The 113,434-nt window shown below is 70.4% G+C and carries 101 protein-coding genes, 1 tRNA gene, 4 pseudogenes and 1 riboswitch (2 of these 107 running past the window's edge); of the genes and pseudogenes, 54 read left to right on the top strand and 52 right to left on the bottom strand.

Features of this window, described 5'->3' with window-relative positions:
• Positions 1 to 3,425 carry the 3' portion of a transcription-repair coupling factor gene (gene mfd, locus E5671_RS20965; RefSeq protein WP_160505494.1) on the top strand. 106 nt of this gene lie to the left of the window's left edge, so only the last 3,425 of its 3,531 coding nucleotides appear in the window; its start codon lies off the left edge, out of view; its stop codon occupies positions 3,423 to 3,425.
• Positions 3,426 to 3,513: 88 nt separating this feature from the next.
• On the opposite strand, the gene E5671_RS20960 is transcribed toward mfd, so the two are convergent.
• Genes E5671_RS20960 through E5671_RS20945 form a run of 4 tightly spaced genes read right to left on the bottom strand, consistent with a single transcriptional unit; the run spans position 3,514 to position 10,101 of the window.
• Positions 3,514 to 4,779, bottom strand: coding sequence for a beta-ketoacyl-ACP synthase II (locus E5671_RS20960; protein ID WP_160505493.1), 1,266 nt, complete (start codon positions 4,777 to 4,779; stop codon positions 3,514 to 3,516).
• A complete protein-coding gene (locus tag E5671_RS20955; RefSeq protein ID WP_160505492.1) occupies positions 4,776 to 5,039 on the bottom strand; it encodes an acyl carrier protein in 264 nt (87 codons plus the stop codon). The genes E5671_RS20960 and E5671_RS20955 overlap by 4 nt, the downstream gene beginning before the upstream one ends.
• Positions 5,040 to 5,087: 48 nt before the next feature.
• Positions 5,088 to 7,631 carry an aminotransferase class III-fold pyridoxal phosphate-dependent enzyme gene (locus E5671_RS20950; protein WP_160505491.1) on the bottom strand — a complete coding sequence of 848 codons (2,544 nt, stop codon included), beginning with the start codon at positions 7,629 to 7,631 and terminating at the stop codon, positions 5,088 to 5,090.
• Positions 7,632 to 7,686: 55 nt separating this feature from the next.
• On the bottom strand, positions 7,687 to 10,101 hold the full coding sequence (locus tag E5671_RS20945; RefSeq protein WP_160505490.1) for a hypothetical protein: 2,415 nt from the start codon (positions 10,099 to 10,101) through the stop codon (positions 7,687 to 7,689).
• 483 nt (positions 10,102 to 10,584) lie between these two features.
• Between E5671_RS20945 and E5671_RS20940 the strand changes: the two genes are divergently transcribed.
• A complete protein-coding gene (locus E5671_RS20940) occupies positions 10,585 to 11,655 on the top strand; it encodes a saccharopine dehydrogenase family protein (RefSeq protein WP_202121200.1) in 1,071 nt (356 codons plus the stop codon).
• A 77-nt stretch (positions 11,656 to 11,732) separates the two neighbouring features.
• On the opposite strand, the gene E5671_RS20935 is transcribed toward E5671_RS20940, so the two are convergent.
• Positions 11,733 to 14,048: an MMPL family transporter gene (locus tag E5671_RS20935; RefSeq protein ID WP_160505489.1), complete on the bottom strand. Its 2,316-nt coding sequence runs from the start codon at positions 14,046 to 14,048 to the stop codon at positions 11,733 to 11,735.
• A gap of 183 nt (positions 14,049 to 14,231) precedes the next feature.
• On the opposite strand from E5671_RS20935, the gene E5671_RS20930 reads away from it, so the two are divergent.
• Positions 14,232 to 14,987, top strand: a complete 756-nt coding sequence (locus tag E5671_RS20930) for a TetR/AcrR family transcriptional regulator (protein ID WP_160505488.1) — start codon at positions 14,232 to 14,234, stop codon at positions 14,985 to 14,987.
• 43 nt (positions 14,988 to 15,030) lie between these two features.
• On the opposite strand, the gene E5671_RS20925 is transcribed toward E5671_RS20930, so the two are convergent.
• Positions 15,031 to 15,783, bottom strand: coding sequence for a GNAT family N-acetyltransferase (locus E5671_RS20925; RefSeq protein WP_160505487.1), 753 nt, complete (start codon positions 15,781 to 15,783; stop codon positions 15,031 to 15,033).
• Positions 15,784 to 15,905: 122 nt separating this feature from the next.
• Complete coding sequence (locus E5671_RS20920; protein ID WP_160505486.1) at positions 15,906 to 16,349, bottom strand: nuclear transport factor 2 family protein; 444 nt, start codon at positions 16,347 to 16,349, stop codon at positions 15,906 to 15,908.
• Positions 16,350 to 16,470: 121 nt separating this feature from the next.
• On the opposite strand from E5671_RS20920, the gene E5671_RS20915 reads away from it, so the two are divergent.
• The 3 genes from E5671_RS20915 (at position 16,471) to E5671_RS20905 (ending at position 18,789) form a co-directional block, all read left to right on the top strand.
• Positions 16,471 to 17,223, top strand: a complete 753-nt coding sequence (locus E5671_RS20915) for an MOSC domain-containing protein (protein WP_336605806.1) — start codon at positions 16,471 to 16,473, stop codon at positions 17,221 to 17,223.
• A 92-nt stretch (positions 17,224 to 17,315) separates the two neighbouring features.
• A complete protein-coding gene (locus E5671_RS20910; RefSeq protein ID WP_237330659.1) occupies positions 17,316 to 17,966 on the top strand; it encodes an HNH endonuclease family protein in 651 nt (216 codons plus the stop codon).
• Positions 17,967 to 18,045: 79 nt separating this feature from the next.
• Positions 18,046 to 18,789 carry an N-acetyltransferase gene (locus E5671_RS20905; protein WP_160505484.1) on the top strand — a complete coding sequence of 248 codons (744 nt, stop codon included), beginning with the start codon at positions 18,046 to 18,048 and terminating at the stop codon, positions 18,787 to 18,789.
• A gap of 33 nt (positions 18,790 to 18,822) precedes the next feature.
• Here E5671_RS20905 and E5671_RS20900 read toward each other — a convergent pair whose 3' ends face one another.
• Positions 18,823 to 19,602: a hypothetical protein gene (locus E5671_RS20900; protein ID WP_160505483.1), complete on the bottom strand. Its 780-nt coding sequence runs from the start codon at positions 19,600 to 19,602 to the stop codon at positions 18,823 to 18,825.
• A gap of 198 nt (positions 19,603 to 19,800) precedes the next feature.
• Between E5671_RS20900 and E5671_RS20895 the strand changes: the two genes are divergently transcribed.
• From E5671_RS20895 to E5671_RS20840, 12 genes are all read left to right on the top strand, one after another.
• Entirely contained in the window at positions 19,801 to 21,870 is a 2,070-nt protein-coding gene (locus E5671_RS20895; protein WP_160505482.1) for an N-6 DNA methylase, read from the top strand.
• A 183-nt stretch (positions 21,871 to 22,053) separates the two neighbouring features.
• Positions 22,054 to 22,629 (top strand): hypothetical protein, encoded by a 576-nt coding sequence (locus E5671_RS20890; RefSeq protein ID WP_160505481.1) that lies wholly within the window; start codon positions 22,054 to 22,056, stop codon positions 22,627 to 22,629.
• A gap of 14 nt (positions 22,630 to 22,643) precedes the next feature.
• On the top strand, positions 22,644 to 24,182 hold the full coding sequence (locus tag E5671_RS20885) for a serine/threonine-protein kinase (RefSeq protein ID WP_336606060.1): 1,539 nt from the start codon (positions 22,644 to 22,646) through the stop codon (positions 24,180 to 24,182).
• Between the two features lie 131 nt (positions 24,183 to 24,313).
• Complete coding sequence (locus E5671_RS20880) at positions 24,314 to 24,982, top strand: SurA N-terminal domain-containing protein (protein ID WP_160505479.1); 669 nt, start codon at positions 24,314 to 24,316, stop codon at positions 24,980 to 24,982.
• 75 nt (positions 24,983 to 25,057) lie between these two features.
• On the top strand, positions 25,058 to 26,050 hold the full coding sequence (locus E5671_RS20875) for a nucleoside triphosphate pyrophosphohydrolase (protein WP_160505478.1): 993 nt from the start codon (positions 25,058 to 25,060) through the stop codon (positions 26,048 to 26,050).
• A gap of 82 nt (positions 26,051 to 26,132) precedes the next feature.
• Positions 26,133 to 27,470, top strand: a complete 1,338-nt coding sequence (locus E5671_RS20870) for a cytochrome P450 family protein (RefSeq protein ID WP_160505477.1) — start codon at positions 26,133 to 26,135, stop codon at positions 27,468 to 27,470.
• Between the two features lie 135 nt (positions 27,471 to 27,605).
• Entirely contained in the window at positions 27,606 to 28,583 is a 978-nt protein-coding gene (locus E5671_RS20865; protein ID WP_160505476.1) for a LysM peptidoglycan-binding domain-containing protein, read from the top strand.
• Between the two features lie 182 nt (positions 28,584 to 28,765).
• Positions 28,766 to 28,956, top strand: a riboswitch (cyclic di-AMP (ydaO/yuaA leader).
• Positions 28,957 to 28,959: 3 nt separating this feature from the next.
• Complete coding sequence (locus tag E5671_RS20860; protein WP_160505475.1) at positions 28,960 to 29,682, top strand: LysM peptidoglycan-binding domain-containing protein; 723 nt, start codon at positions 28,960 to 28,962, stop codon at positions 29,680 to 29,682.
• A gap of 234 nt (positions 29,683 to 29,916) precedes the next feature.
• Positions 29,917 to 31,197: a phosphopyruvate hydratase gene (gene eno, locus E5671_RS20855; protein ID WP_336605805.1), complete on the top strand. Its 1,281-nt coding sequence runs from the start codon at positions 29,917 to 29,919 to the stop codon at positions 31,195 to 31,197.
• 89 nt (positions 31,198 to 31,286) lie between these two features.
• Positions 31,287 to 31,766 (top strand): FtsB family cell division protein, encoded by a 480-nt coding sequence (locus E5671_RS20850; RefSeq protein ID WP_160505473.1) that lies wholly within the window; start codon positions 31,287 to 31,289, stop codon positions 31,764 to 31,766.
• 39 nt (positions 31,767 to 31,805) lie between these two features.
• Complete coding sequence (locus tag E5671_RS20845) at positions 31,806 to 32,342, top strand: DUF501 domain-containing protein (protein WP_160505472.1); 537 nt, start codon at positions 31,806 to 31,808, stop codon at positions 32,340 to 32,342.
• Positions 32,339 to 33,277, top strand: a complete 939-nt coding sequence (locus E5671_RS20840) for a Ppx/GppA phosphatase family protein (RefSeq protein ID WP_160505471.1) — start codon at positions 32,339 to 32,341, stop codon at positions 33,275 to 33,277. The genes E5671_RS20845 and E5671_RS20840 overlap by 4 nt, the downstream gene beginning before the upstream one ends.
• A 27-nt stretch (positions 33,278 to 33,304) precedes the next feature.
• Here the strand turns inward: E5671_RS20840 and E5671_RS20835 are convergent, their stop codons facing one another.
• Both E5671_RS20835 and E5671_RS20830 read right to left on the bottom strand, forming a co-directional pair.
• Positions 33,305 to 33,574 carry a type II toxin-antitoxin system RelE/ParE family toxin gene (locus tag E5671_RS20835; RefSeq protein WP_160505470.1) on the bottom strand — a complete coding sequence of 90 codons (270 nt, stop codon included), beginning with the start codon at positions 33,572 to 33,574 and terminating at the stop codon, positions 33,305 to 33,307.
• A complete protein-coding gene (locus E5671_RS20830; RefSeq protein WP_160505469.1) occupies positions 33,571 to 33,843 on the bottom strand; it encodes a type II toxin-antitoxin system Phd/YefM family antitoxin in 273 nt (90 codons plus the stop codon). The genes E5671_RS20835 and E5671_RS20830 overlap by 4 nt, the downstream gene beginning before the upstream one ends.
• Before the next feature lie 465 nt (positions 33,844 to 34,308).
• Here E5671_RS20830 and E5671_RS20825 point away from each other — a divergent pair, with 465 nt between their 5' ends.
• Positions 34,309 to 35,721 carry an NAD(P)/FAD-dependent oxidoreductase gene (locus E5671_RS20825; protein WP_160505468.1) on the top strand — a complete coding sequence of 471 codons (1,413 nt, stop codon included), beginning with the start codon at positions 34,309 to 34,311 and terminating at the stop codon, positions 35,719 to 35,721.
• A 204-nt stretch (positions 35,722 to 35,925) separates the two neighbouring features.
• A complete protein-coding gene (locus E5671_RS20820) occupies positions 35,926 to 37,221 on the top strand; it encodes an SAM-dependent methyltransferase (RefSeq protein ID WP_160505467.1) in 1,296 nt (431 codons plus the stop codon).
• A 75-nt stretch (positions 37,222 to 37,296) separates the two neighbouring features.
• Here the strand turns inward: E5671_RS20820 and E5671_RS20815 are convergent, their stop codons facing one another.
• Both E5671_RS20815 and E5671_RS20810 read right to left on the bottom strand, forming a co-directional pair.
• Positions 37,297 to 39,819, bottom strand: coding sequence for an ABC transporter permease (locus tag E5671_RS20815; protein ID WP_160505466.1), 2,523 nt, complete (start codon positions 39,817 to 39,819; stop codon positions 37,297 to 37,299).
• Between the two features lie 108 nt (positions 39,820 to 39,927).
• On the bottom strand, positions 39,928 to 40,698 hold the full coding sequence (locus E5671_RS20810) for an ATP-binding cassette domain-containing protein (RefSeq protein WP_160505465.1): 771 nt from the start codon (positions 40,696 to 40,698) through the stop codon (positions 39,928 to 39,930).
• Between the two features lie 387 nt (positions 40,699 to 41,085).
• Between E5671_RS20810 and E5671_RS20805 the strand changes: the two genes are divergently transcribed.
• Positions 41,086 to 41,168 (top strand) — tRNA-Leu (locus E5671_RS20805).
• Between the two features lie 115 nt (positions 41,169 to 41,283).
• Here the strand turns inward: E5671_RS20805 and E5671_RS20800 are convergent.
• From E5671_RS20800 to E5671_RS20740, 13 genes are all read right to left on the bottom strand, one after another.
• A complete protein-coding gene (locus tag E5671_RS20800) occupies positions 41,284 to 42,066 on the bottom strand; it encodes a hypothetical protein (RefSeq protein ID WP_160505464.1) in 783 nt (260 codons plus the stop codon).
• 82 nt (positions 42,067 to 42,148) lie between these two features.
• Positions 42,149 to 42,724 (bottom strand): hypothetical protein, encoded by a 576-nt coding sequence (locus tag E5671_RS20795; RefSeq protein WP_237330206.1) that lies wholly within the window; start codon positions 42,722 to 42,724, stop codon positions 42,149 to 42,151.
• A complete protein-coding gene (locus E5671_RS20790) occupies positions 42,721 to 43,995 on the bottom strand; it encodes an MCE family protein (RefSeq protein WP_160505463.1) in 1,275 nt (424 codons plus the stop codon). The genes E5671_RS20795 and E5671_RS20790 overlap by 4 nt, the downstream gene beginning before the upstream one ends.
• Positions 43,992 to 45,308, bottom strand: a complete 1,317-nt coding sequence (locus E5671_RS20785; protein ID WP_160505462.1) for an MCE family protein — start codon at positions 45,306 to 45,308, stop codon at positions 43,992 to 43,994. The genes E5671_RS20790 and E5671_RS20785 overlap by 4 nt, the downstream gene beginning before the upstream one ends.
• On the bottom strand, positions 45,305 to 46,438 hold the full coding sequence (locus E5671_RS20780) for an MCE family protein (RefSeq protein ID WP_160505461.1): 1,134 nt from the start codon (positions 46,436 to 46,438) through the stop codon (positions 45,305 to 45,307). Before E5671_RS20780 ends, E5671_RS20785 begins: the two co-directional genes overlap by 4 nt.
• Positions 46,435 to 47,415, bottom strand: a complete 981-nt coding sequence (locus tag E5671_RS20775) for an MCE family protein (protein ID WP_160505460.1) — start codon at positions 47,413 to 47,415, stop codon at positions 46,435 to 46,437. The genes E5671_RS20780 and E5671_RS20775 overlap by 4 nt, the downstream gene beginning before the upstream one ends.
• A complete protein-coding gene (locus tag E5671_RS20770) occupies positions 47,412 to 48,449 on the bottom strand; it encodes an MCE family protein (RefSeq protein WP_160505459.1) in 1,038 nt (345 codons plus the stop codon). The genes E5671_RS20775 and E5671_RS20770 overlap by 4 nt, the downstream gene beginning before the upstream one ends.
• Positions 48,446 to 49,714, bottom strand: a complete 1,269-nt coding sequence (locus E5671_RS20765) for an MCE family protein (RefSeq protein ID WP_160505458.1) — start codon at positions 49,712 to 49,714, stop codon at positions 48,446 to 48,448. The genes E5671_RS20770 and E5671_RS20765 overlap by 4 nt, the downstream gene beginning before the upstream one ends.
• A gap of 5 nt (positions 49,715 to 49,719) precedes the next feature.
• The gene (locus E5671_RS20760) at positions 49,720 to 50,535 is read right to left on the bottom strand and encodes an MlaE family ABC transporter permease (protein WP_160505457.1); all 816 of its coding nucleotides are present in this window, start codon (positions 50,533 to 50,535) and stop codon (positions 49,720 to 49,722) included.
• Between the two features lie 3 nt (positions 50,536 to 50,538).
• On the bottom strand, positions 50,539 to 51,309 hold the full coding sequence (locus E5671_RS20755; protein WP_160505456.1) for an MlaE family ABC transporter permease: 771 nt from the start codon (positions 51,307 to 51,309) through the stop codon (positions 50,539 to 50,541).
• On the bottom strand, positions 51,306 to 52,268 hold the full coding sequence (locus tag E5671_RS20750) for an ABC transporter ATP-binding protein (protein ID WP_160505455.1): 963 nt from the start codon (positions 52,266 to 52,268) through the stop codon (positions 51,306 to 51,308). The genes E5671_RS20755 and E5671_RS20750 overlap by 4 nt, the downstream gene beginning before the upstream one ends.
• An 86-nt stretch (positions 52,269 to 52,354) precedes the next feature.
• Positions 52,355 to 53,359 carry an RNA polymerase sigma factor gene (locus tag E5671_RS20745; protein WP_160505454.1) on the bottom strand — a complete coding sequence of 335 codons (1,005 nt, stop codon included), beginning with the start codon at positions 53,357 to 53,359 and terminating at the stop codon, positions 52,355 to 52,357.
• Positions 53,360 to 53,538: 179 nt separating this feature from the next.
• Complete coding sequence (locus E5671_RS20740; protein WP_160505453.1) at positions 53,539 to 55,176, bottom strand: IclR family transcriptional regulator domain-containing protein; 1,638 nt, start codon at positions 55,174 to 55,176, stop codon at positions 53,539 to 53,541.
• A 140-nt stretch (positions 55,177 to 55,316) separates the two neighbouring features.
• On the opposite strand from E5671_RS20740, the gene E5671_RS20735 reads away from it, so the two are divergent.
• From E5671_RS20735 to E5671_RS20725, 3 genes are all read left to right on the top strand, one after another.
• Positions 55,317 to 56,495, top strand: coding sequence for a 4-hydroxybenzoate 3-monooxygenase (locus E5671_RS20735; protein ID WP_160505452.1), 1,179 nt, complete (start codon positions 55,317 to 55,319; stop codon positions 56,493 to 56,495).
• A gap of 41 nt (positions 56,496 to 56,536) precedes the next feature.
• The gene (locus E5671_RS20730; protein WP_336605804.1) at positions 56,537 to 57,934 is read left to right on the top strand and encodes an MFS transporter; all 1,398 of its coding nucleotides are present in this window, start codon (positions 56,537 to 56,539) and stop codon (positions 57,932 to 57,934) included.
• 66 nt (positions 57,935 to 58,000) lie between these two features.
• Positions 58,001 to 58,915, top strand: a complete 915-nt coding sequence (locus E5671_RS20725; protein WP_160505451.1) for a Bax inhibitor-1/YccA family protein — start codon at positions 58,001 to 58,003, stop codon at positions 58,913 to 58,915.
• A 92-nt stretch (positions 58,916 to 59,007) separates the two neighbouring features.
• Here the strand turns inward: E5671_RS20725 and E5671_RS20720 are convergent, their stop codons facing one another.
• Positions 59,008 to 59,238 carry a DUF4287 domain-containing protein gene (locus E5671_RS20720; protein WP_160505450.1) on the bottom strand — a complete coding sequence of 77 codons (231 nt, stop codon included), beginning with the start codon at positions 59,236 to 59,238 and terminating at the stop codon, positions 59,008 to 59,010.
• A 102-nt stretch (positions 59,239 to 59,340) separates the two neighbouring features.
• On the opposite strand from E5671_RS20720, the gene E5671_RS20715 reads away from it, so the two are divergent.
• Positions 59,341 to 59,652 (top strand): hypothetical protein, encoded by a 312-nt coding sequence (locus E5671_RS20715; RefSeq protein WP_336605803.1) that lies wholly within the window; start codon positions 59,341 to 59,343, stop codon positions 59,650 to 59,652.
• A gap of 34 nt (positions 59,653 to 59,686) precedes the next feature.
• Here the strand turns inward: E5671_RS20715 and E5671_RS20710 are convergent, their stop codons facing one another.
• The 3 genes from E5671_RS20710 to E5671_RS20700 form a co-directional block, all read right to left on the bottom strand.
• The gene (locus E5671_RS20710; RefSeq protein WP_160510312.1) at positions 59,687 to 60,496 is read right to left on the bottom strand and encodes a hypothetical protein; all 810 of its coding nucleotides are present in this window, start codon (positions 60,494 to 60,496) and stop codon (positions 59,687 to 59,689) included.
• A gap of 264 nt (positions 60,497 to 60,760) precedes the next feature.
• On the bottom strand, positions 60,761 to 61,981 hold the full coding sequence (locus tag E5671_RS20705) for an acetyl-CoA C-acetyltransferase (protein ID WP_160505448.1): 1,221 nt from the start codon (positions 61,979 to 61,981) through the stop codon (positions 60,761 to 60,763).
• Positions 61,982 to 62,373: 392 nt separating this feature from the next.
• Positions 62,374 to 63,396, bottom strand: a complete 1,023-nt coding sequence (locus E5671_RS20700; protein WP_202121197.1) for an SGNH/GDSL hydrolase family protein — start codon at positions 63,394 to 63,396, stop codon at positions 62,374 to 62,376.
• A gap of 149 nt (positions 63,397 to 63,545) precedes the next feature.
• Between E5671_RS20700 and E5671_RS20695 the strand changes: the two genes are divergently transcribed.
• Positions 63,546 to 64,937 carry a cystathionine beta-synthase gene (locus E5671_RS20695; RefSeq protein ID WP_160505447.1) on the top strand — a complete coding sequence of 464 codons (1,392 nt, stop codon included), beginning with the start codon at positions 63,546 to 63,548 and terminating at the stop codon, positions 64,935 to 64,937.
• A 283-nt stretch (positions 64,938 to 65,220) separates the two neighbouring features.
• Here the strand turns inward: E5671_RS20695 and E5671_RS20690 are convergent, their stop codons facing one another.
• The 4 genes and pseudogenes from E5671_RS20690 to E5671_RS20675 form a co-directional block, all read right to left on the bottom strand.
• Positions 65,221 to 66,006: a phosphodiesterase gene (locus tag E5671_RS20690; RefSeq protein ID WP_160505446.1), complete on the bottom strand. Its 786-nt coding sequence runs from the start codon at positions 66,004 to 66,006 to the stop codon at positions 65,221 to 65,223.
• A 76-nt stretch (positions 66,007 to 66,082) separates the two neighbouring features.
• The gene (locus E5671_RS20685) at positions 66,083 to 66,505 is read right to left on the bottom strand and encodes a hypothetical protein (protein WP_160505445.1); all 423 of its coding nucleotides are present in this window, start codon (positions 66,503 to 66,505) and stop codon (positions 66,083 to 66,085) included.
• A 10-nt stretch (positions 66,506 to 66,515) separates the two neighbouring features.
• Positions 66,516 to 66,848 (bottom strand): annotated as a pseudogene (locus E5671_RS20680) (cytosine permease); the annotation flags it as partial.
• A 66-nt stretch (positions 66,849 to 66,914) separates the two neighbouring features.
• Positions 66,915 to 68,159: a helix-turn-helix domain-containing protein gene (locus tag E5671_RS20675; RefSeq protein WP_160505444.1), complete on the bottom strand. Its 1,245-nt coding sequence runs from the start codon at positions 68,157 to 68,159 to the stop codon at positions 66,915 to 66,917.
• A 156-nt stretch (positions 68,160 to 68,315) separates the two neighbouring features.
• Here E5671_RS20675 and E5671_RS20670 point away from each other — a divergent pair, with 156 nt between their 5' ends.
• Both E5671_RS20670 and E5671_RS20665 read left to right on the top strand, forming a co-directional pair.
• Positions 68,316 to 68,657, top strand: a complete 342-nt coding sequence (locus E5671_RS20670) for a hypothetical protein (protein ID WP_160505443.1) — start codon at positions 68,316 to 68,318, stop codon at positions 68,655 to 68,657.
• The gene (locus tag E5671_RS20665; RefSeq protein WP_443032664.1) at positions 68,654 to 68,920 is read left to right on the top strand and encodes a DUF7848 domain-containing protein; all 267 of its coding nucleotides are present in this window, start codon (positions 68,654 to 68,656) and stop codon (positions 68,918 to 68,920) included. Before E5671_RS20670 ends, E5671_RS20665 begins: the two co-directional genes overlap by 4 nt.
• Positions 68,921 to 70,117: 1,197 nt before the next feature.
• On the opposite strand, the gene E5671_RS20660 is transcribed toward E5671_RS20665, so the two are convergent.
• The 6 genes and pseudogenes from E5671_RS20660 to E5671_RS20635 all read right to left on the bottom strand — a co-directional run bounded on the left by E5671_RS20660 (position 70,118) and on the right by E5671_RS20635 (position 76,428).
• Positions 70,118 to 71,746, bottom strand: coding sequence for a recombinase family protein (locus tag E5671_RS20660; RefSeq protein WP_160505441.1), 1,629 nt, complete (start codon positions 71,744 to 71,746; stop codon positions 70,118 to 70,120).
• A 26-nt stretch (positions 71,747 to 71,772) separates the two neighbouring features.
• Positions 71,773 to 72,873: pseudogene (locus E5671_RS20655) on the bottom strand (purine-cytosine permease family protein); the annotation flags it as partial.
• A gap of 67 nt (positions 72,874 to 72,940) precedes the next feature.
• The gene (locus tag E5671_RS20650; protein ID WP_160510310.1) at positions 72,941 to 73,876 is read right to left on the bottom strand and encodes a glycine betaine ABC transporter substrate-binding protein; all 936 of its coding nucleotides are present in this window, start codon (positions 73,874 to 73,876) and stop codon (positions 72,941 to 72,943) included.
• Between the two features lie 26 nt (positions 73,877 to 73,902).
• Positions 73,903 to 74,574: an ABC transporter permease gene (locus E5671_RS20645; RefSeq protein ID WP_160505440.1), complete on the bottom strand. Its 672-nt coding sequence runs from the start codon at positions 74,572 to 74,574 to the stop codon at positions 73,903 to 73,905.
• Position 74,575: 1 nt separating this feature from the next.
• Positions 74,576 to 75,223 carry an ABC transporter permease subunit gene (locus E5671_RS20640; protein WP_160505439.1) on the bottom strand — a complete coding sequence of 216 codons (648 nt, stop codon included), beginning with the start codon at positions 75,221 to 75,223 and terminating at the stop codon, positions 74,576 to 74,578.
• The gene (locus tag E5671_RS20635) at positions 75,220 to 76,428 is read right to left on the bottom strand and encodes an ABC transporter ATP-binding protein (protein WP_237330205.1); all 1,209 of its coding nucleotides are present in this window, start codon (positions 76,426 to 76,428) and stop codon (positions 75,220 to 75,222) included. The genes E5671_RS20640 and E5671_RS20635 overlap by 4 nt, the downstream gene beginning before the upstream one ends.
• Positions 76,429 to 76,579: 151 nt before the next feature.
• On the opposite strand from E5671_RS20635, the gene E5671_RS20630 reads away from it, so the two are divergent.
• Positions 76,580 to 78,130, top strand: a complete 1,551-nt coding sequence (locus tag E5671_RS20630; protein WP_160505438.1) for an aromatic amino acid ammonia-lyase — start codon at positions 76,580 to 76,582, stop codon at positions 78,128 to 78,130.
• On the top strand, positions 78,127 to 78,960 hold the full coding sequence (locus tag E5671_RS20625; RefSeq protein WP_160505437.1) for a MurR/RpiR family transcriptional regulator: 834 nt from the start codon (positions 78,127 to 78,129) through the stop codon (positions 78,958 to 78,960). Before E5671_RS20630 ends, E5671_RS20625 begins: the two co-directional genes overlap by 4 nt.
• A gap of 73 nt (positions 78,961 to 79,033) precedes the next feature.
• Here E5671_RS20625 and E5671_RS20620 read toward each other — a convergent pair whose 3' ends face one another.
• Positions 79,034 to 80,404 (bottom strand): APC family permease, encoded by a 1,371-nt coding sequence (locus tag E5671_RS20620; protein WP_160505436.1) that lies wholly within the window; start codon positions 80,402 to 80,404, stop codon positions 79,034 to 79,036.
• A gap of 79 nt (positions 80,405 to 80,483) precedes the next feature.
• Positions 80,484 to 81,869 (bottom strand): diaminopimelate decarboxylase, encoded by a 1,386-nt coding sequence (locus E5671_RS20615; protein WP_160505435.1) that lies wholly within the window; start codon positions 81,867 to 81,869, stop codon positions 80,484 to 80,486.
• Between the two features lie 149 nt (positions 81,870 to 82,018).
• Between E5671_RS20615 and hutU the strand changes: the two genes are divergently transcribed.
• The 4 genes from hutU (at position 82,019) to hutI (ending at position 87,779) form a co-directional block, all read left to right on the top strand.
• The gene (gene hutU / locus E5671_RS20610; protein ID WP_160505434.1) at positions 82,019 to 83,683 is read left to right on the top strand and encodes a urocanate hydratase; all 1,665 of its coding nucleotides are present in this window, start codon (positions 82,019 to 82,021) and stop codon (positions 83,681 to 83,683) included.
• A 47-nt stretch (positions 83,684 to 83,730) separates the two neighbouring features.
• Positions 83,731 to 84,933, top strand: coding sequence for an allantoate amidohydrolase (locus E5671_RS20605; protein ID WP_160510309.1), 1,203 nt, complete (start codon positions 83,731 to 83,733; stop codon positions 84,931 to 84,933).
• Entirely contained in the window at positions 84,930 to 86,282 is a 1,353-nt protein-coding gene (locus tag E5671_RS20600; RefSeq protein ID WP_160505433.1) for a formimidoylglutamate deiminase, read from the top strand. Before E5671_RS20605 ends, E5671_RS20600 begins: the two co-directional genes overlap by 4 nt.
• A gap of 327 nt (positions 86,283 to 86,609) precedes the next feature.
• A complete protein-coding gene (gene hutI / locus E5671_RS20595) occupies positions 86,610 to 87,779 on the top strand; it encodes an imidazolonepropionase (protein ID WP_202121195.1) in 1,170 nt (389 codons plus the stop codon).
• 126 nt (positions 87,780 to 87,905) lie between these two features.
• Here hutI and E5671_RS47800 read toward each other — a convergent pair.
• Positions 87,906 to 88,016: pseudogene (locus tag E5671_RS47800) on the bottom strand (DUF397 domain-containing protein); the annotation flags it as partial.
• A gap of 46 nt (positions 88,017 to 88,062) precedes the next feature.
• On the opposite strand from E5671_RS47800, the pseudogene E5671_RS47795 reads away from it, so the two are divergent.
• The 5 genes and pseudogenes from E5671_RS47795 to E5671_RS47780 form a co-directional block, all read left to right on the top strand.
• A pseudogene (locus tag E5671_RS47795) lies at positions 88,063 to 88,182 on the top strand (ATP-binding protein); the annotation flags it as partial.
• Positions 88,183 to 88,542, top strand: coding sequence for a hypothetical protein (locus E5671_RS20585; protein ID WP_160505431.1), 360 nt, complete (start codon positions 88,183 to 88,185; stop codon positions 88,540 to 88,542).
• Between the two features lie 42 nt (positions 88,543 to 88,584).
• Complete coding sequence (locus E5671_RS47790) at positions 88,585 to 88,758, top strand: hypothetical protein (RefSeq protein WP_237330204.1); 174 nt, start codon at positions 88,585 to 88,587, stop codon at positions 88,756 to 88,758.
• Positions 88,695 to 88,970 carry an aspartate/glutamate racemase family protein gene (locus E5671_RS47785; RefSeq protein ID WP_237330203.1) on the top strand — a complete coding sequence of 92 codons (276 nt, stop codon included), beginning with the start codon at positions 88,695 to 88,697 and terminating at the stop codon, positions 88,968 to 88,970. The genes E5671_RS47790 and E5671_RS47785 overlap by 64 nt, the downstream gene beginning before the upstream one ends.
• Positions 88,963 to 89,145, top strand: a complete 183-nt coding sequence (locus E5671_RS47780; RefSeq protein ID WP_443032663.1) for an aspartate/glutamate racemase family protein — start codon at positions 88,963 to 88,965, stop codon at positions 89,143 to 89,145. Before E5671_RS47785 ends, E5671_RS47780 begins: the two co-directional genes overlap by 8 nt.
• A 186-nt stretch (positions 89,146 to 89,331) precedes the next feature.
• Here E5671_RS47780 and E5671_RS20575 read toward each other — a convergent pair whose 3' ends face one another.
• Positions 89,332 to 90,327, bottom strand: a complete 996-nt coding sequence (locus tag E5671_RS20575) for an RNA polymerase sigma factor SigF (protein WP_160505430.1) — start codon at positions 90,325 to 90,327, stop codon at positions 89,332 to 89,334.
• Positions 90,328 to 90,565: 238 nt separating this feature from the next.
• Between E5671_RS20575 and E5671_RS20570 the strand changes: the two genes are divergently transcribed.
• The 6 genes from E5671_RS20570 (at position 90,566) to E5671_RS20545 (ending at position 96,276) form a co-directional block, all read left to right on the top strand.
• The gene (locus tag E5671_RS20570) at positions 90,566 to 90,934 is read left to right on the top strand and encodes an STAS domain-containing protein (RefSeq protein ID WP_160505429.1); all 369 of its coding nucleotides are present in this window, start codon (positions 90,566 to 90,568) and stop codon (positions 90,932 to 90,934) included.
• A 277-nt stretch (positions 90,935 to 91,211) separates the two neighbouring features.
• The gene (locus E5671_RS20565; RefSeq protein WP_160505428.1) at positions 91,212 to 91,730 is read left to right on the top strand and encodes an ATP-binding protein; all 519 of its coding nucleotides are present in this window, start codon (positions 91,212 to 91,214) and stop codon (positions 91,728 to 91,730) included.
• 180 nt (positions 91,731 to 91,910) lie between these two features.
• Positions 91,911 to 92,639: an LPXTG cell wall anchor domain-containing protein gene (locus tag E5671_RS20560; RefSeq protein WP_336605802.1), complete on the top strand. Its 729-nt coding sequence runs from the start codon at positions 91,911 to 91,913 to the stop codon at positions 92,637 to 92,639.
• 108 nt (positions 92,640 to 92,747) lie between these two features.
• Positions 92,748 to 93,734 carry a WxL protein peptidoglycan domain-containing protein gene (locus tag E5671_RS20555; RefSeq protein WP_160505427.1) on the top strand — a complete coding sequence of 329 codons (987 nt, stop codon included), beginning with the start codon at positions 92,748 to 92,750 and terminating at the stop codon, positions 93,732 to 93,734.
• Entirely contained in the window at positions 93,731 to 94,924 is a 1,194-nt protein-coding gene (locus E5671_RS20550) for a hypothetical protein (RefSeq protein WP_336605801.1), read from the top strand. The genes E5671_RS20555 and E5671_RS20550 overlap by 4 nt, the downstream gene beginning before the upstream one ends.
• A complete protein-coding gene (locus E5671_RS20545) occupies positions 94,924 to 96,276 on the top strand; it encodes a hypothetical protein (protein WP_336606059.1) in 1,353 nt (450 codons plus the stop codon). Before E5671_RS20550 ends, E5671_RS20545 begins: the two co-directional genes overlap by 1 nt.
• A gap of 153 nt (positions 96,277 to 96,429) precedes the next feature.
• On the opposite strand, the gene E5671_RS20540 is transcribed toward E5671_RS20545, so the two are convergent.
• Positions 96,430 to 97,260, bottom strand: coding sequence for an alpha/beta hydrolase (locus E5671_RS20540; RefSeq protein ID WP_160505426.1), 831 nt, complete (start codon positions 97,258 to 97,260; stop codon positions 96,430 to 96,432).
• A 104-nt stretch (positions 97,261 to 97,364) separates the two neighbouring features.
• The gene (locus E5671_RS20535) at positions 97,365 to 98,891 is read right to left on the bottom strand and encodes a peptide MFS transporter (protein ID WP_160505425.1); all 1,527 of its coding nucleotides are present in this window, start codon (positions 98,889 to 98,891) and stop codon (positions 97,365 to 97,367) included.
• Between the two features lie 476 nt (positions 98,892 to 99,367).
• On the opposite strand from E5671_RS20535, the gene E5671_RS20530 reads away from it, so the two are divergent.
• Both E5671_RS20530 and E5671_RS20525 read left to right on the top strand, forming a co-directional pair.
• Positions 99,368 to 100,045 carry a response regulator transcription factor gene (locus E5671_RS20530; RefSeq protein WP_160505424.1) on the top strand — a complete coding sequence of 226 codons (678 nt, stop codon included), beginning with the start codon at positions 99,368 to 99,370 and terminating at the stop codon, positions 100,043 to 100,045.
• A 112-nt stretch (positions 100,046 to 100,157) separates the two neighbouring features.
• Positions 100,158 to 101,435 (top strand): ATP-binding protein, encoded by a 1,278-nt coding sequence (locus E5671_RS20525; protein ID WP_160505423.1) that lies wholly within the window; start codon positions 100,158 to 100,160, stop codon positions 101,433 to 101,435.
• A 6-nt stretch (positions 101,436 to 101,441) separates the two neighbouring features.
• On the opposite strand, the gene E5671_RS20520 is transcribed toward E5671_RS20525, so the two are convergent.
• On the bottom strand, positions 101,442 to 101,981 hold the full coding sequence (locus E5671_RS20520; protein ID WP_160505422.1) for a GtrA family protein: 540 nt from the start codon (positions 101,979 to 101,981) through the stop codon (positions 101,442 to 101,444).
• A gap of 218 nt (positions 101,982 to 102,199) precedes the next feature.
• Between E5671_RS20520 and E5671_RS20515 the strand changes: the two genes are divergently transcribed.
• From E5671_RS20515 to E5671_RS20505, 3 genes are read left to right on the top strand one after another with little or no spacing between them, the layout of a single operon-like run.
• Positions 102,200 to 103,351, top strand: coding sequence for a 5-(carboxyamino)imidazole ribonucleotide synthase (locus E5671_RS20515; RefSeq protein WP_160505421.1), 1,152 nt, complete (start codon positions 102,200 to 102,202; stop codon positions 103,349 to 103,351).
• Entirely contained in the window at positions 103,348 to 103,890 is a 543-nt protein-coding gene (gene purE / locus E5671_RS20510; protein ID WP_160505420.1) for a 5-(carboxyamino)imidazole ribonucleotide mutase, read from the top strand. The genes E5671_RS20515 and purE overlap by 4 nt, the downstream gene beginning before the upstream one ends.
• A gap of 5 nt (positions 103,891 to 103,895) precedes the next feature.
• On the top strand, positions 103,896 to 105,080 hold the full coding sequence (locus E5671_RS20505) for a dipeptidase (protein ID WP_160505419.1): 1,185 nt from the start codon (positions 103,896 to 103,898) through the stop codon (positions 105,078 to 105,080).
• Between the two features lie 60 nt (positions 105,081 to 105,140).
• Here E5671_RS20505 and E5671_RS20500 read toward each other — a convergent pair whose 3' ends face one another.
• Entirely contained in the window at positions 105,141 to 105,998 is an 858-nt protein-coding gene (locus E5671_RS20500) for an alpha/beta hydrolase (RefSeq protein WP_336605800.1), read from the bottom strand.
• The gene (locus tag E5671_RS20495) at positions 105,995 to 106,552 is read right to left on the bottom strand and encodes a quercetin 2,3-dioxygenase (RefSeq protein WP_160505417.1); all 558 of its coding nucleotides are present in this window, start codon (positions 106,550 to 106,552) and stop codon (positions 105,995 to 105,997) included. The genes E5671_RS20500 and E5671_RS20495 overlap by 4 nt, the downstream gene beginning before the upstream one ends.
• 101 nt (positions 106,553 to 106,653) lie before the next feature.
• Here E5671_RS20495 and E5671_RS20490 point away from each other — a divergent pair, with 101 nt between their 5' ends.
• Positions 106,654 to 107,103: a MarR family winged helix-turn-helix transcriptional regulator gene (locus E5671_RS20490; RefSeq protein WP_160505416.1), complete on the top strand. Its 450-nt coding sequence runs from the start codon at positions 106,654 to 106,656 to the stop codon at positions 107,101 to 107,103.
• Between the two features lie 62 nt (positions 107,104 to 107,165).
• Here E5671_RS20490 and E5671_RS20485 read toward each other — a convergent pair whose 3' ends face one another.
• Positions 107,166 to 108,323 carry an acyl-CoA dehydrogenase gene (locus tag E5671_RS20485; RefSeq protein WP_160505415.1) on the bottom strand — a complete coding sequence of 386 codons (1,158 nt, stop codon included), beginning with the start codon at positions 108,321 to 108,323 and terminating at the stop codon, positions 107,166 to 107,168.
• A 187-nt stretch (positions 108,324 to 108,510) separates the two neighbouring features.
• Here E5671_RS20485 and E5671_RS20480 point away from each other — a divergent pair, with 187 nt between their 5' ends.
• On the top strand, positions 108,511 to 109,854 hold the full coding sequence (locus E5671_RS20480; protein WP_160505414.1) for a UDP-glucose dehydrogenase family protein: 1,344 nt from the start codon (positions 108,511 to 108,513) through the stop codon (positions 109,852 to 109,854).
• A 29-nt stretch (positions 109,855 to 109,883) separates the two neighbouring features.
• On the opposite strand, the gene E5671_RS20475 is transcribed toward E5671_RS20480, so the two are convergent.
• Positions 109,884 to 110,411 (bottom strand): CGNR zinc finger domain-containing protein, encoded by a 528-nt coding sequence (locus E5671_RS20475; protein WP_160505413.1) that lies wholly within the window; start codon positions 110,409 to 110,411, stop codon positions 109,884 to 109,886.
• Positions 110,412 to 110,506: 95 nt separating this feature from the next.
• On the opposite strand from E5671_RS20475, the gene E5671_RS20470 reads away from it, so the two are divergent.
• Both E5671_RS20470 and E5671_RS20465 read left to right on the top strand, forming a co-directional pair.
• Positions 110,507 to 110,875 (top strand): VOC family protein, encoded by a 369-nt coding sequence (locus E5671_RS20470; protein WP_160505412.1) that lies wholly within the window; start codon positions 110,507 to 110,509, stop codon positions 110,873 to 110,875.
• 29 nt (positions 110,876 to 110,904) lie between these two features.
• A complete protein-coding gene (locus E5671_RS20465; protein ID WP_160505411.1) occupies positions 110,905 to 111,309 on the top strand; it encodes a VOC family protein in 405 nt (134 codons plus the stop codon).
• Between the two features lie 27 nt (positions 111,310 to 111,336).
• Here E5671_RS20465 and E5671_RS20460 read toward each other — a convergent pair whose 3' ends face one another.
• On the bottom strand, positions 111,337 to 112,482 hold the full coding sequence (locus E5671_RS20460; RefSeq protein ID WP_160505410.1) for a dipeptidase: 1,146 nt from the start codon (positions 112,480 to 112,482) through the stop codon (positions 111,337 to 111,339).
• A 161-nt stretch (positions 112,483 to 112,643) separates the two neighbouring features.
• Positions 112,644 to 113,434, bottom strand: partial view of an LCP family protein gene (locus tag E5671_RS20455; protein ID WP_160505409.1) — the 3' portion only. The gene runs 550 nt beyond the window's last position; only the last 791 of its 1,341 coding nucleotides appear in the window; the start codon falls outside the window, past its right edge; it ends in the stop codon at positions 112,644 to 112,646.

Here is a 113,434-nt window from a genome sequence, read left to right as displayed (position 1 = left end):
CGCCCGCCGCTCGCCCCTTCGCGGTCGCCGCCCTCGCCCGCGAGACGAACCGCACCGTCCTCGCCGTGACGGCGACCGGACGCGAGGCCGAGGACCTCGCGGCCGCCCTGCGCACGATCATTCCGCCGGACGGCGTCGTCGAGTACCCCTCCTGGGAGACGCTCCCGCACGAGCGCCTCTCGCCCCGCTCCGACACCGTCGGCCGCCGCCTCGCCGTCCTGCGCCGCCTCGCGCACCCCCGCCCCGACGACCCCGAGACGGGCCGCGTCTCCGTCATCGTCGCCCCCGTGCGCTCGGTGCTCCAGCCCCAGGTCAAGGGCCTGGGCGACCTGGAGCCCGTCGCCCTGCGCACCGGCGAGAGCACGGACCTGAACGAGACCGTGGAGGCCCTCGCGGCAGCCGCGTACTCCCGTGTGGAGCTGGTGGAGAAGCGTGGCGAGTTCGCCGTGCGCGGCGGCATCCTGGATGTTTTCCCACCGACCGAGGAACATCCCCTCCGCGTCGAGTTCTGGGGCGACGACGTCGAGGAGATCCGCTACTTCAAGGTCGCCGACCAGCGCTCCCTGGAAGTCGCCGCCCACGGCCTGTGGGCCCCGCCCTGCCGCGAGCTGCTCCTCACGGACCAGGTGCGGGAGAGAGCCGCCGCCCTCGCCGAGGCCCACCCCGAGCTGGGCGAACTGCTCGGCAAGATCGCCGAGGGCATCGCCGTCGAGGGCATGGAGTCCCTCGCGCCGGTCCTGGTCGACGACATGGAGCTGCTGCTCGACGTCCTGCCGCAGGACTCCATGGCCGTGGTCTGCGATCCCGAGCGCGTACGCACCCGCGCCGCCGACCTGGTGGCCACCTCGCAGGAGTTCCTCCAGGCCAGCTGGGCCGCGACCGCCGGTGGCGGCGACGCGCCCATCGACGTGGGAGCGGCCTCCCTGTGGGGCATCGCCGACGTCCGTGATCATGCCCGTGACCTGGGGATGATGTGGTGGTCCGTGTCGCCCTTCGCGGCGGACGAGGACCTGGGCCAGGACACCCTCAAGCTCGGCATGCACGCCACCGAGACCTACCGCGGCGACACCGCGAAGGCCCTCGCCGACACCAAGGGCTGGCTCGCCGACGGCTGGCGCACCGTCTATGTGACGGAGGGCCACGGCCCCGCCGCCCGCACCGTCGAGGTCCTGGGCGGCGAGGGCATCGCGGCCCGCCTGGACGGGGAGCTCAGCGAGCTGACGCCCTCGCTCGTGCACGTCTCCTGCGGCTCGATCGACTTCGGCTTCGTCGACCCCGCGCTCAAGCTCGCCGTGCTCACCGAGACCGACCTGTCAGGCCAGAAGGCGGCCGGCAAGGACGGCCAGCGGATGCCCGCCCGCCGCAGGAAGACGATCGACCCGCTGACCCTGGAGGCCGGCGACTACATCGTCCACGAGCAGCACGGCGTCGGCCGCTACATCGAGATGGTGCAGCGCACGGTCCAGGGCGCCACCCGCGAGTACCTGGTCGTGGAGTACGCCCCCGCCAAGCGCGGCCAGCCGGGCGACCGGCTCTACATCCCCACCGACCAGCTGGAGCAGATCACCAAGTACGTCGGCGGCGAGGCCCCCACGCTGCACCGCCTGGGCGGCGCCGACTGGACGAAGACGAAGGCGCGCGCGAAGAAGGCGGTCAAGGAGATCGCCGCCGACCTCATCAAGCTGTACTCGGCGCGCATGGCGGCCCCCGGCCACTCCTTCGCCCCCGACACGCCCTGGCAGCGTGAGCTGGAGGACGCCTTCCCGTACGTGGAGACGCCCGACCAGCTCACCACCATCGCCGAGGTGAAGGACGACATGGAGAAGACGGTCCCGATGGACCGCCTGATCTGTGGCGACGTCGGCTACGGCAAGACGGAGATCGCGGTCCGCGCGGCCTTCAAGGCGGTCCAGGACGGCAAACAGGTCGCGGTCCTCGTCCCGACGACGCTGCTCGTGCAGCAGCACTTCGGTACGTTCGGCGAGCGCTACTCCCAATTCCCCGTCAAAGTGCGGGCGTTGTCGCGCTTCCAGACGGAGACGGAGTCCAAGTCGACCCTGGAGGGCCTGCACGACGGCTCGGTCGACATCGTCATCGGCACGCACCGCCTCTTCTCCTCCGAGACGAAGTTCAAGGACCTCGGCCTGGTCATCGTCGACGAGGAGCAGCGCTTCGGCGTCGAGCACAAGGAGCAGCTGAAGAAGCTCCGGGCCAACGTGGATGTGCTCACCATGTCGGCCACCCCCATCCCGCGTACGCTCGAAATGGCCGTGACCGGCATCCGCGAGATGTCGACCATCACCACGCCGCCCGAGGAGCGCCACCCGGTCCTGACCTTCGTCGGCCCGTACGAGGAGAAGCAGATCGGCGCGGCCATCCGCCGCGAACTGCTGCGCGAGGGCCAGGTCTTCTACATCCACAACCGTGTCGAGTCCATCGACCGCGCGGCGGCCCGCCTGCGGGACATCGTCCCCGAGGCGCGCATCGCCACCGCCCACGGCCAGATGTCCGAACAGGCCCTGGAACAAGTGGTGGTGGACTTCTGGGAGAAGAAGTTCGACGTGCTCGTCTCGACGACGATCGTCGAATCGGGCATCGACATCTCCAACGCCAACACGCTGATCGTCGAGCGCGGCGACAACTTCGGCCTCTCCCAGCTCCACCAGCTGCGCGGGCGCGTGGGCCGAGGCCGCGAGCGCGGCTACGCCTACTTCCTCTACCCGCCGGAGAAGCCGCTGACCGAGACCGCCCACGAGCGCCTCGCCACCATCGCCCAGCACACGGAGATGGGCGCGGGCATGTACGTGGCGATGAAGGACCTGGAGATCCGCGGCGCGGGCAACCTCCTGGGCGGCGAACAGTCGGGACACATCGCGGGCGTCGGCTTCGACCTCTACGTACGCATGGTGGGCGAGGCGGTGGCCGACTACCGCGCGTCCCTTGAGGGCGGCGTGGAGGAGGAGCCGCCGCTGGAGGTCAAGGTCGAACTGCCGGTCGACGCACACGTTCCGCACGACTACGCCCCCGGCGAGCGCCTGCGCCTCGCCGCCTACCGCTCGATCGCATCGGCGAGCAGCGAGCAGGACATCAAGGCGGTGCGGGAGGAACTCACCGACCGCTACGGCAAGTTGCCCGAGCCCGTGGAGAACCTCCTCCTGGTGGCGGGCCTGCGCATGCTGGCCCGCGCGTGCTCGGTCGGCGAGATCGTGCTCCAGGGCAACAACATCCGGTTCGCCCCGGTGGAGCTGCGGGAGTCGCAGGAGCTGAGGCTCAAGCGGCTCTACCCTGGCACGGTCATCAAGGAGAACGCCCACCAGCTCCTGGTGCCGCGCCCGAAGACCGCCAAGGTCGGCGGAAAGCCGTTGATCGGGCGTGAACTCCTTGGCTGGGTCGGGGAGTTCCTGACGACGATCGTGGGGTCGTAGGACGCAGTTCCCCGCGCCCCGTAAGGGGCGCGGGGAACTGCGCGACCAGCCACGACGGACCCGCGGACGAGAACGGGCCGCTCCAGCCTTACTTCAGCCGCCGGAAGACCAGTGCAACGTTATGCCCGCCGAAGGCGAAAGAGTTCGACAGCACGGTGTCGACGGCCGCCTCCCGGCCCCCCGCCCCGACGACGTCGAGGCCCAACGCCGCGTCAGGCGTATCGAGATTGGCAGTCGGCGGCACCACCCGGTGGACAATGCTCTGCACGGCGGACACCGCCTCAATGGCCCCGGACGCGCCCAACGTATGCCCGGTCAGCGACTTCGTGGCGGTCACGGGAATCCGCCCCGCCGCCTCGCCCAACGCCAAGTGCAGCGCAGCCGCCTCCCCCGCGTCGTTGAAGGACGTCGCCGTCCCGTGCGCGTTGATGAGGGAGACGTCCTTTGGAGCAAGCCCGCTGAAGCGCAGCGCCGCGGTGACCGCCTTGGCGGCCCCCGAGCCGTCGGGCCGCGGGGCGGTGATGTGATAAGCGTCCGAAGACCGCCCGTACCCGCTGAACTCCGCGAGCGGCACCGCGCCCCGCGCCGCCGCGTGCCCCGCCTCCTCCAGTACGAGGACCGCCGCGCCCTCGCCGAGGACGAAGCCGTCGCGGTCGGCGCTGAAGGGGCGGCTCGCCCGCTCCGGCTCGTCGTTGCGCGTGGACAGCGCCCGCATCTTGGCGAAGCCGCCGAGCACGGACTCGATCACGGGGGCGTCCGTGCCCCCGGCGAGGACGACGTCGGCCTCGCCGCTGGTGATCATCTGGTGGGCGGCGACGAGCGAGTCGGCCGCTGAGGCGCAGGCGGTGACCGACGCGCTGCTGGGTCCTGTCAGGCCGTACTTGATGCCGATCCACGCGGCCGAGCTGTTCACCATCGTCGCCGGGATGAACCGCGCGGACAGGCCGCGGTAGCCGCCCTTCTCGTAGGCGGCGCGGAGGTTCTCCTCCGTGCTGCCGCCGCCGCCCACGCCGGAGCCGATGACCACACCGATCCGGTCGCGGTCCTCGGCCGCCAGGTCGAGAGCGCTGTCGCGCAGGGCCAGTTCGGCCGCGGCGCAGGCGAGCTGGGTTGCCCGGTCGGTGATCCTCTCGGTGCGCCGGTCCGGGGCGAGATCCTCGGGCAGGTCCACCTCGCCGGCTATCCGGACGGGCAGTTGTGAGGCGTCGAAGCGGGTTATGGGCCGTATCGCGCTCCGGCCCTCCATCTGGGCCACCTGGAAGTGCTTCGCGCCGATGGCCAGCGGGGTTACCGGGCCGATGCCGGTGACCACGACGCGACGGGCGGGGGCGCCGGAACCCTGGGCGGCGCTCACGCGGCGGCCTCGGATGTGGTGGTGGCGCCGTGCTCCTCCAGGTACGTGACGACGTCCTGAAGGGTCGTGAGGTGCTCCAGGGCGGTGTCGGCGACGGCGGCGCCCAGGTGGGACTCCAGGAGGGAGACGAGCTCGACCATGTCGAGGGAGTCGAGGCCCATGTCCTCCTTGAACCGGGCCTTCGGGCCGATCTCCTCGGGGAGCAGGCCGAGCCGGTCGACGAGGTAGTCCGTCATCTGCTGCTGAAGGGTGTCGCTCATGGTGGCTGTTCCTTTCACAGGTGCAAGAAGGTGTGTTCGGGAAGTGGTTCAGGAGGCGGGGGACGTGGCGGGCCGCTGCCAGGCCCCCAGGTCGGCGTGGAGCGCGAGGCCCTGGCACACCTCGGCGAACGCGTCGACGAAGCGGTCGGCCTGTGCCGTGTCGAGGACGAGCGGCGGCTGGATGCGCATGACCCCGGTGCGGTTGGCGGTGACGAAGGTCAGCATCTTGTGGTCGCGGGCCAGGGTGCCGACGAACCGCAGGCACATCAGGTCGCCGAGCGTCGACTCCATCGCGCGGCCGACGCCGGACAGGGCGCCGCGCAGCTCGTCGGGCAGCCAGTCCACGAGGGTGTGCAGATCGCCGGGGAAGCGGGTGAGCGCCTCGTCGGTGAGGGCGCGCACGGCGCCGGAGAAGTCCCCGTCGAACTCGATGGCGGTCATCATGCCGATGCCGCGCACGTCCTTGACGAAGCCGTACGGAGCGGTCACCTCGCGGAGCCTGCCGCGCAGGTGTTCGCCGACCTTGCGGGCGTGGGCGGGCAGGTCCTCGCCGGTCAGGACGTCGAGCGTGGCGAGTCCGGCCGCCGCCGCGAAGTTGCCGCCGCCGAACGTCGAGGAGTGCAGCATGGAGCGGTTGGTGGTGCCGTACGCGGCGTCCCACAGGTCCGCGCCGCACAGTGTCGCGCCGATCGGGATCAGGCCGCCGGAGAGGGACTTGGCCAGGCACAGGACGTCCGGTTCGAGGTCGTCGTGGTCGGCGGCGAACAGCGCCCCGGTGCGGCCGAGCCCCGTCTGGATCTCGTCGAGGATGAACGCGGCCCCGGCCTTGCGGCACAACTCCCGTGCGGCGCGCAGATATCCGGGCGGCGGCAGCACGACACCGCCCTCGCCCTGCACCGGCTCGACGATGAACCCTGCCGCCCCTTCGATCGCCTGCTCCAGGGCTTCGAGATCCCCGTACGGGACCTCGGCGGTCTCGGGGAGCAGCGGGCCGAAGGGGGCGCGGTGGCCTTCGCGGCCGGTGACGGAGAGCGCGCCGAGCGTCTTGCCGTGGTAGCTGTTCTCCGTGTACACGAGGCGGCTGCGGCCGGTGCCGGCCCGCGCCAGCTTGAGTGCCGCCTCGACGGCCTCCGTACCGGAGTTGCTGAAGAAGACGCGCTCCAGGCGGCCCGGGGAGACGGCGCTGAGCCGCTCGGCGAGTTCGGCGGAGTGCGTGGGCATGGAGACGTACTGCACGAAGGTCGGCGCGGAAGTGTCGAGGAACTGCCGGAGCCTGCCGGTGACTTCGGGGTGGTTGTGGCCGAGGTTGAGGCAGCCGTACCCGGCGATGAAGTCGAGGTAGTCGGTGCCGTCGGCGGTCGTCAGGGTGGCGCCGCTGCCGCCGGTGAAGACCCGGTCGAGCCCGTGGGCGGCGAAGAGGCGGGCCATGGGCGGGTTGACGTGCTGCTCGAAGCGGCGCGGCGTCTCTGCGGCCGTGTCGGGCGCGGGCGCCGGGGAGGCGGACGTGGCAGGGCGGTGGTGGCGGGCCAGGCGCTCCACGTCGTCGTCGTGGACGGTGCGCCCGAAGGAGGCGAGCGGTGTGGGCCTGAAGCCGTGCCGGGCGGCGAGGGCGCCGATGGTGCGCACCCGCTCCAGGTCCAGCTCGCGGCCCAGCGAGAAGGACTCGGCGCGGCCTTCCAGGGCGAGCACGATGGTCTCCGCGAGGCAGCCGTTGAGCTGCTGTGCGGGCGCGGGCAGCGAACCGTCGCCGACCTGCACCTCGTCCGATGCGCTGACCAGGCCGCCGTCGATGACCAGGACGTCGCTGCCGGGGGCGGGCGGCTCGGCGACGTCGCGGGGCAGCGCCACGTCGACCACGATCGATCCCGGCCGCAGCGCGGCGGGGTCGACCAGGCCGCCGACCGAGGACGCGGTGACGTAGAGGAGGGTCTCGGCGGTGCACTGCGCGACGTCCTCGACGAGCCGCACCCTCTCGTGGTGGACCGGGTCCAGGTGCCGCAGGAGCCGCTCGGGCGTCTGGGTGCCGATGCGGGCCACCAGGTCGAGCGGGTGGCCGTCGGCGAGCAGCAGCTTCGCGATGGCCAGGCCGATGGAGCCGGGGTAGCCGACGACGGCGACCCGCGTGTGCTCCGGGGTGAGCCCCAACAGCCTTACGACGTGGGCGATTTCGGCGTGGGCGGCGTACACGGTCAGGGAGTTGCCGCTGGTGACGGGGACGCCGACCTGTTCGGCGGTCCACAGGCCGCGGTCGCCGACGATGGAGGTGGCGCCGCCGAGGCCGACGAGCTGCGCGCCCGCCTCCTCGCGCAGTGCGCTGACCTCGGCGACGACGAGGTCCCGTGCGGTGGTCGGCCGAGCGAGCAACTGCTGGGCGGTGTAGGGGAGATGGCGGACCTCGCCGGTCGCGGTGGCGCCGGTCGCGGAGGTCACGGAGGTGAGGAGCGGCACGGGCACGTGGTGGCGGCGGGTGCCGGGCGGCTCGGGTGTGCCGCGGTGGTCGTCGAAGAGGCGGCCGAGCAGGTCGAGGGCGCGGACCTGGTTGCGGTGGCCGGAACTGATGGGGTGAGCGAGGAAGCCGAAGGTGGCCGGCATGGGGAGATGACTCCGATTCGTGGTTGTCAGGAGACGTCTGTGGGGGAGGCGGCGGTCAGCGGGCCGCGCGGGCCATGGCGAAGGTCAGCTCGGGCAGGTCGTCGCGCTGCCAGCCGAGCGAGGAGAGCAGGCTCAGGCCGTCGCCCTCGTTGTTGTGGGAGAGCAGGACCGAGGCGAACGTGATGGCGGCGCGCTGCTGGAGCAGGCCGCGCAGATCGGTCCTGGCCGCGTCCGTGATGTGCCGGTGGCGGACGGTGAGGTCGCCGTAGCGGCGGGTCCACTCCGGTTCCAGGAGGGAGAGCACCTGTGTCTGGCGGCTGGACTCGGCGCCGGTGCGGCCCTCGTGGTAGGTGCGGATGACGGAGTGGCCGCCGTCGACCAGGCGGAAGACGGTGACGTTCTGCCTCAACCGCCGTCCGTAGAGCGCGGATTGCTGCACGAGGGTCGGTGTGATGTCCGGTACGAGCGATGCGGCGCCGTCACCGATGAACGCGAGGACGTTGTCGTCGCGGGTCAGGGCGACGGTGGGCACGGCCTGCAGCGCGTCGCCCATCAGCGCCCTGCCGTACCAGCCGGAGAAGCCGGGCCCCGTACGCGGCAGGTTGCGGACGGCGGAGATGCCGCCGCGCCCCACGTCGAAGACGCCCGTGTAGGTGTAGCCGTGCCGGGTGATGAGGTCTTCCAGCACGGTGCGAAGGTGCTGGAAGAAGTAGTTGGCGCTCATCGGGAGCACGGGAAGCCCGTGGATCACGTCGGACGCGCTGTCGCGGGTGCGTGCGATGGCCTCCTTGCGTACGTCGAGGACGCTGGGCGTGACGTCGAGGCCTTCCCGTACGGCCTTGAGGAAGGCGCGCGCGTCGGCGTGCACGGGGTGGTCGGCGTAGGGCGCGAGGTGCGCCTTGTCGTTGCTGACCTGGACGATGCGCAGCTGCCGGCCGAGCGTGCGGGGCGAGAAGGGTGTGGCCGCCTCGCCCAGGCGGCTCTTGAGGAAGAACAGGGCCTGTTCGCCGCGTGGGCGCAGCCTGCCGTCCTCGTGCAGAAAGGCGTGGACGCGTGAGGAGAAGGCGTACAGGCCGAGGGTGCCCAGGTATTCCTCGACCACGGATCCGTCGCGGTGGCGGCCCACGCTGCCGGGCCGGGTGAGGGAGTCGGCGAGGCCGACGCCTGCCCGTGAGGCGATGTCGTGGACCAGCCAGGACTCCTCTGCGTCCAGCGAGCCGCACTGCCAAAGGAGCCTGCTGGGCTCGGAGTTGACGAGGCGGAGCACCGGTTCGAGGTCGCTCTCCTTGACCTGGAGTGCGGCGGTCGCGGGCGGCTCGACGGCTTCTGGCCGGTTCAGTTCGGTGGCGGTGCCCGTCGCGTCGAGCACGGCGGGCGTGGCGAGCAGGAAGACCGGGCCGCGGTGCGCGTGGTACGCCGCGTACGCCTCCGCGAGGTCGTCCGCGATGCGCTCCGGGTCGTCGAGATAGACGTAGGGGATGCCCTTGGCGGCGAGCACGGCGCGGGAGTCCTCGGCCGAGTGGACCGTGCCCTGGAAGGGGAACCACGCGTCGGGCGGGGTGTCGGCGCAGATGACGAAGCCGCGGGCGCGGGCGTCGCGCAGGTTGGCCAGGGTGCCGCGGAACTCGTCGACCATGCCGCTGGTCACGACGATCACGAACGGCGCCCGGTCGAGCTGCCAGCGCGCCAACGCCCCGCTGGCCAGGCTGTGTTCGCTCGGCCCGCGAAGGACCGGGTTGCCGGTGGAGGTGGCGAGGCGGTCCAGGTCGGAGATGGTGCCGGAGACCACGGAGCCCGTGTAGTAGTGCAGCCCCCAGGGTCCGTCGCTCTCGGCGCGGGGCTGCCGGCCGAGGAAGTCGTGCAGCGCGGCGGCTAGCGCCGATGGGCCCTTCTTGGTGGCCGCGCGCAGGGCGGAACCGGTGTGCCGCAGCTGCACATGGTCGGTGAACGCGCAGATGACGTCGGCCGCGAGGACCCAGGCGTCGGCGGGCAGGGCGCGCAGCACGTAGGGGCGGGCGACCTGGGCGGCGGCGAGGCTCTCGGGCGTGCCGCCGATCCCGTAGACGTAGGTGCTGTGCGCGGAAAGCGTGGCGCGCAGCGGCTCGGGGAGTCCGTCGGCCAGCTGCTCCAGGGCCTCGGGGAGCGAGCGGTCGAAGGGGTCGGCGCTCAGGCCCGCTCCGTCGGCGTCGATCAGGACCAGCGACAGGGCGGCGGGGAGGGGCGATTCTCGGACAGTGCGGGCGGCTGCCGCGGTGCTGTCCGCGGTGACGATCCGTATGTCAAGACCGGGTACCGCCCGGTCGAGAAAACGTCGGGATCTGGCCAGAGTTTCACGGTAGACCGAGGTGCTTATGGAGGGGTCGGCGGACTCTCCCATAAGGTCGTTCAACCCGGTGGCGACCCGCTCGTGGAAGTCCGCTCTTTTGCTGATGGAGAGGACTAAGAAGCGGTCGCTTAATGCGTTTGCCAATTCTTTGGATGAGCTCGATGACACCTTTGCTGCTCCCATACGGGTAAACGGAAAAGGGCATCGCAAAGGCCTTCAGTCGCACATGTGAAGACCTCGTGCGAGGGTATGGCAAGGAAGGCGTAAAGCCTGAATCAAGGCATCGCAAACTAGGCCAAGCTCGTGCTTGACCTGCACTTATGCAGAAACCTTGAGAGAAGTTGAGGAATCGCCCTCAGTCGTGGTCTACGACTCGGCGATGATGAACTGACACATGTGGGGCCCCCGTTGTCGAACGTAGCCGGGCCTCGTTGCCCGGTTTTCTGGTTCAAGTGTCATCATTCAGCAGCGAAGTTGTTCGGGTCAAGCAGATCAATGGACGCGTCGCGTGATGCGGGTCACGCAATCCGGCGATGGGGGCGAAAGTTGAAATCTGTTCGGTGTCTGGTAATCCGGAATTGATGTCAACGCTTGCTTCGGCACGCGTCCAATTGATTTCATTGGGTCATGCAGAATTTAACGAAATCGAAGAAGCAGGACGGGAATATTCTGGTGCTCGGCGGCTACGGGGCCGTGGGCAGGACCGCCGCGCTCGACCTCGCGGCGAGGCTGCCGGGGCGGGTGATCGTCGCCGGCCGCGACCGGGCCCGCGCCGCCGAACTCGCCGCGGGCAGCGGCGGCACCCTGCTCCCCGCGCGCGTCGACCTCGCCGACCCCGCCTCACTGGAACAGGCGCTGGAGGGCGTATCCCTCGTGGTGCTCTGCGTCGAGCCCCGCACCCCGGCCGCGCATCCCGCGCGGCTGCTCTTCGAGCGGGGCATCGGTCTGGTCGACGTCACCGCGACCCATGCGCTGATCACCGAGGTCGAGCGGCACGACGCCCTCGCCCGTGAGCGGGATGCGACCGCCGTGCTCAGCGTCGGAGTCGCCCCCGGCCTGACCAACCTGCTGGCCCGCCGGGCGGCCGACGACGTCGGCGGCGCCGAACGCCTCGACATCTCCGTCGTCCTCGGGGCGGGCGAGGCCCACGGCAAGGACGCGGTGCGCTGGACCGTGGCCCAGCTCATGGACGGGGGGACGGGCGGGGCGCGGCCGCTGCGGGTGGCGACCTGGCCGCCGGGCCGGGAGCGCAGCCACCATCCGTTCCCCTTCTCCGACCAGCACACCCTGCGCCGCACCCTCGGGGTCCCGGACGTCACCACCCGGCTCGGCCTCGACTCCGGCGCGCTGACCGGCCTGCTGTTCGGGCTGCGCAGGGCGGGGGTCTTCAGGGCCGCGCGCCGGGCCCGGCTCGACGGGGCGCTCACTGCCTCGCTCACCCGCATCCATCTGGGCGGCGACCGGTTCGCGGTGCGGGTCGACGCGCACCGGGGCGGGCGCCGGGCGACGCGGGCCCTGACCGCCACGTCGCAGTCCCGCTTCACCGGGCTCACCGCGGCGGAGGTCGCGGCGCGGGTGTACGAGGGTCAAGTGCCCACCGGCGTCCACCACATCGAGGAGGCGGCGGGCCTCGCGGAGGTGCCCGAGGCACTGGCCGCGCACGGCCTGACGGCTTGGGCCGGCGACGCGGGCGCGTAGCCGGCCCAAGCCCGACCGGTTCCGGGGCGACGGGGGAATGGTGTTGCCCGGAACCGGACGCGGTGCGTGGGGACGGGTCACTTGCCGGCCCCACGCCGTTCTGTGAGGGAGCGGTCCGCTGAGCGGTCCGCGACGGAGCCGTCGCCGCCGCCCGCGTGACTGTCGACCAGGCCGTCGTCGGTCTCATCGGTCACGGCGTCCTGCTTCGCCCCGGCGGTGGCGTCGCCCGCAAGCTGCGCCGAGAGCCGCTCGCCCTCCATGTCGACGTGCGGCACGGTCCGCTCCAGGAAGCGCGGGAACCACCAGGCGGACTTGCCGAGCAGGATCATGACGGCGGGGACCAGCGCCATCCGCACCACGAAGGCGTCGATGAACACGCCGACGGCGAGCGCGAACCCGATCGGCTGCACGATCGGATCGTGGCCGATGACGAATCCGGCGAAGACCGAGATCATGATCAGCGCGGCGGCCACCACCACACGCGAACCGTCCCGGAACCCGGCGATCACCGCGTCCTTCGGGGCAGCCCCGCGTGAACTCTCCTCCTTCATACGGGAGACGAGGAACAACTCGTAGTCCATGGCGAGCCCGAAGAGCACCCCGATCAGGAGGATCGGCAGGAAGCTCACCACCGGCCCCACCTTCGGCACCGCGATGAAGTCCGAGAGCCAGCCCCACTGGTAGACCGCCACCACCGCTCCGGCGGACCCCGCGATGCTCAGCAGGAAGCCGACCACGGCCTTGAGCGGGACGAGCAGCGAGCGGAACGCCAGCGCGAGCAGGATGAGCGAGATGCCGACGATCACCGCGATGAACGGCGCGAGCGCGTCGCTCAGCTTCTTCGACACGTCGATGTTGGCCGCGGTGGTGCCGGTGACGGTGAGCTTCATCCCGGCGTCGTCCGCCGTGCGCTCGCCCTCGCCCCTGATGTCCGCGACGAGGTCCTCGGTGGCCTGGGAATCCGGGCCGCCCTTGGGGATCACGGGGATCGCGGCGAGCTGTCCCGACTTGTCGACCGACGGCGGGAGGAGCGTCGAGACGCCGGGCAACTGGCCGAGTTTCTGGGCGAGTTGCTTGACGCCGTCCTCGGAGAGCGGGGCGCCCGCCCCCTTTGCCTCCGCGACCGCGATGAGCGGCCCGTTGAACCCCTGCCCGAATCCCTCGCTGACCAGGTCGTACGCCTGGCGTGCCGAGGTGCTCTCGGGGTAGGACCCGTTGCCGGGGAGACCGAGCCGCAGATCCTTCGCGGGGATGGCCAGTGCCCCGATGCCGACCAGGCAGGCGATGAGTACGAGGACGGGGCGCCGCGCGACACCGCGCACCCAGCGCTCGCCCGCCGACGGCTTCCCGCTGCCCGGCTTCTTCTTGCCGCCGCCGAGTCCCGGCAGGCGCAGACGGTCGACCGAGCGGCCCGCGTATCCGAAGAGGGCGGGCAGCAGCGTGACGGCGATCAGCATGGCGATGATCACGGCACCGGCCGCCGACAGACCCATCACGGTCAGGAACGGCACCCCGGCCACCGCGAGCCCGGCGAGCGCCACGACCACGGTCGCCCCGGCGAAGACCACGGCGCTGCCCGCCGTGCCGCCCGCCCGCGACGCCGCTTCCCGCGGCTCCATGCCCTCGGCGAGGTTCTGCCGGTGGCGGGACACGATGAACAGGGCGTAGTCGATGCCGACCGCCATGCCGATCATCAGGGCGAGCACGGGCGCCGTGGAGATGATGTCGTACGAGCCGGTGAGCGCGAGCAGGCCCGCCATGCCGAGGCCCACGCCGACCAGGGCGCTGAGCAGCGGAAGGCCGGCCGCGAGCATCGAGCCGAAGGTGATGAGCAGGACGAGCACCGCGACGCCTACGCCGATGACCTCGCCGCCCTCCACCGTCACCGTCGGCGTGTAGGCATCACCGCCGAACTCGACCTGGAGGCCCGCCTTTTCGGCGCTCTCGGTGGCCTCGCGCACCGCGTCGCGCGGCCCGTCGCCGAGGTCGTGCAGGCGGGTGTCGAACACCACCTGGGTGAGGGCGATCCGGCCGTCCTTGGACACCGCCTGCGCGGAGAACGGCTCGATCACCTGGGCCACGCCGTCCGCCTTGCCGATGGCCGCCGCGGCGGCGGAGACCGCCTCGCGCCGCTCGGGCGTGGTGAGCGACTGCCCCTCGGGGGCGGCGAAGACGACCTGCGCCGAAGCGTTCGCGTACTCGGGAAGGCGGTCCGAGATGCGGTCGATGGTGGTCTGTGCCTCGGTGCCCGGCACCCGGAACTCGTCGGTGGTCTTGCCGGAGAAGGCAGCGGCGAGCCCGCCGACCGCGAGCAGCAGGACGAGCCAGACGGCCACCACGGCATGGCGGCGCCGATAGCAGAGCCCGGCCAGTCGGTAGAGGAGCAGGGCCATGGGAGGTGCCTCCATCACACGGGGTCACACGGGGTGCGTACGTGGCGCGGGGCCGGGAGAACAGCCCCTTCGCCTGCCTACGGCGACCACCATACGCGTAAGTTGGTCACCTGACAAAGTCGACCGACGAAGTCGTACGTCAGGGTCGACTGATTGAGTCGCTCTCACCGATACTCTGGGGCCATGGCACACATCCCCGCCGCCGAGCGGCGTCCGCAACTCGTCCAAGCCGCCATCGAGCTGATGGCCCGCGAGGGCGTCGACGCCGGATCCACCCGCGCCATCGCCGCCGAGCTGGGCGTGGCGCAGGCGACGGTTCACTACACCTTCGGCACCAAGCGCGATCTCTACCGCGCGGTCATCGAGCAGATGACCGTGGAGCTCGTCGAGCTGGTCCGCGGCGCCGGCCCCGCCGAACAGCAGGGGCAGGCCGGCCAGGAGGGGCAGGCCGGCCAGGAGGGGCAGGCCGGCCAGGAGGGGCAGGCCGGCCAGGAGGGGCAGGCCGGCCAGGAGGGGCAGGCCGGCCAGGAGGGGCAGGCCGGCCAGGAGGGCCCCGCCGACTTCGAGCGGTCCATGCGCCGGATGGCCGAGGCGCTCTGGCAGGCGCTCCGCGAACAGCCCGGCCGCTTCCGGCTCTTCACCGAGCTGACCACGTACGCCGTGCGCAACCCCGATCTGCACGAGCTGCTCCGCCGCCACCAGCGCGACCTGGAGGAGACGGCGGCGGACCTCATCGCGGACGTCCTCGCCCTGACGGACGGCGTCCACGCCGCCGAACCCCTCGTCGTGGCCCGCTTCTTCCTCCAGGGCTTCGACGGGCTCTCGCTCCGGCACCTGGTGATGGGGGACGGCAAGGGGGACTCGGCGGCGGACGCGGACTCCGCGGCCGATCTGGAGCGCCTGCTGGAGGCGACGCTGAACCTCACGCGCGCGAAGTAGGAGCGGCCAGAGAGCGGGGTTACGCGCTGGGCTACGTGCGGGGTTACGCGTACTCCCGTACCAGGAGCTTGAGGCCGGGCGCGCCCATCAGCGCCTCGAACTCCCGCCCCCGGTAGTCGGCCCGCACCTCGAACCCGGCGCGCTCCCAGGTGCGTTGGGCCCGCGCGTTGCCGTTGAGGCAGAGGACCTGCGCGCAGGCGTAGCCCTGCTCGCGCCCCAGGTCCAGGGCGTGGTCGAGCAGGGCTTCGACGACGCCGGTGCCCCGGAACTCGGGGACGACGGCGACGTTCTCGATCCCCCAGGAGCCGGCGTAGTCCGCGGGCAGACAGGACTCGAAGATCTGCTGGCGCTCGTACACGTCCTCGAAGGCGGCCGTGCCGGGCCAGTCGGCGGTCGCGGCGAGGGCGGCGCACTGCTCGCCGATCGCGGCGTGCCCGTCGGTCGCGGGGTCGTAGGCGGCGAGGGCCCCCACCGGGCGGGGGCCCGCGTCACCCGGCGCCTCCGCCACCCAGAAGCGGGACAGGTGGCACCAGTGCGTGCGGGGCGAGAGCGCGAGCGTGCGCAGGATCTTCCGGGTGACCTCGGTGCGCTCCCCGAGGAGCGGCTCCCAGCAGCAGCGGTCCAGGTGGGACGTGGCGGCGGTCTCCATGACCTGGACGACGAAGTCGAGGTCGGCGGGCACGGCGGGTCGCACCGTGACGGCGGGGTCCGGAGACGTCCTGGAGTTCCTGGAGTTCCGGGAGTTCATGGCGTTCCCGGAGTTCCCGGAGGCCCGGGTGCGCTGGGTGCTCTGCACGATGACCACCTGTTTCCGCAGCTCTGGCTGCCCATGTCCTAGTGGAGGGCTATTGGCTCCCTGTTGTGACGGTAGACGGCACTTGTTCGTTTGACCAAGTCATGTGAACCTATTTCGGCCGGTCACGGGGTGCAGGCGTCGGCGATCGACCGGCTGTTCTCGTAGAGGTGGTGCCGCGTGATCCGGCCGTCCTCGACGGTCAGCCGCAGCACGAAGGGGCCCTCGAAGGATTTGCCGGTGGCCCGCACGGTGCCCCAGAGCCGACCGAAGATCACGGCGTCCGCGCCGTCGACGAGCATCGTGTCGACGGTGGCCCCGGCCTTCTCCGGCACGGTGTGCGCGGCGAGTTCGGCGGCCTGGGCCGCGCACTCGGCGGCGGTGGACCGCGGCCGGATCCACGGCACGCCCGGGTTCTCGGCCAGCAGCCAGTCGACCTTGTCGGCGAAGAGGGCGGTGAGGCCGTCGGTGTCACCCGCGAGCCTGCACTGCAGGAAGGCCTGGACGCCGGCGCGGGTGGCGTCTTCGGTGGTGGCGGCGTTGGTAGGGCTGGAAGGCGTGGCGGTCATGTCGTACTCCTCGGTCGGCGTCCTTGCGTGTGCCGTTGATGCTTCCGCAGGCCGGGCGAGGGGTCGATTACGCCGGAGGTAATGCCGGGGGTAATACGGTGGCGGGGAGAGACGTAAACGTGTGGGCCAAGCGTGTGGGCCGAGCGTGTGGGCCGAGCATGTGGACCAGGGGAGGGGAAGCGCCGTGGGGCTTGGGGCTGTTGTGGGGCTCGTCTGTTTTCCGGTGAAGTCGATGCTGGGGGAGGAGCGCGAGCGGCTCGTGCTCGACGAGCGGGGCGTGGCCGGTGACCGGCTGTGGGCCCTGCGGTACGAGGACGGGAAGCTGGGGAGCGGCAAGAATAGCCGCCGGTTCCGGCGGACCCCGGGGATGCTGGAGTACGACGCCGTGTTCGAGGGTGACGACCCCGTCATCACCACGCCGGACGGCGAGACGCTGCGTCCTGGCGACCCCCGGATCGCCGAACTCTTCGGCGCGGGCGTGGACTTGGCGCGCGAGGACGAGGTGAGCCATCAGGACGCGGGCGCCGTCTCCCTCGTCGGCACCGCTTCGCTGCGCGCGCTCGGCGAGCTGCTCGGCGACTCCGACCCCGTCGACGTACGCAGGCTGCGCAAGAACATCGTGGTCGAGACCGACGAGCCGTGGATCGAGGAGGACTGGGTCGGCCGGGAGATCGCCTTCGGTGACGGCCCGCGCCTGCGCGTCGTCGAGCGCATCGAACGCTGCGTCATGACCACCCAGGCCCAGCGCGGCCTCCCGGCCGACAACCGCATCCTCAAGACGCTCACCGCGTCGCGCGGCATGTCCATCGGCGTGTACGCGGACGTCATGACACCCGGCACGCTCGCGCTCGGCGCGGAGGTGACGGTCCAGTGAGCGGTCGTGGCGGGAGCGTCCGTCCAACGCGCCGCAGCGGCAAGGGAGTTCAGGCCGCGCTGCTGCTCGCGCTCGTCGCCACCGGCTGCTCCCTGGAGGAGAAGACCGAAGGACCCTCCGGACCCGACGCCAAGGCGGGCCCCGCGCTCGCCGCGGTCGACACGCTCACCGTCAAGGGCCGCGCCCCCAAGACCGGTTACGACCGCGACCGCTTCGGCAGCCCCTGGGCCGACACGGACTCAAACCGTTGCGGGACGCGCGATGACATACTCAAACGCGACCTCAAGGACGTGAAGTACCGCGACGGCGGGGACTGCGAGGTGTCGTCCGGTGTGCTCTCGCCCGACCCGTACACCGGCAAGGACGTAACGTTCGTGCGCGGGCGCAGCCAGGTCGACATCGACCATCTCGTCGCCCTCTCGGACGCCTGGCAGAAGGGCGCGGGCAAGTGGGAGCCTGGCAAGCGCATCGCCTTCGCCAACGACCCGCTCAACCTCCTCGCGGTCGACGCGGGACCCAACCGTGGCAAGGGGGAGGGGGACACGGCCACGTGGTTGCCGCCGGACAAGGGGTATCGGTGTGTCTACGTGGCACGGCAGGTGGCCGTGAAGAAGAAGTACGAGGTGTGGGTGACGGGCGCCGAACGGGACGCGATGAAGCGAGTCCTGTCGGACTGCCCGCGGGAGAAGCTGCCGATCGGGGGCGCTTCGACAGCGGCGCCCGGACGGTTCCACGCGCGCTGAGGACCGGTCAGTCCGTACGTACCCGTAGGTACAGAAAAATGGCTTAACAGGCCCGTCCGCGCCCGCTACCGTCCGGGGCATGGACCTGAAGATCACGACGCTGGCCGAGCGGCCCGAACTCGCCGGGCCCCTCTGGGAGATGGACGACACCTGGCCGGAGTTCATCGGGAACGACCCCATCGCGTGGTCGATGATCGGGCGGATCGTCAAGGATCTCCCCGAGTACGTCCTGGTCGCCACGGACGAGCGGGGCACGGTCGCGGCCAAGGCGTTCAGCGTGCCGTTCGCGCTGGGAGCCGCCGGGCGCGGTGAGCTGCCGGACGGCGGCTGGGACCAGGTCATGCTGTGGGCGTTCTCCGACCTGCGGCACGGCAGGAAGCCCGACACGGTGAGCGCGATCGAGATAACGGTGGCGAAGGAATACCTCGGGCAGGGTGTCTCCGGTCGGATGCTCACCGCGCTGCGCGAGAACGCACGCGCGCGTGGCTTCGCGGAAGTCGTCGCCCCGGTCCGCCCGAACGCCAAGCACCTCGAACCGGCCGAGCTGATCGACACGTACGCACAGCGCAAGCGGGACGACGGACTGCCCGCCGACCCGTGGCTGCGGGTGCACGTGCGGGCGGGCGGCACCATCGACAAGGTGGCGCACGCGTCGATGACGGTGTCGGGTTCGCTCGCGCAGTGGCGGGAGTGGACCGGGCTGCCGTTCGACACCGCGGGGCCCGTCGAGGTGCCGGGCGCGCTGGTGCCGGTGCTCTGCGAGCCGGAGCGCGGGTACGCGGTGTACGTGGAGCCGAATGTGTGGGTGCGGCACGTGTTGTGAGGCCGTGCCGCATGCCACGTGAGGCTCGTGGGGTCAGCCCGCGAGCTTGTCGATGTCCATGATGTCGCCTGCGGGCGGCGTCGCGTCGACGGGCTTGTCGAAGTCGCTGAACGCCAGGCTCTCCGGCGTCTTGGCGGTTTCGTTCACGACCTTCAGCAGATACGGCTTGCCCTCCGTGGCGACGTAGAGGGTGTACCGGTCGGTGCCGTCGCTCTCGGTGAGCGTGAGGGCCGGTGTGCCGTCGACCGTGGTCGTCTTTCCCTTGCGGGCAAGGGAGTTGACGTCCTTGAACTCGGCGAGCAGGACGTCCAGGTCGCAGAACGAGGCGATGTCCTTCGCGTCCGCGCCGGTCGCGGACGTCTTCACCCACCGGCCCGCGAGCATGTCCACGGCGGCCTGGGTGTCGGCCGCGGGCTCGCCCTTGCCCTGGGCGCGCAGGAACTCCTCGTCGTACTTCATGTAGACGGTGCGCGCGGTGGTGATCAGCTCCATCGAGCCCTCGCCGCCCATCGCCATCGTGCCCGCGCACTGCCCCTTGGTGTCGAAGGCCATGTCCAGCTCGATGGTGCCGGTCTCGTCCGGGACGCTGCCCTTCACCCTGAGCGACGAGGCGTCGGTCGTCGCCTTCACGGCCTTGTCGACGATGTCGGGCCCGGACATGCCGGGGAATGGCCCCGCCTCCTTCGTGGCCCCGGCATCGGCCACCCCCTTCCCCTCCGCTTTCTTGGAGCCGCCGGTTTCGGTGCCGCAGGCCGTCAGGCCGAGGGCCGCGGCGGTGGCCAGGCATACAGCGGCAAGAGTCGTACGTCGCATGAAGATCCCCCCACGGGAGCTTGGAAGTGCTGCGACCATCTCAGCAGAGGCTGTGAACCGAGTCAACACAAGTGCATGTGGACAACTAGTTAACAACCGTGAATCGAGCGGTCCTTCGGTGGGCGGGTATGATCGGCGCTCAGCGCCGCGCCGGGGCACGTGCGCGGCGGGGGCAGCGGGACCGAGGGGAGCCAGTCGGTGCGGGACAACGCGACAGAGGTGACCGCCGCCGGGATCGCCCGGCTCGCCGGCGTCGGCCGGGCGGCCGTCAGCAACTGGCGCCGCCGCCACCCCGACTTCCCCAAGCCGGTCGGCGGCACCGAGACCAGCCCCTCCTTCGCGCTCGCGGAGATCGAGGCGTGGCTGCGCGCCCAGGGCAAGCTGGGTGAAGTGCCGCTCAAGGAGCGAGTCTGGCAGCATCTCGCGGGCCACCCCGCGGGCCCGGTCACCGCCCTTCTGCATGCGGGCTGCGCCCTGCTCCTCGTACGAGACCGACACCCGGACTGGCTCAAGGTGAGCGCGGTGTCGGACGAGCGGATGGCGGAGTTGCTTCCGGGGGTGCTGGAGGGCGTGGTTTCCCCCCGGTTCAGCGGGGGCGCGGGCCCTGGCGTCGTGCCCGGGACGGGCCCCGCCCAACTCCTGCCCTCCGTCCCGCTGTTGCGCGGTGTGGCCGAGCTCGCCTCCGAGTTGGGAGCCCGGCAGACGTACGAGTTTCTGATCGGGCGGCACATTGATGCCAACCCCCGGCAGTACACGCTCACTCCGGCCGGGCCCGCCGAGCTGATGGCCGCGCTCGCCGGGTCCGCGCAGGCCGTGCTCGATCCCGCCTGCGGGACCGGCGCCCTGCTGCGAGCCGTCGCCTCGCGACCGGGTCAGTACCTCTACGGCCAGGACAGCGCCCCCGAACTCGCCGCCCTCACCGCCCTGCGCCTCGCCCTGCACTCCGACGCCACCGTCCGCGCCGCCGCCGCCGACACCCTGCGCGCCGACGCCTTCGGCGAGACGCGGGCCGACGCCGTGCTCTGTCACCCGCCGTTCAACGAGCGCAACTGGGGGCACGACGAACTCGCCTACGACCCCCGCTGGGAGTACGGCTTCCCGGCTCGTACGGAATCCGAACTCGCCTGGGTCCAGCACGCGTTGGCCCGGCTCCGGGACGGCGGCACCGCCGTCCTGCTCATGCCGCCCGCCGCCGCTTCCCGCCGCTCGGGCCGCCGCGTCCGCGCCGACCTCCTTCGCCGCGGCGCCCTGCGTGCCGTGATCGCGCTTCCCGCCGGCGCCGCGCCCCCGTACAACATCCCCCTGCACGTGTGGGTGTTGAAGAGGCCTGTGCCCGGCGCGCAGCCCCCGTCCGCGCTGCTCCTCGTCGAGACCGCGGGGCTCTCCGCGGCCGACGGCAGGGACCGCCAGGCTTGGCGGCCCGTGCAGGACGCCGTGGTCGACGTCTGGCGGAGCTTCGACCGGCACGGCACGGTCGACGAACAGCCGGGGCTCGCCCGCTGCGTGCCGGCGCTCGAACTCCTCGACGACGAGGTCGACCTGGCCCCGGCCCGCCGACTGCCGCCACCGGCCACGGGCGGCGGGGTGCGGGAGCTGACCGCCGTCCGCGAGCGGCTCGGGGACGCCGTGCGGCGGACGGCCGACCTCATGCCGCCGCCCGCCGAGGCCGTCGAAGCCGCCCCCTGGCCCGTCACCACCGTGGGCGAACTCGCCCGCGCGGGCGTGCTGTTGCTGCGTACGGGGATGGGGACGGGGACAGGGACGGGGGCGGGAGCCGTCGCACCCGGGGCAACGGTCCTCACCGAGCACGATGTCCTGGCCGGGACCACGCCCTCGGGTACTGCCGCCCGGGAGGCCGAACAGACCGACTCCGTAGTCACCCGGCCCGGCGACGTCGTCATCCCCGTCTCCGGCGGCGGCACCGCGGCCCGCGTCATCGACGAGACCACGGCGGGCGCCGCGCTCGGCAGGGGGCTCACCCTCCTGCGCCCCGACCCGGCCGCCCTGGACCCGTGGTTCCTCGCCGGCTTCCTGCGCGGCACCGCCAACAACCGCCAGGCGAGCAGCTACGCCTCCACCGCGGCCCGGCTCGACGTCCGCAGGCTGCGGTTGCCGCGCCTGCCGCTGGAGGGACAGCGCCGCTACGGAGAGCGGTTCCGCGCGCTCGCCGCCTTCGAGGACTCTTTGCGTCTCGCGGGCAGGCTGGGCGAGCAGTTGGTGCGGGGTCTGCACGACGGACTGACGGACGGCACGCTTCCGCCGGAGTGACACGACCCGGTTCCGCCGGGGCCCGCGATCGGGACGTGACCAGTACGGCAACGGTTCGGTACAACCCGGGACCGCTTCTCCTTGTCGGCCTATACGCTCGAATCCGCACCAGTTCGTATTTCGACTTTCGGCCGTGCGTTCCCCCGACGGAACGCGCGGCCGCATCAGGCACCAGGAGCAGCCATGCACGGCCACGGCTATGCGCCGCAGCAACCGCCGCCGACCCCCGGCAGCACCCATGTGACGCTGCGCGTGCTGTTCGTGGTCCTCGCCGTCGTGACGTGCGGCCTGCTCGCCTGGGCGCCGATGATGCGGCTCGCGATCGTGACCCGCAAGTCCTACGACTGGGTCCTCTTCGGCCTCGTGACCGCGCTCGACGTGACGGCCCTCATCCTCGTCGGCGTCGACCCGGGCGAGGACGAGTTCCAGGGACCGGGCAACGCGGGCATGGTGGTGCTCCTGACCACGCTCCTCGCCGCGATCGCCTACTACCTCTTCGCGGACATACGGCACTTCAGCCGCTACCGGCAGCAGCAGTACGGCGGCTACGCGACCCCGCAACCCGCGTACGGCTACCCGCAACAGCAGCCCGGACCCGCCCCCGCCCCGGTACATCTCCAGCCCACCCAGCTGCACCAGCCCCCGGCCCAGCAGACGCCGCCCCCGCCCACGCGCCCCGCACCGGCCCGCATCCACCAAGTACAGGCCGAGCTCGACGAGCTCAGTGACTACCTGCGCAAGCAGGAAGGCGGCAACTGACCGTGACACTGGGGATCGGGGGCCGTGTCGTAGCCGGACGCTACGAACTCTCCACGCTCATCGGCCAGGGCGGCATGGGCCAGGTCTGGACGGCGTACGACCAACGCCTCGACCGCCGCGTCGCGGTCAAGCTCCTGCGCCCCGACCGGGTCGCGGGCGCCGAGGCCGACGAACTGCGCCGCCGCTTCGTGCGCGAGTGCCGCGTCACGGCGCAGGTCGACCACCCGGGCCTTGTCACCGTCCACGACGCGGGCACGGAGGGCGAGGACCTCTACCTCGTCATGCAGTACGTGGACGGGGCGGACCTCGGCGACCACCTCGCCGAGCACGACCCCTACCCGTGGCAGTGGGCCGTCGCGATCGCCGCGCAGCTGTGCGCCGTGCTCTCCGCGGTGCACGCCGTGCCGATCGTGCACCGCGACCTCAAGCCGCGGAACGTGATGGTCAAGCAGGACGGCACGATCAGCATCCTCGACCTGGGCATCGCCTCGGTCATGGACACCGACACCACCCGCCTCACGCACACCGGTTCGCCCATCGGCAGCCCCGCGTACATGGCCCCCGAGCAGGCGATGGGCGGCGCGGTCGGCCCGTACACCGATCTGTACGCCCTCGGCGTCCTGCTGCACGAACTCCTCAGCGGCGACGTGCCGTTCAGCGGATCGACCGCGCTTGGCGTCCTGCACCGCCACCTCTACGAACCGCCGCTCCCCGTCCGCCGCCTGCGCGCCGAGGTCCCCGAGGCACTCGAAGCCCTGGTGCTCAGGCTCCTCGCCAAGGACCCCCAGCACCGGCACGGCAGCGCCCAAGAGGTCTACGAGGAACTGGCCCCGCTGCTCCCCGCGCGCGGCATCCCCACCGGCGGCCCGCTCGACCCCACCCGCCCCTTCCTGCGCCCGCACGCGCCGTGGCCCGACCGCGCGACGACACCGGCGCCGGCCCCCGCCATCCAGCCGGACAGGGCCGGCCAGCGTCAGGACCCCGGCGGCCACACCGACGTGGTGCACGCCGTCGACGAGGTCAAGCGGCTCCTCGGCGAGGGCCGCATCACACAGGCTGTGGACATCCTCGGCTCGATCCTGCCCGCGGCCGCCGCCAAGCACGGCGAGCACTCCCCGGTGGTCCGCTCCCTGCGCAAGCAGTACGCGGCGACGCTCATGGACGACGGCCAGTACCGCCGCGCCCTGCCCGAACTGCGCCGCCTCGCCGACGAGCGCGCCGCCGAGTCCGGCCAGGCCGACCCGCACTCCCTCCAGTTCCGCTACGAGGCCGCGCAGTGCCTGGAACAGCTCGGCGAACCGGCGGCGGCCCTCGCCGAGTACCGCGCCCTGCTCCCCTACTACGAGAACCGCTACGCCTCCGACGACCGCGAACGCCCCCTCGACATCCGCCGCCGCATCGGCCACCTGCTCCTCGCCCTCGGCGACCGCGCGGCGGCCCACGACACGCTGGCGCGGCTGCTCATGGACGCCGAGCGGATGCACGGGGTCGGGCATCCGTTCCCGGCGGAGATCCGGCGTACGTTGCAGTGGCTGGGACAGGTGCGGGGCTGAAGGCGGGGAACGTACCCCAATTCCCGTCGAATCGTTGGTCGAATGGGTGGCCGAGAGACCGGCCACTCCCTAACATCGATCACCGCAAGACTTTGTGCACCGCCGCACAATCTCTCCGCCGGGAGGCTCACTTGCACCGCCGTCGTCGTCGCACCGCGCTCGTCCTCTCCACCGCCGCGATCGCCGCGGCCCCCCTCCTGACCGCCTGCGGCAGCGAAGCCCACCCGGGCGCCGCGGCCGTGGTGGGCAACGACCGGATCACGGTCTCGCAGCTGGAGGGCCGGGTGAACGAGGTGCGCGACGCGCAGCGCGCCGCGATCCCGGACGAGCAGCAGTACGAGCAGGCCATCGCCAAGAGCGGCGGCCTCACCCGCAGCACGCTGCACACGATGGTCCTTGACAAGGTGCTGCACCAGGCGGCGGCCGACGCGGGGGTCGACGTCTCACGCCGCGACATCCAGACCATGAGAGCGGGCCTCGAACAGCAGGCGGGCGGCAAGAAGGCCCTCGAACAGGGCTGGCTCCAGCAGTACAGCGTCGCCCCGTCCCGCCTGGAGGAAAGCCTCCGTACGGAGATCGAGGCCCAGAAGCTGGCGAAGAAACTGGGCGTGGACATGAACGCGCCGGAGGGCCAGGCGGTCTTCTGGAAGGAACTCTCCAAGGCTTCCAAGAAGCTGGACGTGGACCTGAACCCGCGGTACGGCACGTGGGACGTGGAGAAGAGCAAGCGCGCGGACGCGAAGACGCCGTGGGTGCGCGAGGTGTCCGGGGACGGCGCGGCGGGCCCCAAGCAGGCATAAGAAGACCAGGCGTAAGAAGACCAGGCATAGGAACACCGTGCGGGGGCTGTCAGTGGCGTGGGTTACGTTCGACGGGTGAACGAAACCACGCCCCCGGCCGACGCTCCCGGCCGCGTCATCCTCCTCACCACGAGCCACCGGGTGGCCCCCGGCCTGCTTTCCTGGCCCGCGTGGCAGGCCCTGCACGGGGCCGACGAGGTCCTGTGCGCCGACGCCACGCACCCCCAGCTGCCGTATCTGCGCGAGGCGGGCGTGCGGGTGGGCCAGGCGTCGCCCACGGCCCAGGAGTTGGTGGAGGCGTGCGCAGGAGACCGCACGGTCCTGGTCATCGCCACGGCCGAGGGTGACCGCGCCCTGACGGACGGCCTGGCGAGGCTCGCGGGCTCGGGCCGCGTGTCGATGCCCGACCTGGAACTGCTCCCGGCGTCGTACGACCTGCCGGGCGCGCGGCTCCTGGACCTCGTCCAGGTCATGGACCAGATCCGGGGCGAGTGCCCCTGGTCGTCCCAGCAGACGCACAAGGGCCTGGCGAAGTACGCGATCGAGGAGGCGTACGAACTGGTCGAGGCGATCGAGGAGGGCGACAGGGAGGAGCTGCGGGAGGAGCTGGGCGACGTCCTGCTCCAGGTGGTCTTCCACGCGCGGATCGCCGAGGACGACGACGAGTCCCCCTTCTCCGTGGACGACGTGGCGGGCACGATCGTGGAGAAGCTGATCCACCGCCATCCGCACGTGTTCGGCGACGACTCGGCGGACACTCCCGAGGACGTGAAGGCGCACTGGCTCCGCACGAAGGCCGAGGAGAAGCAGCGCTCGTCGGTGACGGAGGGAATCCCCCTGGGCCAGCCGGGCCTGGCCCTCGCGGCGAAGCTGGCCTCGCGGGTGCGGACGGCGGGGCTTGAGGTCGCCCTCCCCTCCGGGGAGGGAGTCGGCTACGAACTCCTTGCGCTCGCCCTACAGGCCGAGGCGGAGGGCGTGGATCCGGAGGCGGCGCTGCGGGGTGCGGCGCGGGCTTATCGGGATGCAGTGCTGGCTGCGGAGGGGAATCCCAGCCCGTCCGGCGTTTGAGGACGAACTCGGCGGAGCCGGTGATGGGGGGTGCGCAGGGCTTCGGGGAAAGAAGACCGCTAACCGCGGATACGGTCGACCCATGCAAGACCAGCCGCCGGCCTCCGCAGAGGCGCCTCCCGCAGCCTGCCCCGCAGGGGCCACCCCGCCCGAGGCCCAGGGGCCAGAGCTCTTCACCTGGGAGTTCGCCACCGACCCCTACCCCGCCTACGCCTGGCTCCGCGAGCACGCCCCCGTGCACAAGACCCGGCTCCCCAGTGGCGTGGACGCCTGGCTGGTCACCCGGTACGCCGATGCCAAGCAGGCGCTAGCCGACCAGCGGCTCAGCAAGAACCCGGCCCATCACGGCGAGCCCGCGCACGCGAAGAGCAAGACCGGCATCCCGGGCGAGCGCAGCGCCAACCTCATGACGCATCTGCTCAACATCGACCCGCCGGACCACACCCGCCTGCGCCGCCTCGTCTCCAAGGCCTTCACGCCCCGCCGCGTCGCCGAATTCGCGCCGCGCGTGCAGGAGTTGACCGACCGGCTCATCGACCAGTTCGTGGAGAAGGGGGAGGCCGACCTCATCCACGACTTCGCCTTCCCGCTCCCCATCTACGCCATCTGCGACCTGCTCGGCGTGCCCCGCGAGGACCAGGACGACTTCCGCGACTGGGCCGGGATGATGATCCGCCACGGCGGAGGGCCCAGGGGAGGGGTCGCCCGGTCCGTGAAGAAGATGCGCGGCTATCTCGCCGAGCTGATCCACCGCAAGCGCCTCGAACCGGGCGACGACCTCATCTCCGGGCTCATCCGCGCCTCCGACCACGGCGAGCACCTCACCGAGAACGAGGCCGCAGCGATGGCCTTCATTCTTCTCTTCGCCGGGTTCGAGACCACCGTCAACCTCATCGGCAACGGCACCTACGCCCTCCTCACCCACCCCGAGCAGCGTGAGCGGCTCCAGGAATCCCTGGGGGAAGGCGACACCGCCCTTCTGGAGACCGGCATCGAGGAGCTGCTGCGCTTCGACGGTCCTGTCGAACTCGCCACGTGGCGGTTCGCGACCGAGCCGCTGACCATCGGAGGGGAGAGCGTCGCCGCCGGCGACCCCGTCCTCGTCGTCCTCGCGGCCGCCGATCGTGACCCCGAACGCTTCGACCGGCCGGACACGCTCGACCTCTCCCGCCGCGACAACCAACACCTCGGCTACGGCCATGGCATTCATTACTGTCTCGGCGCACCGCTGGCCCGGCTCGAAGGCCAGGCCGCCATCGCGACCCTCCTGCGGCGCCTCCCTGACCTGCGTCTCGCGGCGGAACCTGGTGATTTGAGATGGCGCGGCGGGCTCATCATGCGCGGACTCCGCACCCTGCCCGTGGGGTTCACACCCGCACAGAAGAGCAAATATTCGGCCCCTGAAACGACGTTTAACTGACGGACCGTCAAGACTGTGACTTTCACGTGATCTCCGCTGCATCGACTTGTGACAAGCGTTCGACTGCCGCTACGTTCACGACGACTCGGCATCCCGTGCCGCAGTCGTCGCTCCAGCCACGCGAAAGGCAACCGCATGCTCTCCGGCAATGGTCGTCACCGACGCCCCCGCCAGGCCCCGGCCCTGATCGTCGCGGCAGGAGTCGCAGGATCGGCCATCGCCATCCCGCTGCTCGGCGCCACCAGCGCGAGCGCGGCGGACACCGCCACGTGGGACAAGCTCGCGGAGTGCGAGAGCGGCGGATCCTGGAGCGCGGACGCGGGCAACGGCTACTACGGCGGGCTCCAGTTCTCGCAGCAGGTCTGGGAGGAGTACGGCGGCCTCGACTTCGCGCCGAGCGCCGACCTGGCAAGCCGCTCGCAGCAGATATCCGTCGCCGAGAAGGTCCTTGACGACCAGGGGCCCGAGGCCTGGCCGAGCTGCGCGCCGATCGCGGGACTCACCCAGGACGGCGCCGCCGCCGACGTCGACCCGGGCGCCCCGATCACGACGATTCCTTCTGACGAGCCGTCGGAGCCGACCGGGTCCGACGAGTCGTCCGAGCCGAGCGAGCCCAGCACGTCACCGAGCGAGTCGGCCGACCCCTCGGATAGTGCCGAGCCTTCCGGGAAGCCCTCTGAGGAAGCTTCCGAGAAGCCGGACGCCGACGACGAAGCGCGAGACAAGAATCACGACGAGTCCGGCAAGCCGGACGACTCGACCAAGTCCGGTGACCCGGACAAGTCCGGGCAGGACGATGCCACTTCGCCCGCTCCCACCCCTCCCGCCGGTGAGGGCGAAGGCCGCCACCGCGGCGACAGCGCGGACGACGAGCCGTCAGGCGACGCCTCACGCGAGGGCTCGGGCCGGCACGCCTCCCGTGGCGACGAGCGTCAGAAGGACGGCTCCGAGGGGACGTACACGGTCCGCTCCGGAGACAACCTCTGGGCCATCGCCGACGAGCACGACGTGAAGGGCGGGTGGGCCGAGCTGTACGCCGAGAACGAGCAGTCGGTCGGCTCCGACCCCGATCTCATCCTTCCCGGTCAGAGCCTCGATTTGGGCGAAAAGTAGGGGTAGTTGGCGAGTCGCTTTTTGCTCGATGTCCCAATTGGCGCAAGTGAGACATGGGTCTCAGAAGCCCTGATCGTCTTTGAAATTCGGGCGATCGCATGACTACGGTCGTGACCGCTCGCCACAGCGGGCCCCGCCGGTCGGTACGCCGAGTCCTGCCAACGGCCGTTCGGGAACAGTCGTCGCGTAATGCGCCGTAGGCAGGAGCGGGGGAACCAAGGTTTCCGCCGGGCCCGGCCGTTCAGCATCGCGAGAGCGAGGCGGAGAGCGGACGGGAACGGCTAGGGGTTAAGTCGCGCTCAGGAAGCGCGGCCGGGCAACTTCATCGGCCCGAACCCGACAGCTCACCTCGCAGGCGTCGGTGAGGGGATCACTCATGCTGTTTTCCAGCAAGGGCAAGCACCGCCGCCCGTCCAAGGCCACCCGTGTCGCCACGCTCGCCGGCGTCACCGGTGTCGCGGTCGCGGCCCCGCTGATGGCGGCCGGCCAGGCCTCCGCCGCGACGAACTCCGAGTGGGACGCCGTCGCCCAGTGCGAGTCCGGCGGCAACTGGTCCATCAACACCGGCAACGGCTACACGGGCGGCCTGCAGTTCTCGTCGTCCACCTGGGCCGCGTACGGCGGCACGAAGTACGCGCCCACCGCCGACAAGGCCTCCAAGGCCCAGCAGATAGAGATCGGCGAGAAGGTCCTCGCGGGTCAGGGCAAGGGTGCCTGGCCGAGCTGCGGCGTCGGCCTCTCGAGCGCCTCCAACGAGGGTGGCGGTGCGCAGGAGAGCGCCCCGCAGCAGCAGCCCCAGGAGCAGCAGCCGCAGAGCGCGCCCAGCGCCCAGACCGAGCAGCCGCAGCAGGCCGCTCCCAAGGCCGCGCCCAAGGCCGAGGCCCCCAAGACCGAGTCCAAGAAGACCGTCGAGACCCCGACCGGCAAGACGGTCAAGAAGGGCGACGGCGAGTACAAGGTCAAGAAGGGCGACACCCTCTCCAAGATCGCCGAGGCGAAGGACGTCAAGGGCGGCTGGCACAAGGTGTACAAGCTCAACGGCGACATCATCGACAACGCCGACATGATCTACCCGGGCCAGCAGCTCCACCTCAGCTAGGTCCCGCGAGGCGCCATCCTCCCCGCCCCGGTGCGCGTATCCCCCGTACGCACCGGGGCGGGGGTCATTTGTCCCCACCGCTGCCCCCACCGCTTTGTTCCGTTCGGAAACTTTTTGCTCTCGGTTTGTCCACAGGACGGTCGCTCGGCTGGCTGTTGCCCGGGAGCCGGTTAGGCTCGTGTCCGCGAGGCCAACGCCCCGCGTACCCGCGTCACATCCCAGAAGGAGATGCTCGTGCCGTCCATCGACGTCGTCGTAGCCCGGGAAATCCTGGACTCCCGAGGCAACCCCACGGTCGAGGTCGAGGTCGGCCTCGACGACGGCAGCACGGGTCGTGCCGCCGTTCCGTCCGGTGCGTCCACCGGTGCTTTCGAGGCCATCGAACTCCGTGACGGTGACCCCAACCGTTACCAGGGCAAGGGCGTGGAGAAGGCCGTCCTCGCCGTCATCGAGCAGATCGGCCCGGAGCTCGTCGGGTACGACGCGACCGAGCAGCGCCTGATCGACCAGGCGATGTTCGACCTCGACGCCACCGACAACAAGGGCTCGCTCGGCGCCAACGCCATCCTCGGCGTCTCGCTCGCCGTCGCGCACGCCGCGTCGGAGGCCTCCGACCTGCCGCTCTTCCGCTACCTCGGCGGCCCGAACGCGCACCTGCTGCCCGTTCCGATGATGAACATCCTGAACGGCGGGTCGCACGCCGACTCGAACGTCGACATCCAGGAGTTCATGATCGCGCCGATCGGCGCCGAGTCGTTCTCCGAGGCCCTGCGCTGGGGCACCGAGGTCTACCACACGCTGAAGAAGGTCCTGAAGGACAAGGGCCTGTCCACCGGCCTGGGTGACGAGGGCGGCTTCGCCCCGAACCTGGACTCCAACCGCGCCGCGCTCGACCTCATCCTCGAGGCCATCAAGCAGGCCGGTTACGTCCCCGGTGAGCAGATCGCGCTCGCGCTCGACGTCGCCGCCTCCGAGTTCTACAAGGACGGCTCGTACGCGTTCGAGGGCAAGTCCCGCTCGGCCGCCGAGATGACCGAGTACTACGAGGAGCTCGTCGCCTCGTACCCCCTCGTCTCCATCGAGGACCCGCTGTTCGAGGACGACTGGGCCGGGTGGAACGCCATCACCGAGAAGCTCGGCGACAAGGTCCAGCTCGTCGGCGACGACCTGTTCGTCACCAACCCGGAGCGCCTGGCCCGTGGCATCGAGGAGAAGTCGGCCAACGCCCTTCTGGTGAAGGTCAACCAGATCGGCTCGCTGACCGAGACCCTGGACGCCGTCGAGATGGCCCAGCGCAGCGGCTTCAAGTGCATGATGTCCCACCGCTCCGGTGAGACCGAGGACGTCACCATCGCCGACCTCGCCGTCGCCACCAACTGCGGCCAGATCAAGACCGGCGCCCCGGCCCGCTCCGAGCGCGTCGCCAAGTACAACCAGCTCCTGCGCATCGAGGAGATCCTCGACGACGCCGCGGTGTACGCCGGCCGCAGCGCCTTCCCGCGCTTCAAGGGCTGAGGCGTAGCCACCCTGTAGTTACCTACGTCCCCGTACTCGGTCCCGTACCGTGTGCGGGGACGTACGTACGTATCGGGGAGGCGGCACACATGGCCGTGAAGGACCGCGACCGGTTCTCCACCGCGACCAGGCTGCGACTGCTCGGCGAGCAGACCGCGGAGCGTGTCTACCGCTCCCAGACCAAGCGCCAGGCGCGCCGCTCCCGGCTCACGGGACGCGCCGCGCTCCTGGCGCTCGTGCTCTGCTCGCTGGTCGTCGCGCTCGCCTACCCGATAAGGCAGTACGTCTCCCAGCGCGCGGAGATCGCCGACCAGCGCAAGGAGCAGGCCGAGCGCCGCGAGAACGTCGAGAAGCTGCGCGACGAGAAGGCCCGCTGGCGGGACGACGCGTACGCGGAGCAGCGCATCCGGGACCGGCTGCACTATGTGATGCCGGGCGAGACCGGCTACACGGTGATCGACCCCGAGGCGGCGAAGAAGCAGCGCACCGACCAGGGGGCCGCCGCCAGGCCCTGGTACTCGAACGTCTGGGACGGCGTCGACAAGGCCGACCGCCCGGCCGCCGACTGAGCCCGACAGAACTTCTACGGAACCAATCGAAAGACAGGCATGCAAACGCCCCCGCCGACCACCCCGCGCACCGAGCCCACCGACGCCGACGTCGAGGCCTTCAAGCAGCAGCTCGGCCGTCCGCCGCGCGGCCTGCGGGCCATCGCCCACCGCTGCCCGTGCGGGCAGCCGGACGTCGTCGAGACGGCGCCGCGCCTTCCGGACGGGACGCCGTTCCCGACGACGTACTACCTGACGTGCCCGCGGGCCGCTTCCGCGATCGGCACCCTTGAGGCCAACGGCGTCATGAAGGAGATGTCGGAGCGGCTGACGACGGACCCCGAGCTGGCGGCCGCGTACCGCGCGGCGCACGAGGACTACATCGCGCGCCGTGACGCCATCGAGGTCCTGGAGGGCTTCCCGAGCGCGGGCGGCATGCCGGACCGCGTGAAGTGCCTGCACGTCCTGGTCGGCCACTCGCTGGCCGCGGGCCCGGGCGTGAACCCGCTGGGCGACGAGGCGATCGCGATGCTGCCGCAGTGGTGGGCCAAGGGACCGTGCGTGACGCCGTGCGCCGAGCAGGAGCCCGCCAAGTGACCCGCGTCGCAGCCATCGACTGTGGTACGAATTCGATCCGCCTGCTCGTGGCGGACGCCGACCCGCAGACCGGCGAACTGGTCGACCTGGACCGCAGGATGACGATCGTCCGCCTCGGCCAGGGCGTGGACAAGACGGGCCGCCTGGCCCCCGAGGCACTCGACCGCACCTTCGCCGCCTGCCGTGAGTACGCCGAGGTCATCAAGTCCCACGGCGCGGAGCGCATCCGCTTCGTGGCGACCTCCGCGTCCCGCGACGCCGAGAACCGCGACGACTTCGTACGAGGGGTCCTGGACATCCTCGGCGTCGAGCCCGAGGTCATCAGCGGTGACCAGGAGGCCGAGTTCTCCTTCACGGGGGCGACGAAGGAGCTCGCGGGAAGCGATCACCTGGCCAAGCCCTACTTGGTCGTCGACATCGGCGGCGGCTCCACGGAGTTCGTCGTCGGCGAGGACCATGTCCGGGCCGCCCGCTCCGTCGACATCGGCTGCGTGCGCCTGACGGAGCGGCACATCCGCACCGACCCGCCCGCGCCCGCCGAACTCGACGCCGTCCGGGCCGACATCGGGGCGGCGCTCGACCTGGCGGAGCGGACGGTGCCGATCGGCGAGGCCCGCACCCTGGTCGGCCTCGCTGGCTCGGTGACCACCGTGGCCGCCATCGCGCTCGGCCTCGATGAGTACGACTCCGCGGCGATCCACCACTCCCGGGTCTCCTACGAGCAGGTCAGCGAGATCGCCGGCCGCCTGAGCCGGGCCACGCACGACGAGCGGGCCGCGATCCCGGTCATGCATCCGGGGCGCGTGGACGTCATCGTGGCGGGTGCTCTCGTGCTGCTGGGAATCATGGACCGGATCGGGGCCAGGGAGGTCGTCGTGAGTGAGCACGACATCCTGGACGGCATCGCATGGCACGCGGCAGAGGAGCTGCGGTAGGACGTCAGCGCGGGTCGGTCCAGGCACTCAGATGTTGCGGTGGACGTCGCGACGGTCGCCGACTTTGACGGCGAGGATGACGAGCTCGCCATCCAGGACCTGGTAGGCGACCCGGTAGCTGCCGACCCGAAGGCGGTAGAGACCGGACGGCCCGGTCAACTTCTTGATGTCGGCGTCCTCGCGGTACGGGTCGTCGCCGAGGGCGGTCAGCGCGGCGAGGATACGCATGGCGGCAGGCCGGTCGATCGACCGGAGCTGCCGCTGTGCTGCCGTGGCGAACCGGAATGCGTACTTCACGCCGCGCCTTCGCCCCGCTCGCTGAAGAGGTCGGCCAGCAGCTCGGCCATGGTCACGGTCGGGCCGTCTTCGGCCAAGACCGCTTCGGCCTCGCGTGCGAGGAGTTCGTCCGCCGCTTCTTCCAGCGCGTTGAAGTCCGCGATGGGTACGAGGGCAGCCACGGCAGCGCCGTTGCGCGTGATGATCGTGGCGGCGCCCTGTTCCGCACGGTTGATGTGGTCCGCAAGGTGCGCGCGGGCTTCGCGCACGGTCACAGCGCTCTCATCCATGAGCAGAGTGTACGCGCGAGCGTGTACACCGGCAATGGAGGGCGGCATCGGCTGGTCGACCGCCTGAGCGCTTCATGTAGCGTCCGAGCGGGTGCCGAGGGGCCTGGAAGGTCCCCCGGCGACATGTCGTCGGGAAACTTCGTGAAGTTCTTCACAAGGAAATGGCGTCAGTCGGACGATGTTCAGGGGTTCCGGACCCCTGAAAGTGACCTCTGGGGGCCCCGCGACCCACGACAGTGAAGGTTCGGCGGCGCGTCCGGGGCGTGAAGTGGACCGGTGGTCCACTGGTCCTCGGAGGCCAGAGCGGCAGCTCACAAGGGGTGCCCAACGTCTCGGGTCATCCCGTGGTTCCCCTGGGGCGCTATGGCCTGCGTCACGTGGGCGGCGAAGTGTAGCAGAGGGTCTACCCATGCTTGTGAAGGGGCGCACGAGCGACCCCCGTCGGGCAGGTGGATACTCGATGGCATGAGCACCACGGAGCGTCCCAGGATCCTCGTAGTAGGCGGTGGGTACGTAGGCCTGTACGCAGCTCGGCGCATTCTCAAGAAGATGCGCTACGGAGAGGCGACCGTCACGGTCGTCGACCCCCGGTCGTACATGACCTACCAGCCCTTCCTCCCCGAAGCCGCCGCCGGCAGCATTTCGCCTCGGCACGTCGTCGTCCCGCTGCGACGCGTGCTGCCCAAGGCGGAAGTTCTGACCGGCCGGGTCACCACCATCGATCAGGACCGCAAGGTCGCGACGATCGCCCCCCTCGTGGGCGAGGCGTACGAGCTGCCTTTCGACTACCTGGTCATCGCGATGGGCGCGGTCTCCCGCACCTTCCCGATCCCCGGCCTCGCCGAGCAGGGCATCGGCATGAAGGGCATCGAGGAGGCCATCGGCCTGCGCAACCACGTCCTCGAGCAGCTGGACAAGGCTGACTCCACGACGGACGAGGATGTCCGCCGCAAGGCGCTGACCTTCGTCTTCGTCGGCGGTGGCTTCGCGGGTGCGGAGACCATCGGTGAGGTGGAGGACATGGCCCGCGACGCGGCCAAGTACTACAACAACGTGAAGCGCGAGGACATGCGCTTCGTGCTCGTCGACGTCGCGGACAAGATCCTCCCCGAGGTCGGCCCGAAGCTCGGCCAGTACGGCAAGGAGCACCTCGAGGGCCGCGGTGTCGAGGTCTACCTCAAGACCGGCATGGACTCCTGCGTGGACGGCCACGTGGTCCTGAACAACGGCCTGGAGGTCGACTCCAGCACCATCGTGTGGACCGCCGGCGTCAAGCCGAACCCGGCGCTCGCCCGCTTCGGTCTGCCGCTCGGCCCCCGTGGCCACGTCGACACCCAGACGACCCTCCAGGTCCAGGGCAGCGACTACATCTGGGCCGCGGGCGACAACGCCCAGGTGCCGGACATGGTCGGCCGCAAGGCGGGCAACGAGAACGCCTGGTGCCCGCCGAACGCCCAGCACGCGCTGCGTCAGGCCAAGGTCCTCGGCGACAACGTGATCTCCGGCATGCGGGGCTTCCCGCAGAAGGAGTACAGCCACGCCAACAAGGGTGCGGTCGCCGGTCTCGGCCTGCACAAGGGCGTCGCGATGATCGTCATGGGCAAGATGAAGATCAAGCTCAAGGGCCGTCTCGCCTGGTACATGCACCGCGCGTACCACGGCATGGCGATGCCGACGTTCAACCGCAAGATCCGCGTCTTCGCGGACTGGACCCTCGCGGTCTTCCTCAAGCGTGAGGTCGTCTCGCTGGGCGCCATGGAGACGCCGCGCGAGGAGTTCTACGAGGCCGCCAAGCCCGCGCCGAAGCCCGCGGCGGCCAAGGCCGAGACGCCGGCCGTCGAGTCCTCCAAGGACGGCGAGAAGGCCAAGGCCTCCTGACCTCCGGTCGCTGAAAAGGCCCGAAGGGGCCGCCCGCCATCCGTGGTGCGGGCGGCCCCTTCGGGTTTTTCCCGCTCCGTATACATGGCGGCTACATGCATTTTGCCGATCCGTGACACCGCAACGGGACTGCAAGACCGCCCCGTTGGTGTTTACGTGGTGTTGAACCTATCCGGGATATCCCCAATCACGGAGGTGTGCACCATGCCAGATGCCGCACTGCGGCTTAAGAGCCTCGCCGAACAACTGCTGGGAGCCCCGCTCCCCGTACGCATTCGTGCCTGGGACGGTTCGGAAGCAGGCCCGCCGGGTGCCCCCACCCTCGTCGTACGCAGCCGCCGCGCCCTGCGCCGCCTGATGTGGAAGCCGGGCGAGCTGGGCCTCGCCCGCGCCTGGGTGGCCGGTGACCTGGACGTCGACGGCGATCTGTACGCCGCGCTCGACCGGCTCGCCGAGTTCATCTGGGAGCGGGGCGAGGACGCCAAGAACCTCAGGGAGTCCCTGCGCGACCCGGAGTTCCGCGCCGCCGCCCGCACCCTGGTCGGTCTCGCCGCGCCGTTCCTGCCGCCGGCCCCGCCGCCGGAGGAGATGCGCAGGCGGCGCACCCTCCATCTGCACACCAAGGGCAGCGACCGGCAGGCCATCAGCCACCACTACGACGTGGGCAACGACTTCTACGAGCTGGTGCTCGGCCCCTCGATGGTCTATTCGTGCGCCTACTGGGAGTCCGAAGGCTCCACCCTTGAGGAAGCCCAGCGCGACAAGCTGGAGCTCATCGCCCGCAAGCTCGCCCTGAAGCCCGGCATGCGGCTCCTCGACGTCGGCTGCGGCTGGGGCTCCATGGCGATCCACGCGGCGCGCGAGCACGGCGTCACCGTCGTCGGCGTCACGCTCTCCCAGGAGCAGGCCGCGTACGCCAGGAAGCGCATCGCGGAGGAGGGGCTGACCGACAAAGTCGAGATCCGCGTCCAGGACTACCGTGACGTGCGCGACGGTCCGTACGACGCCATCTCCTCCATCGGCATGGCCGAACACGTCGGCGCCGAGCGGTACTTGGAGTACGCACGCGACCTGCACGCCCTCCTCAAGCCGGGCGGCAGGCTCCTCAACCACCAGATCGCGCGCCGCCCGCAGGCCGACGAGTCGACGTACGAGGTGGACGACTTCATCGACGCCTATGTCTTCCCCGGCGGCGAGCTCGCCCCCGTGGGATCCACCGTCGGGCAGCTGGAGCGCGCCGGGTTCGAGGTGCGCGACGTGGAGGCGATCCGCGAGCACTACGCCCTCACCCTGCGCCGCTGGGTCGCCAACCTGGAGGCCCACTGGAAGGAGGGCCAGCGGCTCACATCGCCGGGCCGCGCCCGCATCTGGCGCCTCTACATGGCGGCGTCCGCGCTCTCCTTCGAGCGCAACCGCATCGGCGTCAACCAGGTCCTCGCGGTGAAGACCCCGGAGGCCGGCACCTCCGGGATGCCGCTGCGGGCCCGCGCCTGGCAGTAGAAGGCAGAGGCAGAAGAGCGGGGCCCCGGACGGTGATCGTCCGGGGCCCCGCTCATACGCACGTACCGCCGGGTGCTACTCGCTCTTGATCGCCATCAGCGGGTTCAGCTTGGCCGCGCTGCGGGCCGGCCACATCGCCGCGAGGACGCCGACCAGGGCCGCGATCGCGAGGAAGATCATGATCCGGCCGACCGGGATCTCCATCGAGTACGTCTTCACGGTCTCGCTGATGCTGCCGCCCGCGGCCCAGCCCATGAAGATGCCGAGGCCGATGCCGAGCACCGCGCCGAACAGGGAGATGATGACCGCCTCCAGGCGCACCATCTGCTTGACCTTCGCGCGGTCGAGGCCGATGGCCCGCATCATGCCGATCTCGTGCTTCCGCTCGAAGACCGACATGGCCAGGGTGTTGATGACACCGAGCACCGCGATCAGGATGGCCATCGCCAGGAGGCCGTAGAGCATGTTCAGCATCAGGTTGATCGCGCCGGCGATCTCGTTGCTGATCGCGTCCTTGTCCTGGATCTTGATGGCGGGGTTGTCACCGAGGGCGTCGACGATGGCGTCCTCGGCCTTGTCGGAGGTGCCGCCCTTCATCTTCACCAGGACCTGCTGGTCGGTGATCTTGGACAGGTGCGGGTCGACGACGGCGAGCGGCGTGAAGAGCCCGTTGATCATCTCGTTCTGCTCGTAGACGCCGGCGATCTTCAGCTCGGCCGTCTTGTCGTCGTCGAACTTCACCGGGACGGTGTCGCCCGTCTTCAGGCCCTGCTTGTCCGCGGTCTCCTTGTCGACCAGCGTGGCGTCGCCCTTCAGACCCGCGAGCGAGCCGCTGGTGAAGTCGAGGCTCGCCAGCTTGCCGAAGGCCTTCTCGTCGACGCCGGAGATCTGGGAGTACGAGCCGTCGATCTCGCCGTAGGCCGTGCGCAGCGGGCTGCTCGCCTCGACGTCGGGGAGCTTGTCCAGCTTCTCGCGGACCTCGGGCGTCAGCGGCTGGTAGTTCGCCATGGAGACGGTGTAGTCGGCCTTCAGGGAGCCCGCGGCCATCTTGTTGATGGCGCTGCTCATGGAGGTCGCGACCACCGTCATCGCCGTGATGAGGGTCAGGCCGATCATCAGGGCCGCTGCGGTGGAGGCCGTGCGGCGCGGGTTGCGCACCGCGTTGAGGCGGGACAGCTTGCCCGTGACGCCGAACGGCTTCAGGAGCGGGGCCGACGCGGCGATGAACGGGCGGGACAGGAGCGGCGTGAGGACGATGACGCCGACCATGATCGTGGCGGCGCCGCCGGCCATCACGTAGTTGTCGTCCATGAAGAGCATGACCGCGCCGAGCGCGACGATGATCGAGCCGATGGTGTTGCGGACGACCAGACCGCGCATGGCCGGCGTCGCGTGGACGCTGTTCATCGCGGCGACCGGCGGGATCCGCGCGGCGCGGCGGCCCGGCAGCCAGGCGGCCAGCATGGTCACGACCACGCCGATGATCAGGGCGACGACGATCGTGGTCGGGGCGATGACGATCGGCCCGTCGGGCAGCGAGGCGCCCGCGGAGTTCATCAGGGACTCCAGGCCCATGGCCACACCGATGCCGAGCGCGAAGCCGGTCACGGCGGCCACCAGGCCCACCAGGAAGGCCTCGATGAGCACGGAGCGCGTCACCTGACGGCGCGATGCGCCGATGGCGCGCATCAGGGCCAGTTCCTTGGTGCGCTGGGCGACCAGCATGGTGAAGGTGTTGGCGATGATGAAGATGCCGACGAAGAGCGCGATGCCCGCGAAGATCAGCAGGACCTGGCTCATCGAGCTGGTGCTCTGCTCGATCATCCTCTCCTGGTCGTCGGAGAGCTGGGCGCCGGTGACGGCGTCCGTGTCCTTCGGCAGGATCTTCTCGATGGAGCTCTTCAGCGCCGTCTCGGATGTGCCCGCGGCGGCCTTCACGTCGATCTCGTCGTACTGGGTCTTGCCGAGGACGGTGCGCGCGGTGTCGTCGTCGAACACGACGAGGCTGCCGCCCGCGAGGACGCTGCCGTCCTCGGTGTCGAAGACGCCGCTGATCTTCGCCTTCTTCACCGGGCCGTCGGTGGAGTAGCGGACCGTGTCACCGACCTTGTAGCCGGTGCGCTCGGCGGTGCGGGAGTCGAGCGCGAGGTCACCGGCGGACTTCGGGGCGGCGCCCTTGGTGAAGTCGTAGCGCGGGTCCTTGCCGCCCTTGCCCGGGAAGTAGTTGGCGCCGGTGGTGCCCCACTCGCCGCCGACCAGCTTGCCGTCCTTGTCGGCGAGCGCGGTGAACCCGGAGACGGTCCCTATCGCCGAGTCGGCGCCGGGCAGGCGCTGTGTCTTCTTCAGGAAGGCGTCGGTCAGGCGCGGCGGCTTCTTGGCCTCGCCGCTGTCCTCGCTGCCGTAGGAGGAGCCGTCGCCCTGGATGGCGACGGAGACGTGGTCGAAGCTCTTCGCCGACTTGTTCTTGTAGGCGTTGCCGAAGGTGTCGGTGAAGACCAGGGTGCCGGAGACGAAGGCGACGCCGAGCATGACGGCGAGCACGGTCATCAACAGCCTGGCCTTGTGCGTGAGCACGTTGCGCAGGGCGGTACGGAACATGGGTGTGAGTCCTGTGAGAGGGCCCCGAAGGGGCGCGGGGAACTGCGCGACCAGCCACGACGCGCCCGCAGGCGGCACCGGCGGACGTCGCTCGGAGTGCTTGGGGGTCTAGCTCGTACGACCCTTGGCGTCAAAGTGCTTCATCCGGTCAAGCACCCCCTCGGCCGTCGGCCCATGCATCTCGTCGACGATCCGCCCGTCGGCGAGGAAAATGACGCGATCCGCGTACGCCGCGGCCACGGGGTCATGCGTGACCATGACGACCGTCTGCCCCAGCTCCCGTACGGAGTTGCGCAGGAAGCCGAGGACCTCCGCGCCCGAGCGCGAGTCCAGGTTTCCGGTCGGCTCGTCGCCGAAGATGATGTCGGGCTGCGAGGCGAGCGCGCGGGCCACGGCGACGCGCTGCTGCTGGCCGCCGGAGAGCTCCGTGGGCCGGTGGCTGAGCCGCCCGGCCAGGCCGACCATGGAGATGACCTGCTCCAGCCACTGCTTGTCGGGCTTGCGGCCCGCGATGTCCATCGGCAGCGTGATGTTCTCCAGGGCCGTCAGCGTCGGCAGGAGGTTGAAGGCCTGGAAGATGAAGCCGATCTTGTCCCGGCGGAGCTTGGTGAGCTGCTTGTCCTTGAGGGTGGACAGCTCGGTCTCGCCGATCCGCACGGAGCCGCCGCTGAAGCTGTCGAGCCCCGCGACGCAGTGCATCAGGGTCGACTTGCCGGAGCCCGATGGGCCCATGATCGCGGTGAACTCGCCCTGCCGGAAGTCGACGGAGACATGGTCCAGGGCGACCACCTGGGTCTCGCCCTGTCCGTACACCTTGGAGAGGTCCGTGGCGCGTGCGGCCACCGCGGTGGTGCGGGCGGCGAAGGGGGTGGTGGTCACGGGGTGGTGCTCCTGTCGGGACGACGAGTGGGGACGTACTCCATCGTCCTTGCGGATCCGCGCCGTGTAGTCAGCCGCTGTTCCGGTTCCGGGGGCCCTCTGCAGTCGGACCCCGGGCGCCCGTGTCATACCTGGGGATGACCCCGGCCCCTGAGACGGGTACCACCCGTCAGTGACCCGCGGGCGCCGCGCAGGCGGTGAAATTCCGTCATTCCGTCACGGAGGCCGCACAGCGGTGGAAGGGCCTGCGGCATGTACCGATGGGCCGTACCGGTGGCTGATGCACCCTCAGACGTCAATAAAATAAGACAACATCGGGCTGTTGTTCCGCTGTTCGAGGGACGCCTCCCGATAGGGTCGAATCACTTGATGCGGAGCCCATGGCCTGCCCGGATGGTGGAATGCAGACACGGCGAGCTTAAACCTCGCTGCCCCTAGCGGGCGTGCCGGTTCAAGTCCGGCTCCGGGCACCTCCACTGCCCCCTTGGGGGGGTATGTGTCTGATGGCACATCATTTCAAGTTCCTCGCAACGGTGTTGGCCACCGGGTCGCCGGCCTACGCGGGAGTCCTCGCCACCGGGCCGCTCACAGCGCGTCGACGGCGCTCACCTTCCAGCCGTCCGTCGTACGCGTGAGGGTCATCCGGACCCGGTTCAGATCCACGCGCGAGCCGGAGACCTGAGTGCTCTTGGTGACCTGGTTGACGAAGAGCACCACAACGGCGCTGTCCGCCGACGCCGACGCCACCGAGGCCGCCGGGGCACCGCCGTCGGGCGGCGTGACCACGGAGGCCTTCACCACCCCCCTGTACTTCTTCGCGGTCGGCGCGACCACCGCCTTGGTCGTCCTGCCGTACTCCTCGCGGAAGGAGCCCGTGAGCCGGCCGCGCGCCGCGGCGAAATCCCGGTCCAGATGCCGGTGGTCGTACGACAGGACGAGGGGCGCCGCCTTCTGCGCGGCCGCGAGGGCCTGCGCCCGCGCCGCCTCGACCTGGCGGCCGTCCCGGTACTGCCACCCGAGCACCGCGACCGCGACGAGGCCCGCCACGGTCAGGAGGGCAAGGACGGCGCTCAGCCGTGCGCGCCGGCGCCCTCGGGGCGGGGCGTCTGGGGCCGAGGCCTCCGGGTCAGGCCCGGGAGCGGACTCGGACTCCGCCTGCGTGAGCAGTACCTCCCCGACCACCTTCTCGACGGGCGGCAGCCCCGTCAGGTCGTTGACCAGATCCTCGGGTACGCCGTCCAGCGCGTCCTGCGGCTCGGAGCGGATGCCGTCGGCCCGCTTGGCCGCGGCGCGGGCGGCCGCGGTCAGGGAGCGCCGGCCCGGTGATCCGGGTCCGGCGCCGCGGCCTCGGGTTCTGGTGTTCGCCACGGTGTTTCTCCTTACGGCGGGGTGATGCGCCTTACGGGATTCATGCGCTGTACGGGGTGGTGCGCTGTATGGGGTGGTGCGGTCAGCCGACGAACTCGACGCCGGATGTCAGCCACTTGCCGTTCTTGAGTTCGAGGTCCAGTTGCAGCCGGTAGGTGCGGGCCTGGCCGTCGGGGGCGGCGGTGTTGGTCACCTTGCTGTCGGCGACCACCAGGACACGGGCGGAGTCCTCGTCGGCCCGGGTGATGCCCGCTTCGAGGACCTGCCCCTTGGAGACCGACTTGTTCTTGGCGACCAGCTTCGTCAGCTGCGCGGTCTGCGCCGTGAACTGCTTCTTGAAGTCACCGGTCGCGCCCTTGAGCACGTTCTCGCTGTCCCGCCCGTAATGCCGGTAGTCGAGCGAGGTGAAGTTCAGGGCCGACTGCCTGGCAGCGGCCAGGATGTCCTGGTGCCGCTGCTCCGTCGCGCGCTGCTCGTACACCTGGAGGCCCAGCCAGAGGGCGAGCGCCGACGTCCCCGCGGTGGCCACGGCGAGTCCCGCGGCCATGGCGCGGCCGCCGCGGGCGGCGCCCGCGAGCCTGGCGCCGAGGCGGCGCAGCGCCCGTACGGGGCGGGAGATCAGGCCCCCGACCGCGAGGGGGATCAGACCCCCGCTCATGCCATCGGTCCTACGAGCAGCCATTGCCACGAGTCCTTTCCGAACGCGTTCTGTTCGCCGCCCGTCGAGCCGATCTCGACGGGCGTTCCGTCCGGTCCGACGGCGGTGCCGGTGTCCGGGTCGTACGGGGTGACATACGCCGCCCGGTCCGCCCCGCCGGAGCGGGTCGAGGCGCCGGGGGCGTTCTGCGCGCCGCGCACCGAGGTGTCGCCACCACGTGGCGCCGTGCAGCGTGCGCCGGTGTTGGCCGGGCGGCCGCCGGTGTCCGAGGGGTCGCGCCGCCGGGTGTCGTACCCCTGGCGGCAGGGCGGCGGTTCGTCCTTGCCCGCGACCATGCCGAAGTGCGTGGTGCCGTCGCCCGGCACCACCGTGTAGCTGCCCGCGACGGTCAGGGGGAAGGTGACCAGGGCCTGCTCCACCCCGGGCAGTCGCGCCACCGTGATCTGGCCGCCGCTGATCAGATTCCCGAGGAGCACCGGCAGCTGGGTCTTGTTCGCCTTGAGCAGCGAGTCCACCTCGTGGGCGGCGGGCGCGCCCGACCCGATCAGCTTGCGGATGTCCCCGTCACTGGACTTGAGCTCCGCGGTGAGGGCCGCCAGGTCCTCGGAGAACGACTTGATCGACGAGCCCTGCTCCGACTGGGTCCTGAGCACCTTGCGCGAGTCCTCGATCAGCCTGATCGTCTCGGGGAGCGATGCGGAGGCCGACTCGACCAGCTCATTGCCCGAGTCCACCAGGCGGCTCAGGTGCGGTCCCGTCCCCTTGAAGGCCTTGCCCAGTTCGTCGACCGTGACCCGCAGATCCTCCTTGCCGACGGAGTTGACCAGGCGGTCCACGCTGAGGACGAGCTCCGTGCTCGCCAGCGGCACCCGGGTGTCGCCGCGGGCGATCGTGCTGCCCTCCTTGAGCAGCGGACCGGAGCCCGTGCGCGGCTGCAGATCGACGTACTGCTCACCGACCGCCGAACGGTGCGCCACCACCGCGAGCGTGTCCGCCGGAATCCGCGCCCCGTCCTCGATGTCGAGCGCCACCGACACCCCGCCGGATCCCGCGAGTTCGAGCTGCCCGACGCGGCCCACGGGCACCCCGCGATAGGTGACCTCGGCCCCCTGGAAGATGCCCCCGGACTCGGCGAACTCGGCGCGCACGGTGTACCCGCGGTCGAGCAGGGCGTCGGGGATGCCGGTGTACTGCGCGCCGACGTAACTCACGCCCACGGCGGTGACGGTGGCGAACGCGAGCAGTTGGAGCTTGACCGTACGTGTGATCACGGGGAGACCCCTCTCAGCAGGAGCTCGGCCAGAGCGAGGTTGATCCCGGGCGCAGAGCCCTCGGCGTCCCCGTTCCCGTACGCGGCGTACTGGCCGGTGCACACCGGCGGGCACAGCTGCTCGTCGTCGCCACCCGGGTCCGCCGGGTCGTCGGGGGTGTCCGGCAGCTTCGGGTCGTCGGGCAGCTCGGGGGCCTTCGGGGCGTCCGGAACGCCGGGGAGATCCGGAACGCCGGGGGCGTCCGGCAGCTTCGGTGGCTTCGGCGCCTTGGGCAGCCCGGGGTTGTCCGGGCCGTCCGGCTTCTTGGGATCGTCGGCGAGATTGCCGTAGATGCTGTCCAGATCGAGATCGGCGGTGATCTTGAGGTTGACGTAGTCGCCCTTGATGGCGCCGGTGACGCCGCGCGGGAAGGGATAGGTCGTCAGGAGCTCAAGGGAGTTCGGCAGATCGTCGCCCGCCGCGTTCAACTGCTCCAGGGTCGGCCGCAGATGCTTCAGATTGGCGATCACGTCGGAGCGTGAGGCGTTGATGACCTTGGTGCCCGCCTTGCCAAGATTCGACAGCGACGTGAGCATCTTCGTCAGATCGCGTCGCTGGTCGGCGAGCACCTTGAGGGCGGGCGGCACGGTGTCGACGGCGTCGCCGATCGTCTTCTTCTCCTTCTTGAGGCGCTTGGCGAGGCGGTCGACGCCCTTGAGCGCCCGCACGATCTCCTTGCGCTGGCCGTCGAGACCCCCGACGAACTTGTTCAGCTCCTTCAGCAGCGACTTGACCCGGTTCTCGCGGCCGGACAGGGCCTTGTTGAGCTCCGTGGTGATCGTCTTGAGCTGGGCCACACCGCCGCCGTTGAGCAGCGCCGACAGCGCGGAGAGCACCTCTTCGATCTCCGGGTTGCGGCCGCTGCGGGACAGCGGAATCCGCGCACCGTCCTTGAGCCTGCCGACGGGGGCGCTGTCCGGCGGTGCGGACAGGGCCACGTATTTCTCGCCGAGCATGCTGGTCTGCCGCAGACCGGCGAACGCGTTGCCGGGCAGCTTCACCGAACCGGCGACCCGCAGCCGCACCTTGGCGTGCCAGCCGTCGAGCTCCACCTTCTCGACCGAGCCCACGGTGACGTTGTTGACCTTCACGGCCGACTGCGGCACCAGGTCGAGTACGTCCCGGAACTCGACCGTGACCCGGTAGGCGCCCGCGTCGTCGGCGGCGCCGCCGGGCAGTTCGACGTCGTACAGACCGTTGAACTCACAGCCGGCCAGGAGCAGTGAACCGATCGCGGCCCAAACGGCCGTCCCGCCCTTGCGCAGTGCGCTCATGCCGCGGCCTCCAGGATTCCGCCGAGGGTCTTGTCGCTCGGCTTCGCGCCCGAAACCCCTTGTGGCTGCGACAACTTGGGCAGCGAGTCGAAGAGTTTCCGCAGGTCCTTGCACTCCGCGGCCTGCTTCTCGCCGGTGGTGCCGAGCAGCGAGCAGAGCAGCGCGGCCGGGTCCTGTGCCTGTTCGGCGTTGTTACGGGTGTCGAGGGTGCCCGAGCCCGGGTTGTAGGCGTTCTGCAGATTCGACAGGCCGGTCGGCGTGGTCTCCAGGATCTCGGCGAGCGCCTTCTTCTGGGTGACGAGCACCTTGGTGACCTTGCTGAGCCCCTTCACGTTGGAGGTCAGCGACTTCTTGTTCTTCTTGACGAACCGCTGCACATCGCCGAGCGCGGTGCCCAGGTGCTTCAGCGCGGCCGCCAGGTCCTTGCGCTCTCCGGCGAGCTGTCCCGCCACCTTGGCGAGGCTGGTGTTGAACGACCGCACGCTCTTGTCGTCCTTGGCGAGCATGGCCGTGAACACCTGCAGGTTCCGTACGGTGCCGAACAGGTCGCCCCGGCCGTCGGAGAGGGTGGTGACGGCCGTGGAGAGATCCTCCACGGTCTGGTGCAGGTTCCCGCCCTGCCCTTCGAGGTTGTCCGCGCTGACCCCGAGCAGCCGGGACAATGAGCCCTTCTTGTTGGCGCCGCGCGGGCCGAGCGCCTCCGACGTGGTGTGCAGACTGTCGAAGACGCGGTCGAGCTCGACCGGTACGGCGGTACGGCTCTGCGGAATGACGGCGCCGTCCCGCATCGCCGGGCCCTTCCGGTACACCGGCAGGAGCTGGAGGTAACGGTCGCTGACCACCGAGGAGTTGATGATCGCGGCCTTGGCTTCGGCGGGCACCTTGCGCTCACTGTCGTACTCAAGGGTCACCCGCACCCGCTCGCCCTCCGGGGTGATCTCCTTGACCTCGCCGATCCGGACGCCGAGCACCCGGACGTCCGAACCCGGATAGATGCCGACGGTGCGCGGGAAGTACGCGGTGACGCGCACCGGTTCATCGCGCGGCCACAGCACCACGGTGAGGGCGGCCACCACGACCAGGGCGGTCACCAGGGCCGTCCGCCGCAGGAGTCGTGCGTGCTTGCTCATCGCTTGTCTCCCGTCCGCGGGACCACCGGAGTGGCGACCAGGTTCTGGATGTAGCTGTCGAACCAGCGGCCGTTGCTGAGGGTGTTGGTGAAGAGCCGTACATAGGGCGCGAGCAGCTGGACGCTTCGATCGAGACTGGTGTAGTTGCGCTCCAGCATCGACACGACTTTGTTCAGGCCCTTGAGCGCCGGGCCGATCTCCTTGCGGTTGTCCGCCACCAGGCCGGAGAGCTCGATGCCGAGCGTGGCCGAGCTCTTGAGCAGGGTGTGGATGGCCTTGCGGCGCTTGGCGATCTCGGTGAGCAGTTTGTCGGCGTCCTTGACCAAGGTGGAGAACTCGTCGGAGCGGTCGGCGAGCACCTTGGTGACGCCGTTGGCGTGGCCGAGGAGTTCGCGCAGCTCCTTGTCGCGCGACGCGACCGTGCGGGAGATCTTCGACAGGCCCTTGATGGACGCCTTCACCTCGGCGGGAGAGTCCTCGAAGGTGGTGGAGATGGTGTCCATGGCCTTGGCGAGCTCGTCGGTGTCGACCTTCTCCGTGGTGGTGGTCAGATCGCTGAACGCGGTCACGACGTCGTACGCGGGTGTCGTCCGGGACACCGGGATCTCGGCGCCCGGCTTCAACTGCCCTGGCCCCTTGGGCTCCAGGGCCAGGTACTTCGAGCCCAGGATCGTCTTGATCCGGATGGACGCGCCGGTCCTGGTGCCGAACTTCGGCTCGCCCTTGACCTGGAAGGTGACCTTCACATGGTCGCCGTCGAGGTCGACCTCGTCGATCTTGCCGACCTTCACCCCGGCGATCCGTACCTCGTCGCCCGGCTTGAGCCCGCCCGCCTCCGAGAAGGCCGCGCTGTACGTCTCGCCGTTGCCGATCAGCGGCAGGCTTTCGGCGTTGAACGCGGCGGCGGTCAGGAGGCCGAGGGTGGTGAGACCCACGACACCGATCGTCACCGGGTTCCGCTCACGGAAGGGCCTCATGCGCCGCACCTCGCCCTTGCCACATGCAGCTCGGGAGTGAGCACCTCCTTGGTCTTCGGCAGCACGATCCGGCCGTCGAAGTCACAGAGGTAGAAGTTGAACCAGGAGCCGTAGGACGCGGTCCCGGTCAGCTTGTTGAGCTTGTTCGGCAGCCGCTTCAGCACGCCCTCCACGGTTTTCTCGTTGTCGTTCAGCGTTCCGGTGAGCTCGCCGAGCTCCTTGATGTCGTCCTTCAGCGGGGGCCGTGCCTCCCCGATCAGGCCCGAGGTGGCCTCGGTCAGGTGCCCGATGTTCACCAGCGACTTGCCGATCGGCTTACGGTCCGCGGACAGTCCGGAGACAAGCCGCTGCAACTGCTTGAGCAGCGAGGAGAAGCGGCCGCCGCGCTTGTCCAGGGTCGTCAGCACTTCGTTGAGGTTGCTGATCACGGAGCCGATGAGCTTGTCGCGGCCGGCCAGGGTGGTGGTGAGCGACGCCGTGTGGGCAAGCAGGCTGTTGACCGTGCCGCCCTCGCCCTGCAGCGTCTTGATGATCTCGGTGGCGAGCTGGTTCACGTCCTTGGGGCTCAGCGCGGCGAACAGCGGCTTGAACCCGGCGAGAAGCGCGTTCAGATCGAGCGCGGGCTGCGTCCGGGACAGCGGGATCCGGCCGCCGGGCCGCAGTGGTGTGGTGCCGCCCGCGCCCTCGGTCAGCGCGATGTAGCGCTGCCCGACCAGGCTCCGGTAGCGGATGACGGCGCCGGTGCTGGTGAACAGCGGGCGGTCCTCGGTGACGGTGAAGGTGACTTCGGCCCGGGTCCTGTCCTTGATCCGGATGCCATCGACCTCGCCGACCCGCACCCCGGCGACCCTGATGTCGTCGCCCTCCTCCAGGCTCGTGACATCGCTGAACACCGCGCGGTAGGTGTGCTCCGGGGTGAAGGAGATATTCACGATGGTGGCCGCGAGCAGCGCCGTCGCCACCACCGTCACCGCCGCGAACAGCAGGAACTTCACCAGAGGCGCCGCGGTGTCCGTGGCTCGTGCCGTCTTCATGCGACGCTCACCGCCGTTCCGCGCGCCATCGGGCCGAAGAGGAGCGTCGCGACCGGGGGCACCTGGTCCGCCGACACCCCGAGGACCGGGGCCACGAGGGAGCCGACGGCCCGCTGTTCGGCCGCGGTCGAGGACATCTTGGGAGTGCCGGAAGGACCACCGACCTTGTTGGGCTTCGTACCGTCGTTGAGCTGGTCGTCCCCCGCGGGCACCCGGGGGTGGGGCAACCCGCGGCAGTTGGGGCCCGAGCGGTCCGCGTACCGCGGTTCCTCGCCGGGCTCGTATGCGGGCTGCGGGTGGACGAATTCGAGGGTGATACGCATCTTTCCGCCTCGATAGGTCTCTTCGGATGCCTTGTCCTGCCGCACCAGACCCTCAAGGAGGCAGGGGTACTGGGGCGCATAGCGGGCGAACAGCGCAAGCGTCGGGCGGGAGACCCGGCCGAGGGTGATCAGGCGCTCGCCGTTGTCGTCGAGGAACTCCTCGCCGGTGCCGGCCGCGGTGGCGGTCGCGGTGAGGGCGGCGGCCAGTTGGCCCTGCTTCTCCACGAGGGTGCGGCTGGTGGTGACGGAGTTCCGCAGGATCTTCAGCAGGTCGGGCGCCGCGTCGGCGTACACCTCGGCGACGTCGGCGAAGCGCGTGATGTCCTCCTTCAGGGACGGCAGATGCGGGTTGAGGCGGCGCAGATAGCGCTCGACGCGGGTGAGGTTGGCGCCGATCCGGTCGCCGCGTCCGTCGAGCGCGGTGGCGAACGCGGAGAGCGTCGCGTTGAGATCGGCGGGCCGCACGGTGCGCAGGAGCGGCAGCAGATCGTTCATCAGCTGCTGCACCTCGATGCCGACCGTGGTGCGGTCCTGGGTGATGACGTCACCCGCGCGGATGTGCCGGTCCGCGGGCTCACGGGGCTCCACCAGCTCGACGTACTTCTCGCCGAACAGCGTCTTGGGCAGCAGCCGTGCGTGGACATCGGACGGGATCCGGGCGATGTGCTCCGGCTTGAGTGCGATGCCGAGGGTCGCCTTCTCGCCGTCGGCCCGCACCTCGCGGACCTCGCCGACCAGGAGGCCGCGCAGCTTGACGTCGGCCCGCGGTTCCAGCTGGTTGCCCAGGGTGTCGGCCTGCAGCGTGATCCGTACGACGGAGGTGAACACCTGCTGGTACACGGCGACGGAGAGGGCGAGCAGCAGCGCGATGACCGTGATGAACACGACGCCGTACAGCCGCAGCCTGGCGCCGCGCGAAGCGGGAGAGATCGGAGTCCTCATCTGCCCTACCCCGCTATTCGTACGGTCGTGACGGCGCCCCAGATCGCGAGGCTGAGGAAGAAGTCCAGGACGTTGATGGCGACGATGGAGGTGCGCACGGCACGGCCGACCGCGACGCCGACCCCGGCGGGACCGCCGCTCGCGTAGTAGCCGTAGTAGCAGTGCACCAGGATGATCACGACGGCGAAGACGATCACCTTGCCGAAGGACCAGAGCACGTCCACCGGCGGCAGGTACTGCTGGAAGTAGTGGTCGTAGGTGCCCGCGGACTGCCCGTAGTAGCCGGTGGTGATGGTGCGCGCGGCGAAGTACGAGGACAGCAGGCCGACCACATACAGCGGGATCACCGCGACGAAACCCGCGATCATCCGGGTGGTCACCAGGAACGGCAGCGAGGGCACGCCCATCACTTCGAGCGCGTCGGTCTCCTCGCTGATCCGCATCGCGCCCAGCTGTGCGGTGAACCCGGCCCCGACCGTCGCGGACAGGGCGAGGCCCGCCACCAGGGGGGCGATCTCCCGGGTGTTGAAGTACGCCGAGAGGAACGCCACGAAGTTGGAGGTGCCCAGCTGGTTGAGGGCGGCGTAGCCCTGAAGGCCGACCTCGGTGCCGGTGAAGAAGGACAGGAAGGCGATCACGCCGACCGTGCCGCCGATGACGGCGAGGGCGCCTCGGCCGAAGCTCACCTCGGCGAGCAGGCGCAGGATCTCCTTCTTGTAGCGGCGCAGGGTGCGGCCGGTCCAGGCCAGGGAGCGGCCGTAGAAGGCCAGTTGGCTGCCCAGCTCTTCGAGCGAGCGGAGCGGGCGGTCGAGAAGTCGCATCAACTACCCTCTCTGCGGGACGATTTGGAAGTACACGGCGGTCATCACGAAGTTCGTCACGAACAGCAACATGAAGGTGATGACCACGGCCTGGTTCACCGCGTCACCGACGCCCTTGGGACCGCCCTTGGCGGTGAGCCCCTTGTACGAGGCGACGATCGCGGCGATGGCGCCGAAGACCAGGGCCTTGAGCTCCGCCGCCCAGAGGTCGGACAGCTGGGCGAGGGTGGTGAACGAGGCCAGGTAGGCGCCCGGAGTGCCGTTCTGCAGGACCACGTTGAAGAAGTAGCCGCCGGCCACCCCGACCACCGAGACCAGGCCGTTGAGCAGCACCGCGACGACCATCGACGCGAGGACCCTGGGCACGACGAGGCGGTGGATCGGGTCGATGCCGAGGACCTGCATCGCGTCGATCTCCTCGCGGATCTTGCGCGCCCCGAGATCCGCGCAGATCGCGGTGCCGCCCGCCCCCGCGATGAGCAGCGCGGTGACGATCGGCGAGGCTTCCCTGAGCACCGCGAGCACCGAGGCGGCGCCGGAGAACGACTGCGCGCCCAGCTGCCGGGTCAGGCTGCCGATCTGCAGCGCGATCACCGCACCGAACGGGATGGAGACGAGCGCGGTGGGCAGGATCGTGACGCTCGCGATGAACCAGGACTGCTGGATGAACTCCCGCACCTGGAACGGGCGTCGCGGCAGCGTCCGCAGCACGTCCAGGCCCATCGCGAAGAGACTGCCCGAGTGCCGCAGCGCCCCCTTGGGTGAAAGACTCATGCGCCGCTCACCTCTTGAGCCTCATGGGTCTCTTGCGGCTCTCGCGCCTCCTCCTGCTCGGCGATTGCCTGCCAGCGGGGCGGGCGGTCGATGCCGGGCCCCGGAAGGAGCCGCGGGGTCATCTCGGCGACACCCACGCTGTCGGCCGCGCCGCCGTTGCCGAAGTGCACCGCCTCGCGCGCCATCGTGGCGGCGTCCTTCTCCTCGGCCATGCCGATCGGCCCCTGCATCCGGCCGTTCAGGAACTGCCGTACGACTGGCTCGTCGCTGGTGAGGAGCTGCTTGCGGGGGCCGAACATCACCAGTTCACGGCGGAAGAGCAGCCCGATGTTGTCGGGGACCTGGCGGGCCGACGCGATGTCGTGCGTGACGATCAGGAAGGTCGCGTCGATCTGCGCGTTGAGGTCGACGATCAGCTGGTTGAGGTAGGCCACACGGACCGGATCGAGGCCCGAGTCGGGCTCGTCGAAGAGAATGATCTCCGGATCGAGCACCAGGGCCCGCGCCAGACCGGCCCGTTTGCGCATCCCGCCGGATATCTCGCCGGGCAGCTTGTCCTCGGCGCCGATCAGGCCGACCATGTCCATCTTCTCGAGCACGATCTTCCTGATCGCGCTCTCCTGCTTACGGGTGTGCTCGCGCAGCGGGAAGGCGATGTTGTCGTAGAGGTTCATCGACCCGAACAGGGCGCCGTCCTGGAACAGCACACCGAACAGCTTCCGTACCTCGTACAGGTCGTGCTCGCGCAGCTTGGTGATGTCCGTGCCCGCGATCCGGATCGACCCGCGCTCCGGCTTGAGCAGTCCGACGAGACTCTTGAGGAAGACCGACTTGCCGGTGCCCGAGGGGCCCAGCATGACCGAGACCTCTCCGGCGGGCAGTGTCAGCGAGACGTTCTGCCAGATGACCTGGTCGCCGAAGGACTTGGTCAGCCCTTCCACGCAGATCTCGACACCCATCCGTTTCACCCTTCGCCGTGAGCAGCTCTGTCATCTGCTCTACGGGGAAGGGCGCCCCGTCCGTCGCGGAGAAACCGAAGTTTTTTCTACGGGACCTGTGTGAGGCCGTCGACGGGCTGCTTCGGGGCCGTCGCGGAGGCGGATGGGGCCGGGGGTACGGACACCTCCGGCGGCTCGACCGGTATCTCGGGGACGTCGGGGGAAGGCACCGCGGGCAGTGTTTCCAGGGCCGGGAGCGGCACATCGGGCAGGGAAGGCAGTACGGGAAGCGAGCCGTCGGCCGGCGCCGTGCCGGGGTTGGTCGTCGACGGGGCCTGGCGGGAGCTGTCCGAGGGCGTCGCCCCGCGCTCCGGAGCCCGTGCGTCATCGGCCCCATCGGAGACGGAGGACACGGAGGAGACGGAAGGGGCGGGCCGCGCCGGTCCGGGCCGGTCCCCGTCGAGGACGCCCGGCAGGACGAACCCCGCCACGGCAAGGGTCGCCGCCGTCACGGCCACGCCCGCCACCTGCACGCTCCCGCCCGGACGCGGCCCGCGCCCGCACAGCCACAGGGCGAGACCAAGGGTGGCGGCAAGCGCCGTGCGCAGCGTGCGCCGGGCTCTGGCGAGCAGCGACTCGGCCGTCCGGTAGCTCAGGCCCATCTTCTTGGCGACCTGACCGACGTCCAGGTCCTCGGACTTGAGCCAGATCGCCTCCGCCTGCCGCGCGGGCAGCTCCCCGCTCCGCGCGGCCAGCCACCGAGCCTCCGCCCGGTCGCACACCGCGTCGTCGACGGGCAGCTGGCCCGGCGCGACCAGTTTGGGGCTGCGGCGCACCTCGGCCTCGCGGCTGACCTGCCGGTACCGGTCGACACACAGCCGGATGGTCACCGTGGTCAGCCAGGCGCCGAGCCGCTCGTCGTCGAGCTGCGGATGCTCGGCGGCGCGCAGCATCGCCTCGTGTACGGCGTCCTCGGCGTCCTCGTCGCTCATGGATCTGCGGCGCGCCACCCGCAGCAAGTCCTCGCGGTGACTCCACGCGCGCTGCCACCGGTCGAGGTCCGCCTTGTCGGCCGCCCCGCCTGAATGCGCAGGGTGCATGTCCGTCGCCATGAGGGCTCCTTCGCGCTCACCCGCCGGTTCCGTTCCCCCGGCGGGGACGCGACATTACCGTTCGGTATCCAGCGTTGTGCAGGGGGAGGCGCTCATCGATTCCGTACCGTTGCCGACCGGCTGATCGGCGGTTCGAGTCCGGCTCCGGGCACCTCTGCCAAGACGTCGGCGGCCCTCCTCTACGGCATCAGTACGCCGTTGAAGCGGGCCGCCGTGTGCAGGTCCGCCTCGATCGCCGCCGCCGTCTCGCGCAGTGCGGGAAGCAGCGCCCCGACGGTCTCGTCCAGCGGGGCGGTGCCCGCGTGCTGGGCCACGTTCAGGGCGGCGACGACGCGTTCCTCCGCGTCCTTGAGCGGTACGGCGACCGAGCGCAGGCCCTCCTCCAGCTCCTCGTCCGCGGTGGCGTAGCCGTCGGCGGCGGCACGGTCCAGGATGCGGTTCAGGTCCGCGGGGGCGGTGACGGTGCGCCGGGTGAGGGGGCGGGGCGGTTCGGCCTTCAGGAGGCGCGCACGGTCCTCCTGAGGGAGCCCGGCGAGCAGGACCCGGCCCATGGCGGTGGGATAGGCGGGGAAGCGCGTGCCGAGCGTGATGTAGACGCTCATGACGCGGACGGTCGCCGCCCGCGCCACGTACAGGATGTCCGTCCCGTCGAGCACCGTCACCGATGCCGACTGGTGGACCCGGTCCGTCAGTTGGCGCAGATGCGGCTCGGCGATGTCGGCGAAGCCGAGGCGTGAGAGGCGCGCGTAACCGAGCTCCATGATGCGGGGGAGCGGGCGATAGAGGCGGCCGTCGTGCGCCGCGTACCCCTCCAGCTCCAGGGTGTGCAGGCAGCGGCGTGCGGTGGCCCGTGGCAGGCCGGTGGCGGCGGCGATCGCGGTGAGCGGGAGGCCGTCGCCACCGGCCCGGCCCAGGGCGCGCAGGACGCCTAGGCCGCGGGCGAGCGACTGGAGGAAGCCGGGGCCGAGTTCGGCCTTCGCGTCGACCGCATCGACCGCGTCCACCGGCTGACCGGGCGTCAACTCCGCTTCTCCGTACGGAGATGGGGCGGGCGGAAGGGACTCCAGGTGCGCGGCCTCCTCCCGCAGCCGTGGCAGCACGAGCTCCGCGAGGCCCTGCGCCGTGTGCCTGCTGGTGTGGCTCACAGCGGACAGGGCATACCGCGGGCGGCCCGCCGCGTCGCGCACCGGGACCGCCGCCGCGATCAGGCCCGGCTCGATCAGCTGGTCGTCGAGGGCCCAGCCCGTCGCGCGCGAGCGCTCCACGCGGCCGGTGAGATCCGAGGGCAGGGGCGCGGGGCCCGGTGGCAGCGCGGGAAAGGCGTGCCCCTCGGGATCGGCGGCCACGCGTGCCCGCCACGCCGCCCACGCCGCCTCGTCCCACTCGGCGGCGAACAGCGCGCCCGGCGCGCACCGCTCGGCAGGGAGCAGATCGCCGATGCGGAAGGCTACCGACATCGCGCGGCGCCGCGCGGCCTGCGTCACGAAGCGGACGCCGTCGCCGTCCGGCACCGCGAGGGACACCGACTCGTCGAGCTTGTCCGCGAGCCGGGCGGTGCGCGCCGCGACCTCGCCGCTCAGCCCGCTGGCCGCGAGGTAGGCGTTGCCGAGCTCCATCAGACGGGGCGTGAGGTGGAGTTCCTGGCCGTGCTCGCGTACGTAACCGAGGCGGGCCAGGGTCGCCACGACCCGGTCCACCGTCGAGCGGGCAAGGCCGGTCGCGCGCACGAGGTCGCCCGCCCTGACCTGTTCGGCGACCGCGAGGGCGCGAAGTACCGCGAGGCCGCGCTCCAGGGGGCGTACGGACTCTCCTGGCATGACGCCGCTCCTCGCACGGTCGGAACACCGATGGAAACGGATGCCCCAGAACCGTTGACAGCCGCTGGGTCCGGTCGGAGACTCCCGTGAGCACATTATGAACGAAAGTTCACCAGACGAACAAGTGGAGGGGTCGGCCGATGCGCACCACCGTCGGAATCATCGGAGCCGGACCGGCGGGCCTGCTCCTCGCCCGCCTGCTGCACAACGCCGGCATCGATTCCGTCGTCCTGGAGACCCGCGACCGCGCCTACGTCGAACAGCGCCAGCGCGCCGGGATCCTGGAGCAGGGCACCGTCGACGTCCTGCGCGAGGCGGGCGCCGCCGCCCGCATGGACCGTGAGGGCATCCCGCACGACGGCATCGAGCTGCGCTTCGACCGCCGCAGGCACCGCGTCGACTTCCCCGCCCTGACCGGCGGCAGGTCCGTGATGGTCTACGCCCAGACCGAGGTCTGCAAGGACCTCATAGCCCTCCAGCTCGCGGACGGGGGCCCGCTGCTCTTCGAGGCCGAGGCCCTTGCCGTCGAGGGCGCCGAGTCCACAAGCCCGCGCGTCCGCTTCCGCCACCAGGGCCGCGAGGACGTCCTGGAGTGCGACTACGTGGTCGGCTGCGACGGCTCCTGGGGCGTGGCCCGCAAGGCCGTGCCCGCCGATGTCTCCCGGGTCTTCGAGCGGACGTACCCCTTCGGGTGGCTCGGCATCCTCGCCGACGTACCGCCCTCGCACGACGAGCTGGTCTACGCCCGCCATGACCGCGGCTTCGCCCTGCTCTCCATGCGCTCGCCCGTCGTCACGCGCGCCTACCTGCAAGTCCCCGCCGGGACGGACGCCGCCGACTGGGGCGACGAGGAGATCTGGGACGAGCTCGACCGCCGCCTGGAGACCGACGACCCCGCCTGGACGCTCAAGCGCGGGCCCATCACCTCCAAGTCCGTCACCCCCATGCGCAGTTACGTCCACGAACCGATGCGGCACGGGCGCGTCTTCCTCGCCGGGGACGCCGCCCACATCGTCCCGCCCACCGGAGCCAAGGGCCTCAACCTCGCCGTCGGCGACGTCGTCACCTTCGCCCGCGCGCTCGTCGAGTACCGCGAGACCGGCTCCGACGCCCGCCTTGAGGCGTACTCGGAGACCTGCCTGCGCCGCGTCTGGCAGGCCGAACGGTTCTCGTACGCCATGACCACGATGCTGCACCGCGCCCCCGAAGCCACCCCCTTCGACGACCGCATCCAGCTCGCTCAGCTGGACCGCATCACCACCGCACGCCCGGCCGAGACCGAACTCGCCGAGAGCTACACCGGATTCCCGCTCGACTGACCCCCCGTCCCCACCAGGTCCCACAAAGAAGTGAGAACCCCGTGACCGCTCCCCAAGGTGCCGCGCCCCAGCGGACCTTCAGATCCGTCGCCCCCGTCATAGCCCTGTGCTGGCTCGTCGTCTTCTTCGACGGCATGGACGTCAACATCTACGGCGCCGTGATGCCGCACCTCATCGACGACAAGGACTTCGGCTTCACCACGTCGACCGCGGGCACCATCGGCTCCTGGACCACCTTCGGCATGCTCATCGGCGCCCTCGGCTGCGGCACGCTCACCGACTGGATCGGCCGCAAGCCGATGGTCACGGGCAGCGTCGCGCTGTTCTCGCTGGGCTCCGCGGTCTGCGCGCTCGCGCCCACCGCCGCCGTCTTCGGAGGCGGGCGGTTCATCGCCGGGCTCGGGCTCGGCGGCCTCATGCCGATCAGCCTCGCGATCGTCGCCGAGTTCGCGCCGCGGCGCAGGGCCGCCCTCGCCACCGGCCTGATGATGACCTCGTACCACGCGGGCGGCATGGCGGCCACGGGCCTCGGACTCTGGCTCGGGCCCGACCACGGCTGGCGCGTCGTCTTCTGGGCGGGCGTGCTCCCCGCGGCAGTCGCCATCCCCCTCGTACTGAAGTGGCTGCCCGAATCACCCGGCGTGCTGCTCGCCAAGGGCCGCACGAGCGAGGCCGAGGCCGTCGCCGCTCGTTACCTGCTGCCGTCCCCGACGCTCGCCGAAGCCCCCGAGGCGGGCGCCAAGGGCCGCTTCGCCGCCGTCGCCTCGCTCTTCGGCCCCGGCCAGCGGTTCGCGACCCCGCTCCTGTGGCTCGCGTCCTTCGCCGGGCTCCTCCTCGTCTACGGGGTCTCCACCTGGCTCCCCGAGCTGATGCGCGCCTCCGGCTATTCGCTCTCCTCCTCGGTCACCTTCCTCATGGTGATCAACGCGGGCGGCATCGTCGGCATGCTCGTCGCGGGGCGGCTGGCGGACAAGTTCGGCGCCGTACGCATCTCCGCGATCTGGTTCCTGCTCACCGCCTGCGGAACCTTCCTCCTCAGGGCCGAGCTGCCCCTGGGCGTCGCCTACGTGATCGTCTTCATGACCGGCATCTGGCTCTTCTCGGCGCAGGTGATGGTCTACGCCTCCGCCCCTTCCGTCTACACGCCCGCCCAGCGCGCCACCGGCCTCGGCTGGATCACCGGCGTCGGGCGCACCGGCGCGGTCGTCGGGCCGTGGCTGGGAGGCGCCGTCGTCTCCGGCGGGAACGCGTCCCTCGGATTCACCACGTTCGCCGTGGCCGCCGTGCTCGGAGCCGTCGCGATCTCGCTGGTGCCACTCGTCCGGCGCAGTCGGCGTACCCCGGCCGACGAGGGCGTATCCCCGGCCTCACCGGGAACAGAGAGCACCGGGCCGAACGTTCTTGGTCACAAGGAGGGAAAGATCCTCCCCAAGCACTAGGGTCTTCCTTTTGCCTACGCATTACTCTTGACCCAAAGCCACGCACGGTGGCCATGGAGGAGTGAAATGAGGAGCAGTAACCCGGTCTTCTCGCGACGGGGGTTCAGCCGCGACAACGGCTACGCGGGCTTCGGCACGCAGCCGCAGGCCGGGGGACCCGCCGTCGGGACGCAGACCCAGCAGGGCAACCCGTACGCGGGTGCGGGCCAGCAGGCCCCCACCAATCCGTACGCGGCGAACCCGTACGCCCAGCAGGACCTGCAGCACGGCGCCCCCCAGGCGCCCGTAACCACCGCCGGCCGTATGACGATGGACGACGTCGTCATGCGTACGGCCACCACACTCGGCACGCTCCTGGTCACGGCAGCGCTCGCATGGGCGCTGCTGCCGGTGGACGACGCCAACATCAGCAAGTCGTTCGGCATCGCGATCGGCGCAGGCCTCGTCGCGATGGTGCTCGGCCTGGTGCAGGCCTTCAAGCGCAAGGCCTCGCCCGCGCTGATCCTGACGTACGCCGCTCTGGAAGGTGTCTTCCTCGGCGTCGTCTCCAGCATCGTCGACAACCGCATCGCTGACGGCGCGGCCATGCAGGCCGTGCTCGGCACGATGGCCGTCTTCGTCGGTGTCCTCGTCGCCTACAAGGCCGGCTGGATCCGCGTCAACCGTCGCTTCTACGGCTTCGTGATGGCCGCGGCGATGGGCTTCCTGCTCCTCACCGCGGTGAACCTGCTGTTCGCGGTCTTCGGTGGCGGCGACGGCCTCGGCTTCCGCAGCGGCGGCCTCGGCATCGTCTTCGGCATCGTCGGCATCCTGCTCGGCGCGTGCTTCCTGGCCCTGGACTTCAAGCAGGTCGAGGACGGCATCGCGTACGGCGCGCCGAAGGAAGAGGCCTGGCTCGCGGCGTTCGGTCTGACGATGACGCTCGTCTGGATCTACCTCGAGTTCCTGCGTCTGATCGCCATCTTGCAGGGCAACGACTGACGCGGCTGACTCTCGGCTGAAGCAACGGAGGGCCCCGCGGAACGTACGTTCCGCGGGGCCCTCCGCCGTTGTGTGTGAGGGGGACAGGGGAGTCAGAGCAGCTTGCGGGCGGCCCGCCGCAAGTCGTACTCGTGAATGATTGCCTTGGCGTGCCCATAAGCCAGGTTGTGCTCCGCGCGGAGCCAGCTGACCTTCTCCTCGAAGCGGAAGAGAGAAGGGCCTTCGTCCACGGCGCGAAGCCAGTCGGAGATCTCACGACCGGTGCAGTGGGGGATTCGGGCGATCAGATTGCGGTGGGTCTCCTCGGAGAAGACTTGGGACATCGGCGCCTCCGGACGCGTCGCGATGTGTTCCGTCCTTCACGACACCGTGCCTGAGCGTTCGGGCGTTGGCAACAGTCCCGCCCAGGCGCATAAGGTCGCCGGGTGCTTGATACGACGCCTTTGACGGCCGCAGTGGACCAATTCGCCGACCGGTTGCGGGCCGCCCCGCAGAGCCGCTTGCAGCGGGGGGCGGCGACCGAGGCGCTCGCTCTGGCCAGGGAACTGGCGGCGTGGGCGCAGCGGATCGAGGTGCCGGGCGAGGAGCCGCGGGAGATGCCGGACGCCGGGATGTTCGCCGCCGCCGACCAGATCACGGTCGCGGGGCGGGATTTGGCCCTTGTGATCGAGGACGCGGGTCAACTCGCGGAGGCGCTGACGCTCGTGGAGAAGGCGCAGAAGCGCGCCGGGGTGTGACACGTGACCCCGGCGGGCGCCGGGGTCGCTTCGGTCAGACCGACGCGATGACGCGGTCCGCCAGGATGTAGACGTTCTCCGTGCCGTACTCGAAGGTGAGCGCGTAGGCACCGGAGACTCCGGAGCCGCCGAGCAGGACCGGGGTGTGGCCGTCGCGCAGGGCGTCGGCGAGCAGCTCCGCGGTCTCGCGGTGGCCCGGGGTCATGCAGAGCGTCGTGCCGTCCGCGAAGACGTAGACGTCCAGCGTGCCGAGCGGTCCGGGGCGGACGTCGGCGAGCGCCGTGCGGGCGTCGGCCAGTTCCTCAAGACAGGCGACAGTGCGCTCGTGGTCGCCGTTGACGGGGGACTGGACCGGGACGAAGTCCGGGTGCGAGGGGTGGCGTCGGCGGGCCGCGGCGAGCTCCGGGGAGTCGGCCGCGAACTCGTCGGCCGGGTCGCCGTACGGCTCGATGACCGGCTCCAGGCTGTCCGCCTCCAGGCCCGAGAAGTCCGCCTGGCGGGGCAGGAACAGCTCGTCGGCCATGTCGGAGAGGCCGGGCAGGCCGCTGAGCAGAGAGGGTGCGTCCGAGGCGTCACGGGCTTCCTGGGCGGCCCAGAAGGCCCGCGCCTCGGCCAGCTCGCGCTCCCGTTCCTCGGCGAGGGCCTCGGCGACAGCCGTGCGTATCTCGTCGGTGTCCGGAGTGGTGCGGGCTGCGGGCACGGCGGCGTGCGCGGTCGCCGGCCGGCTCTGGGCCAGCTCGGTGCGCAGGGTCGTGATCTGCTTCCGAAGCCCGTGCACGGCGTGCAGGGCGGCGGCACCCACGGCCGTGGCAGCGGCCGTGGAGAGCAGCAAGGCAAGAGGCATGGCGCTCACTGACGTACTCCCGGTTTCAAGTCGACCCCCGACTTCCTACATCAGCTTGAAGCCTGCACGATCCACCTGTCAGTGCATTACGTCACGAATTGGACAGGTCTTTCGGCCCGGTGTTTATCCACAGATGCGCTCTGACCTGGGCATATGCATCTCCCCCAGGAGATAGGTCACATCCTGGGGGAGATTGAGTCACGAATCAATGGAGACGCGGGGGATCCGTGGGGGGATCCGCAGGTGGCAACAGGTGCCGAAGGGTCAGCTGAGGCGCTCGATGACCATGGCCATGCCCTGGCCGCCGCCGACGCACATCGTCTCCAGACCGAACTGCTTGTCGTGGAACTGGAGGCTGTTGATGAGGGTGCCGGTGATGCGGGCGCCGGTCATGCCGAAGGGGTGGCCGACGGCGATGGCGCCGCCGTTCACGTTCAGCTTGTCGATCGGGATGTTCAGGTCGCGGTAGGAGGGGATCACCTGGGCGGCGAAGGCCTCGTTGATCTCGAAGAGGTCGATGTCGTCGACGGTGAGACCGGCGCGGGAGAGCGCCTGCTTGCTGGCCTCGACCGGGCCGAGACCCATGATCTCGGGGGAGAGGCCGGTGACGCCGGTGGAGACGATGCGGGCGAGCGGGGTCAGGCCGAGCTCGCGGGCCTTGGTGTCGCTCATGATCACGAGGGCGGCGGCGCCGTCGTTGAGCGGGCAGCAGTTGCCCGCGGTGACGAGGCCGTCGGGGCGGAAGACGGGCTTGAGGCCCTCGACGCCTTCGAGGGTGACGCCGGCGCGGGGCCCGTCGTCCTTGCTGACGACGGTGCCGTCGGGGGTGGTGACGGGGGTGATCTCCCGCTCCCAGAAGCCGTTCTTCAGGGCTTCCTCGGCGAGGTTCTGGGACCGGACCCCGAACTCGTCCATGTCCCGGCGGGTGACGCCCTTGGCGCGGGCCAGGTTCTCGGCGGTCTGCCCCATCGCGATGTACGCGTCCGGGATCAGGCCGTCCTCGCGGGGGTCGTGCCAGTCGGTGCCCTCGGTCTTGGACACGGCCTCGGTGCGGGCCTCGGCGTCGGCGAAGAGGGGGTTGTGGGTGTCCGGGAGCCCGTCGCTCGACCCCTTCACGCTGCGGGACACCATCTCCACACCGGCGGAGATGAAGACGTCGCCCTCGCCGGCCTTGATGGCGTGCAGTGCCATACGGGAGGTCTGCAGGGAGGACGAGCAGTACCGGGTGATGGTGCAGCCCGGCAGGTGGTCCATGCCCATCTGCACGGCGACGATGCGGCCGAGGTTGTGCCCCTGCTCGCCACCCGGCAGACCACAGCCGAGCATCAGGTCGTCGATGAGCTTCGGGTCGAGCTCGGGGACCTTGGCGAGGGCGGCCTCGATGATCGTGGCGGTCAGGTCGTCGGGCCGCAGATCCTTCAGGGAGCCCTTGAAGGCGCGACCGATCGGGGTGCGGGCGGCGGAGACGATCACGGCTTCGGGCATCACGGCACTCCAGTGACGAGGGGGCAGGACTGGCAGGACTCCTTGGGAAGTTACCTGCACGTATCGCTATAGGTCATCGGCCGGGGACTGTGATGCGGGCCGCATTTTTCTAAGCGCTTGCTCAGTCTGGCGGGGGCGCCTTGGGGGCTGGTGCGCCGCCGGGTGGCCCCATGCGGGTGGCATCCCTGTCCCGCCGCTTCGCGGCGGATGTTCCCCACCCACCCACCCGATTACCCGGCGGGATCACCCCACCCACCCATCACCCCGCAGGGCAATCGGGTGGGTGGGAGGGAGAGATCCGCCGCGAAGCGGCGGGACAGTGTGCGACGACCCGCAGCGCCCCACCGGCCCGGTGGCAGACCGGGCCCCGCCCCCCCGCCCCCGGGGCAGGGCTACCGCGGCAGCGGGGACGGGTCCGGGGTGTGGTGGATTCGGCGGCGGCGTCGGCGTTTGATGAGGGCCCAGGGGCCTCGGGGGCCCGTGGGCATCGCGGCGGCGACCTCCGTGCCGCCCTCCGACGCGGCCTGCGCGGCGGCTCGGGCCACCGGCAGGAAGCCCTCGCGCCGCGACACGTCGGGGCGCTCCTCCTCCGGCCACAGCCCCAGCGCAGCGCACAGTGTCGGCAACACCGCCATCGCCGCGGTCGCGTACCCCTCCGCGGAGGGGTGGTAGTTGTCGGGTCCGAACAGCTCCCGCGGGTTCGCGAGGAACTCGGGGCCAAGGAGGTCACCGAGCGACACCGTCCGCCCGCCCTGCTCGACCACCCCGATCGTCTGCGCGGCAGCCAGCTGCCGCGACACCCGCCGCGCCATCCAGCGCAGGGGCTGGTAGACGTTCTCGACCGTCCCCAGGTCGGGGCACGTACCGACCACCACCTCCGCCCCCGCCGTCCGCAGCCGCCGCACCGCCGACGCCAGGAGCCGCACGGAGCGCGTCGCCGGCATCCGGTGCGTCACGTCGTTCGCGCCGATCATGATCACGCAGACGTCCGGCACCCAGGACGCGAGGTCCGAGAGAATCAGCGTCACCTGGCGGTCCAGGTCGTCCGACTGAGCACCCGGCAGCGCCACGTTCCGCAGCTCCACCGGCCGCTCGGCCACCGCCGCGAGCCCCGCCGCGAGCAGCGCGGCCGGCGTCTGCCTGGCCCGGTACACCCCCTGCCCCGCGGCGGTCGAATCGCCGAGCATCGCGAACCGCAAGGGCTCCTCGGCATCCGGCCGCTCCGCGTACCCCCAGCCGTAGCGCCCGTCGGCCCGCGGCGGAGCCGCATGCTCCCCGCTGTTCCCGACGGACCGCTTCGCCAGCTGCACCTCGGCGAGGACCACTCCCACGGTCGCCGCCCCGAGCAGCCCGATACCTCCGCCGCCGTACGCCGCGCCCGCGGCGATCCGCCGCGCCACCCTCGCCCTCGACATGCCCTGCAGCCACCTCCTCGTACCGCCCTACATCAACTCATTGCCCCGTAAGGACGGTCGGCCAATCGCGCGAGGAGGTGAACGACTGAACGGGAGCCTTACGCTGACGGCACCCATTCGTCGCACTACATCGCAGCCCGGAGACAACGGTGCAATTCCACGACTCGATGATCAGCCTCGTCGGCAACACCCCGCTGGTGAGGCTCAACAACGTGACCACGGGCATTCAGGCGACCGTCCTGGCCAAGGTCGAGTACTTCAACCCCGGCGGTTCCGTGAAGGACCGCATCGCGCTGCGCATGATCGAGGCGGCCGAGCAGAGCGGGGAGCTCAAGCCCGGCGGCACCATCGTCGAGCCGACCTCCGGCAACACCGGGGTCGGGCTCGCCATCGTGGCCCAGCAGAAGGGCTACAAGTGCATCTTCGTCTGCCCGGACAAGGTGTCGCTCGACAAGATCAACGTCCTGCGGGCGTACGGCGCCGACGTGGTCGTCTGCCCCACGGCCGTCGACCCCGGGCACCCGGACTCGTACTACAACGTCTCCGACCGCCTCGTGCGCGAGACCCCCGGCGCCTGGAAGCCCGACCAGTACAGCAACCCGAACAACCCCCTTTCCCACTACCACTCCACCGGCCCCGAGCTGTGGGAGCAGACGGAAGGGAAGATCACCCATTTCGTGGCCGGTATCGGGACCGGCGGCACCATCTCCGGGACGGGCGGATATCTGAAGGAGATCTCCAAGGGCGGCGTCACCGTCGTCGGTGCCGACCCCGAGGGGTCCGTGTACTCCGGGGGCTCCGGGCGGCCCTACCTCGTCGAGGGCGTCGGTGAGGACTTCTGGCCGACGGCGTACGACAGGAACGTGACCGACGAGATCATCGCGGTGTCCGACAAGGACTCCTTCCAGATGACGCGGCGGCTCGCCAAGGAGGAGGGGCTGCTCGTCGGTGGGTCCTGCGGCATGGCCGTCGTCGCCGCGCTGCGGGTCGCCGAGCGCCTCGGGCCCGACGACGTCGTGGTCGTGCTGCTGCCCGACTCCGGCCGCGGCTACATGAGCAAGATCTTCAGCGATGAATGGATGAACGACTACGGATTCCTGGAGCAGGCCGGCGACGCGCCTCGCGTCGGTGACGTACTGAGCCGCAAGGAGGGTGGCCGACTGCCCTCGCTCGTCCACATGCACCCGGAGGAGACGGTCGGCGAGGCCATCGACGTACTGCGTGAGTACGGCGTCTCGCAGATGCCCATCGTCAAGCCGGGCGCGGGCCACCCGGACGTGATGGCCGCCGAGGTCATCGGCTCCGTCGTCGAACGCGAGCTCCTGGACGCCCTGTTCACGCAGCGCGCCTCGCTCTCGGACCCGCTGGAGAAGCACATGTCGGACCCGCTGCCGCAGGTCGGCTCCGGCGAGCCGGTCGCCGACCTGATGTCGGTGCTCGGCGGGGCCGACGCGGCGATCGTCCTGGTCGAGGGCAAGCCGACCGGTGTGGTGAGCCGTCAGGACCTGCTGGCCTTCCTGGCGGAGCAGCAGGGACAGTAGCCGCGTGATGTGCCGTCGGCCATGGGGCGAACTTCGCGGAAGTGGTACGAGCGCGACACGTTCGCGCAGCACCCGCTTAACACGGCTCCGGCACATTGGTGGTTGTCGGCGTACAGGAACTCCGGAGCGGCTCCCGGACCTCTGAACGCCTGGACGCGGCCCGGTCCTGACCCGGCCGCAGTCCCTCGCGGGGACCGCCGTCGTCCCGCCCCCTGGGAAACCGGGGGTGCGGCGGTCCCCGCGCATGTACTTCGTATACGGTTCGGCGCCCTGGATCAGTGGATCAGTACCCCTGGATCTGCGCCGCCGCATGGCTCACCTGTGCCGTGTGCGTGACCCAGCCCGTGGCTGTCCGCAGGTGGAGTTGGAAGGCCGTCGGCTCGGGTGCGTAGCCCATGGGGCGGTCCGGGCTCAGGGCGAGGGAGCTCTGGAGCCACGTCGACGGGGCGGTCGACAGGGTGGTGCCCGCGTAGGCGCCCGTGGTCGGGCGGTGGACGTGGCCCGCGAGGACCCGGGCCACGTGGGGGTGGCGGGCCAGGACCTCGGCGAGGGCGTCGCCGTCGTCGAGGCGTATGCCGTCGAGGAACGGCATGCCGATGTCCGCCGGGGGGTGGTGCAGGCAGACCAGGGCGGGAATCTCGGGACGGGCCGCCAACGTCTCGTCCAGCCAGGCGAGTTGGGCCTCGCCGAGGTGGCCGTGTCCGGCGCCCGGCACGTTCGTGTCCAGGGCGATCAGCGTCAGGTCGGCGTACTCGACGGCGTACTGCGTGGAGTGCGTGCCGCCGAGCTGCGGCTCGCCGCCGAACGCCTTGACCAGTGCCGCCGGATCGTCGTGGTTTCCGGTCGTCAGGTGCAGGGGCAGCGGGAAGCCCGCGATGAGTTCGCGCAGCTGCTCGTACTCGTCGGGGCGGCCGTGTTCCGTCAGGTCGCCTGTGATCACGACGCAGGTGGGCCGGGGTTCGATCGCCAGGACGCGGGCGAGCGCACGGCGCAGGCCGGCTGCGGGCTCGGCGGCCAGCGGGCCGGTGGTGAGGTGCAGGTCACTGAGGTGTGCGACAGAAGTGGTCATGGAGGAACGGTCCGCCCCGGGCGGGGCCGCGCGCCACCGGTCCTGCTGACAGCGGAATCCCGCGACGGGCGCGGCCTCAGTCGTCCCACTCCGACTTCCGGCCGCGGTCCTTGCCGCGTCCGAAGTTCATGCCCCGCATCGAATGCACCGCGTTCACGCCGACGATGCCGCCCCAGGTGACGAACAGGCCAGGCAGGTCCGCGTTCACCACGCCGATCGCCGAGAGCGGGATCGCGAGGATCAGCGAGACGATGCCGAAGCCGAAGCGTTCGCCCCAGGAGTCCACGGGATTGCTCGGCGAGCGGGAGCCACGGGCCACGACCATCTGCTGCTCGGCCATGTGCCGGCGCATCCTCCGGTCGATGGTGCCGTCCAGGCGCTGCTCGACCTTCCCGAGGAAGGAGTCGACCAGCGCGGACTCGTACTCTTCGCCCAGCTCTCTGCGGGCATGCAGAGTGGCGTCGAGTTCTTTCTTGAGTTCGGCGTCACGGGTGTCCATGGTTTTTACGTTACGCAGCCGTCGTCGGCCTGGCAGTGGGGCTATCCCCCCTTTCCGCGGGGATGTGGGCCGCGGGGATGTGCGACGTGTCGCGCCGGGCGAGCAGCCAGTACAGGGCCGCCGGGACGACCAGGCCCACGATCCACGAGATGTCCGCGCCGCCGAGCGGCTCCACCAGGGGGCCGGTGTAGAAGTGCGTCACCAGGAAGGGCAGCTGGGCGAGCAGCCCCACTCCGTAGACCCCCAGCGCGTCCCAGCGCCAGGCTCCGTAGCGGCCGTGGGGGTCGGAGAGCGCCGGTATGTCGTAGCGCTCCTTGGAGATCAGGTAGTAGTCGACCAGGTTGCTAGATGCCTGCGAAAGTGCGTTTTCTAGCATGCCATTGACCTGCACGAACCGAGATGGCGTGCCCTAGGCGCTAAGCAGGTGCCCGTGATCGTGGAGCAGGTCGCGGACCTCCGGCACTTGCTGGAAGTCCTGTAGGCGTCGGAGAACGATGCGAGAGCGCTCGGCGGTGCGCTCACTGGCCACCTTGGAGGACAGCGACACAACGCGTCGGGCTTCCTGTGCGGCCTGCTCGGGTTCGTTGGCGTCGGCCAGAGCGATGGAGAGCCATGACCGGTACAGGGCGACTTCGCGAGCGTGCGTGACGTCATACCGGCCGAGAACGTCTGTCAGGAGCGGGACGGCTCGTAGCGGGCGGTGCAACTCAGTGAAGACTCGGGCGTCCATCACCTCCAGCTCTTCACGGCTCACCCAGTACGCCCACTGCGGTGCCGCCTCGTCGGTCGCCTCGGACAGAGCGTCGTGCGCCTCACCAAGCGCGCGCACGGCAGGCTGGGCCTCGCCTGCCCGCGTGTGAGCCCATGCCAGGCGGTCAAGGAAGAGGGCGCGCGTCTTGGGCGGCGCATCCGGTCCGGCCTCGTCCAGTGCCGCGCGGGCGAGGTCGATGCCCGAGCGCTCGTGTCCGGTGTTGCTGAACTGGTAGGCGAGACTTCCCGCGAGGTTGCCGACCAGAGTCGTGTCATCGGCCTGCCGCGCCGCTGTGATCCCTATGCGATAGGCCCGTTCCGCTTGGCCGTGCTGCCCGGCGTCGCTCGCGATCCAGCCAGCGATCTGGGCCAGTTCGCCGACCTGTGCGAGCAGGGCACGGCCGGTCTCCTCGGTGTGTGTGCTCTCTCGGTACAGCCGCAACGCCGAGTTGAGTTCACGGAAGGCAGCGCCCATCAGGTCGCCCCCGGCCAGGACATCATCGGCGAGCCGTAGGCCGTGGACCCGCGCAGCAAGGGCTGTTACCTCGTCGCCACCGATGCGGCGGCCCGTGCATGCCGAGAGTGGAGCGAAAGGGTCCCCGGGCGGCAGTAGCTCGGCGAGGGTGGCGGCAGGGCCCAAAGGGGGCCCCTCGACGTCCCCACGTGTGTAGGCGGCGGCCCGCTCCAGGTCGCTCGGTGGGACTCTCAGAGCTCCGGCGATGAAGGGGAGCCACGATTCCGGAAGGCGTTCTCCTCGCTCCCAGCGTGAGACCTCGTTCCGTGTCACGGACTGGACGCCGGACAGCGCGCATAGCTCCGCGGCGAGTTGCCGCTGACTCTTGTGGGCATCACGACGCAGCCGTGCCAGATAGGCACCGAACTGCTGTCGGCGGGTTTCGCTCACCTGCTGGCCCCCTTCCGCTCCTCAGTGTGGCCCCTCCCTGGCCCCCTGTCTGGCTCCTCTCGAAGGACAGCCAAGAACGCTTCGATGGGGTGAACGAAGATCCCCACGACCGCGTGAACGGCCGGGGGTGCGGTCAACCTGAGAGAGCAGGTCGACATGATGAATCAGACGCGGGTGCTGCCGTGGTCGACGCTGGAGGGGAAACCTTGCATTCTCGTGGGTCCGGGCACGGGCTTCATGGCGCGGATGGCCGACAACATCGAGAGTGTCCAACTGGGCATGGCGGGTGATCTGCTCGGGCATGCGGCAGACACGCTCGCTGACCGCAGGACCACGCCTGAGGAACTCCGCTTCATGGCCGCACGATTGACCGAATCGCTTCGGGAGGTCCACCGGATCGCGGAGAGCCGAGGAGATCGCTTGTCCACATTCGATCCTCCCGATGTGGACGACGGGGAGGACGACGAGCCGCAGTCCTCGGCGGGGACGATCGGATGAGCGGGGACGGCGTTAAGCGGGGTCGTTTTGCGTCGCTCGGATGGACGCTGGCGGCTATGCCCGCGATGGGCGTGCGTCATGTCGGCAAGTGTCTCGCCTGTGGTGAGCACTCGGTAGATACGGCTGAGCCGGATGAGGCGCAGTTGTGGTGTCTCCGGCACGCGGGCATGACGCGCCATGCCGGATTCGAGCTGACGGCGTTTCAGTTCTTCAGCGCCGCGATCACTGATCCTGCGGTGGATGAGGCAGGTTCGCCGACGTAGAGCAGGGCGGGGCTGGCGTGGCTTCACTCCGCCAGTCCCGCTCGTTCGACTCCCCCGGCCTGGAAGGGGAGGGCGGTAGGCGCTAGTTCCCCCGGCCTGCCGCTGCGGCCCCGGTTCTTCTTGTCGAGTGGGGAGAGCCGGGGTCGTGTCCTGCCCGGTGCCCATCTGGCCTCTTCTGTGCTGTTGGAGTGTGGGCCTGAGCTGGGGTAATGGTGCGCGGTGATCGCGCCGCCGGCCGCAGGGGCTTTGGGCGGGAGCTGCCATGGGGCGAGTGAACAGGGGGCCTTACGCTCGCCAGCGGATCGGGCAGTCTCTTGGAGCTGCCCGCATGAGCCCGATGGGCCCCCTGTTCTCCGAGGCTCGCCCCATGGTGGCTGCCTAAAGCCTCGAAGGCCGTCGGCCCCCGCCACATCTGGTGTATCGGTCAGGTTCCGTGCGCGCCCTTGAAGGACAGAGAAGAAGAGTTACGCCGATCCGGTCGGAGTGACCAGCGTGCGCTCGGGGTTGCCTGTGATCGCCGGGTGGTGGCCGTGCGGACGGGACCGGCCGAAGGCCGCACGCCCGGCCGGTGCGGCCGAAGCCGCCCGGCGCGCCGCAGGCGCGCCCTTGAGCAAGTAAAGCGAAGTTACGCCGATCCGGCTTGGCGGCAGACTCGATCTTCTTCTGCTCGCTGCAAGGGCACGCATGGACACTGACCGGGTGCCGCGTTGTGGCCTGGTGCCGCTCTGGTCCGCATGAGGCGCTAGAGCAGACCTCCCATGGGTGCCGCGCTCGGGAACTCAGTGGACCTTAAGAGGCGTTGGTCGGGATAGTGGTTGCACGAGCTGCTGGCCATCCCACCAACACAATCTTCGATCTCTCACACTCTCCCTCCTTCCTCCCTCAGATTCAGACGAGACGTTCGCTGCCCCGGCTTGGCGCGTCGGGTTCGGCCACAGAAGAGACGCCTTCCTGATCGTCTGTCCGGAAGAGGAGAGATCCCGTGGCTGCGCGTCCTGCCCGTCGTCGTCCGTCTCGTGCCCCGCGTCTGACCCGTGAGCAGTGGTTGGCTCTGCATGTGGGTCGGGCTCCGAAGATCACACCCGAGCAGTGGAGAAAGACCCAAGCCATATTGCGGAGTCGAGATAGAGCAGCCTCTGAATAGACGCGAGCCCCGATGACCTTCAAAGGCCATCGGGGCTCACGTCTGCTTTCGGTCTAATACGGCATCGGCTTCCACACAGGCACGATGGTGGCGTGATCGAAAGCGGCGCGCCCTCGTGTCTGTGACGGGTGGACGACGATTGCTTGCAGGTATTGACCGAGCAACGCGCGCTTCCCCTGGACTGTGGCGTCGTGCCACTCGGCCCGAACCTGATCCGGGGCCTTGGATCGCTGTGCGCGGTCGGCCTGTGCCCTGCGGGCCATACCCACACTGGCAAGAAGCTTCTTCTCCTGAGCCTCAAGCGCTGGGACGACGGCGAAGAAAGACTCAGGGCTGGTGGTTCCATCCCGCATACCTGCGCGCATCATCGCTAGTCGATTCTGCACGTCTTTCAGCTTGGCTACCTCGGGGCTCTCACGCTCGGGTTCGGGTAGCTGCTCACTCTCCGGCGGTTGGTTCTCTTCCAGGTGCTGAAAGAACAGATCCTCTATCAACCGATCCAACTTGGCCATGTCCCGCTGCGAGTTGCCGCATCCGCCGTTGGCCGGGCTGGAGCACTTATAGACGGTCCGGGCCCTGTTCCGCTTCGATGCCTTCAAGGCGATTCCGACCATTCGCCTATTGCATAGAGTTCCGTCCGTGCCGGGACGTGCGCACCGAAGAAGTCCGGAGAGAAGATACTTGCGCGTGCCCTGGCTTGTGAATTCCAAGCCTTCGTGGCGGCGCTCCATTTCGGCAATGAGGGATTCCCATTCGTCGATCGTGACTATGGCTTCCCATTGCCCCTGAATGTAGGAACCCTCTGCGTCACGCAGGGCCAGATCCTTGGGTGAGGGCGGCGCGTCCTGGTCGTCTTCGGCAGCCGCGGGGGCGCCCTCCGGATCTTCATCCGCTTCGTCGTCAGGTGCGAAGGACAGACGAAGATTGCCCCTGTAGGAAGCGATTCCCGCGACCCTCGGGGCGGTCATCATGCGCTTGATCGACTTGAGGTGCCAGCCCTTGCCCCCGGCTGGGGAGATGCCCGAATCGATGATGATCCGCGCCACGCTTGCCCAAGTCTCCCCGCTGATGAACGCGAGGATGGCCGTTCGTAGGGCTGTCGCTTCCTGAAGGTTCAGGGTGACGCGGTCCTCTTGCCATCCGAAGGGGCGGTTGGGCGGTAATCCTCGTCCCTCGTGGGCCCGTTGTCGCCGCTCACGTGCCACGCGTCGTGCGGTGTCGGCACTGCTCTTGTTGGCCATCGCTACCAATACCCGAGCCATGGCCTTGCCGTTCTCGGTCATGAGGTCCAACGCGCCCGTCACTCCGACAACGGGCCGCTTGAAGTGATCGACCAAATCGATCAAGTCTTCTAGGTCGCGAGGCTGGCGGGCTAATCGATCAAGGTCGTAAACGATGATCCCGTCGATCACACCGTCTTCGTAGTCCTGGAGCATCTGAAGGAACTCCGGGCGGATCACTCGCCAGACGCTTCGACCGTTCGGGAGCTGGATGCGCTTCTTCCGGTAGGCGCTTGTGTCGTTCTCCGGGTAGATCTTGCTGACCGTCCACCCGAGCTGCTTCGCCAGTGCCTTTACGTCCTCCGTCTGCCGTGTGACGCCCTTCTCTTCCTCGAACGGGTCGTCAGAGATCCTTACGTAGCCACCTGCACGCCGGGGCTTCCGGCTCCTCTGAACTGCCATGAGAACAACCTAGTTTGACGGGCAGCCAGGTTGATCGCCGACCACGGCGTGAAGAACGTCAGGAGGAAGAGAAGGAAGTCCTTGAAGGACGTCAGGAAGCTGTCCTTGCCGAGCAGCGCCACCACCGTGCCCGCGACCATGATCAGTGCGATGTACGCCGCCCTGCCGCGCGGCGAGAGGACCTTCTGGCCCCGGAATCCGCTGATGCTGGTCACCATCGACATGAAGCCGCCGTAGGTGTTGAGCACGTTGATCGTCAGCTTGCCGAGGGCGATCACGAAGTACAGGAACGACGCGATCAGGCCCGTGCCGCCCAGGCCGACCACGTATCCGACCTGGTTGGCGAGGAACGCCTCTCCCGCGCTCGCCGCCACCAGCACGCCGAACGTCATCGACCACTGCGAGCCGAGCGCCGACCCTGACAGGGTCCACCAGAAGGTGGCCCGCCCCGACGTCGTACGCGGCAGATAGCGCGAGTAGTCCGCGACGTAAGGGCCGAAGGCGAGCTGCCAGGACGCCGAGAGCGACACCGCGAGCAGGAACATCGGCAGGTCGAAGTGCGCGTCGTTCAGGAGTGCGGACAGGTCCACGCGGTCCAGGAGGCGGATGCCCAGGTAGATGAAGGCGAGGGCGCAGATCACGCTCGCCACTCGGCCCAGGACGTGGATCACGCGGTAGCCGACCGCCGCCACCACGGCCGTGACCACCGCGAAGATGATGATGCCGGTGGTGTCGTTCGTGTGCGTGAGCTGGGCCGTGGCCTGTCCGGCCAGGACGCTGCCGCTGGCGAAGAAGCCGACGTACATGAGGATGACGAGCAGGAGGGGTACGACGGCTCCCCGCACTCCGAACTGGGCGCGGGACTGGATCATCTGGGGCAGGCCGAGCTTCGGCCCCTGCGCGGAGTGCAGGGCCATCACGGCGCCGCCGAGCAGATTGCCCAGCAGGAGGCCGGTCACCGACCAGACCACGTCGCCGCCGAAGACGACGGCGAGTGCGCCGGTGACGACCGCGGTGATCTGGAGGTTGGCGCCGAGCCAGAGGGTGAACTGGCTGAACGCGGTGCCGTGCCGTTCGTCGTCGGGGACGACGTCGATGGAGCGCCGCTCCACGAGAGTGTCTGCCATGATCCGGGAACTCCCTGCTGCTGTACGAGCTACCTCTTGCTGGGGTGCCTGTCGGCGGGCCGGCGGGCTACTTCTTGCTGATCCCGTGCCGCGCCGCCCAGTCGTTCGCGACGTCCTCGGGGTCCTTCTTGTCCTTGTCCACCAGGCGGTTGAGTTCGGTGAGGTCCTTGGTCGTCAGGGCGTTGCCCAGGCGCCCGAGTGCCGCCCGCACCGTCGAGTCGGCCTTGCGGTCGGCGATGAGCGGGACGACGTGCTGGCCGGGGATCAGGTTCTTGGGGTCGGTGAGCACGACCCACTTCTCGGCGATGATGTCGGTGTCGGTGGTGAAGAGGTTCGCCACGTCGACATCGCCCTTGCGCAGGGCGCCCTTCACCAACGGACCCGAGGAATCAAGGGACTTGAACTCCTTGAACTCGACTCCGTAGACGTCCTTGAGGCCCACCGAGCCCACCGTGCGCTTCTTGACCTCGGGCGCCGCGCCGATGACGAGCTTGCCGTTGTGCTTCGCGAGGTCCCCGAGGGTCTTGAGGCCGTACTTGTCGGCGGTCTCCCGGGTGACGACGAAGGCGTCGGAGTCCTCGGCCTTGCCGTAGGGGAGGATCTGCAGGCCGCGCGGCAGGGCCATGGCGAGGGCGTTCTGCATCTCGCCCTCCTCGGTGGCCTTCGCCTTGGTGTCGAGGTAGTGCAGGAGCGCGCCCTGGTACTCGGGCAGGAGGTCGATGTCCCCGCCCTTGAGCGCGGGGATGAGGATCTCGCGGGTGCCGAGGTTGGGTCGGACGGTCGTCTTCACGCCCTCCGCTTCGAGAGCGGCCGCGTAGAGGTAGCCGAGTACCTGGTTCTCGGTGAAGTTGGCGGTGCCGATGGTGACGCCGTTCTTGCTGGAGCCACCGCCGGAGCCGCCGGAGCCGCCGCCGTCGAGAGAGGTGATGCCGCCGCTGCACGCGGCGAGCGCGGGGACGGAGGCCGCGGCGAAGAGTCCGCCGAGGAGTGTCCTGCGGTTGATGCTGCTGGAGGCCATCTGGTGTGCTCCTAGGCCGACTTGGCGGGGCGGTGGCGGAAGAGGGCGCGCTGCAGTGCGGAGAGCGCGAGATCGAGGACGACGGCGACGACCGCGACGAGCACGGCACCGCCGAGCACCTGCACGAGGTCGCGCTGGGCGAGCCCGTCGAAGACGTACCGGCCGAGCCCGCCGAAGGAGACGTACGCGGCGATGGTGGCCGTCGCGACGACCTGGATGAGCGCGAGCCGGAGCCCGGTCATGATCAGCGGGAGCGCGAGGGGCAGTTCGACCTGGAAGAGGACCTGGTGCCAGCGCATGCCCTGGCCGCGCGCGGCGTCCCGTACCTCCGGGTCGACGGCGGTCATCCCCGCGTAGGTGTTGGTGACGATGGAGGGGACGGCCAGCGCCACGAGGGCGATGTAGACGGGCCACATGGACAGCCCGCTGGCCAGGAAGACGAGGACGACGAGCCCGACGGTGGGCAGCGCGCGCCCGAAGCTGGAGAGGTTGATGGCGACGAAGGCACCGCGCCCGGTGTGCCCGATGAGCAGCCCGACCGGCAGCGCGATCGCGGCGGCGATCAGGGTGGCGAGCAGCGAGTACTGGAGGTGCTCGGCGAGGCGGTGCCCGATGCCGTCGGACCCGGCCCACTGTTCGCCGCTGACCAGCCAGGCGCCGAGGTCCTTGAAGAGTTCGTACATGTCACGCGCTCCTCTTGCGGCGGGTCCAGGGAGTCAGGACGTACTGGAGGGTGACGAGCAGCGCGTCCGCGACGAGCGCGAGGAGCAGGGTCAGGACCACGCCGACGATGACGGGGGTCGGGAAGTTGCGCTGGAACCCGTCGGTGAAGAGCTGGCCGAGGCCGCCGTCGCCGATGTACGTGGCCACGGAGACGAGGGAGATCGCCATGACCGTCGCGATCCGTACGCCCGCCATGATCACCGGGAGGGCGAGGGGGAGTTCGACGGTGAGGAGGGTGCGCAGGGGCCGGGTGCCCATGGCCTTGGCGGCTTCCTTCGTCTTCGCGGGGACGGAGTCGAGGCCCTCGACGGTGTTCCGCAGGAGCACGACGAGCGTGTAGATCGTCAGGCCGATGACGGTGGTGGTGCGGGTGAGCCCGCCGACCGGCAGGAGCAGCACGAAGATCGCGATGGACGGGATGGTGAACAGGACGTTCGACAGGCCGAGGAGCAGTCCGCGCAGGGGGCGCACGCGGTGGGCGACGACGGCCAGGGGGAGCGAGATGAGCAGGCCGAGGAGTACGGAGGTGAGGGCGGCCTGGAGGTGGGAGAGGGTGAGGGTGGTGAGGTCGTCGGTGTGGTCGGCTATCCACGACCAGTCGACGGTCACGGGGTGCGGTCCGCTGCGGCGGGGGCGGTGGTGGCCTCTGGGTCTGTGCCGTCCTTGGTCGCTTGCGCCCGCGCGGCGGAGCCGCACATGTCAGAGCCCCGCGCCCCTTCCAGGGGCGCCCCGTCAGGGGCGCGGGGAACTGCGCGATCAGCCCCCACCGGCCCGCAGACTGCCCGACCACTCTCGTGCGCCGCGCCCGCGTGGGCGTGGATGTCCTCCCGTGACGTCACCCCGGTCAGGGCGCCCGTCTCGTCGACCCGGGCCACGAGGCCGTTCGGGGCGGACAGGGACTCGTTCAGCGCCGACAGCAGCGAGTCCGTGTCGTGCAACGGGCGTACGGGGACGTCCGCGGCCTCGCCGTCCTTGTGCCGCCAGGTCAGCGGTGCCCCCGCCGAGTCCAAGCGCAGCGTCCACGCGCCGCCCTCCGGGGCCGGGGCCTGCGGGACCTCCGCGAGCGTCGTCAGGGAGAGCAGCTTCAGGCCGCGCTCGGCGCCCAGGAAGTCCGCGACGAAGTCGTCCGCGGGGCGGGCCAGGAGCTCGGCGGGGCTCGCGCACTGCACGAGGTGGCCGCCGGTGCGGAAGACGGCTATGCGGTCACCGAGCCGTACCGCCTCGTCGATGTCGTGCGTGACGAAGACGATGGTCTTGTTCAACTCCCGCTGGAGGCGCAGGAGTTCGTCCTGGAGCTGGGTGCGCACCACGGGGTCGACCGCGCCGAACGGCTCGTCCATCAGGAGTACCGGCGGGTCGGCGGCGAGCGCTCGGGCCACGCCGACGCGCTGCTGCTGGCCTCCGGAGAGCTGGTGCGGGTAGCGCTTCCCGGCGTCGGCGGTGAGGCCGACCGTCTCCAGGAGCTCCGCCGCCCGCGCCCGCGCCTTCCTGCGGCCCCAGCCGAGCAGCAGCGGCACCGTCGCGATGTTGTCCAGGACGGTGCGGTGCGGGAAGAGCCCGGACTGCTGGATCACGTACCCGATGGAGCGGCGGAGCTCGGCGGCGTCCTGCTCCAGGACGTCCTTGCCGCCCACCCTGATCGTCCCGGAGGTCGGATCGACCATTCGGTTGATCATGCGGAGCGTCGTCGTCTTGCCGCAACCGGAAGATCCGACGAGGACGGTCACGCCCCCTTCCGGCATCTCAAGGGTCAGGTCGTGGACCGCGGTTGTGCCGTTCGGGAAGCGCTTGTGGACCGTATCGAATTGGATCATGAGGAGTCCCTTGCCCGGCTGTATATCGTCATGCAGAGTTCTCGTTGACTGAATAGATTGTCAATAGCTTGTCCACGCCCCGGCGTAAATCACTGGTAACGAGTGGTCGCAGGGCAAGACGGAGCGTCCGGTTGAGGAGGGTTTACGAGTGATGTCGTCTCGTATCGCGGACAGGGCACCTGCCAGGGCGACCGACGACAGCGGCTCGGTCGTCGTCCTGGACGGCCGCGGACTGATGGTCGCAGATGTCGTACGCATGGCCGAATCCACCGCAAAGCCCGTTCCCGGAACGGACGGGATGAAGCGAGTCGAGGCCTCGTGGAACGCCGCGCGGGAGATCGCCTCCTGGGGTCGCGTCTACGGCCGCTCCACCGGAGTGGGCGCCAACCGGAATGAGTCCGTGCCCACCGAGGCGGCCTCCGACCACGGTCTGCGGCTGCTGCGCAGCCACGCCGGAGCGATCGGCGACGAGCTGCCCGCGCGGCAGGTGCGCGCGATGCTCGCGGTCCGCGCCAACCAGCTGCTCGCGGGCGGCGCGGGCCTGCGCCCGACCGTCGTCACGGCCCTCTGCCAGGCCCTGGAAACCGGCGCGTACCCCAGGGTCAACGAATTCGGCTCGGTCGGCACGGGCGACATCGCCGCGCTCGCGCAGATGGGCCTCGCGCTCGCGGGCGAGCACCCCTGGCAGGGAACGGGCGCCGCCCCCGCGCCGCAGCCCCTCGACAACAACGACGCCCTCGCCCTGATCAGCAGCAACGCCCTCACCCTCGGCCAGTCGGCGCTCGCCCTGCACGAACTGCGCGGCCTGATCGCGGCGACGCAGGTGGTGGCGGCGCTGACCCTGATGGCGGTCGACGGTTCGTACGAGGCGTACGCACTGCCCGTGCACGAGGCGCGGCGCCACACGGGTTCGTACATGGTCGCCGAACGGATGCGGCTGATCCTCGGCGCGCCCGACCGCCCCACGCCACCGCTCGGCCGGATCCAGGACCCGTACGGCCTGCGCTGCGTGCCGCAGATCCACGGGCCCGCGCACGACGCGGCGGACGCCCTTGAGGACGTCCTCACGGTGGAGATCAACGCGGCGGCGGAAAACCCGCTGATCTCGGCGGAGGACATGGCGGCCTACCACCACGGCGGCTTCTATCTCGCTCAACTCGCCCTGTCCCTGGACCACTTCAGGCTCGCGATGACCCAGGCGGCCCGCCTGTCGACGTCCCGTCTCTCCACGCTGAACGAACCGGGCTTCACCCGCCTTCGCCCCTTCCTCGCGGACGGTGAACCGGCGTCGTCGGGCGTGATGATCCTGGAGTACGCGGCCGGCGCGGCGCTGGGCGACCTGCGGGCCTTCTCCGCCCCCGCCTCCCTCGGCCACGCGGTGCTTTCCCGCGGCGTCGAGGAGCAGGCCAGCTTCGCCTCGCTCGCGGCGCGGCAGACGCTGCGGGCGTGCGAGGCGTACCGCCTGGTGGTGGGCTGCGAACTCGTCGCGGCGATAAGGGCGTTGAGGCAGCGGGACATGCGACTCGACCCGGAGCTGCCCGTCGGCCGGGCCTTCGAGCTCGCGGACTCGGTACTGGAGGCGGAGCTCGCCGACCGGCCGTTGACGGATGATGTGACGGCGGCAGCCGGGCTGCTCGACCGGTTCACGGAGCTGTGGTCAAACCTGGGTGAGAGTCAGGGTGTTGTGAGGGGAACGGTATGAGTGACAGTCCTGCGGCGCGGCTGCAAGTGCTCTTCGAGGGCCACCGGCTCACGCCCACGCAGCGGCGCATCGCGCACTGCATGGTGCGGCGGGCTGGGGACGTCCCCTTCCTCTCCAGCGTCGAACTGGCGGAACTTGCCGGGGTGAGCCAGCCTTCCGTCACCCGTTTCGCGGTGGCGCTCGGCTTCGACGGATACCCGGCGCTGCGCAGGCACCTGCGGGATCTCGCGCCCGCGGAGGAGGCGGGCGAGGCCTCCCTCAACGAGTACCAGCAGGCGGTCGAGGCGGAGATCGCGAACCTCCGGCACCTGGCGGAGGTGCTCGCCGACCCGGCGCCGGTGGAGCGCGCCGGGCGGCTCCTCGCCTCCTCCCGCCCGCTCCCCGTCCTAGGCCTGCGAGCCGCCGCCTCCCAGGCGTACGGCTTCTCGTACTTCGCGGCGAAGGTCCACCCCGACGTACGCCTCCTCGACGAGGGCGGCACGATGCTCGCCGACCGGATCGACGCGGCGGTACGGGCGGGAGCCTCGGCCCTCCTCTGCTTCGCGCTGCCTCGGCATCCGCGGGAGGTGGTGGACGCGCTGGCTTACGCGCAGGCTGCGGGGCTCTCCGTGGTGACGGTGGCGGACTCGGCGTTCGCCCCTGTCGCGGCGCACTCCGACCTCCTCCTCCCGGCGGCGGTCGGAACGGGCCTCGCCTTCGACACGGCGTGCGCGCCGATGCTGCTGGGGCGGGTGCTCCTGGAGGCGATGTGCGACGGGCTGCCTGATGCGCAGGCGCGGCTTGAGGAGTTTGATGCGGGGGCGGCGGCGCGGGGGTTGTTCGTGGAGTAGGGACAACCGGGCGGCCCCGGCGCCAACTCGACGCCGGGGCACCAAAGCCCCCCGCCCTGGCAGCCGGCAACCCTCAGTCCTCGCCCCGCGTCTTCATCACCACCTTGTTGACCACCCAGAGGCCGACCCCGATGGCGACGAGGATGCCCGCCCGGATGTAGACCTCCGCGGGCCGGTCCGCCAGGGGGCTCGCCAGGATCAGGGCGGTGATCGCGCCAAGCACCGGCAGCACCGTCGGCGTACGGAAGTGCTCGTGGTCCACCCGGTCCCTGCGCAGGACCAGGACCGACACATTGACCACCGCGAACACGCACAGCAGCAGGAACGCCGTCGTGTCGCCGAGGCCCTCGATCTCGCCCGTCGACACCAGGCCGACGGCGAGGAGCGAGACGAAGACGATGCCCACCCAGGGCGTCTTGCGGCGGGCCAGGACCCGGCCCATCGCGCGCGGCAGGATGCGCTCGTTGGCCATGCCGTAACAGAGCCGCGAGGCCATCATGATGTTGATCAGCGCCGAGTTGGTGACCGCGAACAGGGCGATCAGGGCGAAGAGTTTGTGCGGGAAGTCGATGCCGCCCGCTTTCACGACCTCCAGGAGCGGACCGCTCGATCCCTCAAGCACCTTGTAGTCCACGAGCAGCGACGACACCAGCGCCACCAGGACGTAGATCGTGCCCGTCACCGCGACACCGATGAAGATCGCCCGCGGGAACGTACGTGTCGGATCCTTCGTCTCCTCGGCCATGTTCACCGAGTCCTCGAAGCCGACGAACGCGAAGAAGCCGAGCGCGGTCGCCCCGAGGATGCCGGTGAGCAGCGCGTAGCCCGTGCCGCCCCCCGGGGATTCGAAGTCTGTGAGGCGCCCGGGATCCCCGTCCCCGCTCAGGACCGCGTACGCGCCGATCGCGAGGATGATGACCAGGCCCGTCAGCTCGACGAGCGTGAGGACCACGTTCGTCTTCACCGACTCGGCGACGCCCCGCAGGTTCAGCGCCGCGAGCGCGAGGATGAAGAGGATCGCGATCAGCGTCGGCGGGAGCGCGTCGCTCGTCAGCTCGCTCAGGTAGTCGCCGCTGAAGGCGCGCGCCGCCGCGCTCGCCGACGAGAGCCCCGATGCCATCACCATGAACGCGACGATGAAGGTGAGGAAGGGGACCTTGAAGGCCTTCTGCGTGTAGAGCGCGGCGCCCGCCGCCTTCGGATACTTGCCGACCAGCTCCACGTACGACGCCGCCGTCAGGATCGCCACGACGAAGCCGATCGCGAACGGCAGCCACAGCGCGCCGCCGACCTTCCCCGCGACCTTGCCGGTGGTGGCGTAGATGCCGGTGCCGAGGATGTCGCCGATCACGAAGAGGATCAGGAGCTTGGGGCCGATCGCGCGGTGCAGCGCGGGCTCTCCGGAGGGTGGCGGTGTATCGGTGGCCGTGCCGGATGTCGTCACAGGATCATCTCCCCCGAGGGTGTGCCTGGAGGGAGCATCTGCCCCGGAAGCCCGGCGAGGATGCGGGAGTTGAGGAACTTCAGAGGTCGCGCAGCGCGTCCCGCTGTCCACCCCCCGACTCGGCGACGATCTCCTCCAGGGTCTGCGGCTCCCGCACGGTGGCGAAGGTGACCTCTTCGCCCGGGCCCGCGGAGAAGCCGTAAATGCCGGGCCGGGCCAGGCTGTTGTACGAGTAGTGGTGCGCGAAGTAGTACGCGCCCGTGTCGAGCACCGCCGCGTAGTCGCCCTGTTCAAGGAGCGGCAGCGGGCGGTTCTCGGCGAGCAGGTCGCCCGCGAAGCAGGCAGGGCCCGCGATGTCCTGACCGACGGGCGGGCCGCTCTTGGCCCGCCCCTTCGCGTCGTACGCGGCGATCCGCAGCGGCCAGGTCGCGGGCGCGTACACCGTGCGCGCCGCCACCTGGACGCCCGCGTGCGTCACCGCGACGGGCCGGGAGCCCGCCGACTTGGCGTACTCGACGCGGGCCAGGATCGTGCCGTGCTTGGCGAGCAGCGAGCGGCCGAACTCGGTGACCAGGCCGTAGCGCCCGTCGAGCAGCCCCGGCACGCGGGACTTCAGGCGGCGCGCGTACTGCGCGTGCGTCGGGGTCTCCTCGTCCGAGCCGAAGTTGACGGGCAGGCCGCCGCCGATGTCGATGGTGTCGATCTGCTGCCGGCCGGCCCGTTCGTTGATCTCCTCGGCCAGTTCGTACGTCGCCGACACACCCCGCACCATCAGTTCCAGCGGCATGCCCTGTGATCCCGAGTGGGCGTGCAGGCGGGTCAGCCAGGGGCGGTCGAGATAAGCCTGGACGATCCACTCGCGGGCGCCCTCGTCGTGCAGCGCGACGCCGAACTTGGAGGTCGCGGTCGCGGTGGACAGGGCTCCGATGGAACCGCCGCCGATCTGTGGGTTCACGCGCAGGCCGATGGGCGAGACGGTGGGCGCCGACCGCGTCATCGCGTCGATGCGGGCGAGTTCCTGCGGGTTGTCCGCGTTCACCGCGATGCCGAGTGCGAGGGCCTCGCGCAGCTCGGCGGGGGTCTTCGCGGGCGAGTCCAGGACGGTGTGCGTGGGCGGCACCCCGGCGGCCCGCGCCAGGGCCAGCTCGCCGGGGCTCGCCACCTCGGCGCCGATGCCCGCGTCGCGAAGGAGCCGCAGGACCGGGACCAGGGGCGACGCCTTCACCGCGAAGGCGTGCAGGACGGGCGTGCCGGGCGGTGTGACCGCCTCGAAGGCGGCGCGCAGGGCGGCGGCGGACGTGCGGATGCCGGTGACGTCCAGGAGGCCGACGATGGGGGACGCGGGGTCGAGGAGGCCCTGTTCCACGGCGGCGCGGACGGCCTGATCACGCCGTGCGGCCGGGTCGGCGGGCGCCTCCTGGCCCGCGTCGGATGCGTGTGCGGTCTCCGTGCCCTGATCGCTCATGCGTTCCAGCCAATCATCCGCGACGCGGTATCGCTGCCCCGTCAACGTATTGACTAGCTCTATTCAACATCGCAGGATGTGAATAACAAGGTCACAGCAGAGCACCACGAGCAGACCACCAGCAGAGCTTTACGCGAGGAGGCACCGCCATGTCAGGACCCCGCCCCGTACGGGCACCGCGCGGTACGGAACTGAGCGCCCTGGGATGGCAGCAGGAAGCCGCCCTGCGCATGCTGCAGAACAACCTCGACCCCGAGGTCGCCGAGCACCCCGACAAGCTCGTCGTCTACGGCGGCACCGGCAAGGCCGCCCGCGACTGGCGCTCCTTCGACGCGATGGTGCGCACCCTCAAGACCCTCAAGCAGGACGAGACGATGCTCGTCCAGTCCGGCCGCCCCGTCGGCGTCATGCAGACCCACGAGTGGGCCCCGCGTGTCCTGATCGCCAACTCGAACCTCGTGGGCGACTGGGCGAACTGGGAGGAGTTCCGGCGCCTTGAGGCCCTCGGCCTCACGATGTACGGCCAGATGACGGCAGGATCCTGGATCTACATCGGCACGCAGGGCATCCTCCAGGGCACGTACGAGACTTTCGCGGCAGTGGCGGCGAAGAAGTTCAACGGCACCCTCGCGGGCACGATCACCCTCACCGCAGGCCTCGGCGGCATGGGCGGCGCCCAGCCGCTCGCCGTCACCATGAACGACGGCGTCGCGATCTGTATCGACGTCGACCCGCGCGCCATCGAGCGCCGCATCGAGCACAAGTACCTGGACGTGAAGGCCGACAACCTGGCCCACGCCCTCCAGCTCGCGGTCGAGGCCCGTGACGCCCGTCGCCCCCTCTCCATCGGCCTGCTCGGCAACGCGGCCGACCTGCTGCCGCGCATGCTCGCCGACGGCGCCCCCATCGACATCGTCACCGACCAGACCTCGGCCCACGACCCGCTCGCGTACCTCCCCACCGGCGTCGACTTCGACGACATGGCGTCGTACGCGGCCAAGGACCCGGCGGGCTTCACCACCCGCGCCCGTGAGTCCATGGCCAAGCACGTCGAGGCGATGGTCGGCTTCATGGACGCGGGCGCGGAGGTCTTCGACTACGGGAACTCGATCCGCGGAGAGGCCCAACTCGCGGGCTACGACCGCGCGTTCGCCTTCCCCGGCTTCGTCCCCGCCTACATCCGGCCCCTCTTCTGCGAGGGCAAGGGCCCGTTCCGCTGGGCGGCGCTCTCGGGTGAGGCCTCGGACATCCACAAGACGGACAAGGCGCTCCTCGATCTCTTCCCCGAGAACGAGTCCCTGCACCGCTGGATCAAGATGGCGGGCGAGCGCGTCCACTTCCAGGGCCTCCCCGCCCGCATCTGCTGGCTCGGCCAGGGTGAGCGCGACAAGGCGGGCGACATGTTCAACGACATGGTCGGCAACGGCACCCTCGCCGCCCCGCTCGCGATCGGCCGCGACCACCTCGACTGCGGCTCGGTGGCATCCCCGTACCGCGAGACGGAAGCCATGCTGGACGGCTCGGACGCGATCGCCGACTGGCCGCTCCTGAACGCCATGGTGAACGTCGCGTCGGGCGCCTCCTGGGTCTCCATCCACCACGGCGGCGGCGTCGGCATGGGCCGCTCCATCCACGCGGGCCAGGTCTCGGTCGCCGACGGCACGGCGCTGGCGGGCGAGAAGATCCGCCGCGTCCTGACCAACGACCCCGGAATGGGCGTCATCCGGCACGTCGACGCCGGCTACGACATCGCGGAGTCGGTGGCGGACGAGAAGGGCGTACGGATTCCGATGCGGGAGGGTGGCGAGGCGTGAGCGATCAGGCCGCCCAGCCCACCGGACAGGCCCCGTCCTTCCAGGAGATGTGGCGGGAGTTGCGCCCTATCGGGCGGAACGGCGACTCCGGGGGCTACCGCCGTTACGCCTGGACCGGCGCGGACACCGACTGCCGAGCCTGGTTCAAGGCCCAGGCGGAAAGCAGGGGCCTGACCTACGAACTGGACCGCAACGGCAACCAGTGGGCATGGTTGGGCGACCCGAGCCAAGGGAACGCGGTCGTCACCGGCTCCCACCTGGACTCCGTTCCGGACGGCGGCGCCTTCGACGGGCCCCTCGGGGTCGTCTCCGCCTTCGCGGCGCTGGACGAACTCCGCGCAAGGAAGGCCGCGTTCAGGCGCCCCCTCGCCATCACCAACTTCGGCGACGAAGAGGGCGCCCGCTTCGGCCTGGCCTGCGTGGGCTCACGCCTGACGGCGGGCAAGCTGACCGTCGATGCCGCCCAGCGGCTGACGGACGCCGACGGAGTCACCCTGCCGCAGGCGATGGAGGCGGCCGGTTACGACCCGGAGGCCATCGGCCCCGACCCCGAACGCCTCGCCCGCATCGGGGCGTTCGTGGAGCTCCACCTGGAGCAGGGCCGCGCCCTCGACCTCTCCGGCGACCCGGTGGGCATCGCGTCCGCCATCTGGCCGCACGGCCGCTGGCGCTTCGACTTCAGGGGCGAGGCCAACCACGCGGGCACCACCCGCCTGGTGGACCGCCGCGACCCGATGCTCACGTACGCGGAGACGGTCCTCGCCGCACGCAGGGAAGCCGAACTGGCGGGCGCGGTGGCGACGTTCGGCAAGATCTCGGTCGAGCCGAACGGCGTCAACGCGATCCCGTCCCTGGTCCGGGGCTGGCTGGACTCCCGCGCGGCCGACCAGTCCACCCTCGACACGGTCGTGACGGGCATCGAGAAGGCGGCCCGTGAGTACGCGGACCGGCACGGCATCGACCTCGACGTCGTACGCGAGTCCTTCACGCCGGTGGTCGAGTTCGAGCACGCCCTGCGGGACGAACTGGGCACGATCCTCGGCGGCGGCACGGGCAGGAGCGTCCCCGTCCTGGGAACGGGCGCCGGACACGACGCGGGTATTTTGTCCGAATCGATCCCCGCCGCCATGCTGTTCGTGCGGAACCCCACGGGCATCTCGCACTCCCCGGCCGAGTTCGCCGCCGAGGACGACTGTGTGGCCGGGGTGACCGCACTGGCCGACGTACTGGAAGGGCTGGCGTGCAGGTGACGACGGAGACTTACTGGCTGGAGCATGCCTGGCTGGACACGAATGTCGAGCCGGGGGTCGCGGTCGATGTGACGGGCGACCGCATCACGGCCGTCCGCAAGGACGTCGAAGCGCCGCCGCCCGGCGCGACGGTGCTGCGCGGCCTGACGCTCCCAGGCCTGGCGAACGCCCACTCGCACGCCTTCCACCGGGCCCTGCGCGGCACGGTCCAGGTCGGCTCCGGCACGTTCTGGACGTGGCGCGAGGTCATGTACTCGGTGGCGGACCGTCTGACGCCCGAGACGTACCACGCGCTGGCCCGCGCGGTGTACGCGGAGATGGCCCTCGCGGGCATCACCACGGTCGGCGAGTTCCACTACCTGCACCACGCGCCGGGCGGTGTCGCTTATGCCGACCCGAACGCGATGGGCGAGGCGCTGATCGAGGCGGCGTCGGAAGCGGGCATCCGCATCACACTTCTCGACACGGCGTACGTGGCGTCCGGACTCCTGACGGAGTCACGGGGCGAGCCCCCGAACCGCCACCAGCTGCGCTTCTCCGACGTCACGACGGAGGCGTGGGCGGAGAGGGCATCGGCCCTGAAGGACCGCGAGCACGCGCGCGTGGGCGCGGCGATCCACTCCGTACGGGCAGTGCCCGCACGGCAGTTGGGCGTGGTGGCGGAATGGGCTTCAGCTCGTCGGGCACCGCTCCACGTACACCTCTCCGAGCAGACGGCGGAGAACGAGGCGTGCCAGGCGGTGCACGGCCGTACGCCTACGCGCCTCTTGGCGGACCACGGGGTTCTGGGGCCCCGCACGACGGGCGTGCACAACACGCACCTCACGGACGAGGACATCGCCCTGCTCGGCCGTACTGGGACGGGTACGTGCATGTGCCCCACGACGGAGCGCGACCTGGCGGACGGCATCGGCCCGGCGGTACGCCTCCAGCAGGCGGGCAGCCCGCTGTCCCTGGGCAGCGACAGCCACGCGGTGATCGACATCCTCGAAGAGGCACGGGCGATGGAGCTGAACGAGCGCCTGCGCTCGCACACCCGGGGCCACTGGACGGCGGCGGCGCTGCTGCGGGCGGCTTCGGCGGACGGGCATGCGGCGCTCGGCTGGCCGGATGCGGGCGTCATCGAGGCGGGCGCGCTGGCCGACTTCGCCACCGTGGCCCTCGACTCGGTCCGCACGGCGGGCCCGCTGCCTCGCCTCGCGGCGGAGACGGCGGTGTTCGCGGCGACGTCGGCGGACGTGCGGCACACGGTGGTGGGGGGCCGCCATGTCGTACGGGACGGGGTCCATGCCTTGGTCCCCGACGTTCCGTCAGCTCTGACGGAGGCGATCGCCGCGCTGCGAGATTGAGCCAGCGGTCCTGCACCGCCGCGGACCTTCCCTCCCACCCACCCGATCACCCGGCAGCTTCGCCCGCACCGAACGAGCCTTTCCCACCCACCCACCCGATCACCCGGCAGCTTCGCCCGCACCGAACGAGCTTTTCCCGCCCGCCCGATTGCCCGGCAGTTGCCCGCCCACTCGGCGAAGTCTTCTCAGCCCGTCCGGCGTTTGAGGACGAGCTCGGCGGAGCCGGTGATGACGGCCACCATCGGTCCCGGCGGAGCCGGGTTTTCGGGAAGGGGCGGGATCGGGGAAAGAGAACCCGCTCGAACCCCAGCCACCACGGAGCCCTCCATGCCCACCACCCTCATCACCAACATCGCCAGCCTCGTCACGAACGACCCCTCCCAGGGGGACGGAACCCCCCTGGGCCTCCTGAAGGACGCGGCCGTCGTCATCGACGGCGACCGCATCGCCTGGGCAGGCCCCGCCGCCAAGGCCCCCGCAGCCGACACGACCCACGACGCACAGGGCCGCGCGGCCATCCCCGGCTTCGTCGACTCCCACTCCCACCTCGTCTTCGCAGGCGACCGCACCCAGGAGTTCAACGCCCGCATGTCGGGCCGCGCCTACTCCGCGGGAGGCATCCGTACCACCGTCGCCGCAACCCGAGCCGCCACCGACGCGACGCTCGAAGCGAACCTCACGCACTACCTCCGCGAGGCCCTCCGCCAGGGCACCACCACCTTCGAGACGAAGTCGGGCTACGGCCTCAACACCGAGGACGAGGCCCGAGCGCTCCGCATCGCGGCCCGCCACACGGACGAAGTCACGTTCATGGGCGCGCACATCGTCTCCCCGGACTACGCGGAGGACCCGGCCGCGTACGTCGAACTCGTCACCGGCGAGATGCTGGACGCCTGCGCCCCCCACGCCCGCTGGATCGACGTCTTCTGCGAGAAGGGCGCCTTCGACGGCGACCAGGCCCGCGCGATCCTCACGGCGGGCAAGGCCAAGGGCCTGCACCCCCGCATCCACGCGAACCAGCTCTCGTACGGCCCCGGCGTACAGCTCGCCGTGGAACTGGACGCGGCATCGGCGGACCACTGCACGCACCTCACGGACGCGGACGTGGACGCCCTCGCGAACAGCGACACGGTGGCCACCCTCCTTCCCGGCGCCGAGTTCTCCACCCGAGCCGAGTGGCCGGACGCCCGCCGCATCCTCGACGCGGGCGCAACTGTCGCCCTCTCCACGGACTGCAACCCGGGCAGCTCCTTCACTTCCTCCGTTCCCTTCTGCATCGCCCTCGCCGTACGGGACATGGGCATGACCCCGGACGAGGCCATCTGGTCCGCCACGGCGGGCGGCGCGGCGGCCCTGCGCCGCACGGACGTCGGTTTCGTACGCGAAGGGGCCCGCGCCGACCTGGCTTTGCTCGACGCCCCGAGCCATGTCCACCTGGCTTACCGGCCGGGGGTTCCGCTGGTCAGTGAGGTGTGGCAGCGGGGCGTCCGGCTCTGAAAGGGGCCGGCCCCGGATCCGCTACGGGTGCGGCCCGAACTGGCCGTTGCAGGAAAGTCCCGATGACGCGCCGTGCGGCGTGGTGCGGGCCGGGACTTTCCTGCAACGGGTAATCACTGCGCCCCTTTAGAGGGCCAGTTCGCCCTTTGCGAGGGCGGTGACGAAGGGGGCCCAAGCGGTAGCGGGGAGCGTGAGGGTCGGGCCGTCCGTGACCTTGGAGTCCCGGACGGGGACGACGCCGGGGAGGCCGTCGGCAACTTCGACGCAGTCGCCGCCGGAGCCGGCGGGCGGTGACGACGAGGCGGGGCGCGGCCTGGCCCTGCTCGACGCGGTCTCGCTGCGCTGGGGCGTGGAGCAGGGGCCGGACAGCAAGACCGTCTGGTGCGAGTTGGGGGAGGGCTAGGTGCCGAACCGCTTTCCCGGCGGGCCTCTCGCCCAGCTTCTCGCCCGCCTTCTCGTCCGGCTCCTGCCCGGCACAGGCGCCCGTCGCGCCCCCGTCACGACCGAGGCGCCCCCGCCGGGGCCAGCGGGGGCCCGGCCCCGCCCAGGCCCCCGCGCCGGGGGCCTCCCGCGCAGCCCGTACGCGCGCGAAGTCACCGAGGGCGGCCCCATCGACGTCAGCGGCGCCCCTCTCACCCGCCCCTACTACCGCGCCGCCGAACGGCGCCTGTCCCAGGCGGAACGGCGGCTGGCGCTCGCCCTCGCGCTGGAGGGCGTGGACTACGGTCCGGCGGTCATTCACGGGGTGGCACTGCCCGCCTGAAGCGTTTGTCCGCACCCCTGCGCCGTGCGGCATCCTGACCCCATGAAGACCATCGGCCTCATCGGCGGCATGAGCTGGGAGTCGAGCGCCGAGTACTACCGGCTGCTCAACGAACTCGTACGGGAGCGTCTCGGCGGGCTGCACTCCGCCCGTTGCGTGCTGTGCTCGCCCGCGCCGCCAAGGGGGTCGAGTCGGCCGGTGCCGACCTGGTGCTGATCTGCACCAACACCATGCACAAGGTCGCTGAACAGGTCCAGGAGGCCCTCTCCGTGCCGCTCCTGCATCTCGCGGACGCGACCGCCGACGCGGTGCTGCGGGGCGGCGTAGGGCGCGTAGGGCTGCTCGGGACCGCGTTCACCATGGAGCAGGACTTCTACCGGGACCGGCTCGCCGCGCGCGGGCTCGACGTCCTGGTTCCGGGTGCGTGAGGAGTCTCGCGTTGGGTACCAGAGGGTCATCGGCGATCTCGTACGGGAAGGAGCCGAGGGAGTGATTCTCGGCTGCACCGAGATCGAGCTGCTCATCGGGCAGGAGCACAGCCCGGTGCCGGTCTTCCCGACGACGAGGCTGCACGCACAGGCGGCGGTGGAGGCGGCGCTGTAGCGCACCTTGAAACAAGAACCAGAACAAGAACCAAGAACAACGACCCGCCTCCCCCAGGCTGACGGGGCGAACGAAACAACCCACCCGTCTACCCCAGGACGCGGGGTAAACGGGTGGGTGGGTGGGAGTGATCCGCCGCGAAGCGGCGGTCCAGGAGCCCGTAAAAACGCCGAGCGGCGAGAAACCTCACTCGTCGACAGTCAATCCCTTGCGGAGCTTGACGAGAGTGCGCGACAGCAGTCGCGAGACGTGCATCTGCGAGATGCCCAGCTCCTCGCCTATCTCCGACTGCGTCATGTTGGCGACGAAGCGGAGCGAGAGGATCTTCCGGTCGCGCGGCGGCAGTTCGGCGATCAGCGGCTTCAACGACTCGACGTACTCGATGCCTTCGAGCCCGTGGTCCTCGTAGCCGATCCGGTCCGCGAGCGCGCCCTCGGAGTCGTCCTCCTCGGGCTGGGCGTCCAGCGAGCTGGCCGTGTAGGCGTTGGACGCCGCCATGCCTTCGACGACCTCGTCGTTGGAGATGCCCAGGCGCTCGGCGAGCTCGCCCACCGTGGGGGCGCGATCGAATTGCTGGGCGAGTTCGTCGCCCGCCTTGGCGAGGTCCAGTCGGAGTTCCTGAAGGCGGCGCGGGACGCGCACCGACCAACTCGTGTCGCGGAAGAAGCGCTTGATCTCGCCGACGATGGTCGGCATCGCGAAGGTGGGGAACTCGACGCCTCGGCTGAGCTCGAAGCGGTCGATCGCCTTGATCAGGCCGATGGTGCCGACCTGGATGATGTCCTCCATGGGCTCGCTGCGGGAGCGGAACCGGGAGGCGGCGAACTTGACCAGGGCGAGGTTGAGTTCGACGAGGGTGTTGCGGACGTACGCGTACTCGTGCGTGCCTTCCTCGAGCGATTCGAGGCGTTCGAAGAGGGTCTTGGAAAGAGCCCTCGCATCCAGCGGGCCCACCTCGTCGAACGGCGGGATCTCGGGCAGATCGGAGAGCCCTTCGAGGGCTTCCGTCTCCGCCACGGTCTCCGTCGCGGTCTCCGCCACGGCCGTCAGGGCCGGAAGTTCTTCCGGCGCGGATTCCGTGCGGGGACCCGGGATCTCGGTCTCGATACCGTGAGGTGAGAGTGTCGACGTCGCTCGGTCAGTGCGCGATTCGTCGAGCCGGGGTGACATGGTGTCCTCCATCGTTCTCGGCATATGGCTGCCGATGCCAATACGTGCACTGCGGTGTGCGGCGCCTCCAAAGCCGTCCGTGTTGATTACTGTCTCTTCTACCCCTACCCGTTTCCACAGGCCGGTCGCAAGTGCGTTGTGTTCCTAAATGTCCGATTCCGGGGGGATGTTCGGGTACCCGAGGGCGCGTGGAAGGCGTAATGTTCAGGGGCGTCATCAACAGCCACGACGGTCGGAAGTGAGTGACGGAATGGACCGCGGGACAGTCGGTAGCGCGCATCGGGGCCGACTTCTGGTCGAAGTCCGGGCCGAGGGCCGGAGCGCCGTCGTGACTCCGGCGGGTGAGTTGGATCACCACACCGCCGATTTGTTGCGTGAGCCACTCGAGGCCTGCCTCGACGACGGCTTCTCGCGACTGGTCGTCGACTGTTCGCGACTGGAGTTCATGGACTCCACCGGACTCAATGTCCTACTGGGGGCCCGGCTGAAAGCCGAGGCCGCGGGAGGTGGGGTGCATCTGGCGGGGATGCTGCCGGTGGTGGCCCGGGTCTTCGAGATCACCGGAGCCGACGCGGTCTTCACTGTCCACGAGACGCTCGCGGCGGCGCTGGCCGACTGACCGGGCGGCCCGCTGACGGAGCGTACTCAACAGTTACGCGTCAGTTGTCTCTATGTGATCACCGCGTTACCAGCGTCACACGGGTCGCGTCGAACAAGTGGGTGTTCTCACGGTTCGGCCGGGCAGGAGACACCCTGGATCCGTCGACAGCGGTCCGCGAATCAAACGTTGCCAAATCAACAGCAGGAACGGCCGAGCAGCCGATGATCCCTCTTGGAGCCCCGCTACTTGTCCAGTTCCTTGTCCAGAGTCCTCTTGTCGGTGAGGTGAAGCGCTGATGAGCACCACCCGGCCTTGCTCGCCGGGCGACCGCGGCCCGGAGTACGAGGCCGTTGTCGCGGCCGCTCCCGCGGACCAGGCCGCCTCGGCGGCCACCGGCCGTCAGGGGCGCCAGGTCCGCAGGCTGAGCCTCGACGGCGCGAGCGGCATCGTGCCCCTCGCCCGGGACTTCGCGCGCCAGGCGCTGCAGGCCTGGGGCTGGCTGCCCGCGGCGGGCGCCGATCAGCGGGCGGCCGCGGAGGACGTCCTCCTCGTCGTGTCCGAGCTGGTGACCAATGCCTGCCTGCACGCCGAGGGCCCCGACGAGCTCTGGCTCTCCTCCGACAGCAAGGTGCTGCGGATAGAGGTGTCCGACCGCGGCGCCGGTCAGCCCGCGCCCCGTACCCCGCACCGCGTCGGCCGCCCCGGCGGGCACGGGATGTTCATAGTCCAGCGGCTCTGCCTGGACTGGGGGGTCGTCCGCACCCCGGGGGTGTCGGGCAAGACGGTGTGGGCCGAGCTGAGCGCGCCCGTGTAGGGCCCGCTCAGCTCCCCCTTGGGTTACCCACGGTTCGTATGCGCGCCGGATCACTGAAGATCCGGCGCGTTCTTTGTCTTCCCTCGGCAAGGCCCCGGGCGTACCTTGAGCGCCCAATCTGATGTGCCGTCAGTAAATCCGCACCGCGGCACGCCACGACCGGCATGAGGGGAACTCGAGGTGTCGTACCAGAAACGAAGGGCCGCGCTCGCGCTTGCCACGGCCTTGGCCGGCGGCTCGGCGGTGCTGATGGCCGCCCCCGCCGCGCAGGCCGAGGTCCAGGACGTCAACTACCAGTGCAAGACGCCCATCGGCAACAAGGGCGCGGTCTCGCCGATCGATATCAAGAGCGTCAAGAGCGGCAGCGGCTACAAACTCACCATGTCCTTCCAGAAGGGCGTCTCATCCAGCCCCGTGGAGCTGGGCAAGGGCGCGATGAAGCCGAGCGCGCTCATCAAACTGGGCGGCGCGGAGAGCGGCACGGTGCCGGTGTCCGGAGCGCCCAACGACAAGGCGATCCCCGCCAACACCCCCATCAAGATCAGCGACCTGACGGGGACGTACACGCCGAAGAAGAGCGGCAACGTCACCTTCACCGCGGGTGTCCTGACCATCAAGGCGCTCGGCACGACGACGACGTGCACGCCGTCCAACAGCCCCAAGCCCTCGCTCTCGCTGGACGTGAAGGGCTCCGGCGGCGGAGGAACGACCGGCGGCTCCGGCGGATCCGGTGACGACAGCGGCTCGGGCGGTTCGGCCAGCGCCCCCTCGGGCGGCGACGAGCTCCCGCAGACCGGCCCCGCGGACTCCGCGATCGCGCTCGGCACCCTCGGCGGCACGGTGCTGCTCGCGGGCGCGGCAGGCACGCTCTGGCTGACCCGCAGGAACCAGGCGGCCCGGTCGCGCTAGGCGCGGTGCGCGGCGTCGCGGGGACGCGGTGACCGCGCGCGCCCCGTCCGACCGCCGCGTACGACGCGTTCGACGCGTGCCGAGCGTACGAAGATCCAGGAGCCGCCGATGCCGTCGCTGCTGTCCGTTGCCCGTGCTCTCACCGTGGTCGTGGCCTTACTGGTGACGGGCGCGGCGCCGGCGACTCCGGTGTTCGCCGACGATTCCGGAGCGTGGTCCGTCGCGCCCTCCGCGGGAGGAGGGACACGGCCGGCGAAGGACGGGCGGCCCTACTTCTACGTGGAGGGCACGCCTGGCTCCGTCCTGGAGGACACGGTGACGGTCACCAATCCGGGGTCGAAGCCGCGCACGGTGGAGCTGAGCGGCGCGGACGCGGACAACACCAAGGGCGGCGCGTTCACGCTGGAGCGGGGCAGGCCGAAGGACACCGGCTCCTGGATCACTTTCGCCGAGCGCAAGGTGAAGGTGCCGCCGCGCACCCGCGCCGAGGTGCCGTTCAGCGTGAGCGTCCCCGAGAGCGCGGTGCCGGGCGACCACCCCGGGGCGATCGTCGCGAGGGAGAGCGGCCGTGAGGGCGGCCGGGACGCCGGGGTCCGCGTGCATCTGCGGGTGAGCGGTCCGACGCTGTCCGCGCTCACGGTCGAGCGCGTGAAGGCCGAGGGCGAGCGCATCTCGTACGACGTCGTCAACCGCGGCAACACGGTCCTGACCCCCAGGCTCAAGGTCCACGCGGAGGGACTCTTCGGCCCGCTGCTCGACCGGGGGCCCCGCACGCTTCCGGTGGAACTCCTGCCCGGCCGCAGGGTCACCCTGACGGAACCGTGGACGGACGCCCCCGCGCTCGACTCCGTCGAGGTCACGCTCACGGTGACGGCGGCGGACGGAGCCCACGACAAGGCGAAGGCATCGACCCGCTTCGTGCCGTGGGGAGCGGTGGCGGGGGCCGGGGCCGGGGTGCTCGGCCTCGTGGCGGCGGGCGTCTGGTTCGTACGCAGACGCGGGGTCATCGGGGCGCCACCACGGGATGAGCCCGAACAGAGCGGTACGGAACTGGAGTTGGCGGGAGCGGGCACGGGAAGGGGCGAGCAACTGTGAACGTCGAGCGGCCCGCGTTGTGGGCAGTCAAGCGGTACATCGCCGGGGCCGCCGTGCTGGCGGCCCTGGCCTTCTCGCTGCTCCCGGCGGCGGGGGCCACCGCCGCCGAGAAACCCACTGTCACCCTCTCCAAGGCCGAGGCGGGCAAGGGCGGCGACATCACCGTCAAGGGCGCGGGGTGGCGAAAGAACGCCCTGCTGATGATGCTGATCTGCGGCCAGTCCACCCCGGGCAAAGGCGTGCCCGGCGGCACGAACTCCTGCGCCAACGACACGGGCCGCGCCGTCACCACGGACGGCAAGGGAGCCTTCAGCAAGAAACTCCCCGTGGCGGAGCCCCCCAAGCCCTGCCCCTGCGTGGTCCACGTGGCCACGGTGACGGGGGACAAGGCGCAGGCGGACGCCGCCTTCAAGGTCGCGGGCCACCCCGTGAAGCCCCTGCCCGAGCAGCAGGGCGGCGGAAAGCTGTCCGTCCTCACCGACACCCAGCTGGAAGGCTCCAGCGGCGTACTGACCTGGTTCGGCGCCCCGCCGTCCCGCAAGTTCGTCTTCACCGTGGGCAACGTCGGCGCGGCCCCGGTCAAGGACCCGGTCTTCCAAGTGGGCACCTCCCACGGCGTGTTCGCCCCGCAGTGGGAGGAACAGCAGTGGCGCGGCACGATAGCCCCGGGCAAGAAGGCCCAGATCAAGCTCCCGGTCGAGCTCTCGGCCGGTGCGCACGGCAACTACCTCGTCTCCCTGAAGTTCGGCGGCAAGGTCCTCGCCGAGCAGCCGTGGGGCGTCGGCCGCCCGTGGGGCGTCACCGTCTTCTGGATCCTGCTCTGCGTCGTCGTGCCGGCCGCCGTCTTCCGCATCGGCATGGCGGTGGTGGACAAGCTCAAGCCGGGCCGCCGCCGGGGCGGCCGCGGCTCCCGCCCGGCCGGACGGCACCGCACCGGCAGGATCGCCGAACTCACCGACCGGCTACCGAAGTTGAGGCTTCCCCAGGGGGCGGTCGCGGCGGACGAGGCGGCCCGTACGCCACGTACGAAACCGTCCCGTGAGCCCGGCAAGGGCACCGGCACCGCCACGAACACGGGCACTCTCCCGTGGTTCACCCCTGACACAGACCCCGGCGCCGGGACCGCACCCGCAGCCGGACAGCTCTCCGCACCGTCAGAGAACAGCCCGACGACGAAGGGAAACACGTGATCAGCACACGACGGAGAGCGGGCGCGGCCTCGGTCTCGCTGCTGCTCGGCGGGGCGGGCATCCTGCTGGGCGCGGGTCCGGCGCAGGCGGCCGAGGTGGCGTACAAGACGGAGTGCATACCGCCGTCGATCTCGGGCCTTCCACCCGTGCAGGGCACCACGAAGGTGGAGATCACCGCGCCGGCCACCGCGAAGGTGGGCGACGAGGTCGAGGTCGTATGGAAGACGACGCAGGCCGCGTCCAAGAACCCGGACGTCCTCGACCTGGAGAAGGACACGGTGAAGCCGACCGGCACCATCAAGCTGGGCGGCGGCCAGACCGGTGACCTGGCGGTGGCGGGCGAGCGGGTCAATCCGCCGATCAAGAAGAACAGTCCGATGGTCCTGTCCGACATGAAGGGCAAGCTGAAGCTGACCAAGGCGGGCGACGTCACGCTCACCCCGGGCGCGTACAACATCAACGTCAGCAAGCCGATGTCGACCGACACCAAGTGCACGCCGAAGGAAGAGGTCAAGGCGGGCGCGACCATCAAGGTGACGGAGGGCGGCGGCGGTTCGGGCGGCGGCACGGCCTCGGGCGGCAGCACTTCCGGTGGCAGTACGTCGGGCGGGTCCACGTCGGGCGGGTCCACGTCCGGTGGCGATACGGGCGGCGACACCGGCGGCGGCGACACCGGCGGTTCCACCGGTGGCGGAGGCGACGACGGCGGCAAGACCGACTTCCCCGGCAAGGAAGTCCAGACCCCCTACAAGTGCAAGACGCCCATCGGCGACAAGGACGCCACGTCCCCCGTCCAGATCAACGCCAAGAAGGACGGCGGGAATTACGGCCTCACCGTCGAGTTCAAGAAGTCCGTCATGGACAGCCCCGCCGACATCCCCGCGGACTCGGTGAAGCCGTCGATGGAGGTCAAGCTGGGCGGCGCGGACAAGGGCACGGTGCATGTCGAGGGCCCCACCAACAAGGAGCCCATCAAGTCCGGCGACCCGATGACCATCCCTGACCTGACCGGCACGTACAAGCCGGGCGCCGACGGTAAGTCGACGCTCTCGCCGGGTGTTCTCACGGTCAAGGCGCTCGGTACGACGACGACTTGCACGCCGTCCAAGTCGGAGGTCTCCCTGGAGATCGACACGGCGGCGCAGCCGGGCGGCGCGGCCGGCGGTTCAGGGTCTGCCGGGGGCTCCGGCTCGGCAGGGGGCTCCGCCGCGGGCGGTGGCGGTGACCTCGCCGAGACCGGCGCCGACGACAACGGCGCGCTGCGTGCGCTCGGGCTGGTCGCCGGCACGGTGATTCTGCTGGGCGGCGCGGTGTTCACGTTCCTCCCGAGGCGGAGGAACAGCTTGCGCTGACGAAGCCCCGTAAGGGGCGCGGGGAACTGCGCGACCGGCCACGACGGACCCGCAGACGCGTCTGCCTCCGGCGGTCTCCTGGCGGGTGCGGCTTGGTCTTGGTTGCTCGCGCAGTTCCCCGCGCCCCTAAGGGGCGCGTTCCCTGGACGCTGCTCAAACGCGCTGCCGCAGCCACCGCAGTACGGTCTGCGCGACAGCCGGGTCCCTGAGGAGTTCGCCCCCGTGCGCGGTGCCCGGCTCAATACGCACCGCAACGTCCCGCAGACCCGCGGTCCTCTGCGCGTGCGCGAGGTCCGTGGAGTGGGCGACCGGGACGAAGTCCGCCGCCGAGTGCGTGAGGTACAGGGGCGCGTCGTCCCTGCCGGAGGCGTGCGACTTGGCCCCCAGGTCGACCCACTTCTTCCAGCACCGCCCGGAGACCCGGTCCGGCACGCACCCCGCGAGCAACTCCGCCGTCAGCCGCAGCTTGCGCTGTGGGGGCGAGGCCGCGCGCATCCCGCCGTCCTGCCAGGCGCGGTAGGGCGAGGCCACAGGGGAGAGCGCCACCACGCCGCGTACCCGCTTGCGCCCCGCGCCGTAGGCCCCCGCGCTGACGGCGAGATGGCCGCCTGCGGAGGACCCGAGCACCACGGGTGTGCCACCGCCCCGCCGCTTGATCCACCGCAGGGCCGCGAGCACGTCGTCGCGCTGCGCGGGCCAGGCGGCGTCGGAGGCGAGCCGGTAGTCGGTGTCGTACACGGTGAACCCGCGGTCCGCGAACCACCGCGCCCGCCCGCTCCAGTCGGTGTCCCGCACCCAGGATCCGCCGTGCAGGATCATCAGGGCGGGGTGCCCGGAGCGGTCGCCGTACACGGTGATGTTCTGCCGCGCGTGCTCCCCGTAGGAGAAGGTCTGGCCCGGCAATGGTCTGGGTGCGGCCTCGACGGCGGCACTGGACGACAGCAACGCCACACACAGGGCGAAGGTCGGCAACGTACGTCGCATGGCCAGATGCTGCACTGTCAAGCGGCCAGGCACCCGCAGAAACACCAAAGGCCGCCGCACCGGGTGGTGCGGCGGCCCTCAGTTCGAGCGTGGGTGTGTGCGGGTCAGCGCACGTCGCCCATGAGCGCGCTGACCTTCTTGCGGGCCATGTAGACCGAGAAGCCGGCGAGCACCGCTGCCGTGGCCTCCAGGGCGACCATGCCCCGGCCGTTGAGGTCGACCCCGGCGATGGCGAGCATGCCGGTCACGCTGTCACCGGCGGTGACGGCGAGGAAGAAGACACCCATCATCTGGGAGGCGTACTTCGCGGGCGCCATCTTCGTGGTCAGCGACAGGCCCACCGGGGACAGGCACAGCTCGGCGACCGTGTGCATCAGGAAGATCAGCACCAGCCACCACATGGTGACCTTCGTGTCGCCGGTGGCCGTGCCCATCGGGACGAGGAACACGAAGAACGAGGCGCCGGCCATCACCAGGGCGAAGGAGAACTTCACGATGGTGCTGGGCTCGCGATTGCGGCGGGCGAGCGCGATCCAGAGGGCGGCGAAGACCGGGGCGAGCAGCATGATGAAGCCCGGGTTCAGCGACTGGAACAGGGTGTTCGGCATCTCCCAGCCGAAGATGTCCCGGGAGGTGTGGGAGTCACCGAAGAGGGACAGCGTCGACGCGCCCTGGTCGAAGATCATCCAGAAGATCGCGGCGGCCACGAAGAACCAGATGAACGCCGTCATCTTCGTCTGCTCTTCGGTGTTGAGCTCCTTGTCCCGCTTGATCTTGACCAGTACCGCGATCGGGATCAGCAGACCGGCCACGGTGATCGGGAGCAGCGCCCAGTTGAGGGTGAGCCGGTAGACGTCGGTGAAGCTCACGAGGAGGTAGAACGCCGCGATCACGGCGACGGCCGCCAGCGTCTTGACGATGACGCCGCGCTTCTCGTCGGCGGACAGCGGGTTCGGGACCTTGCTGCTCTCCGCGGACAGGTGGCGGGAGCCGATCATGAACTGGATCGCGCCGAGCGCCATACCGATGGCGGCCAGGCCGAAGCCCAGGTGCCAGTTGACCTTCTCGCCGAGAATGCCGATGGCGAAGGGGGCGGCGAAGGCACCGAGGTTGATGCCCATGTAGAAGATGGTGAAGCCACCGTCGCGGCGGAGGTCCTTCGGGTCGCTGTAGAGCTGGCCGACCATCGTCGAGATGTTGGCCTTCAGCAGGCCCGAGCCGACCGCCACCAGGGCCAGGCCGACGAAGAACATCGCCGAGCTGGGCAGGGCCAGGCACACGTGACCGGCGACGATCACGATGCTCGCGATGGCCACGGTCTTGCGGGCGCCCCAGACGCGGTCGCCGATCCAGCCCCCGGGCATGGCCATGAGATAGACCATGGCCACGTAGACGGAGTAGATGGCCGTGGCGGTCGCCGCGGTGTAGGCGAGGCCGCCGCCCTGGCTGCCGGTAGCCGCGTCGGCGCCGCCGGAGACCAGGTAGAGCACGAGCAGAGCGCGCATGCCGTAGTAGGAGAAGCGCTCCCACATCTCGGTCATGAAGAGTGTGGCCAGTCCGCGGGGGTGGCCGAAGAAGGTCTTCTCAGTGCCAGGGGTACCGGCGGAGTCCTTCGTCAGGCTGGACGCCATGGGTCGATCCTCGTGGTTCGGGACGCGCGGCAAGAGCGTGTGCGCGCCCGGTGGGGGGCGGTCGGCACCGGGGTCGTACCGTCCACGCCCCCACGCCCGGGGGGAGTTTCGCGCTCCGTGTCGAGGATGGCGCTGGTACGGCGACTCCGAGATCCACGCCCTGGGCGCATCTTCACGCGCAGGGCCCGACCACAGGTCATTCCTTTCAAGGCTGACAGAAGCCAGCCCGCACATAAAAGAGACCTAAGGCCGCACAGCGGGCCAAAGGTCCTTGAGTAGTGCATCAGGCGTTGGGTCACCATACGCCACGACAGTGCGGCATATGGAAGGACTTGAGAGATGGATCACAGGTTACGGCGGAACCAGCGGGCCACATTTAAAGGTGATCCTCAGGATCGCACCCCATAGCCGCAGGGGTCGACCGTCAGCGGGCGATCACCCCACGACGGTCCTCCGGTGCGGTCTACCATCACCCCATGACCCGTGTACTGCTCGCCGAGGACGACGCGTCCATCTCGGAGCCGCTGGCCCGTGCCCTGCGCAGGGAGGGGTACGAGGTCGAAGTGCGTGAGGACGGCCCGACCGCCCTCGACGCCGGGCTGCAGAGCAGCGTCGACCTCGTCGTACTCGACCTGGGGCTGCCCGGCATGGACGGCCTGGAGGTGGCCCGCCGCCTCCGTGCCGAGGGGCACACGGCGCCGATCCTCATCCTGACCGCCCGCGCCGACGAGGTGGACACCGTCGTCGGCCTCGACGCGGGCGCCGACGACTACGTCACCAAGCCCTTCCGCCTCGCCGAACTGCTCGCCCGGGTCCGGGCCCTGCTCCGGCGCGGCGCGGCCGAACCGCAGCAGGCGCCGGCCACGCACGGCGTGCGGATCGACGTCGAGTCGCACCGCGCCTGGATGGGCGAGGAGGAGCTCCAGCTCACGGCCAAGGAGTTCGACCTGCTCCGGGTCCTGGTCCGTGACGCGGGCCGTGTGGTGACCCGCGATCAGCTGATGCGGGAGGTCTGGGACACGACGTGGTGGTCGTCCACCAAGACCCTGGACATGCACATCTCTTGGCTGCGCAAGAAGCTGGGCGACGACGCGGCGAATCCGCGGTACATCGCGACGGTGCGGGGCGTGGGCTTCCGCTTCGAGAAAAGCTGAGGTTGGCCCCGTCAGGGGCGCGGGGAACTGCGCGAGCAACCACAGCGGCGCCGCACTCGCCAGTGAACCGCTGCCGCCCCTGACGGCGGCTTCGATCGGCGACACTGAGTAAATGCGCCGCCGACTGATCAGCAGCACCCTCGCCGTCGTCCTCGTAGTGATCGCGGTCTTCGGGGTGAGCCTCGTCATCGTGGAGACGAGGACCATCAGCAGCAGCGCCCAGGAGCGGGTCACCTCCGAGGCGTACCGCCTCGCCAGCATCGTGGACAGCCGGCTCATCAGCGACGAGCGGATCAGCGCCGAGATCCTGCGGGACGTCGCCGCGGTCGACACCGACCGCTACGCCCTCATCGAGATCCCCGGCCGCGCCCCCATCGAGATCGGCAGCCGCCCCACCGGCGACGTCATCCAGGACACGGCCAAGGGCGAGGAGGGCGAGAAGGTCACCGTCGAGGAGCCGCGCACCAGGGTCACCCAGGAGGTCGGCCGCACCCTGCTGATCATCGGCGCCGTGGCCCTGCTCGCGATCATCGCCGCCGTACTCCTCGCCGTACGCCAGGCCAACCGCCTGGCCTCGCCGCTCACCGACCTCGCGGAGACCGCCGAGCGCCTCGGCTCGGGCGACCCGAGGCCCCGCCACAAGCGCTACGGGGTGCCGGAGCTCGACCGCGTCGCGGACGTCCTGGACGGCAGCGCGGAGCGGATCGCCCGGATGCTGACCGCCGAGCGCAGGCTCGCCGCCGATGCCTCGCACCAGCTGCGTACGCCTCTGACGGCCCTCTCCATGCGCCTGGAGGAGATCACCGTCACCGAGGACCTGGACACGGTGAAGGAGGAGGCCACGATCGCGCTCGCGCAGGTCGAGCGCCTCACCGACGTCGTGCAGCGGCTGCTCACGAACTCACGTGACCCGCGCACCGGCTCCGCCGTCTCCTTCGACCTGGACGAGGTCATCAAACAGCAGCTGGAGGAGTGGCGCCCGGCCTACCGCAGCGCGGGCCGTGCCATCGTCAGCTCGGGCAAGCGGCATCTGCGGGCCGTGGGCACTCCGGGGGCGGTCGCGCAGGTCCTCGCCGCGCTCATCGAGAACTCGCTCATGCACGGCGGCGGCACCGTCGCCCTGCGGACCCGCGTCACGGGCACCCAGACGGTCATCGAGATCACCGACGAAGGGCCGGGCGTCCCCGCCGACCTCGGCGCGCGGATCTTCGAGCGCACCATCAGCGGCCGCAACTCGACGGGCATCGGCCTCGCGGTCGCCCGGGATCTGGCCGAGGCGGACGGCGGCCGCCTGGAGATGCTCCAGACCAAGCCGCCGGTCTTCGGTCTCTTCCTGTCGCGTACGCCGCCACAGAAGCGCGACCGGGAGCACGCGGACACGGTGCGCTAGACGGGGCTAGTGCGTGCCCCGCCCGGCAGGACGCTTCGGGGTGGGCGGCGCCACCGTGGAGCCGCTGGAGCCGCCCTCCAGGAACGATTCCGCACGGGCGACGGTCTCCCGCGCGGGCAGCGCCTTGAACACCCAGGTGCGGTAGGACCAGAAGCGGAAGCAGGTGGCGATGCCGATGCCCACGAACTTGAAGATGTTGCGCTGCAGCGGGCTGTCCCAGTCGAAGCCGTAGATCGCCGCGTACAGGACGCCGTTCTCGATCACCAGGCCGACCGCGCTGAAGGCCAGGAACAGCGTGAGCTCCTTGGTGCGGGAGGTCTTGTCACGGTCCCTGTACGTGAAGTAACGGAAGCCCACGTAGTTGAAGGCGATGGCGACGACGGTGGCGATCACGTTCGCGCGCACGGCCTGTAGGTCCGTCGTGTGCCACAGCAGGTTGGAGACGCTGAAATTCACCAGCGTGCCCAGCGCCCCCACGGCACCGAACTTGGCCACTTCGCGCGCGAGCTGCTCCAGTCGCACCCGTAGTGCGCCACGTTCCGTCATGGTGGTCGCCCCAACCCCCGTCGTCGATTCGTTCCGGTCTCGTCCTCGTCGACGTATGTGGTGATTCGGTCGCGTCAACCCAGCCATGCTAACCAGCGACCCCCGTCCGTCGCGCGGGGACGCCTCCACACTGTGGCGGCTCTGTGACGGGAGAGCCCGTGCGGTGCGCGGAAACCGGCCGTTCCGAGGTGGCCGATACAGGCCGATACCCTGGGGGTGTGACGTTCCCGGTAGTCGGCATGGTCGGCGGCGGTCAGCTCGCCCGCATGACCCACGAGGCGGGCATCCCCCTCGGCCTGAAATTCAAGCTCCTCAGTGACACCCCTCAGGACTCCGCGGCGCAGGTCGTCAGCGATGTCGTCATCGGCGACTATCGCGACCTCGACACGCTGCGTGAGTTCGCGAGGGGCTGCGACGTGATCACTTTTGATCACGAACACGTACCCACCGAGCATCTACGGGCCCTGGAGGCGGACGGCATCCCCGTGCGTCCGGGGCCCGACGCGCTGGTGCACGCCCAGGACAAGGGCGTGATGCGCGAGAAGCTCACGGAGATCGGCGTGCCGTGTCCACGCCACCGGATCGTGCGCGATCCGGCCGACGTGGCGGCCTTCGCGGCCGAAGGCTCTTCGGAGGGCGACGGCTTCCCCGTGATCCTCAAGACGGTGCGTGGCGGCTATGACGGGAAGGGGGTGTGGTTCGTACGTTCCGTCGAGGACGCCGAAGACCCCTTCCGGGCCGGTGTCCCCGTACTGGCCGAGGAGAAGGTCGATTTCGTACGGGAGCTCGCGGCGAACGTCGTCCGCTCGCCGCACGGCCAGGCCGTGGCCTACCCCGTCGTCGAGTCGCAGCAGGTCGACGGCGTCTGCGACACGGTGATCGCCCCCGCTCCCGGCCTCTCGGAAGACCTCGCGGGGAAGGCGCAGGAACTGGCCCTGCGCGTCGCCAAGGAGCTCGACGTGGTCGGCCACCTCGCGGTCGAGCTCTTCGAGACGCGCGACGGCCGCATCCTCGTGAACGAACTGGCGATGCGCCCGCACAACTCGGGCCACTGGACGCAGGACGGTGCGATCACGTCCCAGTTCGCGAACCACGTCCGCGCGGTGCTCGACCTGCCCCTCGGCGACCCGCGCCCGCGGGCGAAGTGGACGGTCATGGCCAATGTCCTGGGCGGCGACTATCCGGACATGTACCAGGCGTACCTGCACTGCATGGCGCGCGACCCGCAGTTGAAGATCCACATGTATGGCAAGGACGTGAAGCCCGGACGCAAGGTCGGCCACGTCAACACCTACGGCGACGACCTGGACGACGTGCTGGAGCGCGCGCGTCACGCGGCCGGCTATCTCAGAGGAACGATCACGGAATGACCGCACCTGTAGGACCTGTGGTTGGCATTGTCATGGGCTCGGACTCCGACTGGCCGGTCATGGAGGCCGCGGCCAAGGCCCTCGACGAGTTCGAGATCCCTTACGAGGTCGACGTCGTGTCGGCGCACCGCATGCCGCGCGAGATGGTCGCGTACGGCGAGGAAGCGGCGGACCGCGGCCTCAAGGCGATCATCGCGGGGGCCGGCGGCGCCGCGCACCTGCCCGGCATGCTGGCGTCGCTGACGCCGCTGCCGGTGATCGGAGTGCCCGTCCCGCTCAAGTACCTCGACGGCATGGACTCGCTCCTGTCCATCGTGCAGATGCCCGCGGGCGTGCCCGTGGCGACGGTCTCGGTGGGCGGCGCGCGCAACGCGGGTCTCCTCGCGGCACGCATCCTGGCCGCGCACGACCCCGAACTCCTCGGCCGTATGCGGGAGTTCCAGCAGGAGCTGAACGAACAGGCCACGGAGAAGGGCAAGCGGCTCCGTAGCAAGGTCGAAAGCATGGGTTCCGGCTTCGGCTTCGGCTCGGGAAAGTGAGCGGCATGACCTCACTGGACGATGCCCGCGCCTTCCTCGCCGACTTCCCGGTGGTCGACGGCCACAACGACCTGCCCTGGGCCCTGCGCGAGAAGGCGGGTTACGACATAGACCGCCTCGACATCGCCGCCGACCAGACGGGCCACCTCCACACGGACATCGCGCGCCTGCGGGCAGGCGGGGTCGGTGCGCAGTTCTGGTCGGTGTACGTCCGCACGGACCTGACGGGCGACGCGGCGGTGAGCGCGACGCTCGAGCAGATCGACTGCGTCGACCAGTTGCTCACGCGCTACCCCAAGGACCTGCGGCGCGCGCTGACGGCCGCGGACATGGAGGAGGCGCGGGCCGAGGGCCGCATCGCGTCCCTGATGGGCGCCGAGGGCGGCCACTCCATCAACAACTCCCTTGCCACACTGCGGGCGTTGCACGCGCTCGGCGTCCGCTACATGACGCTGACGCACAACGACAACATCGCGTGGGCGGACTCGGCGACGGACGAGCCGGGGGTCGGGGGCCTGTCGGCCTTCGGTCACGAGGTGGTCCGCGAGATGAACCGCAGCGGCATGCTCGTGGACCTCTCCCACGTGGCGGCGACGACGATGCGGGCGGCCCTGGACACCTCCGTGGCGCCGGTGATCTTCTCGCACTCCTCGTCGCGCGCGGTGTGCGACCACCCGCGCAACATCCCGGACGACGTCCTGGAGCGGCTGCCCGCGAACGGCGGCGTCGCGATGGTCACGTTCGTGCCGAAGTTCGTTCTCCAGGCGGCAGTCGACTGGACCGCGGCGGCCGACGAGAACATGCGGGCGCACGGCTTCCACCACCTGGACACGAAGCCGGAAGCGATGAAGGTCCACGCGGCCTTCGAGGAGTCGACGCCGCGCCCCGTGGCCACGGCCGCGACGGTCGCCGACCATCTCGACCACATGCGCGAGGTCGCGGGCATCGACCACATCGGCATCGGCGGTGACTACGACGGCACGGCGTTCACCCCGGACGGCCTCGACGACGTCGCGGGCTACCCGAACCTGATCGCGGAGCTCCTGACCCGCGGCTGGTCGAAGCCGGACCTGGCCAAGCTGACGTGGCAGAACGCGGTCCGCGTACTGGGTGCGGCGGAAGACGTGGCGCGCGACGAGCAGTCCCGGCGCGGCCCGTCGAACGCGACGCTTCAGCAACTGGACGGCTGAGGACGGCACTTGAGACGAAGGGCGGGGCGGCCGGTCGGCCGCCCCGCCCTTCGCATTGCTTCAGCTGACGAGCCCCTGCGCGAACCGCAGCGAGCGGGCGAAGACGTCCTCCACCGCCTCGTCAGGCGCGCCGTACCAGCCGTGGTCGGCGCCCGGCACCGTACGCAGCTCGACGTGAACACCCACCTCCCGCAGCCTGGCGGCCAGCGCCTCGCTGTGCGAGGCCGGGACCATCGTGTCCTGCTCGCCGTGGACCAGGAGGAACGGCGGGGCGTCGCGGTGGACCCGGGCGACGGGGCTGGCCGCGCGGGCGAGGTCGGGCACCGTGGCGGGGGCCGCGCCGAGCAGCAGGGCCTCCGGGGTCGCGGCGCTCAGCGGGTCGAACGGGCCGCGGGGGACGGTCAGGTCGCTCGGGGCGTACCAGATCACCGCGCCGGTGGCCGAGACCTCGGGGTCGAGCGCCAGGAGCGAGGCCAGGTGCCCGCCCGCGGACTCGCCCCACACCACGGTCCGCGCGGTGTCGACGCCGAGCTCTGGCGCCCGCAGCTCCAGCCAGCGCAGCGCGGCCCGCAGGTCGTCGAGCGGGGCGGGGAAACGCGCCTCGCCGCTGAGCCGGTAGTCGACGCAGGCCACCGCGAAGCCCGCTGCCGCGATGCGCGCGAGCGGACCGGGATTCCAGTGCCGGGTCCGCAGCCCCATGTCGTCACGGCGCCCTCGCCGCCAGGCGCCGCCGTGCACGAACAGGACGAGCGGGGCGGGCCCGTGTCCGGCCTCCGGCAGCCAGAGGTCGAGCTCCAGCGGACGGCCGCCGTCGACCTCCCCGTACGGGATGCCGCGAAGGACCCGCGGATCCGGTGCCGGGAGCGGCGCGACGTCCGGGTGGGGCGCGGCGATCAGCGCCCGCAGCTCTCCACTCACCGGGTGCGCCACTGGTGCTCGGGCAGGAAGCGCACGTCGTACCGCTCGGGGACGGTGGCGAACTTGTCCGGCGTGGGTACGACGGGCTCGCGCGGCAGCCCGAGCCCTTCGGCAGGCGCCCCGAGGTTCTCGAAGAACCGCTCGAAGGTGCCGCCGGGCCCCGCGGCGACGCCGACGACCTGGCTGTGGTGGCGCTCCATGCGGTAGGCGTGCGGACAGTTCTTGGGTACGAAGCCGAAGTCGCCGGGGGTGAGGAGCTTCTCCTGCTGCTCGCCCTCCAGGTCCTCGACGAACAGGCGGACGGCGCCCTGGGTGACGTAGAAGACCTCGTACGTGTCGGGGTGCAGGTGGGCCGGGATGACGTTGCCCCTGGGGCCCTCGACGGTGAAGAAGTTGAAGCCGTTCTCGGTCTGCTCGCCGCCCGCGTAGATGGTGATCAGGTCGCCGAACAGATGAGCACGGTCGCCCTCGCCCTTCTCGATGACGTAGGGCTTGCCCGGTTCGGCGGGGATGCGTGAGGAGCGCCGGTGGCGGGTGGCGTACTCGATGGTCATGGCTCTCCCGGGGGTGCGGAGTGACGCGTGGATTGTCAGGTAGCCTGACATAATGAGTCCACGACGGGCAAGCGCCGGCCCAGAACCCATAGGCTCACGGCATGCACGCCACCGGCCGTAACCTCCCCCAGCTCCTCGGCGACGCCCGGCGCTGGTTCGAGGACGCGCTCCTCGCGACCCTGGAGGAGGCGGGGGAGATCCATGTCTCGCCCACCCAGGCGGGCCTCTTCGCCGTACTCGACGAGGAGGGCACGACGGTCTCCGAGCTGGCCCGCCGCATGGGCGTCACCCGGCAGACCGCACACCAGGCGGTGCACGGCCTGGTCGCCGCCGGTCTCCTGGAGCAGGTCCCCGACCCGTCGTCGGGCCGGCAGCGGCTCATCCGGCGCACGGCGGAGGGGGAGCGCACGCATCGCGAGGCGGAGCTGGTCCTGCGCCGCCTGGAGGAGGTACTCGCCGACCGGATCGGCCCGGAGGCGACTCAGGCGCTGCGGGCGGCCCTTGAGGTCCCCTGGGGAAGCCCGCCGGTGCTGGGCCGCCCCCAGGCCTGAAACGCCGAACGCCCTCCCCTCGGAGCGAGGGGAGGGCGTTCGAGGCGTCAACGCGCCCTGGGCTACGGCAGGTTGCGGGCCATGACGATCCGCTGGACCTGGTTCGTGCCTTCGTAAATCTGGGTGATCTTCGCGTCGCGCATCATGCGCTCGACGGGGTAGTCACGCGTGTAGCCGTAGCCGCCGAGCAGCTGGACGGCGTCCGTGGTGACCTCCATCGCGACGTCCGAGGCGAAGCACTTGGCGGCCGCACCCTGGAAGGTGAGGTCCGCGTCGCCGCGCTCCGACTTGGCCGCGGCCGCGTACGTCAGCTGACGCGCGGCCTCGATCTTCATGGCCATGTCCGCGAGCATGAACTGCACGCCCTGGAAGTCGCCGATCGGCTTCCCGAACTGCTTGCGCTCCTGGACGTACCCCTTGGCGTAGTCGAGCGCGCCCTGCGCGATGCCGAGCGCCTGGGCCGCGATCGTGATGCGGGTGTGGTCCAGGGTCTTCATCGCCGTGGCGAAGCCCGTGCCCTCCTCGCCGATCATGCGGTCGGCGGGGATGCGGACGTTGTCGAAGTAGACCTCGCGGGTCGGCGACCCCTTGATGCCGAGCTTCTTCTCCGGGGCGCCGAAGGAGACGCCCTCGTCCGACTTCTCGACGACGAAGGCGGAGATGCCCTTCGAGCGCTTGGTCGGGTCGGTCACGGCCATCACCGTGTAGTACTCGGAGACGCCGGCGTTCGTGATCCAGCGCTTGACGCCGTTGAGGACCCAGAAGTCCCCGTCACGGACGGCCTTCGTCTTCATGCCGGCCGCGTCCGAACCGGCGTCCGGCTCGGAGAGGCAGTACGAGAACATGCCCTCGCCCTTGGCGAGCGGCGTCATGTACTTCTTCTTCAGCTCCTCGGACCCGGAGAGGATCACGGGGAGCGAGCCCAGCTTGTTCACGGCCGGGATGAGGGAGGACGAGGCGCAGACGCGGGCCACTTCCTCGATCACGATGACCGTGGCGAGCGCGTCGGCGCCCGTGCCTCCATAGCTCTCCGGTACGTGCACGGCGTGCAGGTCGGAGGAGACGAGGGCGTCGAGCGCCTCCTGCGGGAAGCGGGCCTCCTCGTCCACCGCCGCGGCGAACGGACCGATCTTCGCCTCGGAGAGCGAACGGATCGCGTCACGGAGCATGTCGTGCTCCTCGGACGGGCGGTACAGGTCGAAATCAGCCGATCCGGCCAAGGTCTCTCACGCTCCAAGGGGCTAATTACCGTTAAGTAACCCAAATTTTAGAGGGCGGCTCACGCAAGGGATACGTGAGCTTCCCGACAGCGGGCAGCCGACGGGTGGCAATGCCGGAAACGTGCCCTGTCACAGGCCCGACTATGCTCGGGCACCGCACTGACGCCGTAGACCCCTGGAGCACCGCATGGCCCTCAAGATCACCGTGATCGGCACCGGCTATCTCGGCGCTACGCACGCAGCGGCCATGGCCGAGCTCGGTTTCGAGGTGCTCGGCCTCGACGTCGTGCCCGAGAAGATCGAGATGCTGCAGCGGGGCGAGGTCCCGATGTACGAGCCCGGCCTTGAGGAGCTGCTGCGCAAGCACGTCGCCGGGATCGAGGGCTCCAGCGGGCGGCTGCGCTTCACCATGGACTTCGCCGAGGTCGCGGCCTTCGGCGACGTGCACTTCGTGTGCGTGAACACCCCGCAGAAGCACGGCGAGTACGCCTGTGACATGAGCTACGTCGACAGCGCCTTCGCGCAGCTCGCCCCGCATCTGACGCGTCCCGCGCTGGTCGTCGGCAAGTCGACCGTGCCGGTCGGCTCGGCGGACCGCCTGGCGCGCGAGCTCGCCGCGAACGCTCCGGTGGGCGCCGAGGCCGAGCTGGCCTGGAACCCGGAGTTCCTGCGCGAGGGCCTCGCCGTCAAGGACACGCTGCACCCGGACCGCATCGTCGTCGGCGTACGCAGCGCGCACGCCGAGAAGCTGCTTCGCGAGGTGTACGAGGGCCCGGTCGGCGAGGGTTCGCCCTTCGTCGTGACGGACTTCCCGACCGCCGAGCTGGTGAAGACGTCGGCCAACTCCTTCCTCGCCACGAAGATCTCGTTCATCAACGCGATGGCCGAGGTGTGCGAGGCCGCGGGCGGGGACGTCGTGAAGCTGGCGGAGGCGCTCGGGTACGACGACCGGATCGGCAAGAAGTTCCTGCGGGCCGGGATCGGCTTCGGCGGCGGGTGCCTGCCGAAGGACATCCGGGCGTTCATGGCGCGGGCGGGGGAGCTGGGCGCCGACCAGGCCCTGACCTTCCTCCGCGAGATCGACTCCATCAACATGCGGCGGCGCGGGCAGATGGTGGAGATGACGCGCGAGGCGCTCGGCGGCGGGTCCTTCCTGGGCAAACGGGTCGCGGTCCTCGGCGCCACGTTCAAGCCCGACTCGGACGACGTCCGTGACTCGCCCGCGCTGAACGTCGCCGGGCAGATCCACCTCCAGGGCGGCCAGGTCACCGTGTACGACCCCAAGGGGATGACGAACGCGGGGCGGCTCTTCCCGACGCTGGCGTACGCGGAGTCCGCCGTGGAGGCGGTGCGGGGCGCCGATGTCGTACTGCACCTGACCGAGTGGCGGGAATTCCGCGAGCTGGACCCGGATGCGCTGGGCGAGGTGGCTTCCCAGCGGCTGATCCTGGACGGCCGCAATGCGCTCGACCCCGTGGTGTGGCGGGGGGCCGGGTGGACCTACCGGGCGATGGGGCGGCCTGCGGCGTAGTCCAGCCCGTCCGGCGGGGTCGGGGAAGTTCACCCCTCCCCGGCCGCACCCTTCCGCGCCCGGTACGCCCGCATCTTGGCGCGGGCCCCGCACACACCCATGTCGCACCACCGGCTCCGCCCGGCCGGGCTTCGGTCGTAGTACGCCCAGTGGCAGTCCGCGGCCTCGCAGGCCTTGAGCCGGGACCAGGTGCCCGCGGTCACCGCCTCCGCGATGGCCGCGGCCACCCGCGAGGTGAGCGTGGACGGCTCCGCGGGAGTCAGTGACGCCGAGCCGTCCTCCTCGGAGACCGTCACCAACAGCGGCGCCGCAGCGAGGAGTTGACTCAGGGCGGGCGCCGGCCCATGCGGCCCGTGCCCCGCGTGGGCGAGACACGCCACCCGCAGTGACTCCCGCAACTCCCGCGCCGCTGCCAGCTCCCCCGGCCCCGCGGAGATGCCGAACGGCGCGCGCCCCTCGGCCGAGTCCAGCGCGTCGGCGCCCGACTCCAGATCCAAGGTGTTCACCAGCGCCTGGATCAGCGCGAGGTCCCCGGGAGCGGGTGCTCTGTCATTCATGCTTGCGACGTTACCTCTTATGCGGGAGTATGCAGTAACCGTTACCGGCAGCTCCAATTATCCGGTAACCCACCCGCGAACGAGGAGAAGTAGTCATGCCCCTCGCCAAACTCGGCGTCGTCGTACTCGACTGTCCCGACCCCCTCGCGCTCGCCACCTTCTACGCGGCCGTCCTCGGCGGCACCCCCAAGGACGACGGCGACGGATGGGTGAACCTCGAAGTCCCCGGCGGCACACCGCTCGCGTTCCAGGCCGCCCCCGGCCACGTACCGCCGCAGTGGCCCGAGGCCGCGCGCTCGCAGCAGTTCCATCTGGACCTCGAAGTGGAGCGGGCGCGGCTGGACGCGGTCGAGAAGGAGGTGCTTGCGCTCGGCGCCACCGCGCTCGACGCGGAGGACCGCGAACGGAGTTTCCGTGTGTACGCCGACCCGGCCGGACACCCGTTCTGTCTCTGCGCCTGCTGAACCCGCGCACGCTGGAGAAAGGACCGCCCATGGCACCCGTCGGACGCCTGCGCAACATCGTGCTCGACTGCCAGGACCCCCACCAACTCGCCGCGTTCTACGGCCACTTGCTCGGCGGCGAGATCGAGAGCGATACCGAGGAGGAGGATGACTGGGTCACCCTCCACACCCCCGGCGGCCTGCGCCTCTGCTTCCAGGAAGCCCCCGGCCACCGCCCGCCCGACTGGCCGCACGCGGACGCCGGGTCGCAGCAGATCCACCTCGACATCGACGTGGGGCCGACCGTCGAGGACGTCGAGCGCGCCCAGGAACGCGTACTCGCCCTGGGCGCCAAGCCGCTCGACGTGGACGACGACAACGGCGAGCGCGACTTCCGCGTCTACGCCGATCCGGCAGGGCACCCCTTCTGCCTCTGCTGGATCGCCCCGGCCTGAGGGGGGCCGTAGGGGGAGGGGGAGGCCTCAGCCCGTCGCCTGCTGCCGCTGCCTCTCCCGCGCCGCCCGTGCCGCGAAGTCCGCCCCGCGCAGCACCCGTTGGACGTTGCCCCACGTGAGGCGCGCCAAGTCGTCGTCGGACCAGTCGCGTTCGACGAGCTCGGCGACGAGGTGCGGATAGCGCGAGGTGTCGGCCAGGCCTTCGGGGTGCGCGACCGCGGTGTCGTACATCCCCGAGAGGCCCACGCACTCCGGGCCCGCGAGACGGCGTACGTGATCCACGTGGTCCGCCACCTCGCTGATCGAGGAACCCGTCTGCTCGGCCGCCAGGGGCACGAGGCACAGGCCCTTGGCGGCGCCGAGCGCGGTGAGCAGGTCGTCCGGGAGGTTCGCCGGGGCGTCCCGCAGCGCGCGGGCCCCCGAGCGGGTGAACACGGCGGGCGCCCTGGAGATGGTGAGCACCCGGTGCGCCGTGGCCTCGGAAGCGCCGGACAGCTCGGCGAGCACCCCGAGCCGGTTCAGCTCGCGCACCACCTCCTCGCCGAACGGGGTGAGCCCCTGGGGGCCCGCCCATGACGTACCGGAGAGCGTGAGCGAGACCAGGCCGAGGGCGTGCAGTGCGCGCAGCGTGGCGAGTGAGTCGCCGATGGCTTCGGCGCGCGCCGGGCCGATCAGGGTGGCGATGCGGCCGCAGTGGCGGGCGTCGGCCACCTCGGACGCGGTGCGGGCCAGGCGCAGTCCCTCGGAGTGGCCGCCGACGACGTGCTTGACGAGGTCGATCTGTTCGAGGGTCGCACCGAGGACACGGTCACCGGTGATGCCGTCCGGGATGTGTTCCGGGATGTGTTCCGGGACGTGTACGGACCAGAACTGCGCCCCCACGCCGCCCGCCCGCAGCCGGGGCACGTCGGCGTCCACGGCGCTGTCGCCCAGCTCCAGGTCGTACCAGGGCAGTCCGCGCAGCGCCCAGGGCAGTCCGCTGTAGCCGTCGGCGACGGGATGCGCCGCGAGCAGGGCACGGGCATGCCGCAGAGGGTCCGGCGCGGGCGGCTCCGGAGCGGTCGGCTCCGGTCCGGGCTCGGATATGGGTGGGGGCTCGGGGGTCCGCTCGGCGGGCCGGTCAAGGTCTCCGGCTTCGGCGGTGGTGTCGAGATCGACCTGCAAATCTGCCATGGCGGGGCTCCGGCTTCAGGGAGGGTCCGGTCCACCGTGACACGCGGGAGCCGCGGCTTCGCGGCAGGCGAAGCGTTCGGGGTACGAGGCCGTGGCGGCGGCACGCGAAAGGGCCCCGCCGATCGACCGGCGGGGCCCCTTCGACGTAATCCGGCGAGGGCTCAGCCGCCCGACACGGTGACCTTCTCGTCGTTGTTCAGCTGCTCCACCATCTGCTTGACCTTGGCCTTGTCCCACAGGAGGTTGCCGCCGGTCGAGCCCGCGAGCGGCATGTTCATCGACTTGCCGTCGCCGCCCGTGACGCCCTTCATCGCCCAGAACATGGACGCCACGTCGAACAGGCCCATGTCCTTGTCGACGATCAGCGTGTCCAGGCCCGCGCCCATCGTGGGGTAGAGCTTGAAGGGGTTCATGACCGTGCCCGGCGTCGCCGCCTGGTTGGCCAGGGCCGCGAGGAACTTCTGCTGGTTCTTCGTGCGGTCCAGGTCGCTGCCCGGCAGGGCGTACCGCGTACGGACGAACGCCAGCGCCTGCTTGCCGTCGAGGGTCTGCTTGCCCGCTTCGAAGTCGGCGCCGGACTTCTCGTCCTTGAAGCCCTTGGGGATGTCCATCTCGACACCGCCGACCGCGTCCACGATCTTGGCGAAGCCGCCGAAGCCGATCTCGGCGTAGTGGTCGATCTTCAGGCCGGTGTTGTACTCGACGGTGCGGACGAGCAGCTCGGGGCCGTCCTCCGCGTACGCCGCGTTGAGCTTCGTCTGGCGGCCCTGGTTCGGGTAGAGCTTGCCGGACTCGGCGCCCTTGAAGGAGGGGATCGTCACGTTCGAGTCGCGGGGCAGCGAGATCATCGTGTTCCCGCCGTCGTCCGCGACGTGCAGGATCATCATCGAGTCCGTGCGCTTGCCCGCGGCGGAGCCGGTGTGGAGGTCCTTCTTGTCCTGGTCGGACATGC

Source organism: Streptomyces sp. BA2 (genome assembly GCF_009769735.1).
In the GTDB taxonomy this organism is placed as follows: Bacteria; Actinomycetota; Actinomycetes; order Streptomycetales; family Streptomycetaceae; genus Streptomyces.
The sequence above is the reverse complement of the archived record's forward strand: the minus strand, read 5'-3'. Positions and strand labels throughout refer to the sequence as shown.

Excerpts from the sequence above, each read along its gene's own strand:
- E5671_RS20955 (WP_160505492.1), bottom strand. The coding sequence starts at position 5,039 with ATGAGCGACACCCTTCAGCAGCAGATGACGGACTACCTCGTCGACCGG.
- E5671_RS20950 (WP_160505491.1), bottom strand. The coding sequence starts at position 7,631 with ATGCCGGCCACCTTCGGCTTCCTCGCTCACCCCATCAGTTCCGGCCAC.
- E5671_RS20940 (WP_202121200.1), top strand. The coding sequence starts at position 10,585 with ATGCAGAATTTAACGAAATCGAAGAAGCAGGACGGGAATATTCTGGTG.
- E5671_RS20935 (WP_160505489.1), bottom strand. The coding sequence starts at position 14,048 with ATGGCCCTGCTCCTCTACCGACTGGCCGGGCTCTGCTATCGGCGCCGC.
- E5671_RS20930 (WP_160505488.1), top strand. The coding sequence starts at position 14,232 with ATGGCACACATCCCCGCCGCCGAGCGGCGTCCGCAACTCGTCCAAGCC.
- E5671_RS20920 (WP_160505486.1), bottom strand. The coding sequence starts at position 16,349 with ATGACCGCCACGCCTTCCAGCCCTACCAACGCCGCCACCACCGAAGAC.
- E5671_RS20905 (WP_160505484.1), top strand. The coding sequence starts at position 18,046 with ATGGACCTGAAGATCACGACGCTGGCCGAGCGGCCCGAACTCGCCGGG.
- E5671_RS20900 (WP_160505483.1), bottom strand. The coding sequence starts at position 19,602 with ATGCGACGTACGACTCTTGCCGCTGTATGCCTGGCCACCGCCGCGGCC.
- E5671_RS20890 (WP_160505481.1), top strand. The coding sequence starts at position 22,054 with ATGCACGGCCACGGCTATGCGCCGCAGCAACCGCCGCCGACCCCCGGC.
- E5671_RS20870 (WP_160505477.1), top strand. The coding sequence starts at position 26,133 with ATGCAAGACCAGCCGCCGGCCTCCGCAGAGGCGCCTCCCGCAGCCTGC.
- E5671_RS20865 (WP_160505476.1), top strand. The coding sequence starts at position 27,606 with ATGCTCTCCGGCAATGGTCGTCACCGACGCCCCCGCCAGGCCCCGGCC.
- E5671_RS20860 (WP_160505475.1), top strand. The coding sequence starts at position 28,960 with ATGCTGTTTTCCAGCAAGGGCAAGCACCGCCGCCCGTCCAAGGCCACC.
- E5671_RS20850 (WP_160505473.1), top strand. The coding sequence starts at position 31,287 with ATGGCCGTGAAGGACCGCGACCGGTTCTCCACCGCGACCAGGCTGCGA.
- E5671_RS20845 (WP_160505472.1), top strand. The coding sequence starts at position 31,806 with ATGCAAACGCCCCCGCCGACCACCCCGCGCACCGAGCCCACCGACGCC.
- E5671_RS20830 (WP_160505469.1), bottom strand. The coding sequence starts at position 33,843 with ATGGATGAGAGCGCTGTGACCGTGCGCGAAGCCCGCGCGCACCTTGCG.
- E5671_RS20825 (WP_160505468.1), top strand. The coding sequence starts at position 34,309 with ATGAGCACCACGGAGCGTCCCAGGATCCTCGTAGTAGGCGGTGGGTAC.
- E5671_RS20820 (WP_160505467.1), top strand. The coding sequence starts at position 35,926 with ATGCCAGATGCCGCACTGCGGCTTAAGAGCCTCGCCGAACAACTGCTG.
- E5671_RS20815 (WP_160505466.1), bottom strand. The coding sequence starts at position 39,819 with ATGTTCCGTACCGCCCTGCGCAACGTGCTCACGCACAAGGCCAGGCTG.
- E5671_RS20795 (WP_237330206.1), bottom strand. The coding sequence starts at position 42,724 with ATGAGCGGGGGTCTGATCCCCCTCGCGGTCGGGGGCCTGATCTCCCGC.
- E5671_RS20785 (WP_160505462.1), bottom strand. The coding sequence starts at position 45,308 with ATGAGCGCACTGCGCAAGGGCGGGACGGCCGTTTGGGCCGCGATCGGT.
- E5671_RS20780 (WP_160505461.1), bottom strand. The coding sequence starts at position 46,438 with ATGAGCAAGCACGCACGACTCCTGCGGCGGACGGCCCTGGTGACCGCC.
- E5671_RS20775 (WP_160505460.1), bottom strand. The coding sequence starts at position 47,415 with ATGAGGCCCTTCCGTGAGCGGAACCCGGTGACGATCGGTGTCGTGGGT.
- E5671_RS20770 (WP_160505459.1), bottom strand. The coding sequence starts at position 48,449 with ATGAAGACGGCACGAGCCACGGACACCGCGGCGCCTCTGGTGAAGTTC.
- E5671_RS20765 (WP_160505458.1), bottom strand. The coding sequence starts at position 49,714 with ATGAGGACTCCGATCTCTCCCGCTTCGCGCGGCGCCAGGCTGCGGCTG.
- E5671_RS20760 (WP_160505457.1), bottom strand. The coding sequence starts at position 50,535 with ATGCGACTTCTCGACCGCCCGCTCCGCTCGCTCGAAGAGCTGGGCAGC.
- E5671_RS20755 (WP_160505456.1), bottom strand. The coding sequence starts at position 51,309 with ATGAGTCTTTCACCCAAGGGGGCGCTGCGGCACTCGGGCAGTCTCTTC.
- E5671_RS20750 (WP_160505455.1), bottom strand. The coding sequence starts at position 52,268 with ATGGGTGTCGAGATCTGCGTGGAAGGGCTGACCAAGTCCTTCGGCGAC.
- E5671_RS20745 (WP_160505454.1), bottom strand. The coding sequence starts at position 53,359 with ATGGCGACGGACATGCACCCTGCGCATTCAGGCGGGGCGGCCGACAAG.
- E5671_RS20740 (WP_160505453.1), bottom strand. The coding sequence starts at position 55,176 with ATGCCAGGAGAGTCCGTACGCCCCCTGGAGCGCGGCCTCGCGGTACTT.
- E5671_RS20735 (WP_160505452.1), top strand. The coding sequence starts at position 55,317 with ATGCGCACCACCGTCGGAATCATCGGAGCCGGACCGGCGGGCCTGCTC.
- E5671_RS20725 (WP_160505451.1), top strand. The coding sequence starts at position 58,001 with ATGAGGAGCAGTAACCCGGTCTTCTCGCGACGGGGGTTCAGCCGCGAC.
- E5671_RS20720 (WP_160505450.1), bottom strand. The coding sequence starts at position 59,238 with ATGTCCCAAGTCTTCTCCGAGGAGACCCACCGCAATCTGATCGCCCGA.
- E5671_RS20710 (WP_160510312.1), bottom strand. The coding sequence starts at position 60,496 with ATGCCTCTTGCCTTGCTGCTCTCCACGGCCGCTGCCACGGCCGTGGGT.
- E5671_RS20705 (WP_160505448.1), bottom strand. The coding sequence starts at position 61,981 with ATGCCCGAAGCCGTGATCGTCTCCGCCGCCCGCACCCCGATCGGTCGC.
- E5671_RS20700 (WP_202121197.1), bottom strand. The coding sequence starts at position 63,396 with ATGTCGAGGGCGAGGGTGGCGCGGCGGATCGCCGCGGGCGCGGCGTAC.
- E5671_RS20690 (WP_160505446.1), bottom strand. The coding sequence starts at position 66,006 with ATGACCACTTCTGTCGCACACCTCAGTGACCTGCACCTCACCACCGGC.
- E5671_RS20685 (WP_160505445.1), bottom strand. The coding sequence starts at position 66,505 with ATGGACACCCGTGACGCCGAACTCAAGAAAGAACTCGACGCCACTCTG.
- E5671_RS20670 (WP_160505443.1), top strand. The coding sequence starts at position 68,316 with ATGATGAATCAGACGCGGGTGCTGCCGTGGTCGACGCTGGAGGGGAAA.
- E5671_RS20665 (WP_443032664.1), top strand. The coding sequence starts at position 68,654 with ATGAGCGGGGACGGCGTTAAGCGGGGTCGTTTTGCGTCGCTCGGATGG.
- E5671_RS20660 (WP_160505441.1), bottom strand. The coding sequence starts at position 71,746 with ATGGCAGTTCAGAGGAGCCGGAAGCCCCGGCGTGCAGGTGGCTACGTA.
- E5671_RS20645 (WP_160505440.1), bottom strand. The coding sequence starts at position 74,574 with ATGTACGAACTCTTCAAGGACCTCGGCGCCTGGCTGGTCAGCGGCGAA.
- E5671_RS20635 (WP_237330205.1), bottom strand. The coding sequence starts at position 76,428 with ATGATCCAATTCGATACGGTCCACAAGCGCTTCCCGAACGGCACAACC.
- E5671_RS20630 (WP_160505438.1), top strand. The coding sequence starts at position 76,580 with ATGTCGTCTCGTATCGCGGACAGGGCACCTGCCAGGGCGACCGACGAC.
- E5671_RS20625 (WP_160505437.1), top strand. The coding sequence starts at position 78,127 with ATGAGTGACAGTCCTGCGGCGCGGCTGCAAGTGCTCTTCGAGGGCCAC.
- E5671_RS20615 (WP_160505435.1), bottom strand. The coding sequence starts at position 81,869 with ATGAGCGATCAGGGCACGGAGACCGCACACGCATCCGACGCGGGCCAG.
- hutU (WP_160505434.1), top strand. The coding sequence starts at position 82,019 with ATGTCAGGACCCCGCCCCGTACGGGCACCGCGCGGTACGGAACTGAGC.
- E5671_RS20605 (WP_160510309.1), top strand. The coding sequence starts at position 83,731 with ATGTGGCGGGAGTTGCGCCCTATCGGGCGGAACGGCGACTCCGGGGGC.
- hutI (WP_202121195.1), top strand. The coding sequence starts at position 86,610 with ATGCCCACCACCCTCATCACCAACATCGCCAGCCTCGTCACGAACGAC.
- E5671_RS47790 (WP_237330204.1), top strand. The coding sequence starts at position 88,585 with ATGAAGACCATCGGCCTCATCGGCGGCATGAGCTGGGAGTCGAGCGCC.
- E5671_RS20575 (WP_160505430.1), bottom strand. The coding sequence starts at position 90,327 with ATGGAGGACACCATGTCACCCCGGCTCGACGAATCGCGCACTGACCGA.
- E5671_RS20570 (WP_160505429.1), top strand. The coding sequence starts at position 90,566 with ATGGACCGCGGGACAGTCGGTAGCGCGCATCGGGGCCGACTTCTGGTC.
- E5671_RS20565 (WP_160505428.1), top strand. The coding sequence starts at position 91,212 with ATGAGCACCACCCGGCCTTGCTCGCCGGGCGACCGCGGCCCGGAGTAC.
- E5671_RS20555 (WP_160505427.1), top strand. The coding sequence starts at position 92,748 with ATGCCGTCGCTGCTGTCCGTTGCCCGTGCTCTCACCGTGGTCGTGGCC.
- E5671_RS20540 (WP_160505426.1), bottom strand. The coding sequence starts at position 97,260 with ATGCGACGTACGTTGCCGACCTTCGCCCTGTGTGTGGCGTTGCTGTCG.
- E5671_RS20535 (WP_160505425.1), bottom strand. The coding sequence starts at position 98,891 with ATGGCGTCCAGCCTGACGAAGGACTCCGCCGGTACCCCTGGCACTGAG.
- E5671_RS20530 (WP_160505424.1), top strand. The coding sequence starts at position 99,368 with ATGACCCGTGTACTGCTCGCCGAGGACGACGCGTCCATCTCGGAGCCG.
- E5671_RS20525 (WP_160505423.1), top strand. The coding sequence starts at position 100,158 with ATGCGCCGCCGACTGATCAGCAGCACCCTCGCCGTCGTCCTCGTAGTG.
- E5671_RS20520 (WP_160505422.1), bottom strand. The coding sequence starts at position 101,981 with ATGACGGAACGTGGCGCACTACGGGTGCGACTGGAGCAGCTCGCGCGC.
- purE (WP_160505420.1), top strand. The coding sequence starts at position 103,348 with ATGACCGCACCTGTAGGACCTGTGGTTGGCATTGTCATGGGCTCGGAC.
- E5671_RS20505 (WP_160505419.1), top strand. The coding sequence starts at position 103,896 with ATGACCTCACTGGACGATGCCCGCGCCTTCCTCGCCGACTTCCCGGTG.
- E5671_RS20495 (WP_160505417.1), bottom strand. The coding sequence starts at position 106,552 with ATGACCATCGAGTACGCCACCCGCCACCGGCGCTCCTCACGCATCCCC.
- E5671_RS20490 (WP_160505416.1), top strand. The coding sequence starts at position 106,654 with ATGCACGCCACCGGCCGTAACCTCCCCCAGCTCCTCGGCGACGCCCGG.
- E5671_RS20480 (WP_160505414.1), top strand. The coding sequence starts at position 108,511 with ATGGCCCTCAAGATCACCGTGATCGGCACCGGCTATCTCGGCGCTACG.
- E5671_RS20475 (WP_160505413.1), bottom strand. The coding sequence starts at position 110,411 with ATGAATGACAGAGCACCCGCTCCCGGGGACCTCGCGCTGATCCAGGCG.
- E5671_RS20470 (WP_160505412.1), top strand. The coding sequence starts at position 110,507 with ATGCCCCTCGCCAAACTCGGCGTCGTCGTACTCGACTGTCCCGACCCC.
- E5671_RS20465 (WP_160505411.1), top strand. The coding sequence starts at position 110,905 with ATGGCACCCGTCGGACGCCTGCGCAACATCGTGCTCGACTGCCAGGAC.
- E5671_RS20460 (WP_160505410.1), bottom strand. The coding sequence starts at position 112,482 with ATGGCAGATTTGCAGGTCGATCTCGACACCACCGCCGAAGCCGGAGAC.